Source organism: Sphingomonas sp. IC4-52 (assembly GCF_020707225.1).
In the GTDB taxonomy this organism is placed as follows: Bacteria; Pseudomonadota; Alphaproteobacteria; order Sphingomonadales; family Sphingomonadaceae; genus Sphingomonas.
The window spans coordinates 1-114,452 of sequence record NZ_JAJFEU010000003.1; the positions used below are offsets into that span (position 1 = coordinate 1).

Below are 114,452 nucleotides of genomic sequence, written 5' to 3' on the forward strand. Positions count from 1 at the left end.
ACATGTCCCTTCATCTTGACCAACAATGTCAAAGAGCGACAAAAACCGACGCCTCGGCTAACCCCTTTTTCTCGGGGCGACCATGGCGCCTTGTTTTCGCTAACCGCCTCAGCAACCGTGCCGGCCATCGCTGCGGTGACACCCATCTAGGCGGACCGCCCCCAACCGTCAAACACTTTTTGCAACTTTCTTACACCGCCCACAAAAAACCACGGATTCCCGCCACCCTTAACTCACCAGCAAGTCACACTCATGTAGCGAATCATCGCTCGGTCCGGTCGGTCGCCTATTCAAGCGCGGCCGAGGATCCGCAGGGAACGTTATGGTAGCCAGGTCGCGATTGGCGGACGCGCTCCCTGCGTTGCGCAGGGCGCTTTGCGTCACGACGAAAGCTGGCACGGGCCGCGGCCGCGGTATGTTGCGTAGGCTAACCCAGCCGTGTCCTCACGTTTTCGGTGTGCTGGTTCAGGGCGCCGCGATCGTGATCGAACACGATTCGTGCCGAAGGAGAACGTCGTACGTCTTCCTATTGTAATCGGTACCGATGGGTGGCTGAGAGATGCCCCCACGGTGGATCATCCTTTTCTCAGCATTTTTGGGAAAGATGACGCGATAGCAGGAGAAGCTCAGGCTGCTGTATTCCGCCTAGCGCGGCCGATCACGCCGATGTCCTCGACACCCATTGAACGATCGAGCGGAACGGTTCGAATTACGTCTGATACATCAACGAGTAGGCGCGCGCCGCGCGACGCGTTCCGATCGACGGGCAGCCCCGCGATGAAGCGCCGCCACTTGACCTCGAAGAACATACGCGGGCGTTCACCAGGCGGTGTAATCGCGTTAAACGGCGGCAGAAGTGGGTCGGGGTGGCCGGCCCCGGCCATTCGAAAGTACGCGCCACAAGAGCGGTCTTAGGATTGCCGATGAGCAGCGAGCGCACGACGTCCGAGCTACACCCTCGGCGCCCGCCCCTGCCCGGCGAATAAACGGCGACTAGCGTCAAAAGTAGGTCGGCAACAAAGTAGGTCGGCAACAGTGACAAACGCTTCACGCAGCGTCGCAGCCGCAGCGGCCGCCTTACCCTTCAAGATCCATCTCAGCTTCCGCCAGGTCAGCGAAGCAACATTGTCTACGTTGACCCTTATCCGGGTTAAGCGATGATACCCGTCTTTTAGCTCCTCTCCTAGCGCGACTGCTTGCCCAGGGATGTTGGCGGCGCTGCCAGTTGGATCATCGCGGTAGACATGTCGCCCGCGGCGCCCTGCACCAGCACGCTCTAGCCCGGCATCAGCCGCGCCTTGGTTAATAGCGAGCGGTAGGCGGTCAGCCACGCAGTACCGAGCAGCGAAGCGTGGAGCGTCGACAGGCCTTCCGGGATGGGCAGCGCGTTGCATTTCGGGACCGCGACATAGTCGGCCATCGTGGCCGGCACGAGTTCGCTGAAGATCTGCCAGTTGGGATCGATCGTCTCGTCTGCCTTCCAATCTTCCGACCCCAAGACCGCATAGATCACGACCGGCGTGCCATCGCCGAGCAGGCCGGCGCCGTCGTTGCCGAGGATCATGGGATAGGGCAGCGGCTTCTCGTCGACGAGTCCGCACGGGTGAAGACGTCGTGGCGATTGAGGCTGGCGTGCGTGATTTTCACGCGCAACCAGCCCTCGTCGATGACCGGCTCCGGCATGTCGCCCAACACGAGCGAGGCCGTCGGGTCAGTCGGATTGGGTTCCTTGACGTAGACGGCAAACATGGTTCTTCCTGTCCGAAGCTTGAGGGTTCGGGTTTGCGTGCGCGTCGCGCGCCCTTTCCTGCGGGAGTTTCAGGAAGCTGAGTGGCACCGAAAGCAGTCGAGCGAGTGATCGTTGACGATGCCGACGGCCTGCATCCATGCGTAGGTGATCGTCGGCCCGACGAAGTTGAAGCCGCGCCGCTTAAATTCCTTCGAGATAATCTCCGACAAGGCCGTGCTCGCGACCCAGCTCTTGCCGTCGCCGAGGATCGGCGCGCCATCGGTGAAGGACCAGCAGAAGGCCGCGAAGTCCTCGCCCCGTTGCTGCATGTCGCAGTAGATCTGCGCGCCCCTGATCGTGGCGTCGATCTTCGCCCGCGCACGCACGATGCCGGGGTCGGCCATAAGCCGGTCGATATCGCGCGCGCCAAACGCGGCGACCTTCACCGGATCGAAGTCCGCGAAGGCAGCGCGGAAGGCGGCGCGCTTGCGCAGGATGGTGACCCAGGAGAGCCCCGCCTGGAAGCCCTCCAGCATCAGCATCTCCCACAGCATCCTAGGGTCGCGCTGCGGCACGCCCCATTCGGCGTCGTGATACTCGCGCATCAACGGGTCGCCATCGGCCCAGGGGCAGCGCCGTGCGGACAAAGAGTTTGGCATCGTCATCTCTCGATCTCCCTTCCCGCGCTGTCCGGCGTTCGCCATACACCGGGTGAGCGGCCGCCCGGACCGACGGGTCAAACAGTGCGGACCGTTCCGCCGTCGATCACGAACTCGGCGCCGTGGATCGCCGTGGCGCGATCGGATGCGAGATAGGCGATGAGGTCCGCGACCTCCGCGGGCTCGGCTCCGCGACCGATCGGGATCCCGCCCAGCGCATCGAGCACCGATTGCCGCGCATTCTCGATCGTGCCGCCCTTGGTTTTCCGAAGAATCTCGAGAAAGTCGCTGGTGGCCTCCGTCATGATCCAGCCCGGCGACACGGAGTTTACCCGAACGCCCTTGGACCCGATCTCCTTCGAGATCGACTTGCTGTACGTTCTCAGCGCAGCCTTGGCGGCGGCATAGCCGGTGGTGGACTCGGGTAGCGGCAGGATCGACTGGATCGACGTGACGTGGACGACGACACCCGTGCCGCGCGCGATCATCTGCGGGATCAGCAGCCGATCCAGCCGGACGGTGGCCAGGAGATTGAGGTTGAGCTCAGCCAGCCAATGCTCGTCGGTCAGCGCGGCGAAGCCGCCCGCGGGTGAGGATGAACCGCCGACGACATGGGCGAGGATGTCGATGCCGCCCAGCCGCTCGATCGCCGCCTTGGCCAGCGCCTCGCCCCCCGCCGCGATCGTCAGGTCCGCTTCGACATAGTCGACGCCCTCGATCCTGTCCTTGATCGTGCGGGCGGCGGTAATGACGCGCGCGCCGCCGGCGAGGAAGCGTTCGACGGTGGCACGGCCGAGGCCCTTGGTGCCGCCGCTGACAAGCACGCGCTTGTCGGCGAACTCGTACGGATCTGCGGTCATGCCCATACGATCGTCTCCAGCGTCCTGATGGTGTTGCCGTTCATCGCGAAGCGATAAGTGAAGCGGAGCGGGCTGCCCGGAAAGTCGCCGTGCGCCGGCCCTTCGAGCACGTAGACGCCGTCCTCCTCGCGGAAGCTATCCGGCTCGAAGACTGCCCTCACCGCGATCGCCTCGTCCTTCAGCATCTTGGCAATCGCATCCTCGCCGACGAAGTCCTTGCCGTTGTCGATGAAGACCGCGTCCGGCGCGAAATGCTTCATCATCCCGTCCAGATCGAGGCGCCGGTTGGCCTCGATATAATCGGCAATTGGTTTGGGTAGATGCAGTGACATGATCGTCTCCTCGACTGTGACGAGGAAGATTTAGCGATTGCACCTCTGCCCGATAATCGAGACAAATCGCGCTGGAGTATTGCGGAGATCGGGACAATGACGCGCCATTCATTGGTCGAGTTGGAGGCCGTCTTGGCGATCGTCCGATGCGGCTCATTTCGCGCCGCGGCGCTAGACCTCGGCATGTCCACGACAGCGATCAGTAACGCGGTGCAGAAGCTGGAGCGAGAACTGGCGGTGCGGCTGTTCAATCGCACCACCCGCAGCGTCTCACTCACTTATGCCGGACGCATCTTCGTCGCGCAGGTAAAGCCGGCGTTCGAGGGCATCCAGAAGGCGATGGATACGGCGCGCTCCCAACAGGAGGCGCCATCGGGTACCCTGCGGATCAACGCCTTTGCGACAGCGGCGCGCGAGATCATGGCGCCGCTGGTCCTAACCTATCTCGAACGCTATCCGCAGGTGCACATCGACATCGTCACCGAAGGTCGGCTCGTCGATGTCGTCGCGGCAGGGTTTGATCTTGGCGTGCGCGCCATGGACCTGGTGCCGAGCGATGCGATCGCCATCCCGCTAGGTCGCGAGCGACGGATCGCGGTCGCCGCGTCGCCGGCATTTTTCGAGCGCAGGACAATTCCTCAGGTGCCGCAGGAGCTGCTTTCCTATCCCTGCATCCGCGGGCGGCTTCCCAATGGCGCCCCGCTCCGATGGCGCTTCGCCAAGGACGGCGAGGAGCTGCTGCTCGACGTCGACGGCCCGATCACGCTCGACGAGGCCTCGCTGACGCGGATTGCGGCCATGAATGGCGTCGGAATCGGCTATTTCATGGAAGCCGACGTGCGGGAGGATATCGCGGCGGGGCGACTCGTGCGGATTCTGGAGGATTGGACGCCACCGCTCTCGCCACTGTGCCTCTACTACTCCAACAGACGCAATTCGTCGGCCGCCTTCACAGCCTTCATTGCGCTTGCACGCGACTTCTCCGTCAGGCGCCTCTGACCCAGCTCCGGTCATGCAGCGGCCGTTTCTCACATCCTGAAAGCGGACGCTTGTTCATCTCCCTAGATGGCCTGCTTACCTAAGGATTAGTCACAAAAGACGGTAGGCAGCGATTGGTCGCTTCCAATCTGGCAGTTACTATACCGAGAGCGGGCGACAGGTCAGGCGTCGATGCTCACCGCATCCAGCCGGCGGTCCTTTGAAAGTGCGGCGAGCGCGGAACTCTGCTTGGATTTCTCGAACGCGGCCATTATCCGCTCGAAGCGCTCGCGCACGACATGCTCGTATTCGACATGGCTCAGGATGTACAGGTCGTTGTCCTTGATGCCCTCCACCACGCGCCGCGCCACGACCAGCGGGTCGATGCCTCCAGCCATCCACTCGCGCTGCCGGTCGAGATCAGCCTGGCCGTAGCCCTTGTCATTTTCGCCGTAGACCGCGTTCTGGCGATTGCGCCGTCCGGCGTAGATGTTGGTGCTCACCAGGCCGGGGCACAGCACGGAAACGCCAATATTCCTCGGCGCCAGTTGCTGGCGCCAACCCTCGCTCATCGCCACGACGGCAAATTTTGTAGCGCAGTACGGCTCCATTCCCGACGGACTGATGAGCCCGGCCATTGAGGCGGTGTTGACGACATGGCCGCCCTCTCCGTGGCTCTCGATCAAGGGAACGAAGACCTCGACGCCATAGACCACACCCTTGAGGTTGACATCGATCACCCAGTCCCAATCGCCCTCGGGCACGCTGCCCAGCGAACCGCCGGTACCGATGCCTGCGTTGTTGGCGACAAGATGCACCTTTCCGAACTTGGCGATGGTCTCGGCCGCGCCTTTGCGCACCGATTCGCGGCTGGTGACGTCAACCTGCACCCATTCGGCCGTGACATTGCGAGCGCGCAGCTCTTCCACCTTGGTGCGCGCGACCTCGGCCTCGATATCAGCGATCATGATATTCATGCCTTCGCTACCGAAGGCGTCAGCCATGGCGGCGCCCAGCCCGCTCGCGCCACCTGTTATGATAGCAGTCTTCCCGCGCAAGTCTTTCACGGCATCTCTCCCAACCGCCGATACTTACCGATCGGGGTATTCCGGCAGCATCGCCTCAACCGTGGAGGTCCGCAAGTCGGTGTCGATCGTCTCCCCGCTTTGTGGGAAGCGACAACCCTATTGTGATCATCCAGCGGGCCGGCTGAGCTTGCCAATAACAGCCGCTTGTTCATGTCGCAGTTGCCTCGACTGGGCCATCCGTAAGATGCTCAGAAAGATGGTGTCTAGGGCCGCTCACTTATCGCGATTGGATGCTTCGATCACCCTACGCAATTGGCCTTGCCAATCGATCATTGGCTTGGATCAGATCAGCAACTAAGTCGTTTCTCGCGCGCGCCTAACCATTCCGCAGAGCAGTTTCCGACGGCGCGCAGTGCCGAGACGCTGGTGTCGCTACATGGAACGACCATCACGCGCGATCGGTCTGATCGCACGTGACGGTCGCCGATCAAAAGCGCAGTCGCAGGCCGGTGCTGATCGTCTCCTGGTGGTCGTCGCGGCCGGTCTGGGCGGAGGCGGTGCTGAACAGGTCGAGCCCGCCGGTCATGCGATAGCTGATCCCGGCCGAGGCGGTGCCGACGAGCCGCGCACGGGCGGCGCCGATCGCGGTGAGCCCGAGCGGGCCGCCGGCGTAGCTCGCCAGTGCGTCGGTGCGGCGTCCCTCGATCTGGTAGCGCGCGCCGAGCGCGACGAACGGCCGCAGCGGCGCACTCGAAGCGTCGCTGCGCGCCAGCATCACGCCGCCGTCGACGAAGCCCGCGACGTGGCGGTCGCGCGCGACATTGAGCGCGAACGCCCCGCCGGTCTCGGTCACGCCATCGCGCGTGGTGCGCAGATAGGTGACCCCGGCGCGCGGCCGCAGCGACCATTCGGTGCCCATGTCGAGCGCGTAGCTGACCGAAAGGTCGGCGACCCAGCTGTGGAGATCGTAGCTGCCGATCGCGCGCGCGGTGCCCGGCAGCGCGCGCGTGGTGCGCGCCTCGCCGCCGTCGTACAGCACCGAGGCGGTGAGCCCGATGCCGTTCGCGGCGTAGCGCGCGTGCACGCCCGCGACGAAGCCGTCGCTCTTCGTCTCCGCCCCCAGCGCGCCGATCGTCTGGCGCGTGTCGAGATAGCCGGCGAACGCGCCGACCGCGAAGCTCGTGTCGCCATAGCCGATCCCGCCGAGGAAGCCGTAGCCGCGCGTGCGTGCCTTGGCCGTGCCCTCCGCCTGGTCGGCGCCGAGCGTGTGCCACTGGCCGACGCCCTGGCCGAAGGTGAACAGCCCCGGATCCTCGCGCAGCGTGGCGAAGGCGGGGCCGCGCGCCGCGCTGGCGAGCGTCAGCGCATTGTCGACCCCCGCCTGCGTCGCCGAGGCATAGGGCTCGGGCGTCAGCTGCGCGAAGGCGCGCGCGTTCGACGTGCCGTCGGTGTTGAGCAGCGCGGGCAGCGCGGCGAAAAGCGTGCTCGTCGCCGGCTGCGCCTGCAGCGTCGTGTTCGCATAAGCGATCGTGCGTGCGACCTGCGGGGTGAAGCCCGCGCCGCCGAGGAACTGGCCGAGCAGCTGGATGCGATCCGCGCGCTGGACGACGAAGCCGAACAGGCTGTCGGGCTTCACCACCGTCGTATAGCTGCCGGTGATCCCGCCGCTTGCCACCACCAGGTCGTACGACGTGCCGGGGCGGATCGTGCCGAGTGGGGCGAGCTGCAGCGTCGCGCCCGAGGCGATCGTCACCGCGCCCGTCACCTGCAGTCGGTCCGCGCCCGTGGAAGCGACCTCAAACAGCGACAGCGAGCCCGCGCCGAGCGCGACGTTGCCGGTGACGCTCATCGTACCGACGCCAGTCGCACCCGGACTTAGCGTGCCGGCGACCGCGAGATTGCCGGTGACAGTGCCTGCCGAGCCGAAGGTCGCACCTTGGGCGACGGTGATCTGGCTGGCGGTGAGCGTCGAGCCAGCGAGCCCGACGAGTCGACCACCCGACATGTCGACAATGCCGAGCGCCGCGGTGCCTGACAGCGTCGCGAACCCGCCGCTCTGCACGTAGCGTTCGACGTTGGCGATGCCGGTGAAGGCAACCGGCGCCGTGGCGCTGCCGCCCGATACCGCGATCGTGTCAGTCCCCGCGCCGCCGTCGACGCTGCCGGCGAAGCTGCCGGCGATCGTGAAGCGATCGTCGCGCGCGCCGAACTGGACCTGGCCGGCGGTGAGCGACGCGCCGGTATCGATCGCGAGATCGGTGCCCGCGGCGATGCGCTGATAGGCCTGCGTGCCGGCAAGCGTCAGCATGCCGCTGCCCTCGGTCGCGAGCAGTTCGAAGCCAGTGAGCGTGCCGCTCGCGAGCGTGCGGTTGCCGGCGAGTTCGAGCGTCGCGGCGTCGGTGCCTGCGCCGCCAGCGACGGTGCCGGCGAGCGTGCTGCCCGCCGCGAGCCGCAAGCTGTCGTCGCCCGCGCCGAGATCGACCGCGCCGGCGAGCGTGCCGCCATTGGCGATCGTCAGCGCCTGCGCGCCGTCGCCGAAGCCGAGCGCGGCGCCCGGCGTGCCGAGCGTGCCGGTGACCGTCAGCGCGCCGCCCGCGAGCGCCACCTGCTCGAACCCGGTGACGATGCCGCCGAGCGTGACGGGAGTGGTGCCGGTGAACGCCAGTGTGTCGCTGCCCGCGCCGCCATCGGCGTTGCCGACGAAGCGGCCCGCAACCGTGAAGCGATCGTCGCGCGCGCCGAACTGGACCTGACCCGCGGTGAGCGATGCGCCGGTATCGACCGCGAGATCGGTGCCCGCGACGACGCGCTGATAGGCCTGCGTACCCGTAAGCGTCAGCGTGCCGCTGCCCTCGGTCGTGAGTAGTTCGAAGCCGGCGAGTTGGTCGCCCGCGAGCGTGCGGTTGCCGGCGAGCGCGAGCGTCGCGCTGTCGGTGCCCGCACCGCCAAGCACGGTGCCGTTGAGGATGCTGCCCGCGGCGAGGCGCAGCGTGTCGTCCCCGCTGCCGAGATCGATCGTGCCAGCAAGCGTGCCGCCCGATGCGACCGTCAGCGCCTGCGCGCCGTCACTAAAGGCGAGCGTGGTGCCCGTCGTGCCCAGCGTGCCCGTGACCGTTAGCGCGTTACCGGCGAGCGCGATCCGCTCGAACCCGGTGATCGCGCCGCCGATCGTGACGCCGATTGTGAGGGGGGCGGTATCGGCGAAGGTGATCGTGTCGCTGCCCGCGCCGCCATCGGCATTGCCGGCGAAATTGCCTGCGATCGTGAAGCGATCGTCACGCGCACCGAACGCGACCTGGCCCGCAGTGAGCGACGCGCCGGTGCCGACGGTGAGATCGGTGCCCGCAACGATGCGCTGATAGCCTTGCGTCCCGGCGAGCGTCAGCGTGCCGCTGCCCTCGGTCGTGAGTAGCTCGAAGCCGGTCAGCGTGCCGCCGGCGAGCGTGCGATCGCCGGCGAGTTCGAGCGTCGCACTGTCGGTGCCCGCGCCGCCCGCGACGGTGCCGGCGAGGATGCCGCCCGCCGCAAGCCGCAGGCTGTCGTCGCCCGCACCGAGATCGATCGTCCCGGCAAGCGTGCCGCCCGGCGCGACCACGAGCGCCTGCGCGCCGTCACCAAAGGCAAGGCCCGCGCCATTGCTGCCCAGCGTGCCCGCGATCGTCAGCGCCCCGCCGGCGAGCGATACCTGCTCGAACCCGGTCGCGGTGCCGGCGAGCAGCACCGGGCCGCTCGCGGTAAAGGCCAGCGTGTCGCTGCCCGCGCCGCCGGTGTAGCTGCCGGCCGCACGCGTTGCGCCCAGCGCCAGCGTGTCGTCACCGCCACCGAGCGAAACCGCGGCGGGATCGCCGTCGACCGCCAGCGTCTCGCGCGCGTCGCTGCCGGTCACCTGGCCGACGGTGAACCCGCCGAGCGCGAGGGTGAGCCCGCTGCCGGCGAGCGCGATCTGCTCGAACGACTGGTCGAGCGCGAGCGACAGCATGCCGTTGCCCTCCACCGCCAGCTGTTCGAACCCGCTGCGCTGGCCGATCCCGCTGCGGTCGCCCGACAGCACGACGCGGTAGAGGTCGCTCCCCGTGCCGCCGTCGACGGCGCCTGCGCTGCTGCCGGCATAGTCGACGAACAGGTCGTTGCCGCTGCCCAGCAGCACCGCGCCGCCGATCGTCCCGCGATTGTCGACGCGGTCGTTGCCGCCGGCGAGATCGACCCCGCCGGTGATCGTGCCGCGATTGTCGAGCGTCTCGTCCGCGTCACTGCCGGTGACGGTGATCGCCCCCGCGCTGCTCAGCGTCTGCCCCGCGGCGACGGTGATCGTTCCGCCCATCACGCCGATCGTGTCGAAGCGGAAATTGCCCGAATAGGCGACGTTACCCTCGCCGATCTGCGCGAAGCGTTCGAAATTGACGAACTGGTCACCGTTGACCGCGCCGCCGCCGGTCGCGTCGACGACGAGGCTGTCGCTGCCGAGCCCGGCGTCGACCCTGCCCTCCAGACCTGCGCTGGCGCGCTGCACGAAGGTATCGTCGCCCAGCCCGAGGAACACGTCGCCCGCGATCCGGCCGCTGTTCTCGATCCGGTCGTCGCCCGCGCCGAGTGCGATCGAGCCGATGATCGTGCCGGTGTTGACGATGCGGTCGCTGCCCGTTCCGGTCGTCTGGACCGCACCGGCGAGATAGGGCGCGCCGGCGAGCGCGCCGAGCTGGTCGTCCGCCGCCAGGACGGTGCCCGCGCCGCCGCGGATCGTGCCCGTGTTGGTGAGGTCGAGCGCGGCGTCGAGCGCGATCAGCGCCACCGAGCGCGTGCCCGTCGCCTCGATCGTGCCGTCGTTGGCGACACTGGCGGTGACGCCCGCGGCGTTGCGCCCGCTCAGCCACAGCGCCGCGGCGGGATCGGTGAAGCTGATCGTCTCGCCGTCGGGGAAGGTGAAGCTGTCGACCGTGCCGCCGCTGTTGGCGCTGATCGTGCCCGTGTTGGCGACGTCTATCGTGCCGCTGCCGGCCGCGCCCGAATAGCCGTAGAGCTGGATATAGGCGCCGAGCGCCGCTTCGCCGGTCGCGGTGATCGTGCCGCTGTTGGCGAGCGTCGCCTTGCCCGTGCCGCCGTTCGACACGTCGACGGCGATCGCCACCGCGCTCTCGCCGTTGATGATCGTACCGCTGTTGGTGAGCGAGGCGGTGAGCGACGCCGGCGTCTCGGCCGGCGGGAAGCTCTGATATTGCTGGAGCCCGACCGAGACCCCGCCGTCGATCGTGCCTCTGTTGCCTGCGGTGATCGCGCTGGCGCCATAGCCCTGCAGGACGACGGCGGTCTGTTCGCGATCGTTGGCGATCGCGCCGCCATTGTCGAACGCGAGCGTATCGATCGTGTCGAGGTTCACCGCCTGCCCGGTGAGGCTCGCGCTGCCGATCGTGCCCGTATTGATAAGGCTCCGCACCCGGCCCTCGACGCCACCGTCGATCGTGCCCTGGTTCTCAAGCGCAATCGGCGTGGTGAGGCCGACAACCGTCGGGTCGCTGCCATAGGTAGGATAGGCGAGCACCGCGCCGGTGATCGCCGCGGTGTTGACGATCGTGCCGTCGCCCGACAGCGCGAGGTCGCGCGCGAACGGTGCCGGCGCGGCGATCGTCACCACCGTGTCGCTGCCGAGCGCGCGCACGCCCTCGACCTCGAAATTGGTGACGGCAAGCGCGCCGAGCGTGACGGTGCCGCTCGTCCGGCGCGCCTGGATCAGCGTGTCGATCCCCGCCCCGCCGTCGACCGTGCCGCTGACGCCGGTCGTCTCGCCGAACGCGACGACCGTGTCCCAGCCTTCACCGAACGTGAGATTCCCGGCGATCGTCCCGCCATCGGCGATGTACGTCGCCGAACCGTAGGAGAAGGCAAAAGCCGATACGTTACCTGCGATCGCGCCGCGGTTGATCAGCGCGCCGCCACCCAGCTGGACCGCGGTGACGCCGCGGATCGTCCCGCCCGCCTCGTTGACGATCGTGCCGGTATAGCCGCCGACGATCGCGGTGCCGCGCGTGCTCTCGATCGTGCCGCTGTTGGTGATCGTGCTGTTGCCGAACCCGCTCTGCACGGCGGTGCCGTCGCTGCGGATCGTGCCGGTGTTGGTCAGCGTGGTGACGTTGGCGACGCCCATGGCGGTCGACGCATTGGCACCCGATGTGGTGCCGAATGCCGTGATCGTGCCGCTGTTGGTCATCGCGCGCACGCTGTCTACCGCAGTGCCGCCGCCCGTCAGCGTGATCGTGCCGGCATTGGCCAAACTGTCGCCGGTGAACACCGCCCGGCCGGCATAATAGCTGCCCGGCGTGTTGATGACGCTGATCGTGCCGTTGTTCGTGAGATCGGCGGTGTCGCCGAGGATCGCGGCGAGGTTGTAGGCAAAGTTTTGCGATCCGACCGTCAGCGCAAGATTGCCGTTGTTGACGATCGCGAGGTCGCGCGCCGGCCCGGCGAGCCCCTCGGTCAGCTGCGCGACGGTGAGGATCGTCGCGTCGACGAGCGTGCGATCGGCGGTCGAGATCGCGCCGTTCAGCGTCACGCTGCCGTTGCCGGCGAGCCCGATCGAGGTCGCGATCGGCTGCGGCGCGGTCAGCGTCAGCGCGGCATCGTTCGACAGTTCGTAGGCGAGCGCCTCGAACCCGCCGGTGAGCGCGAGTGTCGCGCTGCCATCGGCGGTGACGCGCGTGCGCAGCGTGTCGTAGCCGTCACCGGCATCGACCCCGCCGGTCGCCCCGGCAAGCGGACGCGCGGGATCGCCGCCCAGCGTCACCACCAGTTCGTCGTTGCCGCCGCCCAGCCGGATCGCGCCGGCGACGCTGCCGCCGTCGTCGACGAACAGGTCGTTGCCGTAATCGTAGAAGAAGGGTGAGGTGAGATCGACGCTGCCGGTGATCGTGCCGGCGTTGACGATGCGGCCCGAACTGCCGCTGCTGGCGATTGCCAGCGTGCCGCCGCTGATCCGACCGCCCGCCGCGTTGTTGAGCGTCGTGCCGCTCAGCGTCACGCCCGTGGTGCCGCCGGTGATCGTCCCGCTGTTGGTCAGCCGCCCGCCGAGCAGCGCGACGCCGGTGGTCGCGCCCGCGATCGTGCCGCTGTTGGTCGAGGCCGTCGCGCCGCCGGCGTAGAGGCTGGCGCCGATCCCGCCGGTCGAGCGGATCGTGCCGCTGTTGACGAACGCGCCGAAGCTGTCGACCGACGCCGCGGTGCCGCTCGCGGTGATGCTGCCGCTGTTGGTCAGCTGCCGGAACGCACGCACGCCCGCGCCGCCGAGCGACGTGATCGTGCCGCTGTTCGTCACCGTATCGGGCGATCCGACCGCGAACTGGCCGGTCGTCGCGGGGCCGGCGTTGGCGAAGGTCGCGGTGATCGTGCCTCGATTGTCGAAGGTGAGCCCGAAGCCGCCAGAACCGAAGCTGGTCGTCACCGCCGGTCCGCCCGTCACCAGCGCGGTGTTGTTGACCACGGTACCGCTGCCCGACAGCGCGACGCCGTTGCCCGTGGTGAAGCCGGTGGCGAGCGTCGCGGTGGCGTTGTTCGACAGGTCGAGCCCGAGCAGCTCGAAATTGGTCGGCAGTACGGTGCGCGTGATCGTCGTGTCGGCATCGATCCCAATCGCCAGCGTGTCGGTGCCCGCGCCGCCGTCGATCGCGCCGGTGATCGAGGAGACACGCCCGCTCGCCGCGTCGAACCGCGCGCGCAGCGTGTCGTCGCCCGCGCCGAGCGTGAGGCTGCCGTTGATCGTGCCGCTGCGCGTGTCGATTGTGCTGCCTTGCCCCGATGGCGCGGTCGAGACGACCGAGCCGTTGATGGTGCCGGCGTTGGTGAGGTTGAGGGTGCCGGTGGTGCGGATCGCGGTCGCACTGCCGCCGATTGTCGCGCCCGCCGCGTTGCTGATCGTGACGAAGCCGCCGCCGCTGACCGTCGCGGGCGTGCCGCTCGACACGATCGAGCCGGTGTTGACGATGTTGAGCCCCGCCTGCGTCAAGGCGATCGCCGCTCGGCTCGTGCCGTCGATCGTCCCGGCATTGTCGACGTAGGAGACGGTACCCGCGATCCCGCCGGTGATACGCCCGCCTGCGCGATTGTACACCGACAGGCCGCCGAAGCCGGTCTGGTCGGCGAGGATTGCCTCGCCCGCAGTGCCCGCGATCGTCCCGGCGTTGGTGATCGTCGCGCTGACGAAGCCGACGGTGTTGGCGGGGCTGCGGCGCACGAGGATGCCCTGCGCGCCCGAGATCGTCCCGCCCGCCACGACGTCGATTGCCGCGCTCGACGAGGGATAGATCGTCTGCGTCGAGCCTGGGACGCAATAGATCGGCGAAGCGCCGGCATAGGGATCGCACGGCACGGTGCGCGGATCGCCCGTCGTCACGAACACGCCCGCCTTGGCGGCGCCGCCATCGACCAGCCCTGCAACGCGCAGCGTGTTGCCTTGGCCCAGCGTAGTGATCGCCGCCGCCGCCGCGCGCGGCTGCACGCTCGCCCCGCGCGCGACGATAACGGTGGTCTTGTCGGTCACGACGGTCAGCCCGTCGGCATCGCTGCCGGTGCAGTTGATAGTCCCGCCGGAGATGGTCGGATCGGGGGTGCATTGCGCGGTAGCGGGGCCGGCCAGAACGACTGCCAGCGTGATGGCGCTCGCGCTCAGGCCATAGCGGCCCATCCGGCGTCCACGCGGCGCAATAATCCCAGCCATGAAAATTCCCCCTAGATCAGCATCTTCTTGTGCGACGCTCCGCGATCTGTCGAGTGGGCAAAGCTGATTTTCGTTCGGGAGAACGTTGCTGCAACCCGAGAAACTGTCCCAACGGCGGGCGGATCGGCAAGCCTGTAGCTAATCCACTATCGGGTCCTCGTTCTGGCGGGCAATTCCCTTGAAGAGCCGGGCATTGGGCAGCCTAAACGAACTGCAACTCTCGTGACCCCCGAATTAGCCGTTTGAACGGCCTAGAAGGACGCGCGTGGCTTGCCTCGCTGAGCCTGAACGAAGGACCGCTCTAGCTGATGTGGCGCTTCAAAACGGCCGGTCTGCAATCCACCCTCAACTGGCGTTCGTGCCCGTCTGTGCCGCTTCCTGAATGAGCGGGAGCTTACCGCGGTCGACCGCCCGAAACCGGACTGGCCGCTCCCCCCCCCATTTCGGTCATCAACGAGCGCGATGAGGTTATCGGCTGTGGCCGGGCTGCTTAGATTAGCTACAGAGCCAGAAGCTCTTACAACCACTATTGCTTAGTTATACTAGTGCGCTTTTTGCGGCCAGGCCGTTTGGCCGTACAAAGCGCCAAGCGACATGACTTACGCTGCCCGGGCGATTGTGAGGGACAATGGATCTTAGCTATGGTGCTGCCGCCGACGCCGCTCGGTCTGAACTCCGAGCCTTTCTAAAGGCGGGATGGCAACCGGGCGCGCGCCGAGACGGTGAGTTGGAAGAATATGTGCGCGCCTTCCGGCAGTACGCGACCGACGCCGGCTACCTCTACCGCTCGGTCCCGCGGCGCTACGGCGGGTCGCAGCAGCCCGTGGACGTCATCCTCGCCCAGGTGATCCGCGAGGAATTCGCCCGCGCCCGCGCGCCGATGGAGGTAGGCGGCGTCGGCCCCACCATGCTGGTGCCGACGCTGCTCGAACGCGGCACCGACGAGCAGCGAGAGCGCTTCATCCGCCCCACGCTGCGCGGCGACTTCATCTGGGGCCAGGGCTATTCGGAGCCCGGCTCCGGCAGCGATCTGGCGTCGGTGCGCACCCGTGCCGAGCTTCATGGCGACCGGTGGGTCATCAACGGCCAGAAGATCTGGACCAGCCAGGGCGCCATCGCGACCCATATGTTCATGCTCGTGCGCACCGAGCCCGCGGCACCCAAGCACGAAGGCATCACATACGTGCTGGTCGATCTCGATCAGCCCGGCATCACACGCCGGCCGATCCGACAGATGACCGGCGAATCAGGCTTTTACGAGTTCTTCTTCGACGATGCCGAGACGCCATTGGCGTGGACGGTGGGGCCGCGCGGGCACGGCTGGCAGGTCAGCCGAACGACGCTGAAGCACGAACGGGCCTCGATCGGTTCTGCCGACGGGCTGGGGCGGCAGTTCGACAAGCTGGTCGCACTCGCGCGCGAGATGGGGCGGCTGGACGATCCGCTGGTGCGCGATCGGCTGGTGACGATCGAGGGCGCGGTCCTGTCGCACCGCTACACCAGCTACCGTCTGTTTTCCTGCGCGGCGGCGGGCGAGGATCCGGAGCCGGTTGCGCTGATGATGAAATTGTACCTGACGGAGATCGGGCACGACATGGCATTGCTCGCGCAGGAACTGCTTGGGACGGCTGCGCTGATCGAACCGCCACCCGCCGGATCGCGCGGCCGCGGCCCGCAGAAATGGCTCGACCAGATCATGGGCTCGCTCGGCAATTCGATCGCGGGCGGGGCAAGCAACATTCAGCGCAACATCATCGGCGAGCGCGGGCTCGGCCTGCCGCGCGACCTTGCCATGGAGATGGATAGATGAGGTTCCACCTCTCCGCGGAGCAGCACGCCATCCAGGATGCGGTACGCCGCACCCTTTCCGATTGCTGGGGGATCGATCGGCTGCACAGCTTAGCAGAGGGCGGCGGTGACTTCGATCGGCAAAGCTGGGACGCGCTCACCGCGCTCGGCATCGGCGGTCTTGCCCTGCCGGCAGCGGATGGCGGTGCGGGGCTCGGCCTGCTCGAGGCTGCGCTTGTCTCCGAAATCATCGGCGAAGCCGCCGCGCCGGGGCCGATCATGGCGCAGATGCTCGGCGCCATCGCCGTCGCCGCGAGCGACCACCCGGAGGCGTGCGCCCTGCTGCCGGCGATCGCCAGCGGCGAAAAGGTAGTGACGCTCGTCAGTGCCGACGGACTGGCGGCGGCCGCCACGAGCGCGGCGCTGTTCCTGCTGCTCGACGATCGGGGTGTCCGGCTGGTGGAGGCCGGCGACGGGATCAGCGCGCAGCCGGTCCGCTCCACCGATCGCAGCCGGCCGCTGTCCCGCGCGGACGTGGCGCAGCAGGGCCACCTCCTGTTCCCGCCCGGCGATCCGATGGCGGCGCGGCTGCACGACGCGGCGCTGATCCTGATCGCGGCGGACTCGCTCGGCGGGGCGTCACGGGTCACGACGATGAGCGTCGACTATGCCCGGCAGCGCGAACAGTTCGGCCAGCCGATCGGGCGCTTCCAGGGCCTCAAGCACCAACTGGCGCACATGGCACTTGAGGTGGAACCGGCGCGCGCGCTGGTCTGGTATGCCGCTTACGCCTGGGACGCGCAGCTGCCGGACGGATCACGTGCCGCGGCGATCGCCAAGGCGCATCTGTGCGATGTCTTCACGCGCAGCGCCCGTGCCGCCGTCGCCGCGCATGGCGGCATCGGCTACACATGGGATTATGGGCTTCATTACTGGCTGCGGCGGGCGATCGCCAATGCTGCGATGCTGGGGAGCCCGGCCGATCATCGCCGGCGCGCGGCAGACCTTGCGGATTGGTCCGCCGCCGGCATGGGCCAGGGCGCCGCTTGAGCCCGCGCGCGTCGCCCTCACCGGGCGGCGCCGGGCCTCACCGCACCATATAGCGTTTTGCCTTCTCCCCCATCACGGCGCCGCGGTCCACCTGCGGCACGCCCACGGGGTTCCCGATCTGGCAATATTTCAGCCCCTGCATCAGCGCCACCGAGCGCGGCAGGTCCAGGCTCTGCCAGATCGCCTTGAGCGAGCCGGCGGTGGCCGCTGGCGGCTTGGCGGCGATGATCGCGGCAAGCTTGGCGGCGCGCGGCCACAGTTCAGCCAGCGGCACGACCTCGCTGACGATCCCGATGCGCAGCGCGGTCTGCGCCGATACGCGCTCGTCATTGCCCAGCAGCACCATGCGCAGCACGTCCTGCAGCGGCATCTTGTACGTCATGCCGATCGGCTCGAGCGCGCTCGTCATGCCGTAGGTGACGTGCGGGTCGAAGAAGGTCGCATCCTCCGAACAGATGACGATGTCGCATTCGTTCAGCCAGTAGAAGGCGCCGCCCGCCGCCATGCCGTGGACCGCGCCGATCACCGGCTTCCACAGGTTCATCGATTTGGGGCCGAGATACTTTCCCGGATCCTCGCAATGCCAGATATTGACAAGGTCGACGATCGGCTTGCTGCCGTCCTGCGGCGGCTTCACGTCCGCCCCGGTGCAGAAGGCGCGCCCAGGCGCGGCGCGCAGGACGCAGCAATGAACGTCGTCGTCCTCGCCCAGCCGCTTCCACAGATGCTCGAACTCGTCGATCATGCGGCGGGTGAAGCTGTTCATCGCCTCCGGCCGGTTGATCGTGATCGTCGCGACGTGATCGGCGATGTCCAGCAGGATCGTCTCATATTCCACCGGCCCCTCCCAAGAATTACCTAGTTATATAGGTAGCTCCCTATCCGCCCCGGGCGGGCGCGGCAAGCCCGGCGGTGACGTGATCAGGCTGGGCGAACCTGCGGAATCCAGACGTCCGCGACCGGCAGGAACGTCACCGCCACCCGGTCCCCGATCTGCACCGCGTCGGGATCGTCGCACACCATCTCCGCGGTCAGCCGCACGCCCTCCTCACCGTCGAGGTCGACCAGCGCGAGGCCGAACGGCACCGCCATGCCCGGCGCCCAGGCCTGGTGGTTGATCGTGTAGCTGTGGATCGTCCCGGTCCCCGCGGCGGCACGCGGCGTCGTCTCGCGAGCGAGGCAGCGCGGGCAGATCGCCTGCGGCGGATGGATCGCGGCATCGCAGGCGTCGCAGTGAACGATCATCAGCTCGCCCCGTTCGCCCCCGGTCCAGAACGGCGTATTCTCGGGCGTCAGCAGCGGCAACGGTCGCATCGGTGATCCTTGCTTGAGAAAGTGCCGATCAGCTCAGCACGTCGATCGGCGCATCGTAGTTGTCGGGGCCCAGCCACGCCTTGTTCGCGTTGCGCAGGTGCAGTTCCCAGTGGCGCGCCGCCTTTTCACCATCGCCCTGCTCGATCAGGTCGACGAGCTTGTGGAACGACCGAACGCCGTGAAGCAGCGACGCGCGCTGTTCCTCGTCCGCACGCGGGCGGCGCTTCAGATGCTCGATCTGGTAGCGTGCGACCACGTCCTGCAGCACGTTGGTGATCAGCAGCAGGGTGCGGTTGCCGGCAAGCTCGACGATCAGATGGTGGAATTTGGCGATGCCGATCATGAAATCGGTGAAGCGCGTCTCGTCCACCATCTGCGTCAGCCGCGCGATCTCCTCGCGCAGCCGGGCGATCTTCTCCGGATCGGGCTTGGCGGCAAGCTGGCGGACGCTGAACGGTTCGATCGCGATCCGCGCCTGATAGATGTCGCTCATCATCGTGCCCTGCGATTGCAGGACGAAGCCGGCGTAGCGCGAGACGCTGTCCGCGCGCGGCGCATGGACGCGCGCACCGGTGCGCGATCCGCGCGCGACGGTGATCAGCATCTCCGCCTCCAGGATGCGGAACGCCTCCCGCAGCGTCGGGCGAGACACGCCGATCGTTTCGAGCAGCTGGCTCTCGGGCGGCAGGAAGCTGCCCTCCGGCAGCTCGCCACGCACGATCCGTCCGCGGATCTGGTCCGCTACCAGTTCGGCCGTCTTGGGCACCCGGAATGTCGCGGCGGTGCGGTCCTCGTTCGCGGGCGGTGGCACCGCGTCGAAGTCATAGGCTTGGCTCATCGGCGAAAGCTTAGGTCCGCCCCGATCACTGTGCAAGCGCGCGGCGCCATGCCCAGCCGATACATGGTTATCGAGGTGCGATTGGTCGCGCCGGGCGGCTGGCGGCGCCGTCACGCGAGGGAACGTGCCTGCTGGCGAAGCACCGCCTTCAGCACCTTTCCCGTCGCGTTGCGGGGCATCTCGGTCACCGTCACCAGCCGCTCCGGCGTCTTCTGCCGGGCGATGCCCGCGGCGGAGAAGTGTTCGCGCACGCTCTCCAGCGTCACCTCGCGTGCGACCTTGGCAATGACGAATGCGCAGACCACCTCCCCCATCCGCGCGTCCGGCGCAGCCACCACCGCCGCCTCGGCAATGTCCGGGTGCCCGAATAGCAGTTCCTCCACCTCGCGGCTGGAGATGTTCTCGCCGCCGCGGATGATCACGTCCTTCTTGCGGTCGGTGACCAGGAGATAGCCGTCGGCGTCGAGCCGCCCCACATCCCCGGTGCGGAACCAGCCGCCGGGCAGGAAGGCGGCATCGTCCAGCCGGCTGTCGTAATAACCGGTGAACTGCTCCGGTCCGCGCACGGCGATCTCGCCGTCCTCACCGTCCGGCACGTCGCGTCCGTCATCGTTGACGAAGCGCACCTCGATCCCACGCATCAGCCGGCCCTCGGTCGTCAGCCGCTTTTCCAGCGGATCATCCGGGTGGCCGATGCTGATCGTCGGATGCTCGCTGGAACCATAGCAGCGGAAGGTGCGCAGCCCATGCGCCGTGCAGCGGTCGATCAGCGAGGGCGGGACGGGCGCCGCCCCGACCAGGCAGCTCTTCAGGCTGGAGATGTCACGCCCGTCGCGCTCCACCGCGTCGATCAGCGCGGAGAGGTGGAACGGCGTGAAAGACGATGAGGTGACGCGGTACCGCTCGATCAGCCGCGCCGCTTCGGCCGCGTCCCATTGGTCCATCACCACCATCGGCGCGCCGACCACGGCGTAGCGAAGCATGGCAAGCGCGCCCGCGACATGGCCCGGGGGCCAGGGGTTGAGCGACAGCGCCTGCGCCATCTCCTCGCGCGCCGCGGCACCGGCATCCAGTTCCTCCAGTAGCGTGCGACTGCTGTGCTTCACCCCCTTGGGCTCCGCCACTGTGCCCGAGGTATAGACCAGCATCGCCAGGTCGTCCGGCGTGCGCCCGGCCCGCGGCATCGCCGGTCCTGGCGCGATCATTTCCTGCCACGGGAATGTCCTCCCATCGGGCGCGGTCCCGGCGGCGGGATCTCCCACCACCACGTGTATCAATGGGGCGCCCTCCACCGCGGCGGCGGCGACGACCGACGGGTAATCCACCCCGCGATGGTCGCGCGGCGTCACGATCAGCCGCACGCCCGCTTGCGCCAGGATGAAGCGCAATTCCTTGGCGCCATAGATGGAGACGACCGGCACCAGCACCGCGCCGGCATGGGCGATGCCGATCGCCGCGATCAGCCACTCGACGGAGGCAGGCAGTTGCACCCCCACCCGCTCCCCCGCTGCAATCCCCTGCCGCATCAGCCGCGATCCGAAGGCAAGGCCCGCGGCATGGACATCCGCCAGCCGGTGAGCGAGCGTCGCCCCGCCCGCGCTGACGATCAGGGCCGTGTCGGGATAGAGCGCTGCCGCCGCGGCCATCGCTTCGGCCAGCGATTGCGCCGCCACCACCGGCTGGTACGCCGCCTGCCGCGCCATTCCCTGTTCCATCCGCCCCTCCGTCCTCATGGCGTCCGAACCCACCGCCACAACGCTACCTATGTCATGCCCAAGCAGCAGAGCCGCCGCAATCCCCCTTGATCGTCATGTATAACTAGGTCACACAGGATGAAGAAAAAGGGGCGGAGACATTTGCATGCAGGTTCGTCGGATCACCGACGCGTTGCGTATCAGGGGCGTGCATCAGGCGACCGAGATCGCGCACGACGACACACGGCGCGCGATCACCTTTGCCGAGCTCGACCGGGAGGTGGACGAAGTCGCCGGCGGCCTCGCCGCGTCCGGCCTGCGCCCGGGTGAGCGGGTGTTCCTGCCGATCAGCAACCATCATGCGGTGGAGCATATGGTCGCGGTCTTCGCGGTGCTCCGCGCCGGCGGCATCGCCTGCCCGATCAACACGCGCTTCAACGCGCGCGAAGTGGCGGATTATGCAGCGCTGGTCGAACCGCGCTTCGCGATCACGGACACGCCCGATATCCTCAACAACCTGCCGCTCGACGGCCAGTGGACGGTCGATGCCATGCCGCGCGACGCTGCCGCGCTGCCCGATCAGGCCTCGCTCGATCCCGCTGCCGATGCCGAGATCCTCGCCACCTCGGGCACGACGGGCAAGATCAAGGGCGTGGTCGTCAGCCACGCCGATCTCGTCCGCGGCGTCACCGGCACGAACATGGATCGCTCGCGCTCCACGCTGCACGCGCTCCCGCTGACGGGGTCGGGCGGGAACCTCGGCATCGTCATGCTGCCGGTGCGCGGCGGCGCGACCGCCTATACGCAGCCGCGGTTCGACGCTGGCGAGTTCCTCGAGCTCACCCGCCGCCTCCGGCCGGATCTGGTCTATCTCGTCCCATCGATGCTTCGCCTGCTGCTCGATCATCCCGATGCCGCGAAGTACGACATGGCGGGCGTCAAATATCTGATGACCGGCACGGCGCCACTACCGCACGATTCCGTCATGCGTACGCTGCAGCTCTGGCCGCACCTGCGGATGCGCAACAGCTACGGCATGTCGGAGGGCGGCGTCGGCATCGGCACCAGCACGCGCGAACAGGTGCTGAAGCCCGGCTGCGTCGGGAAGCTCCCCGCGCACATGCAGCTGCGCGATGAGAATGGCGACGTCATCACCACGCCGCACGTGGTCGGCGAGATCTACGGCTACCAACCCAATCCCCGCCGCTACTGGCGCGACGAGGAGGCGACCGCCCAGGCCTTTGCCGGCGGCTGGACGCGCTCGGGCGATCTTGGCTACATCGACGATGACGGCGATCTGATCATGGCCGGCCGCTCCAAGGAGCTGATCATCCGCGGCGGCTACAACATCACGCCGCTCGAGATCGAGAACGTGCTCCACCAGCACCCCGCCGTGCAGAGCGCCGCGGTGCTCGGCGTGCCGCATGACGTGCTGGGCGAGGACATCGCCGCCGCCATCGCGCTTCGCCCGGGGGCGAGCGTCGGCGCGGAGGATCTGCAGCAATATGTCCGGGACAATCTCGCCGACAACAAGGTGCCCCGCACCATCCGGTTCTTCGATGAACTGCCGCTCAACCCGAACGGCAAGGTGCTGAAGCGCGAACTGCGCGCGCCCCTGGAAGAAGCCGCCCACGAACGCCGCCAGCGACGCGCGTAACGGCCGTACGGTCATTACCGACATAACGGCCACAGCACCGGAGCATGCTTGGGCGAGGCGGGTCGGATCGGTCTGGTTGCCAACTGTTCCGTGGTCGCGACACGGGGTCAGAAGCAGGCAGGTGGCACATCGCAGGCTGCCGGCCGCGAACGCTTTGATCAGCGTTACGCTTCGGAACGATGATCGAACCGAAGATGTGAAGCCCGGCATCGCGGCGGTTAGCAACCAATCAAACGACCAGGAGCCGCGCCGCTATCGCTGGTGTCGGCCCTGGCGCTGTTCCCAGGAGAGCGCCGACCCTCCCTGCCATCGATCGTTCCCGGAGCGGCCGTCGCCACTCCCCGGCTAAAGCTGGTCGAAGGGCACGTTCTTGTCGGCGCGGATCTCGCTCGGCATGCTCAGCACGCGCTCGGCGATCTGGTTGCGCAGCACCTCGTCCGCGCCGCCGGCGATGCGCATCACGGCGGACCAGATATAGTCATATTGCAGCGCCTTCACCGCCGCATCGCCATCATCGGCCGCGATCGCGCCATAGCCGCGCAGCTCCATTGCGAGGCCAAGCGCGCGCTGCTGTCGCCCGGCATAGGACAGCTTGATCATGCCGGCCATCGCGCCTGGATCCTCGTTGCGCGACATCATCGTGCGAAGCCGCGCGCCGAGATATTTGCCGCCGCGCTCCTCCGCTAAGGCGGTCGCCAGCGCCAACCGCGCGCCGCCATCATCCAGCGCATTGCCCAGCCCTGATGCCGAAGAACCGCTGCGCGTCTGCCGGGCGAGCGCGATCAGCTGTTCCAGCCCGTTGCGCGCTGCGCCGGTGCCCATCCGCTCGCCCATCAGCACCGTCATGCAGCAGGCCCAGCCCTCGCCCTCGGCGCCGATCCGGTCGCTGTCGGGGATCACCACGTCGGTCAGGAACGTCTCGTTGAAATCGCTTGCGCCCGAGATCTGCCGGATCGGCCGCACCTCGATGCCGGGGCTGCGCATGTCGACGACGAAGAAGGTCAGCCCCTTGTGCTTGGGCACGCTCGGGTCGGTACGGGTGACGAGGATGCCCCAGTCGGTCAGGTGAGCCCAGCTCGACCACACCTTCTGCCCGTTGACGACATAGCCGCCGCCCTGCCGCACCGCCTTGGTGCGCAGGTTCGCAAGGTCCGATCCGGCCGACGGCTCGGAAAACAGCTGGCACCAGGTGATCTCGCCCTTCAGCGTCGCCTCAAGGAAGCGGGCGCGCTGCTCGTCGTTGCCGTGCCGCCCGATCACGGGCAGCGCCATGCCAAGGCCGATGCCGATGTAAGGCCCCTTGGGCAGCGCATAGCGCGCCTCCTCCTCGGCGAAGATCACGGCCTGAAGCGCGGTGCCGCCCTGCCCGCCGAGCTTCTTGGGCAGCGTGATCCCCGCAAAGCCGCCATCGTACAGCGCGCGCTGCCACGCGCGGCCGCGGCGTACCTGTTCGGCATCGTCCAGCCCTTCGGCGCCATGCACCTCATGCGCGGGGGCATGATCGGCGAGCCAAGCGCGCGCACGGGCGCGATAGGCGGCTTCTTCGGGCGTATCGTTGAAATCCATGGCCTATGGCGTCCTTCCGGCGTCCGGCAATGAGGCAAGCAGGCGATCCGCCCAGAAGCTGCGCGGGCCGAGGGCGATCGCGAGCAAGCGTTCGCGACGGTAATAGAAGTGGCAGTTCGCCTCGAACGTGTAACCGATGCCACCGTGCAGCTGCAGGTTCTCGCGCGCACCCATTTCATAGGCGGTCGCTGCGGTCAGCCGCGCTCCCGCCGCCGCGCCGGCGAGCTCGCCAGGCGCGGCATCCACCGCCCAGGCTCCGTAATAGGCATTGGAACGTGCCAGTTCGATCGCGACCGCCAGGTCGGCCAGTCTGTGCTTCACCGCCTGGTAGCTGCCGAGGCTGCGGCCGAAGATCTGGCGATCCATCACATAATCGCGCGCCATGACGAGGCACGCCGCCGCGCCGCCGACCGCCTCGAACGCCGCCTGCACCGCGGCGCGATCGAACAGCGCCTCGATCAGCGCCGCGCTGGAGCCCTCCAGCCGCTCTGCCGCCGCGCCGTCGAAATGCAGCGCATGATGCGCGCGCAGCTGATCGAAACTGGCCAGCTTCTCGCGGCGAACCCCGGCGGCATCGAGCTCGACAACCGCCAAGGCCGGCCCGTCAATATCCTGCCCCAGCACCACCGCGAGGCTGGCGATCCCGGCATCTGCCACCGGCGTCTTTACGCCGTTGAGCACGCCATCCGCCAGCGTCACGCCGCCCGCGCCAAGCGGCCAGCCGCCGCCATCCTCGGCATAGGCAAAGGTCGCGATCCGTTCGCCGCTCGCCAGCCCCGGCAGCCACCGCTCCCGCTGCGCCTCGCTTCCCGCCAGCAGGATCGCATCGGCCGCCAGCACGCTGGAGGAGAAGAACGGCACCGCCGCACAGGCACCGCCCAGCGCCTCCGACACCACGCCAAGATCGAGCGCGGAGAGCCCGAGCCCGCCATATTGCTCCGGGATCGCCAGGCCGGGATAGCCAAGCTCCACCATGGCGCCCCACAGCGCCTCGTCCCATTCGGCGCCGCTCTCGATCAGGCCACGCAACCGGTCATGGGTCGATCGCTCCGCCAGCAGCCCGCGCGTCTGCTCGGCCAGCATCTTCTGTTCGTCGGACAGGTCGAAATTCATCGGCGGGCCTTCATCCTAGGTACGGGCACCTCACGCACCGGTCGCACCCGTCCCCGCCGGCACCGGCAGGGACAGGCGCGACGCTTATTTGCGGGACAATTCCCAATGGCGCGCCATCATCGCCGCGGCCTTTTCCGCCAGCTCACGCGGCACCTCGGGATAGACCGGCAACGCATGCGCGCGGCTCGGCACCGCGATCGTGGCGGTGGCGCGCACCGTCTCCTCGCCGCGCTGGTTGGTGAAGCGCACCGCCACATCGACCAGCGCCTCGCCGGCATCGCCGGTCCGCTTGCCCAGTACTTCGCCCGTGATCACCTGGGTATCGCCCATGTAATTGAATTTGCGGATCTCGTCATGGACATGGGTGATGATCGCATCGTCCCCGGCCCAGTCGGACAGATAGTGGAACAGATAGTTCTCGCGCATCACGCCGTAATCATAGGCCATCGGATTGCCGATCGCCTGCGCCCACAACGGGTCCCAGTGCAGCCGCTGTGCGACGTCGGGCACGCCATATTCGTTTTTCACGTAGAAGGCGGGAATGCGCTTGCGATTGCGATGCGCCAGCCGCCCGACCGACGGGGCGTAGGGCACGAAGCCATAGCCCGCCGAATGGAAGCAGATCACGTCGGTGACGGTCAGCGGACCCTTCGCCATGGTGCCCAGGCTGTCGCCCTTCTCGACATCCTCGAACCAGCGCTTCGCGCCGCCCTGCACCTGCTCGGCCTCGTAGATCGCGTCCAGCTTTGCGATGTCCTCATCCTCGTAACGCTGCGGCTCGATCCCGGCGTACTTGCCCTTCTTCGCCGCGGTCTTGCGCTCGGTCAGCACGCGCAGCACGCGATAGACGGCGACCACCTCGGCACGCTGGTTCACCTTCACCTGGCGGGATGTGAGGATCACGGATCGGCCGGCGAATTCGCTCTGCTTGACCTCGCACGTCTCTTCGCCGCCGAAGCTGTAGATCGTGTCGCCGGGGCGCACCGGGCGGTAGAAGTCCCAGCCCGATCCCGACACGAAGACATGGATGCCCTTGAACAGGCTCTTGCGCAGCGCCTTCACTTCGTCGGGCACCGGATCGCCCTTCATCGGCGAGTTGAGATGGCCAACCATCATGCCCGGCGCGATCACCCCGCCCCAACGGGTGCCGCGCGCATAATCGGGATTGCAGTAAAGCGGATTGTCGTCGCCGCAGGCGTGCGCCCAGTTGCGGATCGCGTCCTCGGTCGCGGTCTGGATCCATTCGCGCGCGGCGGACGGCTGCTCATAGCCGATCAGCTTGCGCGAACGCTCGATATCCTCGTCCTTGATCTCATAGGCGACGGCCTTCTGCCATTCGTCGCTCTCAAGAATGCTCGCCACCGGCCCTCTCCCCGCTTTGTCGCAGATATATAACTAGGTGTTCTATGTACTGCGTCAGCGCGTCGGTCAATGCGCTGCGACGGCGTTTTCGAACAAGGCGCGGACGCCCGCCGCGGCTGGCTTCAGCGATGGCGTCCGGGGAAAATCGTCGACGAAGCGGATGTGCGCGGGCACCTGATAAGCGATCAGCCGCTCGCGCAGCCATTGCCGCAATTCGTCCTCGGACGGCGCCGCCGCGCCCGCCTTCACGATCACCGCCGCCGCCGGCACCGCGCCAAGACGTGCGTCCTCGACGCCCACCACCGCCGCCTCGCGCACCGCCGGATGCTGGTGAAGCGCGGCGATCACGTCATCGGGATGCACCTTGAAGCCGCCGCGGATGATCGCATTGTCCGCTCGCCCGCGGATGAAGAGGAACCCGTCTACATCCAGCATGGCGCGATCGGTGGTGCGCAGCCACTCACCCTCGCCGCGCCGGTAGCGCGGCCCCAGCTGGTCGCCGCGCAGCTCGAGCAGCCCTTCCTTGCCCGCGGCCAGCGGGGCGCCCGTATCGGGATCGACGATCCGCGCGTCGACATTGCCGTGGATCCGCCCGACCGATCCGAACTTCTCGCGCCAACGCGCCCGGAAATCGGGAAGCGACCAGCCCGCGACGCCGCCGGCGAACTCCGTCGCGCCATAATTGCACAGGATCGGAATGCCGTACTTGTCGTGGAATGCGTCGATCAGCTCGGGCGCGATCGGCGCAGTGCCGCAGATCACCGCGCTGAGGCTCGACAGATCCGCTGGGTCGATTTCCGCTTCCAGCAACATGCGCACCGCAGCGGGCACCGCGCCCGCCACCTTGGGCCGATGGCGCCGGATCGTCTCCACCCAGCTGTCGACGGAAAACTTCTCCAGCAGCACCATCGCCCGGCCGGCCATCAACGCGCCGATCACGCCATACAGCCCGCCGATGTGCGTCAGCGGATTGCTGACGATCGCGATGCCCGATGCCGGTCGCCGCTTCGCGTTCTGGGCAGAAGCGCCGCGTCGCTCATAAGGCGCGATCCCGGCAAAGCTCGCCTCGAACGCGGCGCGTGTCAGCGGCACCCGCTTGGGCGTGCCCGTCGTGCCGCTGGTCAGCATTTCCACCGCCACGCCTGGCCGCACGTCATCCGCCTTGGCTTCACGCGGCGGGGCGATCAGCAGCCGCGCGCCCGCCAGGCCGGGCGCGAGCGCGATCACCGCCGTTCCCGCGCGCATCGCCGCCTCCATCACGCCCGGCCGCGCGATGTCCTCCTCCTCCGCGATCATCACCGGCAGCGCCGCGCGCGCGATTTCCGCCAGCAGTGTTTCGGCGGGCAGGATCGGGTTCACCGTCACCAGGCAGCGGTCGCTCCCCAGCACCGCGCCGATCGCGGCGACATGCGCCGGCCGGTTGCGCAGCAGCACGCCGACGCGTGCCTCGGCCGGCAGCGAAAGCTCTGCCAGCAGCCGCTCGATCCCTGCCGCCACTGCCGCCACCTGCCCGCGGCTATAACTCTTGCCCTCATGCTCGATCTGCACGTCGTCGGGCGCGATCCCCATCGTTGCGCGCAGCCGCTCGGTCATTGCCGACACGTCTCTCTCCTTGGTCAATCAGGCCGCGTCGGCGGCGGTCAGTGGCGAGAAGCGCGTGTCCGCGAACGATCCCATCGCGCCCGCCATCAGTGCGGTCTCCCGCGTCACCCGGGCATAGACCAGCGGGATCGCCTGTTCGGGCGCCATGCTGCCGTCCACCACGCGGCGGTGCACCTCGGCCCGCGCCGCCTCCACGTCATGATGCTGTTCGCCCAGCGCGTCGTTCAGCTCGCGCAGCTCCGCGGCGGCATAGGTCGCGCCATAGCGCGCGTGCGCCTGCCACCATTTCACCAGCCGGGCGAGGCCCTTCGCCTTCACCGCCGCCTGCTGATCGGTCAGCCGTGGCACGATCACATCGCGCAGATCGTCCAGTGCGATGGCGAACGAGCGGTCTAGCGCGCCCGGCGGCACCTCCGGCAGCGGCACCGGCGGCAATGGCACGCCGCCCGCCTCGGCCAGCGCCTCGGCCAGCACGCGGCGATGGACCATGCCGAACACCATGTTCATGCCCAGGTTCGGCGGCGGCGGTGCATTGGGATCAAGCGTGCGTGCGCCCGCGACGAAGCCGGTCTGGAACAACAGCCGCCAGAAACGCACGCGATCCACATCCACCGCAGCGCCGCCCGCCGCTTCATACGCGGCGAACAGCTGCGGCAGCGGCACCATCGGCATGAACAGGTCGCGCAGGCACAGCATCGCCAGATCCGCCATCGGATCGCCGACATGCACCAGCTCCCAGTCGAGCAGCGCCGTCACCTCGCCGCCATCGAACAGGAAATTGCCCGCGCCCACGTCGCCATGCACGATCACGCGCCGCTGCGGCTCCGGCGGCACATGCGTCTCCAGCCAGTCCAGCGCCAGGTGCACCAGCGGGTCGCCCCCGGCGCGCGCATCGCGTGCCCGCGCCGCGGCGATCCGCCCGCGGATCTGCTCCGTCACGCTGCCTGCGCCACCCAGCGCCGGCACCGAATCCGCATCGATCGCATGCAGCGCCGCCACCTGCGCCATCAGGTCACGCGACAGGTGCAGCCGTTCTGCGGGATCGCGCACCAGGTTGAAATTGGCCTCTCCCGCCACCTTGCCCATGATCAGCGCGCGCTGATCGGGCAGCGCGGCAATGAACCGCGCGGTACGCACGCCGCGCCCGGCGATCGGGCCGGACAGCGCCTCCAGGATCGCCGCCTCGCGCAGGAACGCCTGATCGTCCCCCGCCCCGGCGCGGTGAACGTCGTAATTCATATAGGCTTCGGTGCGGGTGCCATCCGGCCCCGCCAGCAGCAGCTCCGCGCCCTGCCGCGATGCGCCGCCCCCGCCGCGCGGCTTCACGCCGGCGATGGTGGCGCCCGTCGCCCGTTCCACTGCATCGCCGAGCCCCGCCGGCAGCAGATCCTTGCCGCCGCCGCTCATCGCGTCCGCCTCAGCGCATCCAGCATCCGGGGGAAATGGTCCCCTATCCAGACATCCTGATCCTCGCCCCAGCCGACGCGTCCGTCGAATTCCCAGCGCATCAGCTGGTTCAGGCCATAGCCATGCTCGCTCATCCGGCTGACCGACTGGCCCTCCGCCTGCAGCGTGCGGCCGTCCTCGTCGGCCAGGTCCACCAGCATGTGGCTGTTCCACCCGCCAACGGGATCGCGGAAGTTCAGCATCCGCGATCGCTCCTTGTCGATCTCCCCGAACTTGCCGTCCTTCAGCAGCCAGCCGGTGTTCATTGGCGCCCAGCCGTCGGCCGTCCCCTCCTGCATTCGCACGAAGCCGAGGAAGCCGGTCTGGAAGTCCAGGCTGTGGCCATAGATATATTCGATCCTCCCGCGGCCCCGCTCGCGCTCGATCTGCCGCCACAACGGCCCGCCCGGAAATTTCACTCGCTGGCTGTCGGCGGCGTGCTTCTTGCGGCTGGTCATGTACGGGCCGCCGCGCGGCCCCCAGGTCCGATCGCGCACGCCCACCCCGTCGATCGGGATCGTTTCCCCACGCAGCCGCATCGTGCCGACGACATGGCCCAGCTGGTCGAAATGCGGCGTCTGGATGAACGGCGGCTCGCCGGGCCGGAAACGGTGCGGCCGGTGGACGCCGGTGTGGATGAAATCCAGCGCGAAGTCGCGCGCCGGATCTTCATAGGACAGGTGATATTTCATCCCCGGCTCCAGCATCTTCAGGCTGTAGCCACCCTTGGGAAAGGTGATGTCGCGAAGGTCCGGCTCGGGCGGCATCGGCGCTTCCTCGACCTTGCGGTAATAGGCCAGCCGGCCCGGATCCATGCCGTCTGCGTCCCAAACGAAGATCCGCCACGTCACCGTGTTGCGGTTCGGGTGATAAGGCGTGTGGATCCAGCAGCCGATCTTGCGCTCCGGGATGTTGAACGACCACCAGTTGGTTTCCGTCTCGTACGGATCGTCGGACAGCTTGTGATACTGGTCGTCCTCCGGAAGGAACACCAGGTTCCGCGGCGCCTGTGTGTCGCTGGTCATCGTGCTGGATCCTCCCCAAATTCTTCATGTTGTCCGTGTGATCTGATGTGCCTGGGTCAGGCGAGGCGCGCCGTTCCGTCCGGGATCATCCCACCGATGATCGTCGCGGCGACGAGGCTCGCGTCGAGGACGCGCAGCGCTTCCTCCAGCGGCGTGTGGAGCAGGCACAGGTCGGCAGGCTCGCCCACCGCCACCCGGCGCGTCCGGCGCCCGGGATCGTCGGGATCGCCAAGATACAGCGACAGCGCGCGCGCCGCCGTCACGCGCTCGCCCTGCCCCAGCGGCGCGCCGCGTGCCGTGGTGCGATCGACCGCCGCGCGCATCCCGGCCCAGGGATCAAGCGTGGCATAAGGCGCGTCGGAACTCGCCGCGACGGGCACGCCCGCCTTGTCCAGGCTCGCAATCCGGTAAAGATCGTCGTGCTGGTCGGCGGGGATCGTCGCGCGATAGCGATCGCCGCGATCATGGACGAACGCCGGCTGCGTCACCACCGTCACGCCCAGCGCCGCCAGCATCGGGATCATCGCCGCGTCGATCATGCTGCCATGTTCGATCCGGTCGCCCGACCACGCGCCGATCTCGCCAAGCGCGGCGACCATCAGCGCCAGCTCGCCATCCGTCGCGCAATGCGCCGCTACCGCCCTGCCCTGCGCGCGCGCCGCCGCGATCCGCGCGACCAGATCGTCGAGCGGCGGCAGGTCGCGTTCGTCGAGCAGCAGCTTCACCGGCCCGACCCGCCAGCTGCCGTCCCTCGGCGCCTCCAATTCCCCGGCACTCATCAGCGTCAGATGCTGGGTCAGCGCGCCGCTTCTCCGCACCGCCGAAAATATCGCGCCGCTCGCCGCATCGTTGGTCGCGGTGGCGTCGGTCACATGCGTCACGCCCATCGCGTTCAACGCGATACCAATCGTGCTCAGATCGGGCACATCGCCGCCCAGCCGCTGCCGTAACCAACCATCGCCGCGCCAGAGTCGCCCGGTCAGTTGCCCTTTTTGTCCACGCTCCAGCGCGTCCGCCGGCTCACCGAGCGCCGCCAGCCCCGTCCGGTTGAACAGCCACAGCGCGCCCGTCCGGTCCTGCACCCGGAGCGGCCGGCCCGGGCACACCGCCTCCAGCACGTCCGCATCCGGCAGGCCGACGCGCGTCTCGTCCAGCTCCGTCGCGCGGATCCAGCCCGATACCCTCTGCGCCGCCGCCCTGATCCGCCGCTCCACTTCCGGCAGCGTCACCGCGCCCGCCAGCGATACCGACGATCGCCGCGCCGCTATTGCCATCACGTGGCAATGATGATCCGCAAGCCCCGGAATCAGCGCGCCGCCACGTGCCTCGATCACCGCGCCATCGCCGGCCAGATCCGTGCCGATCGCCTCGATCACGCCGTCGCGGATGCGCACATCCACCCGCTGCCCGCGCACCTCGGCATCGCGGATCGTCAGGCCGCGCATCGGGTCACCCGCTGCTGCTGGACCTGCGCGGCCACCCGGGCCAGCGCCGCGTCGATCAGCACGCCGCCGCCTTGCCGCACCGCCTCCAGCGCGGCCGCCGCGGCGGCGATGCCGGTCAGCGGATCGGCCAGCGCATCTCCGGCAAAGCGCGGCGCGCCCCCCACCCAGTCGACCAGTCCGCCGGCGGCGGCCGCATCGTCGCCAAAGCCGATCCGGTCGCTTCCCGCGCCGCTCCAGCCATAAGCCGTGACCGAAACCCAGATGCGCCCTGCTCGCGCCCTGAACCAGTGCGACAGATCGATCCCGAGCCCCGCCAACGCCCGCGGCCGAGCCGAGAAAACGACGATGTCCGCCTGCGCCACCAGCGCGTGCAGCCGCGCGCGGTCGGCGAAGTCGAACGCGATGCGTTGCTTCCTCCCGTTCAGTCGCCGATCATGCTCTGGCGTACTTCGGGCGATGGGATCCGGCCGGTTCACGCACGCCACCTTCGTCACCGCAAAGCCTGATTGGGCGAGCAGACCGGCGCACAACGGCCCGGCCCATAAGGCGGAAAGATCAATCACTTGCCGGCGACAGTTGCCGGTCGGTCCCATCCGCACCGATCGAACACCGGTCGGCGCGATGCTCCCGACCGTGCCGCCCGCCAGCCCCAACAGTTCCGCCCGCGCCTCGAGCTCACTGCACCCCAGGCGCCGCGCGGCTGCGACGATCGCCGGCCAGGGATCGCCGTCTCCAATGTCCTGCTCCAGCCATGCGGGCACCAGTTCGGCGTCACACGAACGCGGCAGGTTCACGGCTATCCAGCCGTCCGCGGTCCGCACCATCCGGCAGCTTCCGTTCGGCGACACAGCGCCGGGTATGCCGAGCGGCCGATCCCGCTGCAGCACATCGGCGGTCAGCGTGGCCACCACGCCAAGCGCGCGTCGTGCATCAGCGAGCCGTGCCGCCAGCGGCTCGATCACGCCACCAGCCCCGTGTCCAATCCGGTCACCAACCCCCAGTGCAGCGCGGTTGCGGCTGATAGACGCTTACCGGAGAGCACCATCCACGCGGTGCGATGCCGGCCGATTGCCTGCGCCACGGAGACGGTGCCGCCAGCACCAGGGATCAGCCCCATCGACAGCTCCGGCAGCTGGAACCACGCGCCCGGCGCCGCGATCCGCCGCGATGCCGCCGCCGCAATCTCCAGGCCGGAGCCGATGCACGCGCCGTGCACCCGTACCGTCGCGCGCGTACCGAGCCGGTGCATCAGTCGCGCGCAGCTTCGCTCGGTGCGGATGACATGGGCCGCAGCCACGTCCTGCGCGGCGCCAAGCTCGTCGCGGTCACCGCCGACCGAAAAGCACGGCCCCGCCCCTTCCAGCAGCAGGCTCGGCGCGCTCGGATCGTCGAGCACCGCTGCCAGCGCCTCGAACAACTGGTCGCGCATCGGCGCGGCAAGGGCATTGCGGCTGGCCGGGTGATCGAGCGTGATCGTCATCTGGTCCACATTGCGCGTCACACGCAGCCGCGGCTCATGGGGATCGTACGGGGCGCTCCCCCTTTTCCGGTCGGCGCGCCAGCGCCGGAATTCCGCGCCTGCCAGAAGCATCGAATAAGCGTGGCTCTCGGCCTCCAGCGCAAGGTCGAACGGCAGTGCCTCCGCGATGCGAAGCGTGCGCATCGCGGTCTGTGCGGCGACCGGGCAGCGTCGCACCACCGCCTCCAGCCGCGCCAGATGATCCGCCCAGTGCCGCGCCGGAACATGGACCCAGGGCGCTGGTGGATCGGGCGCGATGGTCAGCAGAACGTCGAACGCTGCAGGGTCGATCGCGGGCAGGAGGCCATCGGCATCGAGCGCAATCAGGATCGCGCGCGTGCCCCGCACCGCCTCCGCCAAGCCCCCGGCGCGCGCGTCGAGCATCAGCAGCGGCCGATCGCCCAGCGCCGAATATCCCTCGGCTTCAAGGGCGTCCGGCACGATCAAGCCGCGACGCCCATCCCGGCGAGCTCGGCCTGCAAGATGCGCCGCAAGAGCTTGCCGGTGTCGTTATACGGCAACTCCGCGCGAAACTCCCATGTCTCGGGCGTCTTGGTGGAGCGCAGCCGCGCGCGCACGAAGGCGGCCAGTTCCTCCGCCGCGGGCGCCGCGGCGCGCGGCACCACCACCGCCGCCACCCGCTCGCCCCAGCGATCGTCGGGCAACCCGAGCACCGCGACGTCCGCCACCCCCGGATGTTGGCGGAGCACGTCCTCCACCTCGCCGGGCGAGATATTCTCGCCGCCGCGGACGATCACGTCGTCCAGCCGCCCCTCGACGAACAGATAGCCTTCCTCGTCGAGGAACCCCGCATCGTTGGTCGCGAACCAGCCGTCGTCGGACAGCATCTTGCGGTGCAGATATTCGCCGGCGACCTGGTCGCCGCGCACATGCACCTCACCGCTCACCCCCGGCGGGCAGCAACTGCCATCGGGCGCGCGCACCTCGAGTTCCAGCGTGGGCAGCGGCCGGCCGACCGACCCCAGCCGGCGACGCACGGCGGGATCATCGGATGCGATCGCCACGCGATGTTCCTCCGGGCCGAGCACGGCGATCGTCGAGCTGGTTTCCGTCAGGCCATAGGCGTTGACGAAATCGACGTTCGGCAACAGCCGCATCGCCCGCTCGATCACCGCCGCGGGCATCCGGCCACCACCGTAGGACAGTGCGCGCAGCGCGGGCAGGCGCTCGCCCCGCGCTTCGAGTACGTCGAGGATACGGTCCAGCATGGTGGGCACGACCATCGCGTGGCTCACCCGTTCGGCGGCGGCCAGATCGACCCAGGCGTCCGGGCTGAACGCCTCTAGATACACCAGCCGCCGCCCGCCGTAGAGGCCGGTCAGGATCGCAGAAATACCGGCGATATGATAAGGCGGCACGCTGACCAGCGCAGCCTCATCTTCCTCGGCGCCGAGGAAGTCGACGGTTGAAATCACATAGGAACTGAGGTTCGCGTGCCGCAGCACCGCCGCCTTCGGCTCACCCGTCGTGCCGCTGGTGAACAGCAGGACGGCGATCTCCTGATCCTCGTCGGTTGTCACGTCGCCCGCCGGCCCGGCGCAGGCGGCGGCGAAATCCGCGCGCGCCACGATCTCCACCCCGTCGATGCCGGCGATGCGCGATGCCATGTCCGCATCGGCGACCACCAGCGACGGCGCGGTGCGCGCGACGATGCGGCGCAGATCCGCATCCGCCAGCCGATAGTTCACCGGCACGAAGGGCCGCCCGGCAAAAGCCGCCGCGAACAGCGCAATCGGCAGGTCCGGCCCGTTCAGCCCCAGGAACACCAGCTTGTCGCCCGCCTGGCCGCGCAGCCATGCCGCGCCGGCGCGCGCGCGGGCGAGCAGCGCGGGGCCGTCCAGCCCCTCGCCCCCGCCGGGGCACTCCACGCCGCCTTGCCCCAGCAGGCGGCGCCCCGCCGCGGCATCCCCGGCCATTTCCAGCAGCAGACCGATGTTCATTCCCGCCGCCTCAGTCCGAGGCCGGAAGCGGCTTGGCTTCCTTCAGCCGCAGCGCGCGGCCATCCACCGCAAGCGATCCCGCCCCCGCCTTGCTGCCCAGCAGTTCGATCCCGCTCTCGTCATCGACATAGCGCTTGCCCACCACGGTCCCCCCAGACCAGTCGACGGAAAGCGCGCCGCCGTCGGGCACGGCATCGCCCAGCGGCACCATCGGCGCACCGCCGCAAGCGATCGTCACCTCACCCTTCGGCGGGCGCACCACCACGACTTCGGACGTGCACACCACGCTCTTCCAGCGCGAACCCGGCTTTACCTGCACTTGCCTCTCCTTATGCGATCGCGCCGCTGGCTTTCAGCGCCTCGATCCGATCCCAATCGACGCCCATTTCCATGAGAACCAGCTCGGTATGTTCCGATGGCTCGGGCGCGCGGGTCGTTTCCACCTTGCCATGATCGAACTGCACCGGGTTGGCGACGAGCCGCAGCGGCTTGCCGCCATCTGCTGGCTCGACCTCGAAGATGAGGTCGTTCGCCAGCACCTGTTCGTCGCACGCCACGTCATAGACGGACTGGTAGGGCGACCATTGCCCCTTCATCGTCTTCAGCCGATCCAGCCAATAAGCGAACGGATGCTGCGCGAACGCCTTCACCACCAGATCGTAAGCGGCGGCGGCATTTTCCATGAGCGCGACATCGGTCGAAAAGCGCGGATCGTCGGCATATTCACCCAAGCCAAGATGCTCGAACGTATCGCGCAGATACGGGCCGGGCTTCAGCACCGTCAGGTTGATGAAGCCGTCGTCGGACGTTTTGAACAGGCCGATGAACGGATTGCTGCCGACGCTGCTGCTGCCCGGCATCACCGCCTGGAACGGGTTGCCGCCAAGCTCCATCGCCACGTCGATGCTGCAGGCGGTCGCCCACACGCCCGCCGCCAGCAGCGACACGTCGACTTCAGTCGCCTCGCCCGTCTTCTCGCGATGGTAAAGCGCCGCGCTGATCCCGCCGGCGATGAACATGCCGCCGATGGTGTCGCCATAAGCGGGCCCCGGCTGGAGCAGCGGCCCGCCGATCTCTTTGGGCGCGACCAATGTCGCCGACCCCCCGCGCGCCCAGAAAGCGGTGGAATCGAACCCGCCCTTGTCCCGCTCCGGGCCCTTGTCGCCAAAGGCGGAGCCGCGACAATAGATGATGTTGGGATTGGCGGCGCGGATATGCTCCACGTCGATCTTCAGCTTCTGCCGCTGCGACGGCAGGTAATTGGTCAGGAACACGTCGCACTGCTTGGCGAGTTCGTAGATCAGCGCCTGCCCTTCTTCGCTCGACACGTCGATACCGATCGATCGTTTGCCGCGATTGGGATGCTGCATCAGTGCCGAACGCTGGGGATTGACGGCGAGCCGCTGCAGCATCTGGATGCCGCGCTGGGCATCGCCGCGCACCGGGTGCTCCACCTTCAGCACGTCCGCCCCCCAGTCCGCCAGCACCGCGCCGGCGGCGGGAACAAAGGTGAATTGCGCCACTTCCAGGACGCGCACGCCCTCCATTACCCGGGTCATCGCGCGGTTCCTCTCCTCATCGGCGTCATGCCGTCTTCTCCATCAGGCCGATCCCTGCTCAGGCCCGGCGCACCATGCCGCCGTCGACACAAAGGGTCTGCCCGGTGATGAACGCCGCCGCATCTGACAGGAGGAACAGCACCGCCTCCGCCTGATCGTCAGTGGTGCCCAGCCGGCCCAGCGGCATGGTGGCGACGATGCCCTTGATGATCGTCTCGTCCACTTCGCGCATCGCGTCGGTCATCGTCGGCCCGGGCGCGACGCCGTTCACGCGGATGTTCTTGGGCCCAAGCTCGGCGGCGAGGTTCACCGTCAGCCCGTTCGTGCCCAGTTTCGAGATGCTGTAATGCGCCGCCATCCCGCCGGACGTGTAGGCCGCCGTCGAGGACTGGTTGACGATAGCCCCGCCGCCGCGCGCCTCCATCAGCGGCACGATCGCGCGCGTCATGTAGAAGGCGCCGTGCAGGTTCACCGCCATGAACCGCGCATAATAATCGAGATCCAGCGCCATCAGCGGCGAATAAGTCATGCCGGCAAAGATCGCGGCGTTGTTGACGAGATAGTCGACCCCGCCGAACGCGTCCTTCGCCGCCGCCGCCAGCGCCTCGCACGATGTGGGATCGGCAACGTCGACGCGCACGAACACTGCGTCCTCGCCGATCTCGCCAGCCACGCGGCGGCCCTGTTCCTCGTTCAGTTCGGCCACCACCACCTTCGCGCCTTCGGCCGCAAGCCGCTTGGCATAGGTTTCGCCGATCCCCTGACCAGCGCCGGTGACTACCGCCACCTTGTCCGTAAAGCGCATCCCGTCCCCCTGAATTACCATGTAAGCTTGAGATGGCTGACCGACATCAGGCTCGGGAACACCTCCCGCTTATCGTCGTCGGCCAGCCGGAACGGCGGCACGCGCGTCAGCCAGCGTTCCAGCGCGATCCCCATTTCCAGCCGCGCGAGGTGCGCGCCGAGGCACAGGTGCGCGCCGCTGGCGAGCGTGAAGTGGCGATTGGCCTTGCGCGCCGGATCGAACGATCGCGGGCACTGGAAGGCGGCCGGATCGAAATTGGCCACCGACGTCAGCGCGCTGCACCAGTCCCCCGCCTTCATCTCCACGCCATGCAGCGTCAGGTCCGTGCGAAGCTGGCGGAACGAGAAGACGAGCGGCTGGGTGCGCAGGAATTCCTCGATCGCGGAGGGGATGAGCGAGAGATCGTCGCGCATCCGCTGCTGAAGCGCCTCGTCCATGGCAAGGCGCCGGAACATCTGCCCCAGCGTCGAGGCCACCGTGTCCAGCCCGCCGAGCCACAGGAAGAAGATCGTGCCGATCTTCTCGTCGGCGGTGAGCGGGCGCCCGGCGACCTCGCCATTGACGATCTTCGAGGTCAGCCCGCCGTCGGGGTTCGCCTCCTTTTCGGCGATGAAGCCGCGCAGCCAGGCGAGCGTGTCGGTCAGCGCCGCCGCCATCCGCTGCGGATCGCGGGTGTGGAGAATCTCGTTCTCCCACACCAGGAACTGCTCCAGCACCTCGTGCGGAAAGCCCATGAGGTCGAAGAACACGCGTACCGGGAAGATGCGGGCGAAATCATGGGCGAAATCGCCGCCGCCCTGTTCCAGGAACTCGTCCACCATCCGGTCGCACAAGGCCCGGATGGCGGGCTCCATCGCGCCGACCGCCTTGGGCGTGAACCAAGGGTTGAGGAAGCGGCGATAGACGCGGTGCTGGTCGCCGTCGAACGACAGCGGGATGCACTTGAAGGTCTCGCCGATCAGCTGCTGGAAGTCTGCCTGGCCGTGCGAGCCGAAGGTCGCGCTGTCCTGATAGAGTTTGGCGCAATCCTGGTACCGGGTGAAGATCCACATGCCTGGCGCGAAAAACGCCGGAAACGGGGACCACATGACCGGCGGCACCTCGTCCGACAGGAGATATTCGGTATGCTCATAGGGCTCGGCGACCGTGGTCGGCGCCTGCCCCATGTACCGGCGCACGTCACGGATCAGCTCCCGCGGGACGTGCGGCGGTGCCGGCAGGTCGAGCACCGCGGGGCCTTCAGCCGGCGGGCTCATCATGATGGTCATCAGGTCGGTCATTGCGCCCCTCCCCAGGCCAAAGCGTCGACAGCCGGCATGATCAGCCGCCCTTGAAGCTGATCGTCTTGATGTAGGTGAACTCGTTCAGCCCCTCGACGCCGTACTCACGGCCGTAGCCGGAGCGCTTGATGCCGCCGAACGGCGCATGGCTGGACATCCGGCCCCCGCCCCCGTTGATCGAGACACCGCCGGTGCGAAGCTGAAGCGCCATGTCATAGGCGCGGCCGACGTCGGCAGAGAAGATGCCACCCGACAGGCCGAACTCGGTGTCGTTGGCGATCGCGATCGCCTCCTCGTCGCTGTCATATCCGATGACGACGCCGATCGGCCCGAACACTTCCTCCTGCGCGATGCGGTGATGGTTCTTGACGTCGGCGAACAAGGTCGGCGCGTAGAAGAAGCCGCGATCCAGCCCGTCGGGCCGCCGGCCGCCGGTGACCAACGTCGCCCCCTCGGCGAGCGCGACGTCGACATAATCCTGCGTCCGCTTGCGCGCGACCTCGCGGATCAGCGGCCCCATGGCGACGGTCGGATCGGCGGGATCGCCGACCTTCATTTGCTCGACCATCGCCTTCACCGTCGCGACATATTGGTCCTTCACCGAATTGTGGACGAGATGGCGCGTCAGCAGCGCGCAGCCCTGGCCGCAATGCACTGTGAACCCGCCGACGCCGCTCGCCGCCGCCTGGATCAGGTCGGCATCCGGCCGCACGATCAGCGCGGACTTGCCGCCAAGCTCCATCACGACGCGCTTCAACGTCGGCGCCGACTGCGCCTGGATCAGCGCGCCGACCTTGTCGGAACCGGTGAAGCTGACCAGATCGACTCGCTTGTCGGTGGTCAGCGCCTCGCCGACCCCGACGCCGCCCGTCACGATGTTGAGCACGCCCGCGGGGATTCCGGCTTCCTCCGCCATCTCGCCCAGGATCAGCGCCTCGAAGGGCGTGTAGGGCGATGGCTTCAGCACCACGGTGCAACCGGTCAGCATCGCGGGCACGATCTTCCCCAGGTTGAGGAAGAAGGGGAAGTTATAGGGGGTGATCGCCGCGACCACGCCAACCGGCTCGCGCGCCATCACGCCGGCGCCAAGCGTCAGCCCGCCTTGCGCATTGGGCGTCGTCTCCACCGGCAGCGGCGTGATCGCCGGGCGGCCGGATTGCTCCACGGCGGCGCGCGCATGCTGCATCGAGATGCCGTAATGAAGGAACTGCGCGAGCATCTGGGTCGAGCCCGCCTCCGCCACGATCAGCTGGACGATCTCGCCTGCCCGCCGCTCGACCGCGTCGAGGAAGGCACTGACGGTCGCTTGCCGCTCACGCTGCGCCAGCCGCGGCCACGGACCCTTGTGAAACGCATCATGCGCGGCGGCGATGGCGGCATCGACATGCGCGGCGCCGCCGACCGGCGCCTCGCCGATCACCTGCTCGGTCGCCGGATTGATGATCGCCTCGCGCTGGCCGGACGCCAGCCACTCGCCACCGATGTAAAGCTTGCCGGGATGAAGAAGGATCGTCACAGCAGCGGCCTGCACTTGTCGCCGCGCCCATTTCTGGCGTCTTGCATCCTTCTCTCCCTCCAGATCGCGACTGCCGCTTTGACCCCGCAGCGTGTTCCGCTTTGCTACTTATCTATATAAGTTGGCGAAGTCTACCGTCTCAGGCGTACTTTTCAAGGCACTTGCCTTGGTGCCCCGCCATCGGGACAAGGCCTTATGGTTCAAAACCCCGCTCCCGCCGGTCCCATTCCCAGCGCGCCAAGGAACCAAAGCGGCCAGACGATTGGGCCGAAGGGCCGGCGCACGCGGCAGCGCCTGATTGCGGAAACGATCGCGCAGCTCGAAACTCGGCGGCTGCGCGAACTACGCATAGCGGATATCGCTCGCGCCGCGGAAATCGCACCCGGCACCTTCTACCTCTATTTTGAGGATGTGGCCGACGTGGTGCTCGCCGCAATCGAGGAAGCGGCGCGCGATACGTCCGACATCGTCGCGCTCGCCTCCGGCGATTGGCAGGGTGACGCGGCACTGGAAACCGCGCAGCGGCTGGTCCGCGCCTATCTCTCTTACTGGGATCAGCATCATGCCCTCTTCCGGGTACGCAACCTTGCGGCCGAAGAGGGCGACCAGCGATTCGTCAACGCGCGCCTCAAGTCCATGCTCCCCCTGCTACAGGCGCTGGAGCGACAGGTTGACGCGGCGCAGCGTGCTGGAACCCTGCCCTCAAACCTCCTGCCTCTTGCAACCGCCGGCGCGTTGCTGGCGATGCTGGAGCGGCTCGCCAGCGTTCACCGGCTGAATCAGCGCAGCGGCGGATCAAGCCCCGGGCACGTCGCCGAAAGCGCCGCTTTCATCATTGCCCAAACGCTCAGACATTGAACTCGTATTAAACCCAGTTGACATAGGTATAGATGTGAGGAACCTAGCCGCATAATAATGCGGGGAGAGGATGATGACGCGCGCTTGGTTCACGAAGGCGTCGCTTGCTGCACTGGCGGCGGCGATCGCCCCGCCAACGCTGGCACAGGAGGTTCGCGGCCCGGAAAGCCCGAACATCACGGCAGAGCCGCGCCAGCCCGAGGCTGCGCTGGCGACTCAGACGGCCACGCCGACTCCGGCAGGGCTCAGCGACATTGTCGTGACGGCACGGCGCGTGGCCGAAAATCTTCAAAGCGTACCCGTCGCGGTGACGGTTCAGACGGCAGAAGCACTTCAGGCGCAGTCCGCGGTGCGCGTTCCGGACATTGCACGGCTGACCCCCGGGATTCTGATCGGATCGGCGACCTCGTCTGGCACCGCCATCACGATCAACATCCGCGGCCAGGTACAGACCGATATTCTGGCGACGCTCGACCCGTCCGTGGGCACCTATGTCGATGGGTTCTACTGGTCGCGCGCTTATGGTCTTAATGCTGACCTGCTCGACATCCAGAATGCGCAAGTGCTGCGCGGCCCGCAGGGTACGCTGTTCGGCCGCAACACGACTGGCGGCGCAATGCTGATCCAGACCAACGACCCGCATTATCGCGGCTTTTCGGGCCTCGTGTCCGGTACGTACGGGCGCTATAATGAAGTGATCGGCACGGCCGTCCTCAATCTGCCGTTGGTGGGCGACAAGATCGCCCTGCGCGCGGCGGTGAACTACACAACGCGCGACGGCTTCTTCCGCAACGAGGCGAGCGGCAAGAAATTGGGTGAACGCGACGGCGTCACGGCGCGCGGCAAGCTGCGCATCGATCCGGCCGATAATCTCACCTTGCTATTCTCGGCCGAGTATTTCCGCACCGAGTCACTTAGCCGTCCCTACGGCCTGCTCTATGTCGCTCCCACCTCGCCCGCCAATATCGAAGGCGCGCTTACCGCCAATCCCGCGAACGCGGCGTTGCTCGGCGCAGGCTTACCGGGCCAGATCCAGTTACTCGGCATCGGCGCGGGCTATCTCAACGATTACATTGGCCGCACGCGCGGCACGAACACGGTCTCGCTGAACGAAGATCCGGTAAGCTTCGCCGAGACGCAAACCTATACCGGCACCGCGACGCTCGAGACGTTCTTCGGGGCGGTGAAGTTCATCGGGGGCTATCGCAAGATCAAGGCGGATTCAAATGTCGATCTGGATGGCTCGCCGGCGCGGATCATCCGCACCTTCGGGCAGCAGGATCTGCAATCCTATTCGGGCGAGCTTCAGGCCACCGGCCAGATGTTCGACGACGTCGTCGATTTCGCCGCCGGCATCTTCGCCTTTCATGAGAATGGGCGCGACGAATCCACCTCCATTGCTCTCGCGAACCTCAGCCGCATTTCGGGCGGCGGCATATTGTCGCAGACATTTTATATCGGCGATGTCAGCAATCGCAGCATGGGCGCATATGCCCAAGGCACCTTCCATGTGAACGATCGCTTCTCGATCGTTGCCGGCGGCCGCTATTCGGTCGAAGACAAGAATCTGGTATCCTTCAACCAGACCCGCGATGCAGATACTGGCGCGCTGCTGTCCTGCCTGATCACGGGTGCGGAGCCGGGCACCTGTCGCGCCGAGCGCAAGGCCGGTTTCGACGGTATCTCCTACACCTTCGGCCTCAACTATCAGATTACGCCCGATATTCTCGCCTATGTGAAGACGAGCAAGGGCTTCCGTTCGGGTGGGCAGAACCTGCGCGCCAGCGGCGCAGCAAACGCGGTGTTCGTGCCGTTCGGCCCCGAAATCGCGCGCGAGCATGAGATCGGCTTCAAAAGCGAGCTGTTCGATCGCCGCGTCCGCTTCAATCTCGCGGCGTTCTACAATGAGGTTAGCGGCATTCAGCGCTCCACCCTTGTGTCCGCGCCGATCAACGGCATCCCTTCGCCGACGACCATCGTGGGCAACGCCGGCAAGGCGCGATTCTATGGTGGCGAAGCCGAGCTGACGGTGGCGCCGGTCACCGGCCTTACGCTTGCCGGCAACGCCTCACTTACCAGGCCGAAGTACCTCGATTATGCAGACCTCACCGGTGATCGGCGGAGCGAGAGCTTCCCCGGCATCCCCGAGTGGACGTTCAGTCTGGCCGCTGACTACGAAACCCAGATTGGGTCAGCCGGGGTAAGGGCACACCTCGATTATGCATGGGTGGACGACATTGCGCTTTACGCGTTGCGCACTGCGCCAACTGGCGACCCACTCGCCGACACTATCTCGCGTGACATCATGACCGCGCTCACGCGTCCTGCGGGCGGCGAGATGAACGCCCGTCTGGCGGTGACCTTCAACGACGAAGCGGTCGAGGTGGCGGTGTTCGGCCGCAACATCCTCAACCGGCGCGTTCTGGGCACCGGCCTCTTGTTTGACGCACCGCTCAATGTGGCCGTGGCGCAGCGCAACGATCCGGCAACTTACGGTCTATCTGCCACCGTCAAGTTCGGCGCCCGTTAAAAGGGGGCGGGCTCCGCGGCCGGGTGGGGGGGCGCGGAATACGCGCCTCTCCCCTGTCTGCCGCGGGACTATGGCAGGAACACTCACGACAAGGGCAAAGCGGATCTGATGAAGGCGACGATTACCGGCATCGGCATGTCGAAGGTGGCGCGAAGCCAGCATCGACCGGCAATTCACCTGCTCGCCGACGCTGCCCTCGAGGCGATGGCGGACGCCGGACTGACCCGCGCGGACATCGACGGCATCGCCACTTATCCCGGCAAGATGAGCGGCGGGTCGCCCGGCATGTCGCCGCTCGGCGTCGGCGATGTGCGCAACGGGCTCGGCCTCTCCACCCGCTGGCATTCCTCGACGCCGGAAGGGCCCGCGCAGGCCTCCGCGATCATGGTCGCCGCCATGGCTGTCGCCACCGGTCAGGCGCGCCACGTCCTGTGCTTTCGCGCACTCACCGAAAGCTCGTCACAGACCGCCGATCGCCGCGCCAGCGTGCCGACCGCCGGGGGTGCACGGATCGACGGCTGGCCAAGCTGGCTGCTGCCGATGCAGGCGATGTCGGCGGCCAACTGGACGGCGCTGGTCGCTGCCCGCTACTTTCACGAGTTCGGGCTGACGCGCGAGCATCTGGGCACCCTCGCGGTCAACCAGCGCGCCAATGCGCAGCTCAATCCGCGCGCGCTGATGCACGGCAAGCCGCTCAGCATGGAGGACTATCTCGCCGCGCGCATGATCTCCTCGCCGCTGTGCCTGTTCGATTGCGACGTGCCGGTCGACGGAGCGGCCTGCATCATCGTCTCGGCCCCCGATGCCGCGCGCGACACGCGCAAGACGCCGCTGCGCATCGAGGCCATGGGCGCCGCCATGGGTCCGGTCGAGACGTGGGACCAGCAGCCCGACGTCACACAGATGGCGGCGCATGACGCTGGACGCGATCTGTGGACGCGCACCGATTACAAGCCGGACGATGTCGACGTGCTCGCGCTGTACGACGGCTTCTCGATCCTCACCGCCATGTGGCTCGAGGCGCTGGGCTTCTGCGGCCATGGCGAGGTGCCCGGCTTCATCGCCGACGGGAATACCCGGCTGGACGGCAGGTTCCCGCTAAATACGGGCGGCGGCCAGTTGTCTGCCGGGCGGCTGCACGGCTTCGGCCATCTGCACGAAGCCTGCACCCAGCTTTGGGGTGAGGCCGGCGACCGGCAGGTGAAGGACGCGCGCCTTGCCACGGTGGCGATGGGCGGCGGCCCGCTCGCCGGCTGCCTGCTGGTGGCGCGCGACTGATGCTGCCGCGTTCCGCCTGGGGCCTCATCATCGCGCTCTGGGCGTCGGAGATCGTCGCCGCCTTCGAGACCGCGATGGTCTATGCCGCGCAGCGCGCGCTGACCGACGAGCTTGGCGATCCCGTGCGGGTCGGCTGGCTCATCACTTCCTATCTCCTGATCGGCGCCGGTTCCGCCGCGATCGCCGGGCGGCTGGGGGACCTGATGGGCCGCCGCCGGCTGCTCCTCATCATGCTGGTCGTCGCCGCGGTAGGCTCGCTGATGAGCGCCTTCGCGCCCGGCTACGGCATGCTGCTCGCGGGCCGCTGCGTCCAGGGGCTGACCGGTGCGATCCTGCCCCTGTGCCTTGGTATTGTGCGCGAGAATCTGCCGCCGCGACAGGTGCCGCCAGCGATCGGCCTGCTCGTCTCGGGCGCGGCGGCCGGCACCGCGGCGGGCCTCGTCATCGGCGGCGTGATCGTCGACCAATTCTCCTGGCACGGCGTGTTCATCGCCAGCGCCGTCAGCGCCGCGATCGCCTTTGTCGCTACCGTCGCGCTCGTTCCCCCGTCGAAACCCGCTGGCTCGGTGCGCAGCGTGGGATGGCTCGGCGGCCTCCTCTTCGTGCCCGCGCTGGTCGGCGTGCTGCTGGCGATCAGCAACGGGCCGCGCTGGGGCTGGTCCGATCCGCGCACCCCGATCTGTCTGCTGGGCGGGTTGCTGCTCGGCGCCTTGTGGGTCCGCAACAGCCTGCGCTCGCGCAACCCGCTGCTCGACGTGCGGCTCTTCGCGGACCGGCGCGTGCTCGTCGCGAACCTCATCGGCGTGATCCTCTCGCTCAGCGCGCTGCAGATCACCCTCGTCTTCTCGCTCCTGCTCCAGGCGCCGACCTGGACCGCGATCGGCCTCGGCGTCAGCGCGACGGTGGCAGGGCTGGTGAAGCTCCCCTCGAACCTCGGGGCGCTCTTCGCCGGGCCGTTCGCCGGCTGGGTGACGGCACGCCATGGCGCGCGCAATGCCATCCTGCTCGGCGGGCTCCTCACCGCCGGCGGCTGGGCCAGCGCGACCGTTCTGAACGGCGGCGTGGTGATGGTCGGCGGCGTGCTGATCCTGATCTCGTTCGGCACCGCGATGCTCGTCACCGTGCTGCCGACGATCCTCGCCAGCGTCGTCCCCCCCGATCGGACGAGCGAGGCGGCGGGCATGTCCTCGGTCGTGCGCGGCGCCGCGATGGGTGTCGGCGCACAGCTCGTTTCGCTCATCCTGGCGCTGGATACGGTGAGCCAGGGCGCCGGCGGCGCCAGCTACCCGACGCCGGCCGCCTTTCGCCTCGCGATCGGCTTCGTCGCACTGCTGACGCTATGCGCCACGCTGCTCGCCTTCGCGCTGCCCGCCCGCACCGCCGCCGCGGTGGACCTGGAGGATGAAGCGGCGGAGGCAGCGGAGGGATCCGCGCCCTTCCCGCTCACGGCCGGCGTCTAACCGGCGACAAGCGGCAGCGCGGCGCGCGCCTCGACCAGATCGAGGTTCACATCCCGGGGCAGCGCGAGCATCGCCACCAGCGTCCGCGCCATCGTCTCTGGCGCAACTGCGGCGCCCGCGAAGGCGGCATGGCCCGTCCGGGTGATCTTCTGGAAAAACGCGCCCGCGATGTCCGCGTCCCAGTCACGCCCGCCCGATCCGCCCGCGACGGAGCCGGAGCGCAGCACCGACACGCGGATCCCCTCGTCGCGCAGCTCGTCCCGCAGGCCCTGTGACAGCGTCTCCACCGCCGCCTTGGTCGCGGCATAGACCGTCAGGTAGGGGAAGGGCATCCGCACGGATTCGCTGGTGATGCTGACGATCTGGCCGCCCGTATCGCGAAGATGCGGAATAGCGGCGCGGATGCACCAGATCGGTCCCAGCAAGTTCGCCCGCACGTGCCGCTCCACTTCGGCGTCGCTCGCCTGCTCGATCAGGAAGGGCGCGAAGACGGCGGCATTGTTCACCAGCACGTCCAGCCGGCCGAACCGCGCCACCGTTTCCGCAACCGCCGCCGCCACCTGCGCCGGCGCACCGACGTCGCAAGCGATCGGCAGCACCGCATCCTGCCGGCCAGCGGCCACGGCCGCCAGCTCGTCCGACGCGCGCGCCAGCACCGCGACGCTTGCGCCCTCGCCCACCAGCGCATCGACGAAATGCCGCCCCATGCCGCGCGAGCCGCCAGTGACGATCGCCACCTTGCCGCGCAGCGTGCCCGTTCCCTCAGCCATGCGCAGCGCCGCCTTCGTCCCGATCGGCCGCGCGCGTCGCCTTGTAGATCGCGGCGGTGGCGGTGGTGGAGAGGTTCATGAACAGCGCTTCCTGGTCGAGCGCCGTTTCGAACTGCGCATCCTCGGCCATGTTCAGGTTCGCCTTCATGTAGCGAAAGCCCATGCGCGGGCCATTCGCCAGCCGCCGTGCCACCGCCAGCGTCTGCTCGCGCAGATCGGCGTCGGGGAACAACTTGGTATAGATGCCCTTGGCGTGCGCCGTCGCGGCATCCAGCTTCTCGCCCAGCAGCATCAGTTCGCGCGCCGCGCCTGATCCAAGGATCTTCGTCCAGAACCAGCTGGCACCGAAATCGCCGCTGCCGCCGATCCGATCGAATGCGGCAAGGAAGGTCGCCGCTTCGCCCGCGAACCGAAGGTCGCATGCCCCCGCAATGCCGATCCCGGCGCCGGCGACCGGGCCGTTGACCATTGCGATCGTCGGCTTGCCCATTTCGTGCAGCAGGCGGGACGTTTCCATATGCCCGCGCAGCCGCGCGAACCCCTGCTCCACCCGCGTCCCGCTCGCCGCGTCCACCGTCACCTGCGCACGGGCGCTGCCGCCCTTCAGATCCCCGCCCGAGCAGAAGCCGCGCCCTGCTCCCGTCACCACCACACAGCCAACCGCCGGGTCGCGTGCGGCAGCGGCGGTGGCGGCGGCCAGTTCATGCATGATGCCATCCGCAAGCGCGTTCAGCCGATCCGGGCGGTTCAGCGTGATGATGCGAACGCCGTCCACATCCTCGGTCAACACCTCAGCTTCCGACATCATCGATCCTCCCACAGCTTCATAGGTAACTATGTGAGATACGTCTTCCCGACAAGCGATGTTGGTCGTTGCCGCGCCGATCCACTTTCCGTATAACCGACGAGTCGTCAGTTTTAGGCGAATGGAGAGGCGGCCATGAATATCGAGGATCTCATCATCGCGAGCGTCGACGATCACATTGTCGAGCCACCCACCATGTTCGATCAGCACCTCAGCGTGCAGCACAAGGCGATCAAGCCGCGCGTGCTGAAGGACAAGAACGGCGCGGATTTCTGGCTGTTCGAGGGCCGTCGCGCCGGCAACATCGGGCTCAATGCCGTGGTCGGGCGGATGCGCGAGGAATATGGCTGCGAGCCGATTTCGTTCGAACAGATGCGCAAGGGTGCGTGGGACATTCACGCCCGCATCGAGGACATGAACGCCAACGGCATCCTGGCCTCGCTCAACTTCCCCAGCGTGGTGAAGTTCGACGGGGAACTGTTCCACCAGTTCCAGGACAAGCAGAACGCGCTGATCCTGCTGCGCGCCTATAACGATTGGCACATCGACGAATGGTGCGGCAGCTATCCCGGTCGCAACATCCCCAATGCGCTGGTGCCCTATTGGGACATCAACGAGACGGTGAAGGAAGTGAAGCGCGTCGTCGCCAAGGGCTGCCACGCCATTTCCTTCTCGGACAATCCCGCGCTGCGCGGTCAGCCGTCGATCCATGACGCACATTGGGAACCGCTGTGGAAGGTCTGCGCCGACAACAATGTCGTCATCAACATCCATATCGGTTCCGGCGCAGCCGCGCCGCATGCCTCCATGGCCTCGCCGATCGACGCGTGGATCACCACGATGCCGATCTCCATCGTCAACTCGGCCGCCGACTGGCTGTGGCTGGATGCGCTGCAGCGCTATCCGAACCTCAGGATCGCGCTGAGCGAGGGGGGCGTGGGCTGGATCCCCTATTTCCTCGAGCGCGCCGACTTCACCTACGAGCATCACCGCGCCTGGACGCATTCCAATTTCGGCGGGAAGAAGCCGAGCGAGGTGTTCCGCGAACATTTCCTCACCTGCTTCATCGACGATCGCTTCGGGCTGAAGAACCTCGACGAGATCGGCGAGGACAATATCGCCTATGAATGTGATTATCCGCATTCGGACAGCGTGTGGCCCGATTCCGCGGAACTGCTGCTGGCGCAGTTCGACGGGCTGACGCGCGCGCAGATCGACAAGGTGACTCACCAGAACGCGCTCCGCATCTACAATTTCGATGCGTTCGGCATGATGGGCGGGCGCGAGAAATGCACCGCAGCCGCGCTTCGCGCGCAGGCCGCGCATGTCTCCACCGCGCCGGTGTCCTACGGCGGCCCCGCCCCGCTGGCACCGGGCGAGGTCCAGCGTCCCGTCACCTCGGGCGACATCGCCAAGATGTTCGCGGCGGTCAGCCTCGCTGACGGCGAACTCGACGTCAGCGAGCTCGAACCCGCGGAATGATCGTAATCGGAGACTGGGCTGTACGCAGCCCGGTCGCTGACGGTCGTCAGAACAGCCTCCCCTTCGCCAGCTATGAGCTGCTGCCGGGTCCGCGGACACGAGGTTAAGCTACCTGCGCCTGCCTCTCGAAGTTTATGGGGCCGAGGAAGCCTAGGGTCGAGTGGCGACGCGTCGGATTGTAGAAGCGCTCGACGTAGTCGAACACATCTGCCTTCGCGTGATTGCGCGTGCGGTAGATTTTGCGCGTGCGGTAGATTTTACGTCCGATCCGCTCAGTCTTCAGCGAGGAGAAGAAGCTCTTCGTCGCCGCGCTGAACTCGCAGGCTGTCGAGGGCCGGTGGTTCCCGATGGACAGCACCGCTTGGTATATGTGGGACAACACCCGGCACGACGTGAAGGCGGCGGGCGGAGACATCGACGATGTGGGGCTACACACTCTGCAGCATACCTGCATCACTCGGCTCGCTTTGGGAGAGATGGAGCTTCAGCGCTTATCAATGTGGGCGGGTCATTCCGACGTGTCGATAACCGCCAAACGGTACTCGCACCTGTCTGCCCAAGCGCTCGCGGGAGGAGTCGAAATCCTCGGCACGGCTCCCACCTACGGGGACAATTCACAGGCAAATCCCGCAATGTCCGCTCAACGGAATGTCTCCGTTCACGGTGCCAAACGTGCCAACTCAGGCACGGTGCGATTCCAGTAAATGGCAGTTTTCTGGGGAGTTAGTGGCGGAGAGGGTGGGATTCGAACCCACGGTACCCGTAAAGGCACAACGGTTTTCGAGACCGTCCCAATCGACCACTCTGGCACCTCTCCGCAGAGGCTTCCGGCGCTTCAAGGGGCGGACCGGGCGATCGAAGGCGGCGCCTCTAACGCGGTTGTTCGGGATACGCAAGCGCCTGCTTGTGCAGCGCGCAACATCTACTAGATTGACGACATGTCAGCTGCCACCAGCCACACCTTGATCGACGGCGTCCTTGATGCGCCGGCCGTAGCACACGCGCGATTCTCTATTGGCGATGTGGTGCGGCATCGCATGCTCGATTTCCGCGGCGTCGTGTTCGATGTCGATCCTGTCTTCGCCAACACCGAGGAATGGTACCAGTCGATCCCGGAGAGCATTCGCCCGCGCAAGGACCAGCCGTTCTACCACTTGCTCGCGGAGAACGCCGAATCGACGTACGTCGCTTACGTCAGCCAGCAGAACCTCGTTCATGATGAAAGCGAGGAGCCGGTGGACCACCCGGCGATCGCCGGCTTGTTCAATGGCTTCAGCGACGGGCGTTACCTGCTGAAGCGCGAACATCGTCACTAGAGAAGCGCTCAAGCGCCACCCGCGCGTTGACAATGCGCAGCGATTCTACTAGCTGCGCCGTTCCTCCTGGCCCGGTTGTCCGGTCCGGGCACAAGCATTTGGATAGAGTCAGGCCATGTTCGCAGTCGTGCGCACGGGCGGCAAGCAGTATCGCGTTGCCGCCGGAGACAAGATCGTCGTCGAGAAGCTGGAGGGCGATGCCGGCGCCTCCGTTACGCTGAGCGACGTGCTGCTGGCCGGCGAAGGTTCGGAGCTGAAGCCGACCGACGGACTCACCGTCGCTGCCGAGATCATCGCGCAGGCGAAGGGTGAGAAGGTCATCGTCTTCAAGAAGCGTCGCCGTCACAATTATCGCCGCCGCAACGGCCACCGCCAGAACCACACGATCCTGAAGATCGTGTCGATCGGCGCGCAGGCATAACGCGAAGCGTAAGGAGCAAGCACAATGGCACATAAGAAAGCAGGCGGCTCGTCGCGTAACGGTCGTGATTCGGCCGGTCGTCGTCTTGGCGTGAAGAAGTTCGGCGGTCAGGAAGCGATCGCTGGCAACATTCTCGTGCGTCAGCGCGGGACCAAGTTCTACCCGGGCCGTAACGTCGGCATCGGCAAGGACCACACTCTTTTTGCGCTCGTCGACGGCCGCGTGGTGTTCCACGAGGGCAAGCTCGGCCGCAAATTCTGTTCGGTCGATATGATTGCCGAGGCGGCAGAATAACATCGGGCGACCATCCGGGTTGCCCACCAGGGCGATCCGGAGCCTCCGCTAAGGAGGCCAGCCACCAGACAAGGGAGCCGGGTCCGCCCAGGCTCCCTTTTTTATTGCTCCCTCAATTCACTGTGCTGTCGCCGGCTCGTCATCGGGCCCGGCTAGCGGCGCGTCAGGCGAGGAGGGCGCAGATGTTCGCGCGGACGAAGAGACTAACGTTGCGGCCGGGATGGCCGGAAGAGGCGGCGAGCCTCCTGGAGGCCATTGCCCATGAGGATGTGGCGATGAAGCTTGCCCGGCTGCCCTGGCCTTACACTCGGGGCGATGCCGAGGCGTTCCTGGCAATCCCGCGCAGCGCCACCGATGCGCGCTTCGTCGTCCTGACACACGAGGGCGACTATCCCCGGCTGGTCGGCGGCATCGGGCTGACCGATCAGGGCAGCGGCGTGGTGGAGCTTGGCTATTGGCTCACGCCCTCGGCGTGGGGACGCGGCTATGCCACTGAAGCAGCCCGCGCGGTGGTCGACATGGCCCGGCACGCGTTGCCGGTGCGCCGGATCGAGGCACGCCATCACCTCGACAATCTCCCCTCGCGCCGGGTTCTCGAGAAGCTCGGCTTTCGCGAGATACGTCGCGAGCCCAGCTATTCGCTGGCGCAAGGGCGTGACGTCGAAAGCGCAGTTCTCGCGCTTGATCTGGCCCAGGAGGATGAATCGCCGGTCCGAATGGCGATCGCCGCCTGAACGACTGCCCTCCCCTCCTCGCACGCACTGGCGACCCGTGCCGTTCCTCGGACAATGGAACGGCACGGCGCTCGCCCGTGCCAATGCGCCCCTTTCCCCTGCCCCGGCCAACAAACCAAAGCATTGCAAAACATTGCCGATGCGCCGACAGCCATCGTGATGTCCGTGTCCCCGCTTCGCCGTCGCATGAGCCCCGAGGAATCGCGCAGCGCCGCACTCTCCGCGGCGCGCGAACTCCTGGTGGAAGTCGGTCCGCAGGCGGTCACTCTCAAGGCAGTCGGCGCGCGGATCGGGCGGACGCATGCCAACCTCCTTCACCATTTCGGTTCGGCCGAGGGTCTTCAGAAGGCGTTGATCGAGGATCTCGCGGCGCGGATCGTCGGCACCATCAAGGCCGCGGTCCTTCGCTCGCGTGAAGCGGAGGATCCTGCCGAGGTGGTGGATCTGACCTTTGACGCTTTCGGGCGGAACGGTGCCGGCGCGCTTGCGAGCTGGATGATCCTGACCGGCAACGAAAACGCGCTCGATCCGATTCTCACCGCCATTCACGACCTGGTCGAAGATCTCGCGCAGGATCACCATAGCGGCGCTCCGATCCGGGAGGAAACGCTCCAGCTCGTCCTGATGGCCCTGGGGGATGCGCTGCTCGGCGCTCCAATGGCCAAGGCGCTCGGCCTCTCCCGCGACACCGCGCGCCAGCTTGCCCGCGGCATGTTGCTGGCCGATCGGCGCAAATAGTCGCTACAGGACGAGCAGGCCGATTCCGACACCAGCCTGCACTGCCACGATCAGCAGCAGCCGGGTGGAGAACGGCTCCTTGCGGGTCTTGTGCCGAAAGACCTGCCGGGCGACGAGCGCCCCCGGTGATCCGCCCAGCAGCGCCAGTTTCAGCAACGTGGCCTCGGAAATGCGCCGCTCGCCAGCGATGGCCCGCCGCTTGTCCGACCAGAAGGCGAACACGGCGGCGATGTTGATCAGCAGCACGGCAAGCAGGACGGCGTCGAACATGGCCCCGCATGACACGTTTTTCTTACCCGCTTCCACCAGGGCGCGCTCGCGATGCGCGGCGATGTCGCTTTACCGGCGCTAAAGCGCTAAGCGGCGGCCATGCACTTCCTTGATCAAGCAAAGATCTTCGTCCGCTCGGGCGCCGGTGGTCCCGGAGCGGTCAGCTTCCGGCGTGAAAAGTTCATCGAATATGGCGGTCCGGATGGCGGGAACGGCGGCAAGGGCGGCGACGTCATTTTTGAAGCGGTTGCCGGACTGAATACCCTGATCGATTTCCGCTACACCCAGCATTTCCGGGCCGAGCGCGGCCATGGCGGCTCTGGCTCGAATCGCACGGGAGCTGGCGGCGAGGATCTGGTCATCAAGGTGCCGGTCGGCACACAGGTGCTGGCCGACGACGAAGAGCGGACGGTTCTTCTGGATCTGACCCGCGTGGGACAGCGCGAGGTGTTTCTGCGCGGCGGCGATGGCGGCCGCGGCAATGCCAGCTACAAGACCTCCACCAATCGCGCGCCGCGCCAGCACGGCACCGGCTGGCCGAATGAGGAGGCCTGGGTCTGGTTGCGGCTGAAGCTGCTGGCCGATGCTGGGCTGGTTGGCTTGCCCAATGCGGGAAAATCGACCTTCATCAATGCGGTGACCAACGCGCAGGCGAAGGTCGGCGCTTATGCCTTCACCACCACCCGGCCGCAGTTGGGCGTGGTGCGTCATAAAAGCCAGGAATTCGTCATCGCCGATATTCCCGGCCTGATCGCCGGCGCGGCCGAGGGCGCGGGAATTGGCGATCGCTTCCTCGGCCATATCGAACGATGCCGGGTCCTGCTCCACCTCATCGACGCCAATGATACGGACGTGGGCGAGAGCTACCGCATCGTACGCGAAGAACTCGAGGCTTATGGCGCCGGGCTCGACGAGAAGCCGGTTGTCATCGCGCTGAACAAGATCGACACGCTCGACGACGAACTCATCGCGGCGCTTTCGGCGGAACTGGAGGAGGCGAGCGGCGCGGAGGTGATCCCGCTGTCGGGGGCCAGCGGAACTGGCGTCGATTGGGTGCTCGACAAGCTGCTGGAGGCGATCGGCCCGGATCACGCGACTGTCGGTGACGACGATGAAGGCGAGGAGCCGGTCGAATGGTCGCCCGTCTGAGCCACCCGCGCCTCCGCACCGGCGTCCTGGGTAGCGGCGGCGCTTGGCAACACGTGCCACTGCCCCTACCCGCCCGGTCATGACCGTCCGCGCGCTATTCCCCACCCATTTCTACGAAGGCGATCTCGGCGATGCCGCCTTGCTGGAGGAACTGGAGGATTCGGTTAGGTCGCTTGCGGCAGACGACACCGCCGGCCGCCGCTGGTCGAAGGAGCATGGCTATCGCGGCTATACCTCCTACGCCTCGCTCAACGACCTGCCGCAACGCGACCCGGCGTTCGCTGACCTGAAGCGCCATCTCGACCGGCACGTGACGCGCTTTGCCGAGGCAACCGGATTTCAACTCGGCGGTCGCAAGCTCAAGCTCGACAGCCTGTGGGTGAACCTCCTGAAACCCGGCGGCGCGCACAGCGGCCACATCCACCCACATAGCGTCGTGTCGGGCACTGCCTATGTCACTGTGCCGCCCGGGTCGGGAGCGCTCCGGCTCGAAGACCCGAGGCTCGGCCTGATGATGGCGGCCCCGCCACGTGACGACACCTTCGTCCATGCGGTGCCTGCGCCGGGGACAATTTTCCTTTGGGAAAGCTGGCTGCGGCACGAAGTCATGCCAAGCACGGCCAAGAGCGATCGGATAAGCGTCAGCTTCAACTATCGCTGGTAGCGGAGGAAGCAGCCCCTTTCCGCCGCCCCAGCACGCCCGCACAGCCGTTACAGGGCAACGGCACAGGGTGGCGCGGCAGCCCGTCGCGCGGTAGGGCGCAGCACATTATCTACCCCCAAAGCTTTACCAAGGATCGATCATGGGTTTCCGCTGCGGCATCGTGGGCCTGCCGAATGTGGGCAAGTCCACCCTCTTCAACGCGCTGACGGAGACGGCGGCGGCGCAGGCTGCCAATTACCCCTTCTGTACGATCGAACCGAACGTCGGCAATGTTGGCGTTCCCGATCCGCGGCTCCAGAAGCTCGCCGAGGTCGCCAAGTCTGCCAAGATCATCGAAACTCAGCTCGCCTTCGTGGACATTGCCGGCCTGGTGCGCGGCGCATCCAAGGGTGAGGGTCTGGGCAATCAGTTCCTCGGCAACATTCGGGAGGTGGATGCGATCGTCCACGTTCTGCGGTGCTTCGAGGATGGCGATGTCACCCACGTCGAGGGCAAGGTGGATCCGATCGCCGACGCGGAGACCGTCGAAACCGAGCTCATGCTTTCTGATCTGGAAAGCCTTGAGAAGCGCGTACCGAACCTGGTGAAAAAGGGTCAGCAGGGCGACAAGGAAGCGAAGATCGGCGCCAGCGTGCTCGGGCAAACGCTTGAGCTCCTGCGAGAAGGCAAGCCGGCGCGGCTTACCCAGCCCAAGGACGTGGAAGAAGCGCGTGTCTTCGCCCAGGCGCAGCTGATCACTGCCAAGCCGGTGCTTTACGTGTGCAACGTCGAAGAAGCGAATGCCGCCACTGGCAACGCCCACAGCGCCCGCGTCTTTGAAAAGGCCGCCGCCGAAGGGGCCGAAGCAGTGGTGGTGTCAGCCGCCATCGAAGCCGAGATCGCAACCATGCCGGCCGAGGACCGCGCCATGTTCCTGGGCGAACTGGGCCTTGAGGAAACCGGCCTCGCCCGGGTCATCCGCGCGGGCTACAAGCTGCTGAACCTGCTCACCTTCTTCACGGTGGGCCCGAAGGAAGCACGGGCGTGGACCGTACCTGCGGGATCAAAGGCACCTCAGGCGGCGGGTGAAATCCACACCGACTTTGAGCGCGGTTTCATCCGGGCCGAAACCATCGCCTATGACGATTACGTGGCTCTCGGCGGGGAAGCTGGTGCGCGCGAGGCGGGCAAGCTGCGGCAGGAAGGCAAGGAATATGTCGTCCACGACGGCGACGTGATGCTGTTCCGCTTCAACGTCTGATCGAACCCCAGAGGTCGGCGGCGGCAGCTGCCGACCAAGCTCACGCCGGGGTAGCGTCAGCCTTGCCGCTCCTTCGCCGCCTCCCGAGCGGCGACGGCGCGGATCACGCGTTCATCAGTGGGAAACCGGGTTGCCACCGCCTCGAGTGCAGCCGCCGCCCCGGCCCTGTCACCCTTGTTGCGCAGTCGCTGCCGATCCAGAAGGAGGCGAGTCGCCAACGCGTCCGCCTGAAGGCTCACCAGCCGGTCCGTCAGGGCATCAAGGAACTCAACCGACACTTCTTCCGTGTAGCGGCTCGGCGGGACGTCACTTGCGGGATAGGAATACCGGGTGATCCCGAACTCACGTGCGAGAAAGGCCACGTCTTGCCTGCTCTGCGCATGGGCCTTCAGACGTGTTGTTTGCGGCAGGTCGAATTTGTGACCGGGAAGTCCCGCGAACGCCCGTGATTCAGTTCCGCTGCGCGCCGGATTGCGCCGACCATCCTGAAGTTCGGGCACGCGCACATTGTAGCGCCCGAGCATCAGCGCGGCCTCCATTGAAAGCGACTCGTTCACCGTCGTTCCATCGCCTTGAACGATGGCGGCAATGTCGGCGCCCAGCCCGGCCGAGAGCGCAAATTGAGCGGCAAAGCGTTCGCGCACCGCGGCCAGCGCTTCATATTCCAGCACCGCCACGGCGCGCCGACCAAAGGCTGCACGATAGCGTTTGATGATGTTGGCCCAGTGTGCAGCTTCTGGCCTGTCGAACACGGCATCGATATCGCCGCGGGTTTTTAGATGCTGCTGCGCTGCACTGACCGCCCATTCGACGGGGTCGCGAACCACAAAGACGATCCGCACGTGCGCAACATGCCGATCCAGCCAATCCGAGAACGCCTCCAGCTCACGCCGGGAGAAGCCGGTCAGCACTTCGCCGGACAGCACCAACGTGTGCCATTCCGAGGCATGGAGTTCCCGGTCCAGCTCCGTGCGGGCACGCTCCGGATCCGAAGCATATCGATCGCGCGGTGTCGGGGCTTGTTCTGCATGATCCTGGCGGAAAATACCGGACAAGCCAAAGGAATGATTTGCCTCTTCGAAGGGGTAGAGCACCCCTGCATTCAACAACGCCGCGCGATTCGCGTGGAAGTGATTCTGGATGAACGTCGTCCCGGTCTTCCGGTGACCGATATGGACGATCGCTCGCCGTTCGGCTCTCATCACCGCGCCTCCAGCATGCGCCGCAAGCCATCTTCCAGCGTGACCTGCGGCTTCCACGAAAGCTCCGCCCGCGCCCGTTCGATGGCCAATGCACTGCGTGGTACGTCCACGGAGCGAGGAGGTTGATAGATGCGCCGAACTCGGCGGCCAGTCACCTGCTCAACCAGCGAACATATATGATTTAGCGAGACTTCGTTGCCGGATCCGATGTTCACCACCGGGCTGGCCGGGGGTGCGGCCGCAGCAGCGGCAATCGCGCGGCCGAGATCCTCGATAAACAAGAAGTCGCGCGTCGTTTCCCCGTCGCCCCAGATCACCACCTCTTCGTCTCGTAACGCGCGCTCGAACACGGTGCTGACAAAGCCGAACGCACGGTCCGTGCGCTGACCGGGACCGTAGGGATTGGCCACCCGCAGCGACAGCGTCGGCATGCCGGTGCATGCCGTGACAAAACGAAGCGCATGCTCGGTCTGAAGCTTCAGAAAGCCGTAGGCATTGTTCGGCTCGGTTGGGCTCTCCTCATGTGCCGGCACGGCGGCCTTGGGCCCGTAGACGGTTCCACCCGAGGAAATGAACAGCATCTTCCCGACGCCAACCTGATGCGCACGCTCCGCCAGCGTGATGATCGGCGCCACCTGCTCGACATAGGCGGCGGCGAAATCGTCCGGGACATAGGCGGGCAACATCTCGCCCGTCGCATGAACGACCACCTTGGCGCCCGCGAGATGGTTCAGCACCGCCCGCGAGCGATGATCGATCAGCACTCGGTCCACGTTCGGCAAGGCCGGTGCCGAACCCGCCCGGGTAATCTGCGTTACCGCCCAGCCGTCAACGCTAAGGGCCCGCGCGGCAGCACTACCGATAAAGCCGCCGCCGACAACAACCGCGCCGCGCCCGGCGACATTCATGGGCGCATCGCGATCGCTTGATCGTACAAGGCGCGATAAGCGGCAGCACAGGCTTCCATGCTGAAGCGGCCAGCCACCTCCGCCGTCAGCTCGCGGGCGGACGCGCGAAAATCAGGGTCTAGGAACTGCTCCATGGTTTCGGCGACAAGGTGAATAAAGCCAGCGGTGTCGCGCATGTTGTTCGTGACGGCACCCGCAACGCCCTTGTCGGACGTCAACATGCTGCGGATCTCACCCACGTCATTGCCCAGCACCGGGCAACCTTCCTGTAGCGCCTGGATGACGCACAACGGGAACGATTCTCCTTCGAACCGGGTGGGCACGAGCGCGCAATCGCTCATGCGGTAAATGCCGTTGATGCAGGATTGGTAACCGAGATAGTGGATAGCAGGATCGCCGGCGGCAATTTCCCGCGAGCGATCGGCAAACCGTCCTTCTCCGATCATCAGCAGGTGCATTTCGCGATCGGGATGGCGCGCCTTGAGCATCTGGAACGCCTCGACCGACGCGCGCCAGCCTTTCCGCTGAATCCCCCGGGCAACGAAGGTGAACACCGTCGCATCTTCGCCGATGCCCAGGCTCGCTCGCGTGAATGGCACCTCCCGCAGGTCGCGCGGCATGCCGTTCGCCATCTTGATGAAACGGGTTCGATCAAGCGGAATACCGGCGAAGACATCAAGGTTCTTCTCGGCGGTATATACCCAGTAATCGACGTTCCGCAGCGAACGGAACAACAGTCGGTCAAGCGCACCGCCGGGAAGGTTGTGCGATCCGTGCATGGAAACGACATAGGGGCTATTAAGCACCCCGCCCCGTTCGAAGAACAGGTTCTCGATCAGCACGCTGTGCGAATGGATAACATCAAAGCCGGCGCGGTCGAGCAGAGCCGCCGGCCCGGCCGGAAACATGTCGTCGCGTGAATAGACTGCCACCCTTGGATCGAGCCGCGCCACCATGTCGTCATTGCGATCGGTCAGGTTCGCCGCGATCAGCGATACCATCAAGCCCTGCCGTGCAAATTCATTGGCGAGAAGAAGCGGGAACAACTCCCCTCCTCCGGTCTCAAAGCCCAGGAAGCCGATCGCGATGTGCGGCGCCCGCTTGCCGGTCGGCATCAGCGAAGCGGTGCTATAGCGATCCTCGAAACGGCCATGCTCCCGGTCCACGGTGAAATGCTTGTACTGGTGCGCCAGATCTTCGACGAACCGGGCGCCGGCCGCTTCATCCACACGCCAGAAACGGCGGATCTCCTGCTGAACGGCCCAGCACTCTTCATAGTAATAAAGCTTGTCGAAGTTGCGCGCGGACGTGTTCGCCTCATGCTGGCGGAAGTAGCTGATGGCCTCGGGATGATAGGCGAGCTTCCCGCCACCGAGCAGGTGAATATAGAGAAACCAGTCCCCCGCGATCCGGAACTGCGCGGCTCGATCCCAGATCTCGTCATCGACCTGCTGGTTGCGAAAGACACAGCCACCCACATTCGTGACGATGTTGCGCTTGGCGAAGGTTGAGCGAAACCATTGGGCAGCCGGGCGGACCACTTCCTTGTCCCAGATGCCTGGCTCCGCACCATCGCGAAAGCCAGCCATTCCGGCCGTCGGCGTGCCATCCGCGCGGCAGAACTCAATACGACCAAGCGCGATCTTGACCGACAGATCAGCAAAGCCCGGCACCAGATGTTCAAGGAACCGACTGTCCGCGAAATCGTCACTTTCGCAGATCCAGATGAGCTCGCCCTGGGCCATCGCCAGACCGCGCTGCCATTGGCGAAATGGACTGCCGGTCCCACGGTCGTTGAACGCAGTTCGACACGGGAACGGGCACTGTTCCAGCAATCGGGCGATCACCTCCCGACTGTCGTCGGTCGAGGCATCGTCAAGCACGATCAGTTCGATATTGCGGTAAGTCTGGCCGAAGATCGATTGGAGCCGCTGCTCCAGGAAGCGGGCATGATTGTAATTCGGGACGATCACCGACACGAGCGGTGAGAAGTCGGGCTGACGGTGATACGGTACCGCCGGGCGCTTTTCGTACCGCCCATAATTTACCCAGTGAAGAAACGGATTGATTCCCGCCGCCGCGACTTCAGGGTTGGTTTCCAAATAATAGGACGTGCTGAAATCCGGTGACGGATCCAGCCGCTGGCGCCAGCCGCTGTCCATGAAGTGGCGGTACAGCGAGACGCCATCCGGCACCGATTCAAGCTGGGCAGCGTAATATGCCGGGTCGAACAGGGCTGCTGCGGGATCGCCCTCCGGCAACGATTGAGATATCGGCTCCTGCTGGCTGACGGCTGCGTCGCCAGGATCCTCCTTGTTGGCTTCCTCGCTGGGCGGGCAAGCCGTGCGCCTCCCCTCGGCGCGGCCATGCCGGACAAAGTGTAGCAGCGGGTTGATGCCGCTCTCTGCCACATCAGGATTGGCGCCGAGATAATATTCGGTTTCGAATGACGGCGACGGGTTAAGCCCCTGTCGCCAGCCGCTCTGCAGGTAATGTTCCAGCAAATCGCCGTCGAATGGCAGCGGCAGCTGTTCGCGGTAATATTCTTCGTCGAAGAGCTCGCGCAGCTGCGACATCATCGTCTCTACGGAGGCGATGCCAGCACCAACGCTTCGGTCCGACGGCGGGATCTCGGCACCGCGAAAGCGGCCTATCGAGGCGTGATACTCCAGCGGCGCGCATCCAGCCGCCCGAGCATCCTCGTGCAGCGCGAGATATAGTTCCGTTGAGAATCGCGGCGACGGATCAAAGCCCGCGATCCACCCTTCCTCCAGATAGTGGCGCAGGGCGCGCTGCGGCAGCGGATGAACCCCCGCTTCCCGCAATTGCTTGCGGTAGAACGCGGAATCAAACTGCTCGACGATCCACTGACGTGCGTCAGCCTTCACGATCTGGATAGGCGCATTTTCGTCCACGAATACGCATCTCCCCCGCCGGACGACCCCATAGCGCTCATCCCCGCGCACCCCGCAAAGGTCAACCCGACCTGTCCCGCTTATTGCTGTCCCGCAGCACTGATGTGCCGCGACCGTGGCTACGGATCGTGGATCTGCGGGCCCGCTTCGAACCGCGCATGACTGCGCCGGCGCGATCGTCTCCGCGCTTCTGGTCGGGCCGATGCGCGGCGCTTGGCGAACCGGGTTCAGTCGTTCGAAAAACTTGCGATTACATCGGTCATGCGGGCGCTAGATGACGCGGATCATCGGCTCCGGACGGCCGAATTCCCCGACGGATCAATCCCCAAGCTGTTCACGCCTCTGATGAGGCCGTTCCCTCCGACCTCGCCATCATAGCATACGCGACGGCGAACGCTCAGCGGCGCCGATCTTTGACGAGGGCGGCGACGATGGTCATGACCACGCGAAGCTTTTCGTCGAACAGCTGGTCGCCCGAAAGATATCGGTACTTTTCGTGGTCAACGTGAGGAAAAAGCCTGGAGCGTCCACGGAAGTATTTCCGGCAGACCGCCTCATTGACCGGGCGATAGAACTCGATGATCTTGTCGCGTTGCGCCTTGGTCAGCAATGACAGCTTCTTTTTCTCGACCAGCGCATCGCCAGTCAGGTCGTTAAGTCCGGCGTAGAATTTGTTGTCATGGACATCGGCAAAAATATTGCGATTGCCAGCGACCATCATCGTGACCGCATCACTGACCGATTTGTTGGAATCCGACTGCTGATAGTCGAAGGCATCGGTATGCTCGCCTAGCCCCATCGCATCGACAAAATCGCGCAGCAGATCACCTCCGACGAAGCTTTCGCGATCGAATACTCTGACCACCATCGCCGCGGGACCGGCTTGCGCCTCCCATTCCGCGAGCACCTTGTCCCAATGGCCGAACTGCTTGAGCGCCAGGATCAACCAGGCGTGAAAGTCGGTTTCCACCTTGGACGCCCACTGCTGCCAGGCGGAAGTCAGCAACTCATCCTGACGCCGCAAATAGATGACGATGCGCAGATCATAATGGGCGGCGAGCCCTTCGATGAGCGCGCTGTTTCCCAGATTCGAGAGGTTCTCCGCAGACAGTAGCACCGCCCGCGTATTCGGACGCGCCCCATCGAAGACCGCATCGATCCGATCGCGTAACCCGCTGGCGTCGCGATCCTTGGCAAGCGCCTCCAGGGCGAAAACATGATCGCCAGTGATGCGGTCTCCCGTCGCGAGCGACACGTCCGGGACGGCGTAACCAAGACGCGCAAGCACGAACCGGTTGCGGCGAATGAAGGCCTGGATGGACGATGATCCCGCCTTCGACGCGCCAATATGCAGGACAATTGTTTTACGCATCGGATGCGTCGCTGCTCCCCGGAGCCATTCCCTACCCACCCAGTGCGAGCAGACGAGCGGTGACTAGCGCCGATTCTCAGGACTTTGCAATTCGCGCTCCTGGGAACCGCTTGGAATCGGATCTTTCCTCGAAACTGCGCAGCTGCACCACGTCATGGACGTGCGGGCGCCAACACCTTAGCAGGCGGTGATGGGCGGCCCTTGCGGCAGGGATGGAGTTTGGGGCGGGATGGACGGGCCGATCATCGTTCCGCGCGATCATGACCGCGTTCTCGACCTCTCTCTTCCGCCGGCGTTCCAGGAACTCCTTCGAGGGACCGCCCGGCCCTGCACGCTGATCATTTCGTATGTGAGTGAGGACGGCACTCAGGTCCTCGTCGGCACACACGAATTTACCGCCGGGGAGGCGCGGGTGCCCCCTCCGATTGTCCGCAAGCGGCTTCCCGCACCTCCACCGGGCCTGCATGCCATTCGGTTGGTCCTAGACGGTGACGATTGTCAGGGCTTGGCCGACGTACCCGCACTGGCGGCCGATCTCGCCGCGTTTGCGGCCGGTTCTATCCTGTTCGGCGATATGCCGCACCCGTTTCGCGCCGGCCTCTCCGAAGTTTTGCCGATCACCGTTCGCAACGATTCCCCGTACGCATGGACGGGCGAAGTGACCTTGCGGATAGATCTGGGCGGCCACATCAAACGAGTTCCCCTGCCGGAAACCGTACCACCGGGCGCCGAGCGAACCTTCGACATTGAGATCGACGTCCCACAGACCCCCGGCGAACATTCCCTGCTCTGTTCGCTCATCCTGGCCCCCTCACTCCCATTCACGCGCGGGCGCACGTTCAAGCCGGCGCGAGGCAGCATCCGCATTGCCCCACACGAAGCGACGGATCCCGCCTCGTCCACGGCTCAGTGCCGCATCACGCTAGCGCCTCCACCGGGCGCCTATCTGCCTGGGTCGGCCATCACCCTGCTCGCCACGGTCGAGAACAAGGGAGCCACCCGAATCGAAGCCGCAGATCCCGGCGGCATTCGCCTGCGCGCGCGCTGGCGCCGGATCCCGCCCACGACCGTTCCGATCCGCGATGCCGTAACCGTTCTGCTGCCCTACCCGCTGGAGCCCGGCAACTCGTGCATGGTGGCGCTCGACGCGACGGCCCCGATCGAACCCGGCGACTATCGGGTCGATGTTACTGCCGAACTGATTGGCCTCGGCACACGACTGGGCCCTGATCACTGCCAGAGTCCGCCGATCCCCGTTTCCATTGCCGATGCCGAGCTGCTCGACAAAGCCGTCGAACGCCAGCTTCGTGACGAGGCCAATTGTGCCGACGAACTGGCGACGCGGACGGCCTATCGGGATTGGGCGTTGCATTGCGACACCTTTACCGACGCCGCTGATTGCGCTGCCGCCACTGGTCTTCACGACTGGCCACTCCACCCCAGCGTCGGCGTGCTGCTGCCGAACGATACGCCCACCGACGTCGCTGAGGACGCCTACAGCTGGCTGATGTCCCAGCCCTACCCGGCTTGGCACCTCTTCACGCCCGATGTTGATGCGTCGGCCCCGCCTACAGACCTCATCTTACACTGGGATCCCCGAACCGGGCGCCTCGCCGATCACGCGTTGATCTTCCTGGCTGGCGCTTTCGTGCGCAATCCAGCGCTCGCCTGCGTCTATGCGGATTTCGACCACATCGACGAAACCGGGCGTCACAGCCGCGTCTTCCTTCCGGGTCCCGATCCATTTTTCGCCCGGGCACAACCTGAGATGGCTACCCTTGTGGCGGCCCGGCCAAGCGCCTTTGCGACCGCCGGCACATCCCTGAAGGATCCGGATTGCGGCGTTCGCCTGCTGACCGATCTATCGGAAGCAGTGATCGCGCATGTTCCCGAAGTGCTGTTCCACCGGCGCGCGGTACCAGCGTTTTACGAGCAGCAGCAGGGATCCGTGCGCGGGCACTGGCGCCGCACGAAGATGCACGACACTCCGGGCTATGCCGTTCATGCCCGCGTTCCCGATCCAGCGCCCAGGGTCGCGCTGATCATCCCCACCCGTGACCGGCTTGATCTGATCGCTTCCTGTATCAGCTCGGTCCTTGATCGGACTGCCTATCCATCCTTCGAGCTGATCGTCGTCGACAATGGTTCGGAGGAGCAAGCGACGCTCGATTATCTGCGGTGGCTCCAGGCTGAGGGGTTGGCCCGCGTGTTGCGCGATGACGGCCCCTTCAACTGGTCTCGCCTGAACAATCGTGCGGCGGCGATGACGGACGCGGAAATCCTCTGCTTTCTCAACAACGATATTGAGGTCACGTCGGAACGCTGGTTGGCCGAACTGGTCGGACTCGCCAGCCAACCCGAAGTGGGGGTGGCCGGCCCTACCCTGTGGTTCCCCGACGGGACCATGCAACATGTGGGAGTCGTCTTCTCTTCCCGCGGCAGCCCGCTTCACCCGTTTCGCGCAGCGCCGCGGGGCACCGCGCCGTTCTACCTCCGGTCGCTTCGCACGCAGCCAGCCGTAACCGGCGCGTGCCTCGCCGTGCGTCGATCAGTGTTCGAGGCGATAGGCGGCTTCTCAGAATGCTTCCCGCTCGGCTTCAACGATGTGGATTTCTGCATGCGTGTGAAGGAGGAGCTCGGCCTTCGCTCGGTCTGCACGCCGACCGCCGAATTGCTTCACAAGGAAAGCGCTTCGCGAGGGCGCTTGCGCAGCGAGAGCGATCACGCGCGCTTTCTCCACGATCTCGCGCTCTTTGAAGGACGCCATCTGGAAACAGCGCTCGCGAACCGCTGGGCGGCGACCGTTGCGCACGAAGCTCGTCGCGGCGCGCCCCTCACCATGGTTGCACGTCGCGCCCCCGGTGCAAGATCCGCCGCACGGCGATACCGCCAGATGGCAGCGCCCAGGATCACCTTTATCCATATTCCCAAGACTGCGGGGACTGCTGTGCGCCGGGTGCTCGAGCGAGCACTTCCTGATCGCGCCGTCGTCAGCATCGGCGCGCGCGCCGTGGTGGAAGGTCAGGCTGGCGACCCTGCAACGGCGGCCCGCCTCGCCCCGCTGCTACGCGATGCAGAGATACTGATATCTCACGTCAGCCATGGATTTGGCGAGGCGATCGGCTGGCCTTGTCGTTATGCCACCATTCTGCGCGCACCGCGGGATCGGGTTCGCTCCCACCACCGCTTCTTGATCGCTCCGCCGAATGCGCCCTTGCGGGACACGCCATTCGCCAACTGGTCGACCGCGCAGTTGCTGCGCAAGGGGATCATTCCCGGCAATCTCATGCTGGCCAGAATCCTCGGCGCACCGCCAGAGCCGGTTCGCTGGCCAGCGATCGACGGCCGCTTTCCGCGCTACGCAGGGTTCGGCCTTCCCTCGGCCTTGTGGCGCCGCGGCTGCGATGAGCTCGCCGCCGCGCCGGACGTGATGCCGGACCATGATGAGTCAAAGGTCGCTGCTGCCCTCGCGATCATCAAACGCGACTTCGTGTTTGTCGGCATTCAGGAGCGGCTCGACGATCATCTGGCGCAATTCGGTCGGTTGATCGATCTACCGGATATTGGCGGCGTTCCGCAGATCAATGTCGCCCGGGGAGCCGACCCCATGTTTAGCGCTGAGGACGTTGAGGCGATCGATGCCTATAACGCCCTCGATCGCCTGCTTTACGACGCGATAGTGGCTCTTCCGGGCGGGCTATTTCTCGCGAGCTGACCCGCAATCCGGCAAGCTCCGCCTCGGCGGTTCGCCTGCCACTCCCCCGGAGAACGCGAAAGCCTCAGCCCTCGAGTTCGCGCATCAACGTGCGCACCGCGCCGTCGACTTCGCGGTCACTGTCCCGCAGCTCCTCGATCCGGCGCACGGCATGGATCACGGTGGAATGGTCGCGCCCGCCGAACTTCCGGCCAATCTCCGGAAGCGAGCGCGTGGTCAGCCGCTTGGAAAGGTACATGGCGATCTGCCGCGGCCGTGCCACCGCACGCGCCCGGCGTGCGGAGATCAGGTCCATCGGCTTCAGATCGAAATGGGTGGAGACCAGCTTCTGGATTTCGTCGATCGTTACCCGCCGTTGGCTACCGCGCAGCACGTCGCCGAGCGTCGTGAGTGCAAAGTCCAGGTCGATCGTCTCTCCGGTCAGCTGCGCATAAGCGACGACCCGGTTCAGCGCGCCTTCCAGCTCACGGATGTTGCCGGTGATTCGGGCCGCGAGCATGTCGAGGACATCGCACGGCACCGTCGTGTCGGTCAGGTCCGCCATCTTGCGATCCAGGATCGTGCGGCGCAGCTCGAGCGAGGGCGCCTTTATATCGGCGACCAGGCCGATCGCCATGCGCCCGATGATGCGCTGCTCGATACCATCCAGTGCCTGGGGGCAGCGATCAGCGGAGATCACCAGCCGCTTTCCTGCTGTCATGATTTCGTTGACGGTGTGGAAGAACTCTTCCTGGGTCGCGTCCTTGCCCGCGATGAACTGCAGATCGTCGATCAGCAGGAGATCCGCCGAGCGAAGCCGTGCCTTGAACGCAAAGGTATCGCGGGCGCGCAACGCGGCCACGAAGTCGAACATGAAGCGTTCGGCCGACATTGCGATCACACGGGCACCAGGCACCGCGGCCATGAAGGAATGGCCGATCGCATGCATGAGATGGGTCTTGCCCTGGCCTGTCCCCGAATGGAGGAACAGCGGGCTGAACCGCACCGGGCCGGGCTCCGCCAGCGCCTTGGCCGCATTGAACGCCACTCGGTTCGATGCATCCACGACGAAGCGCTCAAAGGTGTAGCGCGCCTCCAATGCCGGGCGCTCAACGTCCGAACCGCCGATATGAGCTCCTGCCGCTCCGCCGCCTGAAGCGGCAGGAGCCGCTACTACTGGCGCGGGAGCCGCAGCTGGCGTCATCGTGATCACGGCCGGGGCCTCACGGGCCGGGGCGGTCTCGATGGTTACGGCGCGAACGTGCGGCAGGACCGCGCGAAATTCATGGAAGAGACGGTCGGCGTAATGGCTGCGGACCCAGTTCGTCATGAATGCCGACGGCAGGGTCAGGCTGACGCGGTCATGATCACCGCTGTCGCCCAACTGCATCGGCTTCAGCCACTGATCGAACAGCCGCGCACCGGCGGACTCGCGCAGGTTGGTCCGCACCCGTGCCCATGCCCGTGCCAAATCGTCCCCATCATCTGGCACCACAAACTGTGACAACGGCACGCACACCTTTCCTAGGGCCACGACGCACGTCGCGACCACAGATCAACAATGCAAAACTGTCCCCCGATGTGGCCCCCGCCACGGTCGGCTACGACGATGGTTCGTTTGAGCGCCTCAGGCAGAACGTGCCGTGGCGACTGCCCGAGGTTTAGGAACAGGGCCGTGAGTCGATCAAGTCCGGCCCCTGCCACATTTCCGAAATATACCGCCTTGACTCGATCCCGGCCGCGCAAATCCGTCAAAAAAAGTGATAAGGTACTGAATGGGCTGGTTAAAACGCGACCCGACCTACGTTGCGGGCGGCGCGAATCGCGGATGATCCTAGGATTCTTGATCGGGCGCTACGCGGCGCTTCAGGCGACCCGCAAGGGCCCGCAGCGGCCCTATCGAGCTAAGCTATTGAAGCGCCGTGCACCGCCAGTTTTCAGGCCATGGTAACCAGCGCTTTAACGAATCCGCCGGGCTTGTCCCGGGTGGCGGTCAGAGCCTCCCCGAGTCGGTCGAGCGGGTATCTGCCGGTGTAGAGCGGCGTCGGATCAAGCCGCCCGCTGGCAACGAGATCGACCGCCTCGCGCAGGCCGCGCATCTGCACCGCCGGGTCGCGCTCATGAGCATTGACGACGTCGATCCCCTTCCAGTTCCAGTTCTGGACGTTCACCTGCCGCGGGCCGTCCTGATGATAGCCGGCGATCACGAGACGCCCGCCGAACCCGATCAGCTCACCCGCGAGGTCGAGCGGCCATTGCTTGCCGACTGCTTCGATCACCCGCGGGCAGAAGCTACCGCCGGTCAGTTGCCCGACCTCGCCGATGATCTTGTAATGATCGATCATCGGGATCGTCACCTCCGCGCCGAACTGACGGGCCAGCTCCAGCGATTCGTCGCGCCGGGAAATGGCGATGACCCGCGCGCCCGCCTCGCTCGCCAGACGCGTCAGGATTGCGCCAAGAAAGCCGATGCCGATGATCGCCACCCACTGCCCCGCCTCAACCTGGGCACGACGAAAAATGTTGACCGCACAGGCGATTGGCTCCCCCGGGAAGGGCTGGCCTTCCAACGCCGCCGGAAGCGGCACGACCTTCTCGACCGGCGCCACGTCGTAGCCAGCGAAGGCGCGTTCGGACAGCATCGCGACCCGCGTGCCGACCGCCAGATCGGCGTCCTGCCCGACCGCGTCCACAACCCCCCATGCTTCGTGCCCCAGCCCGCCCGGCGCGCCCGGCCAGCTTGACCACGGCTGTCCCTCCCACGGCTCGACATTGGACGCGCAGACGCCGCATCCTTCGATGCGGACCCGCACTTCTCCAGGGCCGGGTTGCGGCACGGGAACCTGGTCGACGCTGATGGCGCTCGGCCCCTGGAGTACTGCCGCCTGCATGAATTCGGTCACGTTTTTCCGCCTTTCGCACAATGATGAATGATCGATCTTGGCGCTCTGCGCGTTGCCGCGGGCATGTACGCCGGGATGATGCCACGATGACCGACGCTCAGATGACGCGCACGCTGCGCGACAACATCGAACGTTTGAGCGCGCGCGCCGAGCGTCAGGCGAAGCACGCGCCGGCCGGCGATCGGATCGCAGACGCGATCACGCGCTTTGCAGGCTCGATGCGCTTCGTGGTGCTGCACGCGCTGCTCTTCGGTGGCTGGATCGTCTGGAATTTGGGCTGGATCCCGGGGCTCAAGCCCTTTGATCCGACCTTTGTGGTGCTTGCGATGGAAGCCTCGGTGGAGGCCATTTTCCTCTCCACCTTTGTACTGATTTCTCAGAACCGGATGTCTGCGGCGGCGGACCGGCGGGGTGATCTCGATCTTCATATCTCGCTGCTGGCCGAACATGAACTGACCCGCCTGGCGGGCATGATCGAACGGATTGCCGACAAGATGGGCGTCGGCAGCGATCCGGAAATAGAGGAAATCAAGCGCGACGTTTCACCCGAACAAGTGCTCGACGTTCTTGAGGAAAAAGGCACCGGTTGACCTGCCATCACGCCGCTTGAACATTGAGCGACAACAGTCGTCCGCCCCACTCGCCGACAACCAGGCTGGTGATCGAGCCCGGATCGACATCGAAAAACAGCATCCGGTCCAGCGAGAGCCCGAGGTAATGCGCCACCACGCCGCGGATGATGTCGGCGTGTGACACGCAGACCACGCTCCCGGACCATGATTGCCGTCCCAGCGCGTTGAGGTGCGCGACCGCGCGGCTCACCGCGTCCGTCATCCGCTCGCCGCCGGGTGTCTGGGCCTGCGAACGGGCGCTGTTCCAACGAGTCCAGTCGGGATCTCCGTCCAGATCGGCGATCACCCGGCCGGTCCAGTCGCCAAAGTCGAGTTCATCGAGCGCCTCGACGATCTCAGGCTCTGTGCCGCACACTGCCGCAATTACCCCCGCCGTTTCGCGGGTGCGCCGCTGCGGGCTGCTCTCCACATGCACCACCTTCTGTGATCCGAGCCGCTCGGCTGCCCATGCTGCCTGGGCCCTGCCGATTGAGGCCAGTCCATCATCACCGCCACGCCCGGTAAGCACCCGTCCGGCATCAGCATGCGCGCCGTGCCGCACGAGATGGATAATCGTGGTCAACCAGCCCCCCACCGCATCTTTGTTGAAGATGCCGCCTGAACGGGCGGCGCGCTTCCTCGTTCCACCTAAGCCTGCACGCAGGCCGCCCGCAAATCGTATCGCTTCGGGAACAAAGGGTAGATGAAGATGTTCCTGCTTCCGTGGGGCCGCTCCTAAGCGGGCGGAAAACCAGAACAAACACGAAGCGGGGACTGATGAGCGAACATATTCTGATCACGGGCGGCGCCGGATTCATCGGCCGCTTTGTCACTGAAGAATTGCTTCGCCGCGGCCACCGCGTGCGTATCCTCGACAATCTCCTCCCGCAAGTCCACGGCGACAGTGGTGCCCGCCCGGGGAACCTTGCGCCAGAGGCGGAGCTGATCGTCGCCGACGTGCGCGATGGGGATGCCGTTGCCAAAGCGCTGAACGGGATCGACAGCGTCGTCCACCTCGCCGCTGAGGTCGGCGTCGGACAGTCGATGTACGAGGTTGAACGCTACACCTCCGTCAACGACGTCGGAACGGCCGTGCTGTTCGAGCGGCTGATCGACAAACCTGTCCGCCGGGTCGTCACTGCCTCCTCCATGAGCATCTATGGCGAAGGTCTGTACCGCGACGCCGACGGCAATCTGGTGGAGGATGCCGCGCGCGGGATGATCCGCGATGGCCAGCGGCAGTGGGATCCGACCGACGCGCAAGGTCGCCCGCTCGTCCCCGTCGCCACGCCGGAGACCAAGCGCCCGGCGCTCTCCTCGATCTATGCGCTCAACAAATATGTGCAGGAGCGCACAACGCACATCATGGGCGCGCCCTACGGTATCGAAAGCGTCTGCCTGCGGCTGTTCAACGTCTATGGCCCCGGCCAGGCGCTCTCCAATCCCTATACCGGCGTGCTTGCGATCTTTGCCTCGCGCCTCCTGAACAAACAGCGCCCGATGGTGTTCGAGGATGGCGAGCAGCGCCGCGATTTCGTCCATGTCGGTGACGTCGCTCGCGCCTTTGCCGAGGCGCTGTTCCTGCCCGAGGCAGTTGGCGGCACGTTCAACGTCGGCTCGGGCAAGGACCGCTCGGTCACCGAGGTGGCCGAGGCACTCGGCCGCGCTATGGGCCAGAATGATGCGACGCCCGAGATCGTCGGCAAGGCGCGCGTCGGCGACATCCGCCACTGCTTCTGCGATACTTCATTGGCGGAGCAGCAGCTGGGCTTCCGCGCCACCGCCGATTTCGAGACCGAGCTTGCCGTGCTGGCCGATTGGGTTGCGCAGCAGACCGCCGAGGATCGCGTTAGCCAGGCGCGGGCTGAACTCGAAAAGCGCGGTCTGGTCGCATGACCACCGACCCTCACGCCCGCGACGGTCGCCCGATCCTCGTCACTGGCGGGGCCGGCTTCATCGGCAGCAACATCGCGCATCGGCTGGCGCGCGAAGGGCACAATGTCATCGTCTATGACGCGCTCGTTCGCGAGGGCGTTAGGCGGAACCTCGAATGGTTGAAGTCGAGCCACGGCGACAAGATCGACGTGCGGATCGCCGACATTCGCAACGAGGCCGCGATGACCGATGCGGTCCAGGCGTCGCAGGCGGTGTTCCACATGGCGGCACAGGTCGCCGTAACGACCAGCCTCGTCGATCCGCGCGACGATTTCGCGATCAACATCGCCGGCACGCTCAACGTGCTGGAGGCCGCCCGCTTATCGCCGCAGCCGCCAGCGGTTATCTTCGCCTCCACCAACAAGGTGTACGGCGATCTCGCCGACCTCGCCTTTGACGAGACGGCAAACGGCTACCAACCGGTTGATCCGCTCGTGAAGGCGTATGGCATTGGCGAGGCCCGTCCGCTCGACTTCCACACGCCTTACGGCTGCTCCAAGGGGGCGGCAGATCAGTACGTACTCGACTATGCGCGCAGCTACGGCGTGCCCGGGGCGGTGCTGCGGATGAGCTGCATCTACGGTGAGCGCCAGATGGGTACCGAGGATCAGGGCTGGGTCGCCCACTTCCTCATCCGAGCGCTCGAAGGTCGTACGATCGACATCTACGGCGACGGTCATCAGGTTCGCGACATTCTCGAAGTGAGCGATGCCGTGGACACCTATCTTGCGCTGTGGCGGCAGATCGATCGCTACAGCGGGCACGTCTTCAATTTGGGCGGTGGACCGAACAATGCCGTCAGTCTGCGTACCGTGCTGGCGGAGATCGAGGCAATCGTTGGTCACCCGATCGATCTGCGGTTCGGTGATTGGCGCGCGGGCGACCAGCGCTATTTCGTCGCGGATCGGCGCTCGGCCGACGCGGCGCTTGGCCTTGCCAAGCCGGCCGATTGGCGAAGCGGCCTGCGTCGCCTTGCCACTTGGCTCTCGGCCGAGCGCAACCTGCCGCTCGGCGCGGCGCCGCAGCCCACCCTGAAGGTGGCGGTGTGACGCACCGCTTACGCCGAATTCTGATGACGGTTGATGCGGTGGGCGGCGTCTGGCGCTACGCCGTTGATCTGGCGGGGTCGTTGGCAGAGTCTGGCATTGAAACGGTGCTGGCGGTGCTTGGCCCCACCCCATCCGACGTTCAGCGCGCGGAAGTGGCGGCCTTGCGCCGGGTGACGCTGGTGGAAACAGGCGAACCGCTCGACTGGCTCACCGATGATGCCGTCGCCGTGCGGCATGCCGCCGCCACCGTCGCGGCCCTCGCCATCCGCCACCGCGCTGATCTGATCCACGTGAACCAGCCAGCGCTTGCCGCCGGGCTGACGGGCGATCTTCCCGTGGTGGTCGTAGCACATGGTTGTGTCTCCACCTGGTGGGAAGCCGCACGACCGCGAACACCGCTCGATCCGGGCTTTGTCTGGCATCGTGCGCTCGTCGCCGAAGGGCTTCGCCGCGCGACCTGCGTAGTGGCGCCCAGCGAAAGCTACGCGAGGACGGTCGCTCGTTATTATGGTCTGCCGGTGCAGCCGATCGTCGTGCACAACGGCCGGGCGCCAGCGCCGCTCACGGCGGCGCCCATGCGCCACATCGCCTTCACCGCCGGCCGTCTCTGGGACGAGGTAAAGCGCACGCCGCTCCTCGATGCCGCTGCCGGGCGCCTCGCCGCGCCGCTTTATGCTGCTGGCGCAACCCGTGCGCCACATGGCGCCTCGGTTCCGGTGGAACATCTCCACCTTCTGGGGGAGCTGACGCCGGACGGCATGGCCGCCATGCTGGCCGCACAGCCAGTCTTCGTCTCTGCCGCATCGTTCGAGCCGTTCGGCCTGGCGGTGCTGGAGGCAGCTCAGGCGGGCTGCCCCCTCATCCTGTCCGATATCGACACCTTCCGGGAGCTGTGGGACGGCGCCGCGCGCTTCGTCGCCGGCGATGATCCCGCCGCCTGGGCAGACGCCATCGCGCAGGTGATGAGTGACGATACCGAACGCGCCCGTCTCGCTGATGTCGCTATCGCACGCGGCTCGCATTTCACCGTCAGCGCCACGGCGAAAGCGATGCGCACGCTCTACGCCGAAGCGGCAGCCGCCGTCGGCAAGTCCCCGGCCAGCACCAAGGAGAGGGTCGCGGCATGAAGATCATCTATTTTACCCACAGCTTGGCCTCCTGCTGGAACCACGGCAATGCCCATTTCCTGCGCGGCGTACTCAGTGAACTGGTGGCGCGGGGACATGACATCGTCGCCTATGAGCCCGAAGGTGCATGGAGTCTTGCCAACCTTCTCGCCGACCATGGCGAGGCAGGGCTGGCGGCCTGGCGCAGCAGCTATCCGGAGCTGACCGCCTCCACCTACGATCCGGCGACGCCGGTCGACCAGCTGACCGATGGCGCCGATCTCGTCATCGTGCATGAGTGGAACGATCATGCGCTCGTCGCCGCGCTAGGGGAGCAGCGCAAGCGGGGCGCGCGCCACACGCTTCTGTTTCACGACACGCATCACCGCGCGGTGAGTGAGCCCGATGCGATGCGGGCTTATGACCTCACCGGCTATGATGGCGTGCTGGCGTTCGGCGAGACGCTGAGCGAAATCTACCGGGGCTGGGGCTGGGGCAAGCGCGTCTGGACGTGGCATGAGGCGGCCGATCTGCGCCGCTTCCATCCGCCCGAGATCGAGGGGGAGCGGAGCGGCCTCGTCTGGATTGGCAATTGGGGCGATGGCGAGCGGACCGAGGAACTGGAGCAATTCCTCTTCGCACCCGCGCAGCAGGCAAACCTACGGCTCGACATCTACGGCGTCCGCTATCCGGCCGAGGCCCTGGAGACGCTCGACCGCTATGGCGTTCGTTACCATGGCTGGGCGCCCAACGCCGCGGCGCCGAACATCTTCGCGCAACATCTGGCCACCGTGCACGTGCCGCGCCGCTATTATTCCACCATCCTACCCGGCATTCCGACCATCCGCGTGTTCGAGGCGCTGGCCTGCGGCATTCCCCTGGTATCGGCACCATGGGATGATGCGGAAGGCCTGTTCAGCCCCTGGCAGGATTATCTGGTCGCCCGCGACGGCGCGGAAATGACCCGCCATCTCACCGCCCTGCGTGACGATGCCGGCTTGCGCCGCTCGCTCGTCCAGCACGGCCTCGCCACTATCAAGGCGCGCCACAGCTGCGCGCATCGTGTGGATCAGCTGCTCGCTATCGTTGCCAGCCTGCGCACGCCCGAACAGACAAAGGATGCCGCATGAAGATCGCCTTCTACGGATCGAGCCTGCTGTCCTCCTATTGGAACGGTGCCGCCACCTATTACCGCGGCATCCTGAAGGCACTGGCGGCGCACGGTCATCAGATCACCTTCTACGAACCCGACGCATTCGACCGCCAGGCCAATCGCGACATCGAGCCGCCCGAATATGCGACGTCGATCGTCTATCCCGCGACTGAGGAAGGCCTTCGCTCGGTTCTCGCAGAGGCGCGCCATGCCGATGTGGTGGTGAAGGCGAGCGGCGTCGGCGTGTTCGATGCGGAGTTGATCGCCGGCATCGTCGAGCATGCGCGCCCCGATGCGCTCAAGATCTTCTGGGATGTCGACGCCGCCGCCACCCTGGACGAGATCCGCGCCGATCCCGAACATCCCGTCCGCGCCGCTCTGCCGCAGCTCGACATGGTGCTAACCTATGGTGGCGGCCCGCCCGTCGTCTCTGCCTATGAGGCGCTTGGCGCGGCACGTTGCATCCCGGTGTACAATGCGGTCGATCCCGACACGCACCACCCCGTTGCGCCCGACGATCGCTTCGCCTGCGACCTTGCCTTTCTCGGCAATCGCTTGCCCGACCGCGAGGCACGCGTAGAGCAATTCTTCCTCGCTGCCGCGGCGGCGCTGCCTGAGCAGAGCTTCCTAATTGGTGGCAGCGGCTGGCACGACAAGCATATGCCGTCCAACGTCCGCCATCTCGGGCATGTCGGCACAGCGGATCACAATGCCTTCAACTGCACGCCGCGGGCGGTGCTGAACATCGCTCGCGATTCGATGGCGGCGGTGGGCTATTCGCCCGCCACCCGCGTGTTCGAGGCTGCCGGTGCCGGTGCCTGCCTCATCACCGATTACTGGGAGGGCATCGAGCAGTTCCTGATCCCCGGGGAAGAAGTGCTTGTCGCGCACACTGGGCAGGATGTCGCCGATCTCCTCGCCGATCTCACCACCGAACGCGCCCGCGCCATCGGCGATGCGGCTCGCCGCCGCGTCCTGGCCGAGCACACCTATGCTCTGCGCGCGCGCCAAGTGGACGAACTCCTGCGCGCCCATGTCGAACAGGCGAAGGTGGCTGCATGAAGCTCGTCGTCCTTGGCCTCAGCCTAGGCTCCTCCTGGGGCAATGGCCATGCCACCACCTGGCGAGCGCTCCTGTCGGGCTTCGCCGCCTGCGGCCATGATATCCAGTTCCTCGAGCGAACCGTTCCCTGGTACGCCGGCGATCGCCGCGACCTGGTCGATCCCGATTTCTGCCGGCTCGATTACTATGCCGATCTCGCCGATCTCGAGAACTGGCGCGACACCATTGCCGAGGCGGATGCGGTCCTCGTCGGCTCTTACGTGCCAGACGGCGTAGCGGTCGCGAAGTTCGTGCAAGGCACCGCAACAGGTGTCACCGGTTTTTACGACATCGACACCCCGGTTACGCTCGCGAAGCTGGAACGCGGAGATTACGAGTATCTCTCGCCCGAGGTGATCCCCGACTTCGACCTGTATCTGTCCTTCACCGGCGGCCCGACGTTGGACCGGATCGAAAGGCAGTATGGCGCCAAGGCGGCTCGCGCACTCTACTGCACGGTGGATGCGCAGCGGTACCAGCCGCTCGACACCTCCAAGCGTTGGGCGCTGTCCTATCTCGGCACCTACAGCCCGGATCGCCAGCCGACACTGGAAAAGCTGCTGATCGAGCCGGCGCGCCGCCGCCCGGACCTGCAGTTCGCCGTCGCCGGGCCGCAATATCCCGACGACATCGACTGGCCGGCCAATGTCACCCGGATCGATCACCTGCCGCCGGCCGATCACCCGGCCTTTTACAGCGAATCGCGTTTGACGCTGAACGTGACCCGAGCCGACATGATTGCTGCCGGCTGGTCCCCCTCAGTGCGCCTGTTCGAGGCTGGCGCTTGCGGCACGCCGATCCTGTCCGATCGCTGGGACGGCATCGACGACCTGTTCAAGCCGGGCACCGAAATCATGCTGGCAGACACAACCGAACAGGCGCTCGCCGCGCTCGATCAGGATGCCGCCGCGCTCGGCGAGGCCGCCCGTGCCCGCGTGCTCGCCGCTCATACCGCGCAGCACCGCGCTGCCGAACTCGAAACCTATCTCACGGAGGCCGCGAGGCCCCGCCCCAACAGGAGCAAGCCCAGCATGGATCGTTCGGAGACCCGCGACACCACCGGTCCGATCACCCTTGTTGCCGGTGGCGCGGGCTTCATCGGATCGCATCTGTGTCAGGCGCTTCTTGACCGCGGCGAGAGGGTCCTTTGCCTCGACAACCTGCAGACATCGCGCCCGTCGAATCTGGATGATCTCATCGATCACCCACGCTTCAGCTTCATCAAGGCCGACGTGATCGACAAGCTGCCGGCGACGGTGACGGACCTGACGGACCGGATCACGCGCGTCTACAATCTGGCCTGCGCGGCCTCGCCGCCTCATTATCAGGCGGACCCGGAGCATACGATGCTGACGTGCGTCCTGGGCACCGATCACCTGCTGCGCTTGGCGGAACAGTCCGGCGCCCGCTTCCTCCTTACCTCCACCAGCGAGGTGTACGGCGATCCAGAAGTGCACCCGCAGCGCGAGGATTATCGCGGCGCCGTCAGCTGCACCGGCCCGCGAGCCTGTTACGACGAAGGGAAGCGCGCTGCCGAGGCGATGGCGCTCGATTTTGCGCGACTTAATCGTGCTGACGTCCGCATCGCGCGCATCTTCAACACCTACGGTCCGCGGATGCACCCGGATGACGGACGTGTGGTATCGAACTTCATCTGTCAGGCGCTCTCGGGCGACACGCTGACCGTTTATGGGGACGGCAGCCAGACGCGGAGCTTCTGCTACGTCAGCGATCTTGTGGACGGGCTGATCCGCCTGATGGACAGTGACACCGTCGGATCGGAACCGGTGAACCTGGGCAATCCCAACGAGTTGACGGTGGGCGATCTGGTCACGCGCATCGTCGCCATGACCGGCACGAAGGGGCGGATCGATTATCAGCCGCTTCCCGTGGACGACCCGCGCCGTCGCAAGCCCGATATTACCCGCGCAAAGCAATTGCTCGGCTGGGCTCCGCTCGTTCCACTTGAAGATGGCCTGTCTCGGACCTGCGCATGGTTTGCGGAGGAACTGCGTCAGACGGATCGAATGCCGCTGCTGTCGGTTGCCGCTGAATAAGGAGAGCGGCCATGGACAAGCACGGCACCACCGAAACGAAGCGCCCGAACCTGTCGACCGAGCACCAGAAGGATGGCGATGCGATGCGGCCGTCCGAAACGCTCGACAAAGGGCGGAAGAACGAACAGACCGTGGAGCGCAAAACGTCGCTGACGAAGAACGAATAGCGGTTTTGGGTTCGCAAATCCGGGATCTTGCAGCTGCGGCAGCTGCTTGGTCCGCGGTTGAACGGTTCCGCGGAAAAGCGCGGTTTATTAATCAGTAACCCGCCATTTTTATTGCGGAATTGTTGCCACACCCATAGGCCGGGTTCCAATGAGTGCGACCCGCAACCAGCACCTGCTCGCGATGGAAAACGAGCGTCGTTTTCAGCTCCTGCTGGATGCGGTGAAGGATTACGCAATCTACTTGCTAGACGCGGATGGTTTCGTCGTCAGCTGGAATGCGGGGGCGCAACGCTTCAAGGGCTATTCCGCCTCCGAGATCATTGGCGAGCATTTTTCCCGTTTCTACACGCCGGAGGACCGCGCGATCGGTCTTCCCCTCCGCGCGCTGCAAACTGCGGCTTTGGAGGGCAAGTTCGAAGCTGAGGGTTGGCGAGTTCGCAAGGACGGACAACGCTTCTGGGCCAATGTCGTCATTGATCCCGTCAAGGACGAAACCGGCGCTTTGATCGGCTACGCCAAAGTCACTCGTGACATCAGCCAAAAGAAGGAAGCGGAACGCGCACTGTTCCGCAGCGAGCAGCAGTTCCGCCTGCTCGTCCAAGGCGTGCGTGACTACGCCATCTACATGCTCGATCCCGATGGAAACGTGTCCAGCTGGAACGCAGGGGCGGAAGCAATCAAGGGATATCGCGCCGAGGAGATCGTCGGGCACCACTTCTCCCGCTTCTATACCGAGGGAGACAGGGAAACCGGCGAACCTGCCAAGGCGCTTCGCACCGCCCTTCTCCAGGGCACGTTCGAAAAGGAGGCACTGCGCGTTCGCAAGGACGGGACAACCTTCTGGGCGCACGTGGTGATTGATCCAATCCACGACGACGCGGGCGTGCTGACTGGCTTTACGAAGATCACCCGTGACGTCACCGAGCGGCGTCGTGCCCAGGAGGAGCTGGAAACCGCACGCGAGGCATTGGCGCACAGTCAGAAGATGGAAGCCATCGGCCGCCTGACGGGTGGCGTGGCCCATGATTTCAACAACCTCCTGACGGTTATTCGCTCATCGGCAGACCTTCTGCAGTTGCCGAACCAGACCGAAGAGAAGCGACAGCGATACATCTCGGCGATTGCTGAAACGGCCGATCGCGCGGCGCAGCTTACCGGCCAGTTGCTGGCCTTCGCGCGCCGTCAGCCACTGGAGCCGGAGACTTTCTGCGTCGGTGAGCGCGTTCGCGGTCTTGAACGGCTGATCATCACCACCGTTGGTTCGCCGGTCTCCGTGAAGATCGAGATCGAGGAGGCTGTAGGTTCCGTCACCGCCGATCCGAACCAGTTCGAATCCGCGATCCTCAACATGGCCATCAACGCAAGGGACGCCATGCCGCAAGGTGGGGAGTTGCGGATATCGGCACGCAACGTGCGCCATGTTCCGTCCGTTCGCCGGCACGCGGCGATCGAGGGCGAGTTCGTCGCGGTGGACATCACCGACAACGGCACCGGGATGGATGCTGAAACCCAGGGGCGCATCTTCGAACCCTTCTTCACCACAAAGGAAGTGGGCAAGGGCACCGGGCTTGGCCTTAGCCAGGCTTATGGCTTCGCCAAACAGTCAGGCGGTGAAATCAGCGTACAAAGCCGTTTTGGCGAGGGTAGCACGTTCACCATCTATCTCCCTCGTGCCACCGCGCGCGCTGCGCCTGATCGGGCCGGGTCAACGCCGGCGCAACTACGCGACGAGCTGCCAACGCAGCGGGTGTTGATGGTGGAGGACAATGAGGTGGTCGGCCGCTTCGCCCTCGCGCTGCTGGAGGAACTCGGCCAGTCGACGGTTTGGGCCACCAACGCCGAATCCGCGCTGAGGACGATGGAGTCGCAGAACGGCGCCTTCGACTTGGTGTTCACCGACGTGGTGATGCCCGGGATGAGCGGGGTCGAGCTCGCCAAGGAAGTGGAACGTCGCTGGCCGAATTGCCGCGTCGTGCTGACCAGTGGCTATAGCCATGTGCTGGCGGAGGAAGGAAACCATGGTTTCCCGCTGCTGCGAAAGCCGTATTCGCTGGAGCGGCTGATGGAGGTGCTCGGCGTCAGCGGAAAGGAAACTGCGCAGGCCTGAGGCCGTGCGGGACGCCATTCATCGCCGTTCGCACAGCGAGATAGCGGGCACCAAATGCTGCCCCGCCGCTATGACGGGGCAGCCACCCACTAGGCTCAGGCCGCGGCCTGCTCCTCGTAGGACGGATAGTCGATGTAGCCTTCCGGTCCCTTGGAATACCAGGTCTTGGGATTGTCCTGCGCCAGCGGGGCGCCGGCACGCAGGCGTTCGACCAGGTCCGGATTGCCGATGAACGGGCGACCGAAGGCGATGGCGTCGGCGAGCCCGGAGTCCAGATCGGCCTGGGCCTTCTCCAGCGTGTAATCCTGGTTCAGCACCAGCGGGCGCGTGAACACCTTGCGGATCTGCGGACTCAGCTTGGGCACCGTGGTCGCCCCGAACGTGCCGTCGGGCGCCTGCTCACGCAGCTCAAGGAAGGAAATGCCAAGCTCGTCCAGCACCTTGGCGGCCGGAATGAACACGGCTTCGGGATTGCTGTCGTCGGCGCCCTGGGTCTCGCCATTGGGCGACAGGCGGATGGAGGTACGCTCGGCGCCGGCTACCGCAATCACCGCTTCCACCGCTTCCTTCATGAAGCGGATGCGATTGTCCGGCGAGCCGCCGTAATCATCGTCGCGAAGGTTCGTGTTGTCGCGCAGGAACTGGTCGATCAGATACCCATTGGCGCCATGCAGTTGCACCCCATCGAAACCGGCGGCCAGTGCGTTGCGAGCAGCCTGGGCATATTGTTCGATAGCTTCCTTGATCTCATCCAACGTCGCGGCGCGCGCCTCACCATAGGGATTCTTGGCCGGGTTCGGATAGGGCGCGCGGGTGGCGGAAGCCGACAGCGGCTGCAGCTTGTTCACATCCGGCCGCGCCAGCCGGCCCTGGTGCCACAACTGCGCAATGATCTTGCCACCGGCTTGGTGTACCGCCTCGGTGACTGGCTTCCAGGCTTCCGTCTGCGCTTCGTTCCAGATGCCCGGCGCGTTGGGCCAGCCCAACCCCTGGCGGCTGATGCCGGTCGCCTCGGAGATGATCAGGCCGGCGCCGGCGCGCTGGCGGTAATATTCGACCATCATTTCGGTCGGCACGTGATTGTCGTCGGCCCGGGTACGGGTCAGCGGCGCCATCAGCACGCGGTTTGCGGCCCGAATGGCGCCCAGTTCGATGGGATCGAATAGGCTTGGCATTTCAAACTCCCCTTCCGTTTCACTTTGCTACGGGACTTGCCCGACTTAGGTGGTTACGGGGCAGCATGCACGAGGGACCCGCCCCAAGAAAAGCTACATCACGCCCAAGCGGCGGAGCGCTGGCCTTTGCCGCTTTGATCGGCGGCAACGTCGCGCTTGCCTTCGGGCCCTGGTTTGTCCGCCTGACGGATGTGGGCCCAGTAGCGGCGGGGTTCTGGCGGATCGGCCTTGCGACTCCACTCCTGCTGGGACTCGCCTCTCTTACCGGCGGTCGTCCGATCGCAAGCGCCCGCGGGCTTGGCTGGGTGCTTGCCGGCTCCGGGCTCCTGTTCGCTGGCGATCTCGCCAGCTGGCACGTCGGGATTCATCAGACGAAGCTCGCCAACGCCACTTTGTTTGGCAATGCTGCCACCTTCGTGTTTCCGCTCTACGGCTTTCTCGTGGCGCGCGCCTGGCCGACACGGATGCAGGGGCTGGCGCTTGGGCTGGCTGCGGTTGGTGCGGCATTGCTGATGGGGCGCTCCTATCAGCTTGATCCGCAGAACTTCGTCGGCGACCTGCTCTGCCTGGTCGCGGGGATCCTCTACGCTGGATATTTCATCCTGATGGCGCGGGCACGGGCCAGCATGGCGCCCCTGCCCGCCCTTGGCCTGTCGTCAGCGGCAACGGTCCTGCCACTCCTCTTCGCCGCGGTGCTGCTTGGAGAGCGCATCTGGCCGCAGCATTGGGGGCCGCTGATCGGCCTCGCCGTGTGCAGCCAGGTGATCGGCCAAGGCTTGATGATCTATGCCCTGGGCCGGTTCAGCCCTCTTGTGATCGGCCTCGCGCTGCTGACGCAGCCGGTGGTGGCGGCAACGGTTGGCTGGCTTGCTTATGGCGAAGCGCTCGGCACAGCCGATTTCGTCGGAGCCCTGCTCGTCGCCATCGCGCTGGTGCTGGTGCGCATCGCGCCCGAACGTCGCGCGGCTATCTCGGACTGAAGCGGCACTCGCGGCTCTCCGCCCGGGTTTCAGCAACAGGGAAGAAGGCACAAGGTGGCAATTGCGCCACCGACGCGCCTATATGCTGTTCATGACCGATACCGCAGACCTCACGCTCGACGAGATTCGCGTCCTCCTTGCGCCTTCCATCGCGGAAAATGCTGCGTTTGACGGCTGGGCATCGGCTGCGCGAGACATGGCGGCGGACATGAACGGCGTTGATCGTGATGTGGCAGCCCTCGCTTTTCAGGGTGGGCCGGTTGATATGATCGATGCCTGGTTCGCCAGCATCGATGCGGCCATGACGGAGTTGCTCCCGCCACAGCAACTCGCGACAATGAAGATCCGGCAGCGGATCACCGCACTTGTTGAGGCACGGCTGATGGCCACGGCCCCGCACCGTGAGGCACTCCGTCGGGCGCTCGCGATCCTTGCCATGCCTCAGAACGTCGGCACGGCCGCGCGGCTCGGCTGGCGCAGCGTCGATGCCATGTGGCGCGCCGCCGGGGACACGGCGACCGACTATAATCATTATACGAAACGGGCGATGCTGTTCGCCGTCTACGGTGCCACGGTCACCGTCTTCCTTGATGACGAGAGCGAGGGCCACGCCGATACCCGGGCCTTCCTGGCACGGCGCATCGACGGGATCATGCGGTTCGAAAAGGCAAAGGCGGGGATCACGCGGCGCGCCCAGCACCGGCCAAGCCTTACCCGCTTCGTGGGCCGCCTGCGCTATCCGGTGGTTTGATCGCGCTGCTCGCGCTCACGCATTTGAGCGCGTGTGAATTGATAACCATTCGCAATGCCGTTAAGGTGCTTGCGTGCTTGCTCCTGCTCCCCTCCCGCTCGAATCGCTCCCGCTGCGTCGCCGGGCGACGGTTTCCGCCATCGCGTGGGATCGGCTCGCCACGCCAGAGGCTCGCCGCCTGCGCGAGTTCGGCTTTGAGGAAGGGGTGTCGGTGGAGCTTCTGCACCGCGCCACTCTGTTCCGCGGGCCGGTCGCCTGCCGGATCGGGCGCATGACGGTGGCGCTGCGCCGCAATGTTGCGGCGGCGATCACGGTGACGACCGACTGACATGAGCATCCTCCCGCTGGTCGCGCTCGTCGGCAATCCGAATGCCGGCAAATCCGCTTTGTTCAACGCCTTGACCGGCGCCCGCCAGAAAGTGGGCAACTACCCCGGCGTCACGGTGGAACGCCATTCGGGCCGCTTGGCGCTAGACGATGGTCGCCCGGTTGAACTCGTCGACCTCCCCGGCACCTACAGCCTGGATCCCTCTTCTCCTGACGAGCAAGTCACGCGCGACGTTCTGTTCGGCCGTCAGGTGGGCGAGCGCCGGCCAGACGCGCTGGTGGTCGTCGTGGATGCCGCCAATCTCGATCTTCACCTTCGTTTCGCTCTCCAATTGATCGCGCTTGGCCTGCCGGTGGTGGTCGCGCTCAACATGGTCGACCTAGCCGAGCGGGACGGCCTAACCCTGTCTGCGGAGGCCCTTTCTCAAAAGCTCGGCGTGCCGGTGGTGCCAACCGTCGCGGTGCGCAAGCGCGGGCTCGACGTGCTGCGCGCTGCCCTTACCACCGCGGTTGAGGGAAGCGGGCAACAGGCGGAGATTCCTGCTGCGGGCGACGCGGAGCCGATGAGTCAGCTTCAGCGCCGGGCGCGGGAAATCGCCCGTGCAGCGATTGTTTCCGAAACGCCAACCCGGCGCTGGAACAACGCGCTCGACACGATCGCCTTGCACCCTGTGGTCGGGCCGATCGTGCTGGTGGCGCTTATGTTCGTCATGTTCCAGGCCGTGTTCAGCTGGTCCGAAGCGCCGATCGGCTGGATCGAGGGCGGCTTTGTGGCGCTGGACGAAGCCATCCGCGGCATCATGCCGGACGGCCTGCTGCGCTCCATGATAACGGACGGATTGATCGCCGGCGTTGGCGCCGTGCTGGTCTTCCTGCCTCAGATCCTCATCCTGTTCACCTTTATCCTGGTGCTCGAGGCATCGGGATATATGGTGCGCGCGGCCTTTCTGATGGATCGCATGATGGCGGGCGTGGGCCTGTCTGGCCGAGCCTTCATCCCGCTATTGTCCAGCTTTGCCTGCGCGGTCCCCGGGATCATGGCGACCCGCACGATCAGCGATGAAAAGGACCGGCTGACCACGATCCTGATCGCGCCACTGATGACATGCTCGGCGCGCCTGCCGGTATACACCATCATCATCGGCGCGTTCATCCCGGACCGCAACGTGCTTCCCGGCGTCGGCTTGCAGGGGCTGGTGCTGCTCGGCCTTTATCTGGCGGGGATCGCCGGCGCCTTCATCGCCGCGCTGGTGCTGCGTCGCACGGTCACGAAGGGCGATTCATCGGGCTTCATGATGGAAATGCCGCGCTACCAGATGCCGCGCCTCAGCGACATCGCGATCGGCCTGTGGAGCCGTGCCTGGCTGTTCGTGAAGCGGGCAGGCACCATTATCGCGCTCACCACCATCGTGCTTTGGGCGTTGCTCAGCTTCCCGCGCGCCCCGGAGGGACAAAGCCAGGTCGATCATTCCATCGCCGGTCGCATCGCCAGCGGGATCGAGGTTGTCGTTCGGCCGATCGGCTTCAACCACGACATCGCGCTTGCACTGCTCCCCGCGATGGCCGCGCGCGAAGTGGCGGTTTCGGCGATCGGTACGGTCTATGCGGTGGACGATGCGGAGGATGCCGCGGGCGAGCGGACGATTATCGAAAACCTGCAGCACCGCTGGTCACTGCCCACGGCGCTCGCCTTCCTGATGTGGTTCGTTTTCGCGCCGCAATGCATTTCCACGATCGCCGTCGCCAGACGCGAGACCAACGGGTGGAAGTGGCCGCTCTTCATGGTTGGCTATCTGTTCGGCGCCGCTTACATCATGGCCGGAATCACATACTGGCTCGCGGTTGCCGCGGGCCTCTGAGGGGCCCCAATGGCAGGCAGCGTTAACAAGGTTATTCTCGTCGGCAATCTCGGGCGCGATCCCGAATCGCGCTCGTTCCAGAACGGCGGCAAGGTCGTGAACCTGCGCATCGCGACCAGCGAAACGTGGAAGGATCGCAACTCCGGCGAGCGCAAGGAAAAGACCGAATGGCATTCGGTCGCCATCTTCAACGAAGGCCTGGCAAACGTCGCTGAGCGCTTCCTGCGCAAGGGCTCCAAGGTCTACATCGAAGGGCAGCTGCAGACCCGCAAATGGCAGGATCAGAACGGCCAGGACCGGTATTCGACCGAGGTCGTCCTGCAAGGCTTCAACAGCGTCCTGACCATGCTTGATGGGCCCGGCGGCGGTGCTGCTGGTGGTGGTGGCGGCGGTGGTCGCGACTTCGGTGGGCGCGACGATTTCGGCGGCGGTGATGATTTCGGTGGCGGCTTTGGCGGCGGTGGTGGCGGCAGCCGCGGCGGCGGCAACAAGGGCGGCGGCTTTGGCCAGTCGCGCGGTGGCTTCGCGGACGATCTTGACGACGACGTCCCGTTCTAGGATCGAAATCACCGGGTCGGCGGTTGATGCCGGGTTCCTCTTGGGGAACAATCGCGCCGCACGATAGGGCAAGGGCCGGACTGCTGGACGAGGACGCCGCACCTTCCTTGACGAAGGGGGCGCCCGTCCATCGCCCCGCGCCCCCGGACGCGACTCAATTTACCCTCACCGGTCGTCCGGCCGGTGATGGATCAACCCGACGGGAAACGTGACTCCTTCTTCCGCGCCCCTCTCCAACCACTCCCTCTTCAACGAGGGCGCTCGTGAACGAGTGATGGCGCTGTACGATCTCGCCGGCGCTAGAGACGAGGGGCTGCTCGACGATCTCGTCACATTCGCCGCGGAACTTTGCGCCACGCCAACGGCGGTGGTCAGCGTGGTGGAGACCGAGGCGCAGGTCTTCCTGTCGCGCACTGGCACCGATCTGGAAGGAACACCGCGTTCCCAGTCCTTCTGCGCGCATGCAATGCAGGGCGCGCGCACAATGGAGGTGCCGGACGCGACCCAAGACGCGCGCTTCGCGGATAACCCGCTTGTCACCGGCACGCCGCACATTCGCTTCTACGCCGGCGCGCCCCTCACCACGCGCGAGGGCATCCCGCTGGGGGCGATCTGCGTTCTGGATGCGGCGCCTCGCGACGGCCTGACGCCCTTTCAGACGCGTGGCCTCGAAATCCTCGCGACAACGGCAATGGCACGTCTTGAGACGCGCCGCGCTGCGCGTGAGCAGCGAGAGCAACGCAAGTCGGCGGCGCGGGCACGGGCGGCGCTGGCGGATAGCGAAATGCGCTTTCGCACCTTGGCAGACACCATGCCTCAGATGGTCTGGTCGACGCTGCCTGACGGTTTTCACGATTATTACAATGCACGCTGGTATGAGTTCACTGGCGTTCCCTCCGGCACCACCGACGGCGCTGGCTGGAACAACATGTTCCATCCGGAGGATCAGGAACGGGCCTGGCAGGTCTGGCGGCAGAGCCTGTCGACTGGCGAGCCATACCAGATCGAATATCGCCTTCGCCATTTCGACGGCACTTACCGCTGGGTGCTTGGCCGCGCCTTGCCGATCCGTGATGATGCGGGGCAGATCACGCGCTGGTTCGGCACCTGCACAGACATTCACGAGCAGAAGCTGGCGCTCGAAGAGCGCGAGATCATCAGCCAGGAACTGTCACACCGTATCAAGAACATCTTTGCAGTGATCGGGGGCTTGATCCAGGTCGCGGCGCGGGCGCACCCGTCGCTTGCGCCGCTCGCCTCCGATCTTCGGCAACGCATTGCCGCGCTTGGCAGGGCGCATGATTTCGTTCGCCCGCACAGCCCGAGATCCCGCCCCTCTGTGCATCAGGATAGCCTGCGTGGCCTGCTGGACGAGCTGCTGGCGCCCTACCAGTCACGGCCCGGGGAGCGGGTGACGATCACCGGCGCGGACGTGCACGTCGACGACCGAGCCGCCACTCCATTGGCGCTGTTGTTCCATGAGCTCGCCACCAACGCGAGCAAATATGGTGCACTGTCGACCCCCGAGGGCCAGGTCATCATCGATATCGATACGCGGGGCACACAATCGCATATTCGCTGGCAGGAGCGCGGCGGCCCGCGCGTTGATGCTGAAGCAAAACCGGAAGGGTTTGGTAGTCAGCTGATCGAGTTGAGCGCCGTTCGGCAGCTTGGCGGCACGATCAGCCGCAATTGGCCGGTCGAAGGGCTGGAATTGTTGCTGGAGGTTCCAACGGCTTCGTTCAGCCGTGCGCACCGATCCTGATGACATCTTCGTCCGGGGCCACATCCTGATCGCCACTGGCTAGCGCAGCCGCCGCCAGGATTGCCCGATCGCTGAACGGTTTGCGAACATACCCCAGCGCGTCGGACGGAATGCCGATCTGCGACGGATTGGCGGTGACAAAGACGACCTTCACGCCATAATCGCGCGCGATCCGCTCCGCGATCTTGGGCCCCGTCGCCCCATCACGAAGATTGATGTCCACGAAGGCGAATGAGCACCCTGGCGCCGCGGCGATGGCTTGGTCGCTGTCGGCGGCAATGCCCGCCACTTCATACCCGGCGTCAACAAGGATCCGTTCGAGATCCAGCGCAACGAAGATCTCGTCTTCAATGATCAGGGCTGTCTTGGTCATGATATGTTGCCGTGCAACACTGATTGCGGCCTATCGGTTCCACGAAGCAGAAAAATTGCATGTTCCGCGAGAAAATTGGCCGCGGCCGATCTGGTCTGCTTGTCGCCTGAAAGGAACCAGGCCCCCTCCACCGCAATGCCGCGCTCGCGCAGATGCGCGCGGAAATCGTCCACGGTCAGGTGGTGAATGTTGGGCGTGTCATACCAGCGTTCGGGCAACAGCCGGGTTACCGGCATCCGTCCACCCCACAACAGTGACAAACGCACGCGCCAGTGCGCGAAATTGGGAAAGCTGACGAAAGCGCGCTGCCCGATCCTCAGCAACTGGCCGAGCACCGCGTCGGGCGCGCGACAAGTCTGCAAGGTCTGGCTGAGGATCGCGTAATCGAAGCTGGCATCGGGATAGCCGGCGAGATCGGTGTCGGCATCGCCCTGGATCACGCTGAGCCCGCGGCCGACCGCCGCGGCAACGTTGCGGGGGTCCAGTTCCAGTCCACGCGCGTCAGCCTGCTTGGAATCGCGCAGGGCCGCCATCAGCGCGCCGTCGCCGCAGCCCACGTCAAGCACGCGGCTGCCCGCCGCGACATGATCGGCAATGATCGCGAGGTCCGCGCGCAGGGTCATGATGCGGTTCCCATGAAGCCGGCGACGACTCGGTTCATCTCCGGCGAATCGAGCAGGAAGGCGTCGTGGCCATAGGGGCTGGACAGCTCCACGAAGCTCACCGGGGCGCCCGCAGCATTGAGCGCCTGCACGATGCTGCGCGACTCGCGGGTGGGGTAAAGCCAATCAGTGTCGAAGCTGATCAGCGCGAAGCGGGCGCGAGTCTCGCGGAAGGCATTGGCGAGCAGGCCGCCATGCTCCTCTGCCAGATCGAAATAGTCCATCGCGCGGGTGATATAGAGATAGGAATTGGCGTCGAAGCGATCGACAAAGGCGATGCCTTGGTATCGCAGATAGCTTTCGACCTGGAAATCGGCGTCGAAGCCGAAGCTCTTGGCCTCACGCGCCTGCAGCCGGCGGCCGAACTTTTCGGTCAGGCCGGCTTCGGAAAGATAGGTGATGTGCGCCGCCATCCGCGCAACTGCCAGGCCCGCCGCTGGCACGTCATGCCCGTAATAATCCCCGCCGCGCCAGTTGGGGTCCGCCATGACGGCTTGCCGCCCCACCTCGTGGAAAGCGATGTTCTGGGCCGAATGGCGGGCGGCCGATGCGATGACGACGACCGCCTCCACCCGCTCCGGGAAGGTCGCGGGCCAGCTCAGCGCTTGCATCCCGCCCATCGATCCGCCGATCACCGCCTTCAGCCGTTCGATGCCGAGATAATCGAGTAACAGCGCCTGCGCGCGCACCATGTCGCGAATGGTGATCACGGGAAAGCCCATGCCAAAAGGCTTGCCGGTCACGGGGTTCACGGTCGCGGGGCCGGATGATCCCATGCAGCTGCCGATCACGTTGGCGCAGACCACGAAGAACCGATCGGTGTCCACAGGTCGCCCCGGTCCCACCATCTGCGTCCACCAACCCTGCTTTCCGGTTCTCGGGTTGGCGCCCGCGACATGCTGATCCATGGTCAGCGCGTGGCAGATCAGAACGGCATTGCTGCGATCGGGCGCAAGCGTACCATAGGTTTCATAGGCGATCTCGACCGGCGCAAGCCGCCCCCCGCCGTCTAGCGGCAGCGGGCCTGGCAGGATAACGTGGCGCTGGAGACCGAAACGCTGGTCGTCGGCGGACATGGGTGTGCGCTAGCATCGTGTTGCCGATGGGGGAAGCGGTGCATCTGCGCCGCGCTGCGCCTTCCCGCCCGCTCGCGGCGCCCAACTTGGCGCCGCTTTGACCCCGCGCGGCCAAATCCGCGCCGTTGCCAACCCTTGTCGCCCCCCGCTATGCGCCCGCTCCATGACTGGACCCGTTCCCAAACCATGGATCATGGACATCGCCCCTTATGTGCCTGGGCGGTCGACGACTGACGACGGGCGAAAGGTCGCCAAGCTTTCGTCTAACGAGAATCCGCTCGGCACCAGCCCCAAGGCGCGCGCGGCATTCGCCGCTGCCGCGAACAACCTCGAACGCTATCCGGACGCCAGCGCGAATGAGCTGCGCGACGCGCTTGCCGCCAAGCACGGGCTCGATCCCACCCGGATCATCTATGGCAATGGCTCGGACGAGGTGCTGCATCTCGCCGCCGGCGCCTTTGCCGGGCCGGGCGACGAAGCGATTTACGTGAAATATGGCTTCGCAGTGTATCCGATCGCCATTCGCCGTGTCGGTGCGACCCCGGTGATCGCGCCGGACGCGGACTATGCAACGGATGTCGACGCCATTCTTGCCGCCGTGACAGATCGCACGCGCGTCGTATTCGTCGCCAATCCAAACAACCCCACCGGCACCTATGCGCCCCGTGCTGAGATCGAGCGGCTGCACGCCGGGCTTCGCGACGACATCCTGCTGGTGCTCGATCACGCCTACGCCGAATATATCGACGGCGGCGACGACGATGGTGGAATGGCCTTGGCGGCTTCTGCTTCCAACGTGCTCGTCACCCGCACATTTTCCAAGATGTACGGCCTTGCGGCGGAGCGGATCGGCTGGGGCTATGGGGCGCCCGCGATCATCGAGGCGATGCACCGGATCCGCCTGCCCTTTTCGATCACCATTGCCGGCACCGCTGCCGCAGTGGCGGCGCTGGGCGATACCGATTTCGTCGCCAACACGGCCGCACACAATGCCAAGTGGCGGGCGTGGTTCTCGGATGAGATCGCCAAGCTGGGCAACGCTGGCCTGCGGGCCATTCCCAGCCAGGCCAATTTCGTCCTGGTCGTGTTCGAAGGCGATCTGACGGCAGAGGCAGCGTACAAGGGCCTGATGGATGCGGGCTATATCGTCCGGTGGCTGCCGGGCCAGGGTCTGCCGCACGGGCTGCGCATCACCATCGGCACCGAAGATGAAACCAAGGGCGTCATTGCCGCCCTTCGCCAGATGACGGGCGCGGCGTGATCGGCCGTCGCGCTTCCCGAAGCGCGACGGCACACAGGCACTAGGCACAAATCGACATGCTTCCTTTCGCCCGCGTCACCATCGTCGGCCTTGGCCTGATCGGCTCCTCCGTTGCGCGTGCGGTGCGGCAGCACATGCCGACCGTTCGCTTGACGGGCCATGATGCGGACGCCGACGTGCGCGCTCGTGCGGACGGCCTGGGGATCGTCGACGATGTGACCGACACGGTCGGCGCCGCCGTGACCGATGCGGAACTGGTGATCCTGTGCGTTCCGGTCGGCGCAATGGGGGCCGTCGCGATCGAGATGGCCGCTGACCTGCCCGCCGATGCGATCGTCAGCGATGTCGGCAGCTGCAAGGCCGAGGTCGTCAGGGCGCTGACGTCGGCTCTGCCGGGCAGGACCATCGTTCCGGCGCACCCCGTTGCAGGCACTGAGCAGAGCGGGCCGGAGGCCGGGTTCGCCAGCCTGTTCCATCGCCGCTGGTGCATCGTCACCCCCGTCGCGGACGGTGACCCCGTCGCAACGGAGCGGGTTGCCGAATTCTGGCGACGGCTGGGCAGCATGGTGGAAATCATGGCGCCCGATCATCACGATCGCGTGCTGGCCGTGACCAGCCACCTGCCGCACCTCATTGCCTATACCATCGTCGGCACGGCGAACGACCTCGCCGAGGTCACCCAGTCCGAAGTGATCAAGTTTTCCGCCGGCGGCTTTCGCGATTTCACGCGTATTGCGGCTTCAGATCCGACGATGTGGCGCGACGTGTTCCTCGCCAACAAGGAAGCCGTGCTGGAAATGCTTCAGCGCTTCAGCGAAGACCTTTCGCACCTTCAGCGGGCGATCCGCTGGGATGATGGCGACACGTTGTTTGATCTGTTTTCCCGTACCCGCACGATCCGTCGCTCGATCGTCGATCAGGGGCAGGACGATGCGGCGGCGGACTTCGGCCGCAAGCACGACTGATCGCCTTTCCGTCTGCGGCTCTCTCTACGACCGCATCGCCATACCGGACGATCAGCGCGCGCGTTCCAGCTCCAGCGCGTTGATCGCTTCCCAAACCCGCTGCTCGACTTCGCGACGCGGCAGCCCCGGCGGGATGGGTTCGCCGATCCGCATCGTGACCACGCCAGGCCGCTTCGCCCCCTTGCGGGGCAGGAAACGCCCGCTGTCCAGCGCGATTGGCACCACAGGCAGGTTCAGCGCCTTGTACAGCCCGGCAAAGCCTGATCGCAGTGGCGGCGTTTCCCCGGGCGCAACGCGAGTTCCCTCGGGATAAACGATCACCGAACGCCCCCTTGCACGTAGCGCGGCGCCTTCGGCCATCAACTGGCGCAAGGCCTTGGCAGACGCTTCGCGATCAACCGCCATGGATCCGTACTTGCGCGTCGCCCAGCCCCACACCGGGATCTGCGCCAGCTCACGCTTGAGCACCATTGCCGGCCCGCCCAGGATCAGCTGCAGCTCAGTGGTTTCGTACATCGCCTGGTGCTTGGCCACGAACAGGAACTGCCCCTCGGGCACCGTTCCTTCCACTCGGGTCGTGATGCCAAGGATGTGGCGCGCGGCCCAGCGCTGGAAACGCGCCCAGCGATGCGCGTGATGGATAACCGTCCGCTCACCGAAGAGCGCGGCCGGTGCAACGCCCAATACGATAGGCACCGATCCGGTGTAGAAGACGATCTGGTAGATGATCGATCTCAGCCAGTTCAACATCAGCCAATTCCCGCCCACAACGCGATCCGGCGGAGGATCAGCTTGTTATACTCGTTCACCAGCCGTCCTAGACGCTGCTCCGCTGGAACGCCGTCGCGATAAATGCGGACGTCGCTGTCCAGAGTCGCGCCCAGTTCCATGCGCGCGCGGGCCATGTGCCAGTCGGATGTCACCAGGCGCACGGATTTGTACCCATGCTCGCGCATCCAGCGCGCGGTCTCTTCGGCGTTGGAGCGGGTATCCACCGCCTCGCGCCCCAAATCGACGCAGCAAGCGATCGCCGCTTCATGGCCGTTTGCCGCTGCCAGATCCGCCTTGCGCAATCCGGTGGCGACGCCCGTAACCAGCATCCGCTTCGCTCGCTTGCCCTCGATCAGCGCCAGCCCGCGCGGGATCCGGCCGGGCCCGCCGGTGGGCACCACGATGGCGTCGGTGGTCAGCTGCGGATCAGCAGGCTGGGCCAGCGTCAGCATGAAAGCGGCAAAGCCCAGGCTCCAGGCAACGGCGACCAGTCCGATCAGCCGCGCGATCACAGCACGGATTCCAGCGCGCGGGTGATGGTGAAGCGTGCTGCCAGCGCCGCGAGCAGCACGAAAGCGATCGGCAGCATCCCCAACATCGCCCAGCCCGATGGTCCAAGGCTCGCCTGCCCCAGCAACTCCGATCCAAGCTCCGTCGCCTGCGCACTGACCAGCAACAGCATCGCGATAGCCGCAAGGCTGCCGATCGCGGCCCCGACGCCGGCGTCGCGGGCGATCCTCCGCTGGAACAGGCGCGCGACCTGCACATCGGTTGAACCAAGCATGTGCATCACTTCGATGGTGTGCCGATGGGCATCCAAGCCTGCTCGCGCCGCGAGCACGACAACCGCAGCCGTGGCGGTGGCCAGAAGGACCACCAGCACCAGCGCGATCAGCACCACTAGATCGAGGAAGTCGGCAACAGGGGCCATCCACGCTTCCTGTGCGTCAACGCGGGCTGCGGGTGCAACCCGGTTCAGCGCGGCGCGAACCCGCGACAATGCGGCCGGTCCCTCCGTCGCCAGCTCAAGATCGATCATGGCCGGCACGGGCAGGTCGGCATCGGCGCTGTCGTCGCCCAGCCATGGCCGCAGCAACGCTGCCAGCTCCTCGCGATCCACCGGCTCGGCGCTGCGAACCTCCGGGAGCCCGCGCATCGCTGCCAGCGCTCGCGCCGCCTCCGCTTCCTGGCGTTTGGGATCGCTCGCCACCACTTGCACCGTTGCGCGGCCAACCAGCTGGTTTTCCAGCGCATCGGCCGCATTGCGGGTCCCCAGCCCCAGCGCCGCGCCCAGCACGGTCAGGAACAGCATGATCGCGATGATCCACACCATCGCCCGCACTCCGCGCGCTTCGTCCAGCACGCGGCGCGTACGCTCTGCCCGGGTCATCACGACGCGGTTCATGCCGGCTCCCGAGCCGGCGGGTGCCGCAGGGTACCGGTCGGATCCTGCAGGCGTCCCTTCACCAGCCGCATCATCTGCGCACCGGACACGCGTTGCATCAAATGGATGTCGTGGGTCGCCACTACGACCGTTGTCCCAAGCCGGTTCAGCGAATCGAACAGCAGCAGCAGTCGCTCGGCCATTTCGGGATCGACGTTGCCGGTCGGCTCGTCCGCCACCAGCATCTCCGGGCGTGCAATCACCGCGCGGGCGATTGCCACGCGCTGCTGCTCACCACCCGACAGCGTCTCCGGCCGCGCATCGGCCTGGTCGGCAAGCCCAACCCATGCCAGCATTTCGCTCACCGGCTCCGCGATCTCCGCCTCCGGCATCCCGGCAATGCGCAGCGGCAGTGCGACATTGTCTGCCGCTGACAGGTGCGGGACCAGCCGGAAGTCCTGAAAGACCACGCCGATGCGCCGGCGAAATCCCGGCAGGCGGCCGCGCGGCATGGTGACGGCATCTTCGCCGAACAGCCGGATGATCCCGCGGCTAGGGCGCTGCGCGAGGTACAGCAGGCGCAGCAAAGACGTTTTCCCCGCCCCGCTCGCTCCCGTCAGGAAATAGAAGGATCCCGGCGCCAGCGCGAAGCTGATGTCGGACAGCGTTTCCGGCCCGTTGCCGTAGCGCAGCCCCACATTTTCGAACTGCACGATATTCGCCATTGCGGCGCCGTTCGTCCTTTACCCACTGATGCCCCGCACGCGCCATCGCACGATGCACCTGGATGCTTCAACCTTCCCTTGCATGCAGCGCAAGGGCCGTGTTTAGATTCGCGATGGCTTCAGCCCTTCCGTTCACCCGCCGGTAGCGCCCCGCGATGATCCTGCAATGTCCCGAATGCCGCACCCGATATCTGGTGCCCGATACCGCGATCAGCGCGGAAGGGCGGACGGTTCGTTGCGCCCAGTGCCGGCACAGCTGGCATCAGGAGCCCGACGCCCGAGCGGTGGAGGCGATCACCGCCGCCGCATCGGAGATGGCGCCGCCCGCCGCGCCCGCCGGGTACGCGTCTGACCAGCCTCCCCCGTCGGCGGCAGCCGATCACGCAGCCGCATCAGCGGCGGTGGAGCGCGCGGCGTCCGCTACTTCCGACGCGGCGCGCCCTGCCGAAGCGGGGACGCCCCCGGTTCCGTCGTTCGTCAACGCTGCGCCCCCCGGCACGGCAGGTACGAGCGCCAACCCATTTCCCTGGCCGACCACGCCCGCCGCAGCGATTCCCGCGGAGAGCGCCGCCCCCGCGCCTCGCAAGCGCGCCCGCGTCAATCCCGCGCGGCGCTGGACCATTGCGGCGGTCCTGGCGGCATTGCTGATGCTGGTCGCCGTCGGCGCGATCCTGTGGACCAGCGCTCCCGGCCTCGCGACGCAGCTCGGCCTGTCGTTCGGGCCGCAGGAATCACCGCTTCGCCTGATCGACAATCCGATCGAGCGGCGGGAGATCAGCAACGGCAGCGAATTGTTTGCGGTCAGCGGCAAGGTGCTGAACCCGTCGAACGAGCGCCAGCGGGTACCCGATATCCGCGCAGACCTGCGTGACGCGCAGAACCGGATCGTCTTCACCTGGACGATCATTCCGCAGCAGCGCACGCTGGCGCCCAAGAGCGCGATCGACTTCAATTCGGCCAAGCTGGATGTACCCGCCAGTTCCAAGAAGCTGGAATTGAGCTTCGTCGGGGAAGACGGCAATTAAGGGGCGCCCGGCCGAATGAGCGTCTGGCGGCCGGGGTGGACAAAAAGCGGGCGCCAACATGCGAAATCGCAATCTTTTCGCGCAGAACCACCAAAGCCCCATTGCCAGCCCCTGGAACCCTTGCTAGGGGCGCGCTCCTGCCAGCCGCCGGCCTAACCCGGCGGACATCACGTGCGGTCGTGGCGGAATTGGTAGACGCGCAACGTTGAGGTCGTTGTGTCCGAAAGGACGTGGAAGTTCGAGTCTTCTCGACCGCACCATTGATGAACGGCGGGGGCTACCAACGCTCTTCGGAGCGCCCCTCCCGTTCTCCTGCCGGCAACCTATGACCCAGCCTTTCCGCACCGCGGCCCTTTATCAGTTCACTCGCTTTGACGATCCGGTCGCCTTGCGCGCTCCGATCGAGGCAGTTTGCCGAGCCAATGGCATTGCCGGCACGCTGCTGCTGGCGAGCGAGGGGCTGAACGGCACGATCGCCGGCCCTGCCGACGGGCTGGAAGTGGTCATCGCCCACCTTCGCACATTGCCGGGCTGCGAGGGGCTCGTCGTCAAATATGCCTGGGCGCCGGAGATGCCTTTTCACCGGATGAAGGTCCGGCTGAAGAAGGAGATTGTCTCCATGGGCCAGCCCGGACTGGATCCGGCGCGCGACGCTGGCACCTATGTGGCTCCGGAGCACTGGAACGCGCTCATCGAGCGGCCCGACACGATCGTGATCGACACGCGCAACGATTATGAGGTTGCGATTGGCACCTTTCCCGGCGCCATCGACCCGCGCACCCGTACCTTCCGTGACTTTCCCGAATGGTTTCGCGCCAATCGCGAGCAGCTAATCGCTGACGGGACCAAGGTCGCGATGTTCTGCACCGGTGGGATTCGCTGCGAAAAGGCGACGGCCTTTCTGAAGGCGGAGGGCGTTGACGAGGTCTACCACCTCGAAGGCGGCATCCTGAACTATCTGGAGAAAGTACCCGCGGACGAGAGCCGCTGGGCCGGCGAATGCTTCGTGTTTGACGAACGCGTCGCGGTGACGCCTGATCTGGCGCCGGGCAGCCATGTTCTGTGCCGCGCCTGCCGTCGCCCGGTCGGCCCGCAGGACCGCCAATCCGGTCTCTATGTGGAGGGCGTCAGCTGCCCCGCCTGCCACGCCGAGCATGACGACGAGCAGCGCCGCCGCTTTGCCGAGCGCCACCGTCAGGAAACGCTCGCCCGCGCGCGCGGCGTCCGCCACATCGGCGCGCGCATGATCGACGAGCAGGACGACCCGGCGGCCGACTGATCCACGCGCTAGCCCGAGCCGCTGGCGCGGCGAAAGCAAGCGTTCTCAACGGGCTAAGACCGTGCCAGCCTGGATGCGTGTTGGGCAGCTTCGTGGACCGGCTACCAGCCGCACAGCATAAAAAGAAATCGCTCCCGATCAGGCGCGATCCCCATTCTGATACACAAGCCAGTCGCCGCTCACGCACCGAACACGGCGCTTGAGCGGCGGGTAGCGACCCCGCGCCTCAGGCGGCGCGGCGGCCGAACTCCTTGTTGATCGCCAGCGCCGCCAGCGTGCAGACCGCGCCGGACAAGAGGTACAGGCCGACCGACCACAGGCCGAAACGGCTGGCGAGGAACAGAGCGACCAACGGGGCGAAGCCGGCACCGATCACCCAGGCGGCATTGGCGACGATCGCTGCGCCGGTATAGCGGCTCTCCGGCGGGAAGTTGCTGTTCACCGCACCCGAGGACTGGCCGAACGCGAGGCCCAGCAGCGCAAAGCCCCCCAGCATGTAAATCGCTTCGCCGACCTCACCAGCGCCGAGCAGGCGAGGCGCAAAGCCGCTGTACACCGCGATCAGCGCTGCGGAGACACCCAGAACGGCGCGCCGGCCGACGCGGTCCGCGATCACGCCGGAGGCGAGGATCGCCAACAGGCCGATCACTGCGCCCAGCGCCTCGATGCCCAGGAACCGCACCGGCTCCTCCCCGGCGTACAGGATCACCCAGGACAGCGGGAACACCGTGACGAGATGGAACAACGCGAAGCTGGCAAGCGGAGCAAGCGCGCCCAGCACGATCGTACGCCGTTCGCGGAACATGGTGGCGAAAGCGGGCGACGGCTGAAGCTCCCGGCTTTCGAACAGGCGCTCGAACTCCGGGGTGGCAACGAGTCGCAGTCGCGCGAACAGGGCCACCACGTTGATCGCCAGCACCACGAAGAACGGATAGCGCCAACCCCAGCTCAGGAAGTCCGCCGGCGTCAGGATCGCCAGGAAATAGGCAAACAGGCACGATGCCACCAGCAAGCCCAACGGCGCGCCAAGCTGCGGGATCATCGCATACCAGCCGCGCTTTTCCTCTGGTGCGTTCAGCGACAAAAGCGACGGCAGCCCGTCCCATGCGCCACCCAGCGCCACGCCCTGGCCGATGCGAAACAGCGCCAGCAGCAGCGCCGAGAGCGTTCCCACCTGGGCGTAGCTGGGCAGCAGCGCCAGCGCCATGGTCGATCCGCCCAGCAGGAACAGCGCCATGGTCAGCTTGGTGCCACGCCCGTGAACGCGGTCGATCCACATGAACAGCAAGGTGCCGAACGGCCGGGCCAGGAAGGCGAGCGCGAAGATCGCGAACGAATACAGCGTCCCCGTCACGGCATCCACGTAAGGGAACACCAGCTTCGGAAACACGAGGACCGACGCGATCGCATAGACGAAGAAGTCGAAGAACTCGCTGGTGCGGCCGATGATCACGCCGATCGCGATCTCACCGGGGGCGATTTCCTTGTGGCGCGCATTCACCAGCCGTGCGTCACGCTCCAGGGGCGTCGAGTCCGCCGCAGTGGTTGATGCAGTCATTCGTCATGCTCCCGCGGCAATCCGCCGTGCAATAATGGTTGGCCCGCGTCGGGGTTCATCAATACACGCCTGTGCCGGAGGCACGCTAGTGACGGGATTGGACAAATTGTCCAATGTAGCGCCCCGCGGACTCGGCCTAGGAGCGCATCATATGCCCGACCATCCCGCCCCGCTGGCACGGCTTGCCCGTGCGGCTTTGATTCCGCTCCTGCTGCTCGTTGCCGGTTGCCAGGGCGCCGTGCTCGATCCGGCAGGCGATATCGCACTTCAGCAGCGCAACCTGATCTACGCGTCTGTGGCGCTGATGCTGCTCATCATCGTTCCGGTGATGATCCTGACGGTCGTGTTTGCCTGGCGGTATCGCGCGGGCAACAAGGATGCGACCTACGATCCGCACTTTGATCACTCGACATCGCTGGAACTCGTCATCTGGTCCGCGCCGCTGCTGATCATCATCGCGCTTGGCGCGCTGACCTGGTCGAGCACGCACCTGCTCGATCCGTTCCGCCCGCTGAATCGCATTTCCGCGACGAAGCCGGTCGATCCGAAGCAGAAGCCGCTGCTGGTCCAGGTGGTGTCGCTCGATTGGAAGTGGCTGTTCATCTATCCCGAACTCGGCATCGCGACGGTGAACGAGCTGGCGCTCCCGGTCGATCGGCAGGTCCGCTTCGACATGACGTCCAGCAACATGATGAACACCTTTTACGCGCCGACGCTGGCGGGCATGATCTACACCATGCCCGGGATGCGCAGCACGCTGCACGCCGTGCTCAACCGTCCTGGCGATTTCGAAGGCATGTCCGCCAATTACAGCGGCGCCGGCTTCTCCTACATGCGCTTCCGTCTGCGCGGGCTGGACGATGCCGGCTTCGCGCGCTGGGTGGGCGAGGTGAAGGGCCGCGGCGCGACTCTGGATACCGCCAGCTATCTGAAGCTGGAAAAGCCCAGCGAGAAGGTGCCGGTCATGCACTTCGCCAGTGTCGATCCGAGCCTCTTCCAGCGCGCGTATGAGCGCTGCGTCACCCCGGGCACGCCATGCATGAGCGAGATCATGGCCCGCGACCATGCGGCGGGTGGCGGCGGCAAGCCGCATCCGATGAAGGCCGGCGAAGGCATGCCGTCCGGCCGCCAGTCGCTGCCGCGCGAAAAGCCGGAGGGCGGGCTGATGAAGGACACGGACGAGATCACGCCCGTGCCGCACAACTCCAAGCCGCGCCAGCCCGGTACGCCAGGCACGACCGACCCTGACTCGCCGCGTAACCGCGACCTCACCTTCCTCTCCCTGCCATCCGCGACGGGTCATGCCCGCGCGGCGCGCGGCTGAGCCGCCGGAGCCCCTCGATGTTCAACGAATCCGTCCTGAAGACGATATTCGGTCGTCTCAGTCTAGAATCCTTCCCGATCCATGAGCCAATTCTGCTCGTGACCTTCGGTGTCGTCGTCCTGCTTGGCCTCGGCATCGTCGGTGCGGTGACCAAGTACAAGCTGTGGGGCTATCTGTGGACCGAGTGGTTCACCAGCGTGGACCACAAGAAGATCGGGATCATGTACATGATCCTGGGCATCATCATGCTGCTGCGCGGCTTTGCCGACGCCATCATGATGCGCCTGCAGCAAGCCATGTCGTTCGGCGCGAACGAAGGCTATCTGAACGCGCATCATTATGATCAGATCTTCACCGCCCACGGTACGATCATGATCTTTTTCGTCGCGATCCCGCTGGTGGTGGGCATCATCAACTATGTGATGCCGTTGCAGATCGGCGCCCGCGACGTCGCCTTTCCGTTCCTCAACAACTTCAGCTTCTGGCTGACGGCGGCGGGCGCAGCGCTCGTCATGGTGTCGCTGTTCGTCGGTGAGTTCAGCCGCGGCGGCTGGCTGAATTACGTGCCGGTCGCCAACCTCCAGAACAGCCCGGATACCGGGCCGGATTATTATCTCTGGGCGCTACAGATCGCCGGCATCGGTACCACCCTCTCGGGCATCAACATGGTGGTCACGATCATCAAGATGCGTGCCCCCGGCATGACGATGATGAAGCTTCCGGTGTTCTGCTGGACGGCGCTGTGCAGCAACGTGCTGGTTATCGCCATCTTCCCGGTCCTCACCGCCGCCTTCGCGATGCTGATGCTGGATCGCTACGTCGGCACCAACTTCTTCACCAATGATCTCGGCGGCAACCCGATGATGTATTGGAACTTGGTGTGGATCTGGGGCCACCCGGAGGTGTACGTCCTCATCCTGCCGATCTTCGGCATCTATTCGGAAGTCACCTCGACCTTCACGGGCAAGCGGCTCTTCGGCTATTCGTCGATGGTCTATGCCACGGTCGTCATCACGATCCTGAGCTACCTGGTGTGGTTGCACCACTTCTTCACCATGGGCTCGGGCGCCAGCGTCAACAGCTTCTTCGGCATCGCGACGATGGTCATCTCCATCCCGACGGGTGCGAAGATCTTCAACTGGCTGTTCACCATGTACCGTGGCCAGATCCGGTTCGAGCTGCCGATGCAGTGGGTCGTCGCGTTCATGCTCACCTTCGTGGTGGGCGGCATGACCGGCGTGATGCTCGCGATCCCGCCGGCCGACTTCGTGCTGCACAACTCGCTGTTCCTGGTCGCGCACTTCCATAACGTGATCATCGGCGGCGTCGTGTTCGGCCTGTTCGCCGGCATCGATTACTGGTGGCCCAAGGCCTTCGGGTTCAAGCTCGATCCGTTCTGGGGCAAGATCCACTTCTGGGGCTGGGTCATCGGCTATTGGGTCGCCTGGACGCCGATGTACGTCGCTGGCCTGATGGGCGTGACGCGGCGCCTGCGTCACCTCGACGACGCGACCTTGCAGCCGTTGTTCGTCATCGCCGCGATCGGCGTCGCGATCATCGCGATCGGTATTGCTGCCTTCGTCATCCAGATCGCGGTCAGCATCATCAACCGTGACAAGCTGCGCGTCGGTGACGATCCGTGGAACGGCCGTACCCTGGAATGGGCGACCAGCTCGCCCCCGCCGGCGTACAACTTCGCCTTCACGCCCGTCGTGCACGATCTCGATGCGTGGCACGACATGAAGGAGCGTGGCCACCAGCGCCCGAAGAGCGGCTTCATGCCGATCCACATGCCGCGCAACACCGGTGCAGGCGTGATCCTGTCCGCGCTCGCCACCGTGCTCGGCTTCGCCATGGTCTGGTACATGTGGTGGCTGGCGGCGGTGAGCTTTGTCGCCATGATCGGCTACGGCATCGCGCACACCTTCAACTACAACCGCGATTATCACATCCCGGCCGAGGAAGTGGCCGAGAACGAACGCAAGCACGCGCTGGCGGGAGCCTGACATGACGACCCATTCCCCCACCGTGGAGGAAGCGAACCGGACGGCCGGGGCGGATGCCGCCCCGCCCATCTTCTACCAGACGGAGGCTGATCATCACGATCACAGCTCCGGCGGTACGATGCTGGGCTTCTGGATCTACCTGATGAGCGACGCGCTCATCTTCGCCACGCTGTTCGCCACGTACGGCGTGCTCAGCACCAGCTATGCTGGCGGCCCTGCCCCGGCACAGATTTTCGATCTGTCGCTGGTCGCGCTGAACACGGCGATGCTGCTGATCTCCTCGATCACCTGCGGCATGGCGATGATCGCGATGGAGCAAGGCAACGTCCGTGGCACTCAGTTGTGGCTTGCCATCACCGGCCTGTTCGGCGCCGCGTTCATCGGCATCGAACTCTACGAGTTTGCCGAGCTGATCCACGAAGGCGCCACGCCCATGCGCAGCGCCTTCCTGTCCGGCTTCTTCACCTTGGTCGGCACGCACGGCCTCCACGTGTTCAGCGGCCTGATCTGGATCGTGGTGATGCTGTTCCAGCTGAGCCAGCGCGGTCTGATCATGGAAAACCGCCGCCGCCTGATGTGCCTCAGCATGTTCTGGCACTTGCTCGACGTCGTCTGGATCGGCGTCTTCACCTTCGTTTACCTGCTCGGAGTCCTGCGATGAGCGCCTCCCACCCCCGCGCCAATACGCACGATCACGGCCATCACGGTCACGACCACCACGGCCATGACGCGCCGCCGGCTGATGGCGGCCACGGCCACGGCTTGCGACGCGGCTATGTTATCGGCTTTCTGCTGTCGGCGGTGCTGACGGCAGTGCCGTTCTGGCTGGTGATGACGGGCGCGCTGGCCAGCGTGCAGGCGACCGCCATTATCGTCGTCGCCCTCGCCTTCGTGCAGATCATCGTCCACACCTTCTTCTTCCTGCATCTCAATCCGCGTGCGGAGGGCGGCTGGACGTTGCTCGCCTTCATCTTCACCGTGATCATCATCGCGATCGTGATTGCGGGTTCGCTGTGGATCATGTTCCACCTGAACAGCAACATGATGCCGATGGACGGCATGGGCATGTGATGCGGCGTTATGCGTTCGTCGGCGTCTGCCTGACGCTGGCGGCGCTGTTCACGGCACTTGGGTTCTGGCAGGTCGAGCGCCGTGCCTGGAAGCTCGATCTGATTGAAAAGGTGGAGACGCGGGTTCACGCCGCCCCGTCTCCCCTGCCCCCGCCGTCCCAATGGGGCGGTGATCTGGCGTACCGGCGGGTGCGTATCACCGGCCGCTTTCTTCACGATCGTGAGACGCTGGTTCAGGCTGTCACCGTGCACGGGGCGGGCTGGTGGGTGTTGACCCCCATGCGCCTGTCGGATCCGGAACCGGCCTTCCGGCGCGCGACAGGCCACCCGCTGATCCTGGTCAACCGGGGCTTCGTACCCAATGAGCGCCGCGATCCCGCCAGCCGAAGCGCTGCCCAACCCGCCAGGCGGGTCACCATCACCGGCCTGCTGCGCAAGTCGGAGCCGGGCGGCGCCTTTCTGCGCAGCAACGATCCGGCTGCGGATCGCTGGTTCTCCCGCGACGTTGCCGCCATCGCCCGGGCGCGCGACCTTGGCCCGATCGTGCCGTTCTTCATCGATGCCGACAGCACGGCTAACCCCGGTGGTTTCCCGATTGGGGGGCTGACCGTGATCGCGTTCCGCAACAATCACCTGTCCTACGCCATTACATGGTTCGCGCTGGCACTGCTCAGCGTTGGAGCCAGCGTGATGGTGATGCGCTCGGGCCGCAAAGGGCGATGATGGATTCGCCCCTTCTCGCGCTCACGCGTCGATCCGTGGCGCAGGCCGGTTCATCGCGCGATTCCACCGCCGCCGAAAACATGCGCCAGCTGCTTCAGCTGCGCTGGATGGCGGTCGCTGGCCAGTTGATCACGATCCTGGTGGTTCACTTTCTTCTCGGGGTGAAGCTGCCGCTGTTCCCCATGCTGGTGGTGATCGCGCTTCAGGTCTTCGCAAACGTCGTAAGCTTCGTGCTGCTCAGCCGGGATCGCGTCACCAACGTCGAATTAATGCTCGGCCTCCTGTTCGACGTCGGCTCCCTCACGGCGCAATTGTCGCTTAGCGGCGGTGCCACCAACCCGTTCGTGTCGCTGTACCTGATCCAGGTGGTGCTTGGCGCGATCCTGCTGGAAACCTGGTCGGTCTGGGTGCTCGTCGTCCTCACCACCGTTTGTTACGCCGGGCTCGCCGCCGACAGCCGTCCGCTGGATTTTCCCCCCAGTATCGAGCCGCTCATTGGCGATCTCAACGCGCTCGGCGCATGGCTCAGCTTCGTGCTCAGCGGCACGCTGCTGGCGATGTTCGTCACCCGGATCAGCCGCAACCTGCGCGCGCGCGACGCCTTTCTAGCCGATCTGCGGCAGCGCGCGGCGGAAGAGGATGGGATCGTGCGCATCGGCCTGTTTGCCAGTGGCGCGGCGCATGAACTCGGCACGCCGCTCGCCTCCTTGGCGGTGATCCTCAGCGATTGGCGGCGCTTGCCCAAAATCGCACAGGATCCCGAACTCGCCGGTGAGTTGGCGGAGATGCAGGCGGAGGTGGAGCGCTGCAAGGCGATCGTCACGGACATTCTCCATTCCGCCGGCGAGCCACGCGGCGAGGCGATGCAAAGCGTCGCTGCTCGCGCCTTTCTTCATGACATCGTGGAGGAGTGGCGCACTACGCTTGCCAGTGGCCCTCTCGACGTCGACCTGAACGGTTTGGGCGATGCGGCGGTTGTTGCCGGCCCCTCGCTGCGCCAGGCCGTGTGGAACCTCCTCGACAACGCCACCGAGGCGTCGCCCGGCAGCGCGGCATTGGTCGCCACCTGCGATGCCGACGAACTCACCATCTCGGTGATCGATCGGGGGCGCGGGTTCACCGAAAGCCAGCTCGCGTCGGTCGGCAAGCTCTATCATTCGGGCAAGGGCGCTGGCCACGGTGTCGGCCTGTTCCTTGCCAGCAACGTCGCCCGCCGCCTGGGCGGGCGGCTGGAGGCGATGAACCGTCCTGGCGGGGGTGCCGATGTGCGGCTGGTCCTCCCCCTGGCGAAATCAAGGCGCTAGGGTTCACCGCAACAGCCTGCCGGAGACAGCGATGAGCACCGAACGCCGGATCCTGATCGTCGAGGACGACGAAACGTTCGCGCGCACGCTTCAGCGGTCGTTTGAACGACGCGGCTATAGGGTCTGGCTGGCGCATGGTCCCGCTGAGATGGAGGCGGTGCTGGAAGAGGCCCGGCCGGGCTTCGCGGTCGTCGATCTGAAGCTCGGCAACGCGTCGGGCCTCGCTTGTGTCGAAAGGCTGCATGGCTTCGATCCCGCCATGCTGATCGTGGTGCTGACCGGCTTCGCCAGCATCGCCACGGCGGTGGAGGCGATCAAGCTTGGCGCCTGTCACTACCTGGCCAAGCCTTCCAATACCGATGACATCGAGGCCGCGTTCAGCAAGGCGGCGGAGGGGAATGCCGATGTGCCGATCGAAGGGCGCAGCACCTCCATCAAAACGCTGGAGTGGGAACGGATTAACGAAACGCTGGCCGAAACCGGATTCAACATCTCGGAAACTGCCCGCCGTCTCGGCATGCACCGCCGCACCCTTGCGCGGAAGCTGGAAAAAAAGCCGCTGCGTTGAGGCACGACGGACCGTGTTAACCTGGATCTAATGCATGGCCGGTTAAGTAGCGGCCATGTTCCCGGTTTACGAAGAGGAACGCCTCGCGGCGCTGCGTTCGCTGGAGGTGCTGGATACGCCGTCGGAGCCCGAGTTTGAGGCGATCGTCCAGGCGGCTCGTCACATCTTCGACTCCCGCATGGCCTTTGTGTCGCTGGTCGATGCGGACCGCCAGTGGTTCAAGGCACGCTGCGGCCTGGATGAACCTGAAACACCGCGCGAATTCTCGATCTGCCAATATGTCGTCGCGACCGACGACATGCTCGTCATTCCCGACATGCTCGCGGATCCGCGCTTCGTGTCGAGCGTGGTGGTCACCGGCCCCCCGCACATCCGCTCCTACGCCGGTGTCCCGCTGCGCCAGGGCACGTCGCCTGATGCGCGCAAGCTGCCCATCGGCACTCTGTGCGTCGCGGATGATCGCCTGCTGACGTTCACCCCCGAAAAGCTTGCGCTGCTGCAGGGTCTTGCCGGCGTCATCGAAAGCACTCTGGAAGCACGCCGTGAACGGATCGAGAGCCTGAAGCTCGCCCTGTCGCGGCAACAGGCGCTGATCGAGAGCGAACGTGCCCACCGCTTGCTGCAACAGGCGGAACGCATGGCGCGTGTCGGCTCCTGGCGTCTCGACCTCGCGAACAACGATACGCACTGGTCGGCCCAGACCTATGCGATCCATCAACTGCCGCCCGTCGGCAGGCCGGAGCTGGAGAAGGCACTGCTCCATTATCCGCCGGCCGACCGGGCGCGGGTGCAGGAGGCGCTGGCTGCCTGCGCCGTGAATGGTCAGCCCTGGGATCTGGAGGTCGACCTCATCAATGCCAAGGGCATGCTTCGTCGCATCCGGCTGATGGGCGAAGCCGAAGTTCGCGACCGTCGCGTAGTGGCGATCATCGGCGTGATGCAGGACATCACCGAACGCTACAAGGTGGAGCGAAGGCTGCGGGAATTCGCGCTCACTGACGAGTTGACCGGCCTCGCCAGCCGCCGCGCCTTCAACGGAACGCTGGACGAGGCACTCGTCACTACCCCTGCCTGTGGCTCCGCCCTTGCCGTCGCCATCATCGATCTCGACCGCTTCAAGGAAGTGAACGATCGTCTCGGCCATCCCACTGGCGACGAGGTGCTTCGCGCCATGGCCGCCAAGCTCAGCGCTGCCGATTATCTCGGTGACTATCTGGCCGCTCGCCTTGGCGGCGACGAATTCGTGGTGATGCTCCGCGGCAGCCACGCGGCCGAACGGCTGGCGGAGGGGATCGAGCAGTTGCTCACCGACCTTCGCCACACTGTCTATGGCGAAGGCGCCGATCCCCACGCCGGGATCACAGTGTCGGCAACAATCGGTGCCTGCGTCCGCGATGCGGCTCATGCTGACCGGCCCTCGCTGATGAAGGCCGCGGACGAAGCGCTTTACGTGGCAAAGCGGACACGGCGGGGCACCGGCGCGATTGCCGGATGTGACGGCATTCTCGTCGCCCATGGCGCTGCGCCGGTAGAAGGGGCGGCGTAACCGTCCGTTCGCTGCGGTTGACGGCCGCAGTCACCCCGGCTGTCGCGGCGTCCACTTCCCCTTGGTCCGGCTCGTCAGGTGAAACTGGCCGCAGCGATCGCAGCGATAGATGCGCAGCGTGATGGCCGCCTTCTGCGCGGCGGCAAGCGCGTTCGCTTCCTCGGCAAAGCGCAGCTTGCGGCGGCAGGAACTCAGTTTCGTCCGCAAAGCCCGCCCTTCCCTGACTTGGCGCTCACGACAGGAGTGCACGCCCGCCGTCCATGACCGAAGCGGGTCCATCTCGCCCCCCGGGCACGCCGTCGCACCGCAACAATCCGGTGTTGAGGCGTTACACCGCGGATGCCCTCATTCTCCACCCCCGATCCGTACATCCTGTGGCTTACCGGGGCGGGGGTGCTGATCGCTCTTGTCGCATGGTTGCCGATGGCGCTGCGCAAGCTGCCGCTGTCTTTGCCGATCATCTGCATCGGCATCGGTGCGGCGATATTCTCGCTCCCCGCCGTGCGATGGCAACCGATGCCGTTCGATTATCCGGACGTGACGGAGCGGCTGACCGAGTTCGTCGTGATCATCGCGCTGATGGGGGCGGGCCTGAAGCTGGACCGGATCTTCCGTTGGCGTCACTGGGGCGTGACATGGCGGCTGCTCGCGATCACCATGCCTTTGGGGATCGCCGCAATCACCCTGCTGGGTGCCTGGTGGCTTGGCCTTGGCTGGATCGCGGCACTGCTGCTGGGTGCCTGCCTGGCGCCGACCGATCCGGTGCTTGCCGCCGATGTCCAGGTCGGTCCGCCCAAATCGAATGACGAAGACGAGGTCCGTTTCGGCCTGACGTCAGAGGCCGGGCTTAACGACGGGTTCGCCTTTCCATTCGTGCACCTCGCCATCGTACTCGGCACCCTTGCCGCCACTGGCCAGCCCTGGGCGAAGACCTGGGTTCTGGAAAATGTGGTGTGGGAGGTCGCTGTGGGCGTGGGTGCCGGCTGGCTGATCGGCAAGGCCTTTGGCTGGCTCACCTTCCACGTCCCCGCCGAAACCAAGCTGGCGGCCACCGGCGATGGCCTGATCGCGGTGGCCGCCACCTTCGTATCCTATGGTTTGACAGAGGTGGTTCACGCCTACGGCTTCCTGTCGGTGTTCGTCACCGCGCTGGCGTTGCGCCGGTCGCATCGCGATCATGAATTCAACCATCAGATGCACGCCCTCACCGAACAGGTGGAGCGGATCGCCATGATGGTGCTGCTGATCCTGTTCGGCGGCGCACTCGTGGATGGCTTGCTGGCGGCGCTGCGCTGGACCGATATCGTGGCGGCGGCGTTGATGATCCTGATCGTTCGTCCGGTCACCGGGCTGATCGGCCTCGCTGGCTTCCGGGCGGATCGGTCGGAAAAGCTCACCATCGCCTTTTTCGGGATTCGCGGCGTCGGCTCCTTTTACTATCTCGCTTATGCCCTCAACCGGATGGAACTGGCCGAGGCGGATCGCTTATGGGCGATCGTCGGCATCACCGTGCTGTTCTCGATCCTGCTTCACGGGCTGACGGTCACCCCGGCCATGCGCCTGCTGGATCGCCAGCACGGACGCGATCCCGATCGAACGGCCGCGCCGCCCCCGGGGCTGCAAGGCCCAGCGGCGGAATCGTGAACAGTCAGGCCGCTACGCGGCTGGCGTAGCTCTTTTCTTCGATCAGATCGGATTCCAGCTTCAGGTTGATCTCGCGCTTGATCGCTGCCCGCTCATCATTGCGCTGATAGACGGCGCGGGCCAGCCGGATGAAATCAGCGCCGAACTCGCGCGCCGCCTCCTGCTCCCGAATGGCGTCCTCGATCTCCCACAGTGCTTCGTTCACCGCCTTCAGCGCGCGGACCAGCGGGGCGATGCCGCTCCGGTTCAGCACCTGCGCACCGATGGAGCGCAACAGGCGATATTCGCGCAGCACATTCTCCCGCGCTTCGGCGCGCGTGATCCGCTCGCGCTTGATCTCCAGGATGGTGATCTTGTCGAGCAATTCACCCCAGGACACGGGAACTGACGGTGCTGCGATACTCGCCATGGGCCGACCTTTCGTGGTTGGTGACAATGGTGTTCGGGTTGGTCAGGTCGCGAACGACGCGGGCGATCACGCCTGCCCAGTCGCCGGGCGTTTCCTGCACATAAAGGCGCATGTCCGGGTACCACGGCGTGTTCGTCGCCGCCGGGTTCCACCGCCAGTCCGGCTCCGCCTTCAGCAGCAGCCAGGTGGGGCGGCCGAGCGCGCCGGCCAGATGTGCGATCATCGTGTCCACCGTGATGACCAGATCGCAGGCGGCCACCAGCGCTGCCGTCGCATCCATGGCAAAGGGGCAGCCCGCCGGATTCAGTACCGGCAGTGTCGTTGGTTCGGCAACCAGCGTGATACAGCGCTTGGCCGCAGCAATTGGCGCGAACAGCACTGGATCGAAGGAGCGCGCCGGATCCCAGTCACCGCCCTGATGACACAGGCCGATCGTACCTGCGGGCAATGCGGCCGGGCTCGCGCGCAGATAGGGAAAGTCGCTCGCGTCTGGCTTTGCCCGCAGCGCAAAGGGCAGCTCTGTGATTTCGAGGTCGCAATCTGCGGGCGGAAGCGGATGGGCATGGTCGAACGGCGCAAGGGTCAACGGAGCGTCGAGGCTGGCGAGCAACGGGTGCAGCCGTTCGGGTGCCTCCACCGTTACTCGTGCGGCACGGGCGGCCAGCGCGGGCAGAAACCGCGCGAACTGGATCGTGTCACCCAGTCCGTGATAGCACCGCACCAGCACGTCCCGCCCGTCGAAGGGGCGACCATCCCATACCCAGCGCAAGTGATAGGGCAGCTTTGGATCGTCGCGCGTCGCGGGATCACGCGTCGCCAGATCGCGCGCAGAAAGTGCCCACGCGCGGGGGTAATCCTCCGCCCGCATCGCTGAAACCCAATTCAGTGCGCCCTCCTCCATCAACAAAGCTGAATGTCGCGAAGGCGTCGCAGGTTCCCTCCCCTGCCCCGCAGCCACGAGAAAGCCGCAGGTGAAACGGGTCAGGGAACAGCTTTGAAGTACGTTCGTTAGGCGTAACGAGGTTCCCCCTGCCATCGCGTGCCGGGGGCCATCATCTTGGGCGCCGCATGTCGCGGGCCGTCATCCAGGGGGCGCGATGCCGGTAGCCGCACGTTCGAATGACCAAACGCGGGATCGCGAGCTAAGTAGTAGCATCGCCGCGCTCGCTCCGTGGTTTCACAACATCGACCTGAACGGCGTGCAGACCGCGCCCGATCATTTCCTTGGCAATTATCCCGGCGACAAGTTCGCCCGCTTTGCGCCGATCTTTCCCGCGGACCTCACCGGCAAGAGCGTGCTCGACATCGGCTGCAACGCCGGCTTCTACTCGGTCGAGGCGCTGCGCCGCGGCGCCGAGCGGGTCGTGGGGATCGACAGCGACGATCGCTATCTCGCCCAGGCTCGGCTCGCCACGGACGCGCTCGGCTTCACCGGCGTCGAGTTCCGCAAGCTATCGGTCTACGACGTCGCCGCGCTTGGCGAGAGGTTCGACCTCGTGATCTTCATGGGTGTCCTCTATCACCTGCGCCACCCCTTGCTCGCGCTGGACCTGATCCGTGAGCATGTCGCGGGCGACGCCATGCTGTTTCAAACGCTTCAGCAGGGCTCGCAGGATGTAGCCGACGCGCCCGAGGATCATCCGTTCTTCGAACCCGGCACCTATCGGCAGCCGGCCTATTTCGATGCGCCCGGCTATCCCAAGATGCATTTCATTGAACGCAAGTTCGCCGGCGACTGGACGAACTGGTGGGCGCCCAACGCTGCCGCCAGCCAGGCGATGCTTCGCGCCGCCGGCTTCACCGTCGAGGCGCAGGCCGACGGCGACGTCTATTTCTGCCGGGTCGCACCGGTTCCGTTCGGCCAATATGGTCCAACGGCAGTCTATCCAGCCAAGGGGGGAACAAGTTCGTGATCGAAGCGGCGATGATCTGGAACGAGCCGAACAACAAATCGCATTGGGATCCTGAGATCGACCCGGATTGGTCCTCCTATGCCGATCACGTCATTCGCGCGGGGAATTCGATCGCGGCGATCAATCCGTCGGTCACACGCGTGCTGGGCGGCATGTCCCCGATCGACCCGCAATGGGTGAACCGGATGCGGGCGCATGGCGCACTCGACGCGGTGGACGTGGTCGCCGTGCATGGCTTCCCGCTCGACTGGAATTTGTGGTCGATCCACGACTGGCCCAAGAAGATCGCGGAGATCGAGGCGGTGGTCCCCGACAAGCCGGTCTGGGTGACGGAAGTGGGCGTCGGCTCGTTCGGCGCGGAGGAAGTGCAAGTATTCGGCGTCGAGAAGACGGCTGAGCTGCTCGTCGGCCGCGTGCCGAACATCTATTGGTATTCGCTGTTCGATCTGCCGCAGTCCTGGGGCGCCACCACCCGCCACCGCGAGGCGGAGGGATCCAGCTATTACCGTCATTTCTACATGGGCCTGATCCGCGAAGACGGAACGGCGAAGCCGGCGCTTGATGTTTATGCGCGCCACGCCGCCGACATGGGGCTGATGCAATGGTTCCATTTCGAGGATCCGCGGCTTGACGAGGCAGTCGGCTGGCTGAAGCGGCTCGGCACGCGCAAGCTGCGCACCGGCCTCAGCTGGGCCGATCGGTTCCGCCCGGGCGCGCTCGACTGGTTCGATCGCCAGATGGAGGCGCTGGCCGATTTCGAGGTCACCGTCACCTTCTGCTTCACGCCCGAGCATCTCGGCGTACAGCCGCATCACACCAGCCCGGCGCGCGATCCGCAGATGTTTGCCGATTTCTGCGCCGAGATGATCGATCGCTATGCGCCCGCGCAGGCCGCACCGCTCAAGCTCGTCGCCTCGGCCTGAAAGACACACGCATGAAGCCCCGTCTCGGGTTCCTGGGGACTGGCTGGATCGGCCGGCATCGCATGGCTGCCATGGTCGCAACGGGGGCGGTAGAAGCCGTCGCCGTCTGCGATCCCTCGCCGGAATGTATCGCGGAGGCGGCTAATGTCGCCCCGACGATCCGCATCGTCGACTCGCTCGACGCAATGCTCGCGCTCGACATCGATGGCGTGGTGATCGCGACGCCCAGTGCGCTACACGCCGATCAGTCGATCCAGGCGCTTCAGGCGGGCAAGGCGGTCTTCTGCCAAAAGCCGCTCGGCCGCACCGCGGCAGAGGTGGATGCGGTGATCGCTGCCGCGCGAGAGGCGGATCGGCTGCTCGGCGTCGATCTGTCCTATCGCCACACTGCCGGTATGGAAGCGATCGCCAGCCTGATCGGCGAAGGCGCGCTGGGTGACATCTTTGCGATCGATCTCACCTTTCACAACGCCTACGGCCCGGACAAGCCGTGGTTCTACGATCCGGTACAGTCGGGCGGCGGCTGCGTGGTCGACCTCGGCGTCCACCTTGTCGACCTCGCGCTTTGGGCGCTCGGCTTTCCCAAGGCGACCGACGCGCACGCCGCGCTCTTTGCGGGCGGTCAGCCACTCCACCCCGGCTCTGTCGAGGATTATGCCAGCGCCAGCTTCACCGCCGGCGGCACCAACGTCCGGCTCACTTGCTCCTGGCGCCTTCACGCCGGGCAGGATGCGGTGATCGCGGCTGATTTCTACGGCACCAACGGCGGCGCCGCCTTCCGCAACGTCGGCGGCAGCTTCTACGATTTCACTGCCGACCACTTCACCGGCACCTCGGCCCACCGCTTGACGGACGGTGCCGACGATTGGGGTGGCCGCGCCGCCGCCGCCTGGGCGACGCAGCTTGCGCAAAGCCCGCGCTTCGATCCCGCCGCCGATCATTTCGCCCGCTCGGCAGAGGTGCTTGACCTCATCTACGGTCGCTGATCGGCATGGCAGCACGAAAGATTGGCGTCCTCACCTTCCATCGTTCAATCAACTACGGCTCTTATTGGCAGGCGCGCTGCCTGGTGGAGGGGCTCCGCGCCCGGGGTTTGGATGCCGAGTTGCTCGATCACCGCTCGCGCCGCGTGGAATGGCGCGAAGCGCGCAATGCGTTCCAGCCCACGCTTCCCGTCCGCACCGATCCGCGCCACTTCGCCGCGCTCGGCCGCAAGACCCGCGCGCTGATCGCCGCCGTCGACGCGCTCCCGCTGTCCCCGCCCTTCCCGCTCGAGGATCCGACGCGCGCGCCGCGATACGACACGGTTGTGGTCGGCAGCGACGAGGTGTGGAACTTCCGCCATCCATGGTATTCCGGCGCATCGATCTTCTTCGGCGAAGGGCTGAACACCGATCGCCTCGTCTCCTACG

Annotated in this window: 99 protein-coding genes, 2 tRNA genes and 1 pseudogene (1 of these 102 running past the window's edge); 52 read left to right on the plus strand and 50 right to left on the minus strand. The window is 66.0% G+C overall.

Features of this window, described 5'->3' with window-relative positions:
• Nucleotides 1-1,276: 1,276 nt before the first annotated feature.
• The 5 genes from LK535_RS09025 to LK535_RS09045 all read right to left on the minus strand — a co-directional run bounded on the left by LK535_RS09025 (nucleotide 1,277) and on the right by LK535_RS09045 (nucleotide 3,580).
• The gene (locus LK535_RS09025; protein WP_227771587.1) at nucleotides 1,277-1,564 is read right to left on the minus strand and encodes a hypothetical protein; all 288 of its coding nucleotides are present in this window, start codon (nucleotides 1,562-1,564) and stop codon (nucleotides 1,277-1,279) included.
• Nucleotides 1,561-1,749, minus strand: coding sequence for a hypothetical protein (locus LK535_RS09030; RefSeq protein ID WP_227771588.1), 189 nt, complete (start codon nucleotides 1,747-1,749; stop codon nucleotides 1,561-1,563). The genes LK535_RS09025 and LK535_RS09030 overlap by 4 nt, the downstream gene beginning before the upstream one ends.
• A gap of 69 nt (nucleotides 1,750-1,818) precedes the next feature.
• Entirely contained in the window at nucleotides 1,819-2,394 is a 576-nt protein-coding gene (locus LK535_RS09035) for a DNA-3-methyladenine glycosylase I (RefSeq protein ID WP_227771589.1), read from the minus strand.
• Between the two features lie 71 nt (nucleotides 2,395-2,465).
• A complete protein-coding gene (locus LK535_RS09040) occupies nucleotides 2,466-3,248 on the minus strand; it encodes an SDR family oxidoreductase (RefSeq protein ID WP_227771590.1) in 783 nt (260 codons plus the stop codon).
• Entirely contained in the window at nucleotides 3,245-3,580 is a 336-nt protein-coding gene (locus tag LK535_RS09045; protein ID WP_227771591.1) for a nuclear transport factor 2 family protein, read from the minus strand. The genes LK535_RS09040 and LK535_RS09045 overlap by 4 nt, the downstream gene beginning before the upstream one ends.
• A 96-nt stretch (nucleotides 3,581-3,676) precedes the next feature.
• Here LK535_RS09045 and LK535_RS09050 point away from each other — a divergent pair, with 96 nt between their 5' ends.
• On the plus strand, nucleotides 3,677-4,579 hold the full coding sequence (locus LK535_RS09050) for a LysR family transcriptional regulator (protein ID WP_227771592.1): 903 nt from the start codon (nucleotides 3,677-3,679) through the stop codon (nucleotides 4,577-4,579).
• A gap of 161 nt (nucleotides 4,580-4,740) precedes the next feature.
• Here the strand turns inward: LK535_RS09050 and LK535_RS09055 are convergent, their stop codons facing one another.
• Together LK535_RS09055 and LK535_RS09060 are read right to left on the minus strand one after the other, a co-directional pair.
• A complete protein-coding gene (locus tag LK535_RS09055; RefSeq protein ID WP_227771593.1) occupies nucleotides 4,741-5,625 on the minus strand; it encodes an SDR family NAD(P)-dependent oxidoreductase in 885 nt (294 codons plus the stop codon).
• Nucleotides 5,626-6,073: 448 nt separating this feature from the next.
• Nucleotides 6,074-14,287 (minus strand): beta strand repeat-containing protein, encoded by an 8,214-nt coding sequence (locus LK535_RS09060; protein ID WP_227771594.1) that lies wholly within the window; start codon nucleotides 14,285-14,287, stop codon nucleotides 6,074-6,076.
• A gap of 628 nt (nucleotides 14,288-14,915) precedes the next feature.
• Here LK535_RS09060 and LK535_RS09065 point away from each other — a divergent pair.
• Nucleotides 14,916-16,097 carry an acyl-CoA dehydrogenase family protein gene (locus tag LK535_RS09065; protein ID WP_227771595.1) on the plus strand — a complete coding sequence of 394 codons (1,182 nt, stop codon included), beginning with the start codon at nucleotides 14,916-14,918 and terminating at the stop codon, nucleotides 16,095-16,097.
• On the plus strand, nucleotides 16,094-17,125 hold the full coding sequence (locus tag LK535_RS09070; protein WP_227771596.1) for an acyl-CoA dehydrogenase family protein: 1,032 nt from the start codon (nucleotides 16,094-16,096) through the stop codon (nucleotides 17,123-17,125). Before LK535_RS09065 ends, LK535_RS09070 begins: the two co-directional genes overlap by 4 nt.
• A 37-nt stretch (nucleotides 17,126-17,162) precedes the next feature.
• Here the strand turns inward: LK535_RS09070 and LK535_RS09075 are convergent, their stop codons facing one another.
• The 4 genes from LK535_RS09075 to LK535_RS09090 form a co-directional block, all read right to left on the minus strand.
• The gene (locus tag LK535_RS09075) at nucleotides 17,163-17,963 is read right to left on the minus strand and encodes an enoyl-CoA hydratase/isomerase family protein (protein WP_227771597.1); all 801 of its coding nucleotides are present in this window, start codon (nucleotides 17,961-17,963) and stop codon (nucleotides 17,163-17,165) included.
• A gap of 83 nt (nucleotides 17,964-18,046) precedes the next feature.
• On the minus strand, nucleotides 18,047-18,439 hold the full coding sequence (locus LK535_RS09080) for a Zn-ribbon domain-containing OB-fold protein (RefSeq protein ID WP_227771598.1): 393 nt from the start codon (nucleotides 18,437-18,439) through the stop codon (nucleotides 18,047-18,049).
• 28 nt (nucleotides 18,440-18,467) lie between these two features.
• On the minus strand, nucleotides 18,468-19,277 hold the full coding sequence (locus LK535_RS09085) for a FadR/GntR family transcriptional regulator (protein WP_227771599.1): 810 nt from the start codon (nucleotides 19,275-19,277) through the stop codon (nucleotides 18,468-18,470).
• Between the two features lie 110 nt (nucleotides 19,278-19,387).
• On the minus strand, nucleotides 19,388-20,992 hold the full coding sequence (locus tag LK535_RS09090) for an AMP-binding protein (protein ID WP_227771600.1): 1,605 nt from the start codon (nucleotides 20,990-20,992) through the stop codon (nucleotides 19,388-19,390).
• A gap of 145 nt (nucleotides 20,993-21,137) precedes the next feature.
• Between LK535_RS09090 and LK535_RS09095 the strand changes: the two genes are divergently transcribed.
• A complete protein-coding gene (locus tag LK535_RS09095; protein ID WP_227771601.1) occupies nucleotides 21,138-22,628 on the plus strand; it encodes a class I adenylate-forming enzyme family protein in 1,491 nt (496 codons plus the stop codon).
• A gap of 345 nt (nucleotides 22,629-22,973) precedes the next feature.
• Here LK535_RS09095 and LK535_RS09100 read toward each other — a convergent pair whose 3' ends face one another.
• The 15 genes from LK535_RS09100 to LK535_RS09170 all read right to left on the minus strand — a co-directional run bounded on the left by LK535_RS09100 (nucleotide 22,974) and on the right by LK535_RS09170 (nucleotide 40,827).
• The gene (locus LK535_RS09100; protein WP_227771602.1) at nucleotides 22,974-24,194 is read right to left on the minus strand and encodes an acyl-CoA dehydrogenase family protein; all 1,221 of its coding nucleotides are present in this window, start codon (nucleotides 24,192-24,194) and stop codon (nucleotides 22,974-22,976) included.
• A 3-nt stretch (nucleotides 24,195-24,197) separates the two neighbouring features.
• A complete protein-coding gene (locus LK535_RS09105) occupies nucleotides 24,198-25,307 on the minus strand; it encodes an acyl-CoA dehydrogenase family protein (protein WP_227771603.1) in 1,110 nt (369 codons plus the stop codon).
• Nucleotides 25,308-25,391: 84 nt separating this feature from the next.
• Complete coding sequence (locus LK535_RS09110) at nucleotides 25,392-26,669, minus strand: FAS1-like dehydratase domain-containing protein (protein ID WP_227771604.1); 1,278 nt, start codon at nucleotides 26,667-26,669, stop codon at nucleotides 25,392-25,394.
• A gap of 66 nt (nucleotides 26,670-26,735) precedes the next feature.
• The gene (locus LK535_RS09115) at nucleotides 26,736-28,262 is read right to left on the minus strand and encodes a class I adenylate-forming enzyme family protein (RefSeq protein WP_227771910.1); all 1,527 of its coding nucleotides are present in this window, start codon (nucleotides 28,260-28,262) and stop codon (nucleotides 26,736-26,738) included.
• A 27-nt stretch (nucleotides 28,263-28,289) separates the two neighbouring features.
• A complete protein-coding gene (locus tag LK535_RS09120) occupies nucleotides 28,290-29,678 on the minus strand; it encodes a phosphotransferase family protein (protein ID WP_227771605.1) in 1,389 nt (462 codons plus the stop codon).
• Nucleotides 29,675-30,742, minus strand: a complete 1,068-nt coding sequence (locus LK535_RS09125; RefSeq protein WP_227771606.1) for a hypothetical protein — start codon at nucleotides 30,740-30,742, stop codon at nucleotides 29,675-29,677. The genes LK535_RS09120 and LK535_RS09125 overlap by 4 nt, the downstream gene beginning before the upstream one ends.
• Before the next feature lie 56 nt (nucleotides 30,743-30,798).
• Nucleotides 30,799-32,187, minus strand: a complete 1,389-nt coding sequence (locus tag LK535_RS09130) for an amidohydrolase family protein (protein ID WP_227771607.1) — start codon at nucleotides 32,185-32,187, stop codon at nucleotides 30,799-30,801.
• Nucleotides 32,175-33,149, minus strand: coding sequence for a CoA transferase (locus LK535_RS16915; RefSeq protein ID WP_227771608.1), 975 nt, complete (start codon nucleotides 33,147-33,149; stop codon nucleotides 32,175-32,177). The genes LK535_RS09130 and LK535_RS16915 overlap by 13 nt, the downstream gene beginning before the upstream one ends.
• Complete coding sequence (locus tag LK535_RS16920) at nucleotides 33,146-34,147, minus strand: enoyl-CoA hydratase/isomerase family protein (protein WP_227771609.1); 1,002 nt, start codon at nucleotides 34,145-34,147, stop codon at nucleotides 33,146-33,148. The genes LK535_RS16915 and LK535_RS16920 overlap by 4 nt, the downstream gene beginning before the upstream one ends.
• A 2-nt stretch (nucleotides 34,148-34,149) precedes the next feature.
• A complete protein-coding gene (locus LK535_RS09145; protein ID WP_227771610.1) occupies nucleotides 34,150-35,667 on the minus strand; it encodes a class I adenylate-forming enzyme family protein in 1,518 nt (505 codons plus the stop codon).
• 10 nt (nucleotides 35,668-35,677) lie between these two features.
• Entirely contained in the window at nucleotides 35,678-35,986 is a 309-nt protein-coding gene (locus tag LK535_RS09150; protein ID WP_227771611.1) for a hypothetical protein, read from the minus strand.
• Between the two features lie 10 nt (nucleotides 35,987-35,996).
• Complete coding sequence (locus tag LK535_RS09155; RefSeq protein WP_227771612.1) at nucleotides 35,997-37,226, minus strand: CaiB/BaiF CoA transferase family protein; 1,230 nt, start codon at nucleotides 37,224-37,226, stop codon at nucleotides 35,997-35,999.
• Nucleotides 37,227-37,284: 58 nt separating this feature from the next.
• The gene (locus LK535_RS09160; RefSeq protein ID WP_227771613.1) at nucleotides 37,285-38,031 is read right to left on the minus strand and encodes an SDR family oxidoreductase; all 747 of its coding nucleotides are present in this window, start codon (nucleotides 38,029-38,031) and stop codon (nucleotides 37,285-37,287) included.
• A 14-nt stretch (nucleotides 38,032-38,045) separates the two neighbouring features.
• A complete protein-coding gene (locus LK535_RS09165) occupies nucleotides 38,046-39,311 on the minus strand; it encodes a cytochrome P450 (protein WP_227771614.1) in 1,266 nt (421 codons plus the stop codon).
• 40 nt (nucleotides 39,312-39,351) lie between these two features.
• On the minus strand, nucleotides 39,352-40,827 hold the full coding sequence (locus LK535_RS09170) for an aldehyde dehydrogenase family protein (protein ID WP_227771615.1): 1,476 nt from the start codon (nucleotides 40,825-40,827) through the stop codon (nucleotides 39,352-39,354).
• A gap of 195 nt (nucleotides 40,828-41,022) precedes the next feature.
• Between LK535_RS09170 and LK535_RS09175 the strand changes: the two genes are divergently transcribed.
• The 4 genes from LK535_RS09175 to LK535_RS09190 all read left to right on the plus strand — a co-directional run bounded on the left by LK535_RS09175 (nucleotide 41,023) and on the right by LK535_RS09190 (nucleotide 46,953).
• A complete protein-coding gene (locus LK535_RS09175) occupies nucleotides 41,023-41,685 on the plus strand; it encodes a TetR family transcriptional regulator (protein ID WP_227771616.1) in 663 nt (220 codons plus the stop codon).
• A gap of 73 nt (nucleotides 41,686-41,758) precedes the next feature.
• Entirely contained in the window at nucleotides 41,759-44,215 is a 2,457-nt protein-coding gene (locus tag LK535_RS09180) for a TonB-dependent receptor (RefSeq protein ID WP_227771617.1), read from the plus strand.
• Between the two features lie 108 nt (nucleotides 44,216-44,323).
• Nucleotides 44,324-45,493 (plus strand): thiolase family protein, encoded by a 1,170-nt coding sequence (locus LK535_RS09185; protein WP_227771618.1) that lies wholly within the window; start codon nucleotides 44,324-44,326, stop codon nucleotides 45,491-45,493.
• On the plus strand, nucleotides 45,493-46,953 hold the full coding sequence (locus LK535_RS09190; RefSeq protein WP_227771619.1) for an MFS transporter: 1,461 nt from the start codon (nucleotides 45,493-45,495) through the stop codon (nucleotides 46,951-46,953). The genes LK535_RS09185 and LK535_RS09190 overlap by 1 nt, the downstream gene beginning before the upstream one ends.
• Here LK535_RS09190 and LK535_RS09195 read toward each other — a convergent pair.
• On the minus strand, nucleotides 46,950-47,723 hold the full coding sequence (locus LK535_RS09195) for an SDR family oxidoreductase (protein ID WP_227771620.1): 774 nt from the start codon (nucleotides 47,721-47,723) through the stop codon (nucleotides 46,950-46,952). The two genes, LK535_RS09190 and LK535_RS09195, sit on opposite strands and share 4 nt — an antisense overlap.
• A complete protein-coding gene (locus LK535_RS09200) occupies nucleotides 47,716-48,531 on the minus strand; it encodes an enoyl-CoA hydratase-related protein (RefSeq protein WP_227771621.1) in 816 nt (271 codons plus the stop codon). The genes LK535_RS09195 and LK535_RS09200 overlap by 8 nt, the downstream gene beginning before the upstream one ends.
• Before the next feature lie 132 nt (nucleotides 48,532-48,663).
• Between LK535_RS09200 and LK535_RS09205 the strand changes: the two genes are divergently transcribed.
• Nucleotides 48,664-50,010: an amidohydrolase family protein gene (locus LK535_RS09205; RefSeq protein ID WP_227771622.1), complete on the plus strand. Its 1,347-nt coding sequence runs from the start codon at nucleotides 48,664-48,666 to the stop codon at nucleotides 50,008-50,010.
• A 103-nt stretch (nucleotides 50,011-50,113) separates the two neighbouring features.
• Here LK535_RS09205 and LK535_RS09210 read toward each other — a convergent pair.
• Nucleotides 50,114-50,323, minus strand: a pseudogene (locus LK535_RS09210) (IS3 family transposase); the annotation flags it as partial.
• Between the two features lie 55 nt (nucleotides 50,324-50,378).
• On the opposite strand from LK535_RS09210, the gene LK535_RS16995 reads away from it, so the two are divergent.
• Entirely contained in the window at nucleotides 50,379-50,714 is a 336-nt protein-coding gene (locus tag LK535_RS16995; RefSeq protein WP_227771911.1) for a tyrosine-type recombinase/integrase, read from the plus strand.
• Nucleotides 50,715-50,737: 23 nt separating this feature from the next.
• Here the strand turns inward: LK535_RS16995 and LK535_RS09220 are convergent.
• Nucleotides 50,738-50,827, minus strand: a tRNA-Ser gene (locus LK535_RS09220).
• Between the two features lie 121 nt (nucleotides 50,828-50,948).
• Between LK535_RS09220 and hspQ the strand changes: the two genes are divergently transcribed.
• From hspQ to LK535_RS09245, 5 genes are all read left to right on the plus strand, one after another.
• The gene (gene hspQ, locus LK535_RS09225; RefSeq protein WP_227771623.1) at nucleotides 50,949-51,326 is read left to right on the plus strand and encodes a heat shock protein HspQ; all 378 of its coding nucleotides are present in this window, start codon (nucleotides 50,949-50,951) and stop codon (nucleotides 51,324-51,326) included.
• 115 nt (nucleotides 51,327-51,441) lie between these two features.
• Entirely contained in the window at nucleotides 51,442-51,747 is a 306-nt protein-coding gene (gene rplU, locus LK535_RS09230) for a 50S ribosomal protein L21 (protein ID WP_066780773.1), read from the plus strand.
• Between the two features lie 24 nt (nucleotides 51,748-51,771).
• Entirely contained in the window at nucleotides 51,772-52,041 is a 270-nt protein-coding gene (gene rpmA / locus LK535_RS09235; RefSeq protein WP_066780771.1) for a 50S ribosomal protein L27, read from the plus strand.
• Between the two features lie 182 nt (nucleotides 52,042-52,223).
• Complete coding sequence (locus LK535_RS09240) at nucleotides 52,224-52,775, plus strand: GNAT family N-acetyltransferase (RefSeq protein WP_227771624.1); 552 nt, start codon at nucleotides 52,224-52,226, stop codon at nucleotides 52,773-52,775.
• Nucleotides 52,776-52,934: 159 nt separating this feature from the next.
• Nucleotides 52,935-53,513: a TetR/AcrR family transcriptional regulator gene (locus tag LK535_RS09245; RefSeq protein ID WP_227771625.1), complete on the plus strand. Its 579-nt coding sequence runs from the start codon at nucleotides 52,935-52,937 to the stop codon at nucleotides 53,511-53,513.
• A gap of 3 nt (nucleotides 53,514-53,516) precedes the next feature.
• On the opposite strand, the gene LK535_RS09250 is transcribed toward LK535_RS09245, so the two are convergent.
• On the minus strand, nucleotides 53,517-53,783 hold the full coding sequence (locus LK535_RS09250; protein WP_227771626.1) for a DUF1294 domain-containing protein: 267 nt from the start codon (nucleotides 53,781-53,783) through the stop codon (nucleotides 53,517-53,519).
• Between the two features lie 99 nt (nucleotides 53,784-53,882).
• Here LK535_RS09250 and obgE point away from each other — a divergent pair, with 99 nt between their 5' ends.
• From obgE to ychF, 3 genes are all read left to right on the plus strand, one after another.
• Entirely contained in the window at nucleotides 53,883-54,932 is a 1,050-nt protein-coding gene (gene obgE, locus LK535_RS09255) for a GTPase ObgE (protein WP_227771627.1), read from the plus strand.
• A 79-nt stretch (nucleotides 54,933-55,011) separates the two neighbouring features.
• Entirely contained in the window at nucleotides 55,012-55,596 is a 585-nt protein-coding gene (locus LK535_RS09260; RefSeq protein ID WP_227771912.1) for a TIGR02466 family protein, read from the plus strand.
• 139 nt (nucleotides 55,597-55,735) lie between these two features.
• Nucleotides 55,736-56,836, plus strand: coding sequence for a redox-regulated ATPase YchF (gene ychF / locus LK535_RS09265; protein WP_227771628.1), 1,101 nt, complete (start codon nucleotides 55,736-55,738; stop codon nucleotides 56,834-56,836).
• Between the two features lie 56 nt (nucleotides 56,837-56,892).
• On the opposite strand, the gene LK535_RS09270 is transcribed toward ychF, so the two are convergent.
• The 4 genes from LK535_RS09270 to LK535_RS09285 form a co-directional block, all read right to left on the minus strand.
• On the minus strand, nucleotides 56,893-58,038 hold the full coding sequence (locus tag LK535_RS09270) for a hypothetical protein (protein WP_227771629.1): 1,146 nt from the start codon (nucleotides 58,036-58,038) through the stop codon (nucleotides 56,893-56,895).
• Entirely contained in the window at nucleotides 58,038-58,946 is a 909-nt protein-coding gene (locus LK535_RS09275; protein ID WP_227771630.1) for an NAD-dependent epimerase/dehydratase family protein, read from the minus strand. The genes LK535_RS09270 and LK535_RS09275 overlap by 1 nt, the downstream gene beginning before the upstream one ends.
• Nucleotides 58,943-61,861 (minus strand): glycosyltransferase, encoded by a 2,919-nt coding sequence (locus tag LK535_RS09280; RefSeq protein WP_227771631.1) that lies wholly within the window; start codon nucleotides 61,859-61,861, stop codon nucleotides 58,943-58,945. The genes LK535_RS09275 and LK535_RS09280 overlap by 4 nt, the downstream gene beginning before the upstream one ends.
• A gap of 397 nt (nucleotides 61,862-62,258) precedes the next feature.
• On the minus strand, nucleotides 62,259-63,272 hold the full coding sequence (locus LK535_RS09285; RefSeq protein ID WP_227771632.1) for a hypothetical protein: 1,014 nt from the start codon (nucleotides 63,270-63,272) through the stop codon (nucleotides 62,259-62,261).
• Between the two features lie 190 nt (nucleotides 63,273-63,462).
• Here LK535_RS09285 and LK535_RS09290 point away from each other — a divergent pair, with 190 nt between their 5' ends.
• Nucleotides 63,463-66,948 (plus strand): glycosyltransferase, encoded by a 3,486-nt coding sequence (locus tag LK535_RS09290; protein ID WP_227771633.1) that lies wholly within the window; start codon nucleotides 63,463-63,465, stop codon nucleotides 66,946-66,948.
• A 64-nt stretch (nucleotides 66,949-67,012) separates the two neighbouring features.
• Here LK535_RS09290 and dnaA read toward each other — a convergent pair whose 3' ends face one another.
• Nucleotides 67,013-68,440 (minus strand): chromosomal replication initiator protein DnaA, encoded by a 1,428-nt coding sequence (dnaA, locus tag LK535_RS09295; RefSeq protein ID WP_227771634.1) that lies wholly within the window; start codon nucleotides 68,438-68,440, stop codon nucleotides 67,013-67,015.
• A gap of 424 nt (nucleotides 68,441-68,864) precedes the next feature.
• Entirely contained in the window at nucleotides 68,865-69,830 is a 966-nt protein-coding gene (locus tag LK535_RS09300) for an MDR/zinc-dependent alcohol dehydrogenase-like family protein (protein ID WP_321576551.1), read from the minus strand.
• 101 nt (nucleotides 69,831-69,931) lie between these two features.
• Here LK535_RS09300 and LK535_RS09305 point away from each other — a divergent pair, with 101 nt between their 5' ends.
• A complete protein-coding gene (locus tag LK535_RS09305; protein WP_227771635.1) occupies nucleotides 69,932-70,420 on the plus strand; it encodes a DUF1003 domain-containing protein in 489 nt (162 codons plus the stop codon).
• Nucleotides 70,421-70,427: 7 nt separating this feature from the next.
• On the opposite strand, the gene LK535_RS09310 is transcribed toward LK535_RS09305, so the two are convergent.
• The gene (locus tag LK535_RS09310; RefSeq protein ID WP_227771636.1) at nucleotides 70,428-71,024 is read right to left on the minus strand and encodes a histidine phosphatase family protein; all 597 of its coding nucleotides are present in this window, start codon (nucleotides 71,022-71,024) and stop codon (nucleotides 70,428-70,430) included.
• Nucleotides 71,025-71,218: 194 nt separating this feature from the next.
• On the opposite strand from LK535_RS09310, the gene LK535_RS09315 reads away from it, so the two are divergent.
• From LK535_RS09315 to LK535_RS09355, 8 genes are all read left to right on the plus strand, one after another.
• Nucleotides 71,219-72,337: an NAD-dependent epimerase/dehydratase family protein gene (locus LK535_RS09315; RefSeq protein ID WP_227771637.1), complete on the plus strand. Its 1,119-nt coding sequence runs from the start codon at nucleotides 71,219-71,221 to the stop codon at nucleotides 72,335-72,337.
• A complete protein-coding gene (locus LK535_RS09320; protein ID WP_227771638.1) occupies nucleotides 72,334-73,425 on the plus strand; it encodes an SDR family NAD(P)-dependent oxidoreductase in 1,092 nt (363 codons plus the stop codon). The genes LK535_RS09315 and LK535_RS09320 overlap by 4 nt, the downstream gene beginning before the upstream one ends.
• Nucleotides 73,426-73,448: 23 nt before the next feature.
• Nucleotides 73,449-74,552 carry a glycosyltransferase family 4 protein gene (locus tag LK535_RS09325; RefSeq protein ID WP_227771639.1) on the plus strand — a complete coding sequence of 368 codons (1,104 nt, stop codon included), beginning with the start codon at nucleotides 73,449-73,451 and terminating at the stop codon, nucleotides 74,550-74,552.
• Entirely contained in the window at nucleotides 74,549-75,661 is a 1,113-nt protein-coding gene (locus LK535_RS09330) for a glycosyltransferase family protein (RefSeq protein ID WP_227771640.1), read from the plus strand. The genes LK535_RS09325 and LK535_RS09330 overlap by 4 nt, the downstream gene beginning before the upstream one ends.
• Nucleotides 75,658-76,746 carry a glycosyltransferase family protein gene (locus tag LK535_RS09335; protein WP_227771641.1) on the plus strand — a complete coding sequence of 363 codons (1,089 nt, stop codon included), beginning with the start codon at nucleotides 75,658-75,660 and terminating at the stop codon, nucleotides 76,744-76,746. The genes LK535_RS09330 and LK535_RS09335 overlap by 4 nt, the downstream gene beginning before the upstream one ends.
• Nucleotides 76,743-78,842: a bifunctional glycosyltransferase/UDP-glucuronate decarboxylase gene (locus LK535_RS16925; protein WP_321576552.1), complete on the plus strand. Its 2,100-nt coding sequence runs from the start codon at nucleotides 76,743-76,745 to the stop codon at nucleotides 78,840-78,842. Before LK535_RS09335 ends, LK535_RS16925 begins: the two co-directional genes overlap by 4 nt.
• An 11-nt stretch (nucleotides 78,843-78,853) precedes the next feature.
• Nucleotides 78,854-79,009 carry a hypothetical protein gene (locus LK535_RS09350; RefSeq protein WP_227771642.1) on the plus strand — a complete coding sequence of 52 codons (156 nt, stop codon included), beginning with the start codon at nucleotides 78,854-78,856 and terminating at the stop codon, nucleotides 79,007-79,009.
• A gap of 148 nt (nucleotides 79,010-79,157) precedes the next feature.
• On the plus strand, nucleotides 79,158-81,116 hold the full coding sequence (locus LK535_RS09355) for a PAS domain-containing sensor histidine kinase (protein WP_227771643.1): 1,959 nt from the start codon (nucleotides 79,158-79,160) through the stop codon (nucleotides 81,114-81,116).
• 95 nt (nucleotides 81,117-81,211) lie between these two features.
• On the opposite strand, the gene LK535_RS09360 is transcribed toward LK535_RS09355, so the two are convergent.
• Nucleotides 81,212-82,291: an alkene reductase gene (locus LK535_RS09360; protein WP_227771644.1), complete on the minus strand. Its 1,080-nt coding sequence runs from the start codon at nucleotides 82,289-82,291 to the stop codon at nucleotides 81,212-81,214.
• 65 nt (nucleotides 82,292-82,356) lie between these two features.
• On the opposite strand from LK535_RS09360, the gene LK535_RS09365 reads away from it, so the two are divergent.
• From LK535_RS09365 to LK535_RS09390, 6 genes are all read left to right on the plus strand, one after another.
• Nucleotides 82,357-83,271, plus strand: coding sequence for a DMT family transporter (locus LK535_RS09365; protein ID WP_227771645.1), 915 nt, complete (start codon nucleotides 82,357-82,359; stop codon nucleotides 83,269-83,271).
• A gap of 91 nt (nucleotides 83,272-83,362) precedes the next feature.
• Entirely contained in the window at nucleotides 83,363-84,022 is a 660-nt protein-coding gene (locus LK535_RS09370; RefSeq protein ID WP_227771646.1) for a COQ9 family protein, read from the plus strand.
• A 73-nt stretch (nucleotides 84,023-84,095) separates the two neighbouring features.
• Nucleotides 84,096-84,350: a FeoA family protein gene (locus tag LK535_RS09375; protein ID WP_227771647.1), complete on the plus strand. Its 255-nt coding sequence runs from the start codon at nucleotides 84,096-84,098 to the stop codon at nucleotides 84,348-84,350.
• Between the two features lies 1 nt (nucleotide 84,351).
• Nucleotides 84,352-86,208, plus strand: coding sequence for a ferrous iron transporter B (gene feoB / locus LK535_RS09380; RefSeq protein WP_227771648.1), 1,857 nt, complete (start codon nucleotides 84,352-84,354; stop codon nucleotides 86,206-86,208).
• A 9-nt stretch (nucleotides 86,209-86,217) separates the two neighbouring features.
• A complete protein-coding gene (gene ssb / locus LK535_RS09385) occupies nucleotides 86,218-86,766 on the plus strand; it encodes a single-stranded DNA-binding protein (protein ID WP_227771649.1) in 549 nt (182 codons plus the stop codon).
• Between the two features lie 274 nt (nucleotides 86,767-87,040).
• A complete protein-coding gene (locus tag LK535_RS09390) occupies nucleotides 87,041-88,531 on the plus strand; it encodes a sensor histidine kinase (protein ID WP_227771915.1) in 1,491 nt (496 codons plus the stop codon).
• Here LK535_RS09390 and LK535_RS09395 read toward each other — a convergent pair.
• The 3 genes from LK535_RS09395 to metX are packed head-to-tail and all read right to left on the minus strand — an operon-like array spanning nucleotide 88,509 to nucleotide 90,642.
• The gene (locus tag LK535_RS09395) at nucleotides 88,509-88,904 is read right to left on the minus strand and encodes a response regulator (RefSeq protein ID WP_227771650.1); all 396 of its coding nucleotides are present in this window, start codon (nucleotides 88,902-88,904) and stop codon (nucleotides 88,509-88,511) included. The genes LK535_RS09390 and LK535_RS09395 overlap by 23 nt on opposite strands.
• Complete coding sequence (gene metW, locus LK535_RS09400; RefSeq protein WP_227771651.1) at nucleotides 88,901-89,527, minus strand: methionine biosynthesis protein MetW; 627 nt, start codon at nucleotides 89,525-89,527, stop codon at nucleotides 88,901-88,903. The genes LK535_RS09395 and metW overlap by 4 nt, the downstream gene beginning before the upstream one ends.
• Nucleotides 89,524-90,642, minus strand: coding sequence for a homoserine O-acetyltransferase MetX (metX, locus tag LK535_RS09405; protein WP_227771652.1), 1,119 nt, complete (start codon nucleotides 90,640-90,642; stop codon nucleotides 89,524-89,526). Before metX ends, metW begins: the two co-directional genes overlap by 4 nt.
• A 163-nt stretch (nucleotides 90,643-90,805) precedes the next feature.
• Here metX and hisC point away from each other — a divergent pair, with 163 nt between their 5' ends.
• On the plus strand, nucleotides 90,806-91,903 hold the full coding sequence (gene hisC / locus LK535_RS09410) for a histidinol-phosphate transaminase (protein WP_227771653.1): 1,098 nt from the start codon (nucleotides 90,806-90,808) through the stop codon (nucleotides 91,901-91,903).
• Nucleotides 91,904-91,959: 56 nt separating this feature from the next.
• Nucleotides 91,960-92,868 (plus strand): prephenate/arogenate dehydrogenase family protein, encoded by a 909-nt coding sequence (locus LK535_RS09415; RefSeq protein ID WP_227771654.1) that lies wholly within the window; start codon nucleotides 91,960-91,962, stop codon nucleotides 92,866-92,868.
• A gap of 51 nt (nucleotides 92,869-92,919) precedes the next feature.
• Here the strand turns inward: LK535_RS09415 and LK535_RS09420 are convergent, their stop codons facing one another.
• From LK535_RS09420 to ftsE, 4 genes are read right to left on the minus strand one after another with little or no spacing between them, the layout of a single operon-like run.
• Nucleotides 92,920-93,618 carry a lysophospholipid acyltransferase family protein gene (locus LK535_RS09420; RefSeq protein WP_321576553.1) on the minus strand — a complete coding sequence of 233 codons (699 nt, stop codon included), beginning with the start codon at nucleotides 93,616-93,618 and terminating at the stop codon, nucleotides 92,920-92,922.
• Nucleotides 93,618-94,151, minus strand: a complete 534-nt coding sequence (locus LK535_RS09425) for a YdcF family protein (protein WP_227771655.1) — start codon at nucleotides 94,149-94,151, stop codon at nucleotides 93,618-93,620. Before LK535_RS09425 ends, LK535_RS09420 begins: the two co-directional genes overlap by 1 nt.
• A complete protein-coding gene (locus LK535_RS09430; RefSeq protein ID WP_227771656.1) occupies nucleotides 94,148-95,044 on the minus strand; it encodes a cell division protein FtsX in 897 nt (298 codons plus the stop codon). Before LK535_RS09430 ends, LK535_RS09425 begins: the two co-directional genes overlap by 4 nt.
• Nucleotides 95,041-95,748, minus strand: coding sequence for a cell division ATP-binding protein FtsE (ftsE, locus tag LK535_RS09435; RefSeq protein WP_227771657.1), 708 nt, complete (start codon nucleotides 95,746-95,748; stop codon nucleotides 95,041-95,043). The genes LK535_RS09430 and ftsE overlap by 4 nt, the downstream gene beginning before the upstream one ends.
• Before the next feature lie 155 nt (nucleotides 95,749-95,903).
• On the opposite strand from ftsE, the gene LK535_RS09440 reads away from it, so the two are divergent.
• The 3 genes from LK535_RS09440 (at nucleotide 95,904) to LK535_RS09450 (ending at nucleotide 98,052) form a co-directional block, all read left to right on the plus strand.
• Nucleotides 95,904-96,773 (plus strand): zinc-ribbon domain-containing protein, encoded by an 870-nt coding sequence (locus LK535_RS09440; RefSeq protein ID WP_227771658.1) that lies wholly within the window; start codon nucleotides 95,904-95,906, stop codon nucleotides 96,771-96,773.
• A gap of 173 nt (nucleotides 96,774-96,946) precedes the next feature.
• Nucleotides 96,947-97,033 (plus strand) — tRNA-Leu (locus LK535_RS09445).
• Between the two features lie 65 nt (nucleotides 97,034-97,098).
• A complete protein-coding gene (locus tag LK535_RS09450; protein ID WP_227771659.1) occupies nucleotides 97,099-98,052 on the plus strand; it encodes a rhodanese-related sulfurtransferase in 954 nt (317 codons plus the stop codon).
• Between the two features lie 226 nt (nucleotides 98,053-98,278).
• Here LK535_RS09450 and LK535_RS09455 read toward each other — a convergent pair whose 3' ends face one another.
• A complete protein-coding gene (locus tag LK535_RS09455; protein WP_227771660.1) occupies nucleotides 98,279-99,610 on the minus strand; it encodes an MFS transporter in 1,332 nt (443 codons plus the stop codon).
• 151 nt (nucleotides 99,611-99,761) lie between these two features.
• Here LK535_RS09455 and cyoA point away from each other — a divergent pair, with 151 nt between their 5' ends.
• From cyoA to LK535_RS09495, 8 genes are read left to right on the plus strand one after another with little or no spacing between them, the layout of a single operon-like run.
• The gene (gene cyoA / locus LK535_RS09460; protein WP_227771661.1) at nucleotides 99,762-100,934 is read left to right on the plus strand and encodes a ubiquinol oxidase subunit II; all 1,173 of its coding nucleotides are present in this window, start codon (nucleotides 99,762-99,764) and stop codon (nucleotides 100,932-100,934) included.
• 17 nt (nucleotides 100,935-100,951) lie between these two features.
• Nucleotides 100,952-102,940, plus strand: coding sequence for a cytochrome o ubiquinol oxidase subunit I (cyoB, locus tag LK535_RS09465; protein ID WP_227771662.1), 1,989 nt, complete (start codon nucleotides 100,952-100,954; stop codon nucleotides 102,938-102,940).
• A gap of 1 nt (nucleotide 102,941) precedes the next feature.
• Nucleotides 102,942-103,601, plus strand: a complete 660-nt coding sequence (gene cyoC / locus LK535_RS09470) for a cytochrome o ubiquinol oxidase subunit III (protein WP_227771663.1) — start codon at nucleotides 102,942-102,944, stop codon at nucleotides 103,599-103,601.
• Nucleotides 103,598-104,011, plus strand: coding sequence for a cytochrome o ubiquinol oxidase subunit IV (cyoD, locus tag LK535_RS09475; protein WP_227771664.1), 414 nt, complete (start codon nucleotides 103,598-103,600; stop codon nucleotides 104,009-104,011). Before cyoC ends, cyoD begins: the two co-directional genes overlap by 4 nt.
• The gene (locus tag LK535_RS09480) at nucleotides 104,011-104,733 is read left to right on the plus strand and encodes an SURF1 family protein (RefSeq protein WP_227771665.1); all 723 of its coding nucleotides are present in this window, start codon (nucleotides 104,011-104,013) and stop codon (nucleotides 104,731-104,733) included. Before cyoD ends, LK535_RS09480 begins: the two co-directional genes overlap by 1 nt.
• Nucleotides 104,733-106,037 (plus strand): ATP-binding protein, encoded by a 1,305-nt coding sequence (locus LK535_RS09485; protein ID WP_227771666.1) that lies wholly within the window; start codon nucleotides 104,733-104,735, stop codon nucleotides 106,035-106,037. The genes LK535_RS09480 and LK535_RS09485 overlap by 1 nt, the downstream gene beginning before the upstream one ends.
• Before the next feature lie 31 nt (nucleotides 106,038-106,068).
• Entirely contained in the window at nucleotides 106,069-106,605 is a 537-nt protein-coding gene (locus LK535_RS09490; RefSeq protein WP_227771667.1) for a response regulator transcription factor, read from the plus strand.
• Nucleotides 106,606-106,660: 55 nt separating this feature from the next.
• Entirely contained in the window at nucleotides 106,661-108,151 is a 1,491-nt protein-coding gene (locus LK535_RS09495; RefSeq protein ID WP_227771668.1) for a diguanylate cyclase domain-containing protein, read from the plus strand.
• Between the two features lie 30 nt (nucleotides 108,152-108,181).
• Here the strand turns inward: LK535_RS09495 and LK535_RS09500 are convergent, their stop codons facing one another.
• Nucleotides 108,182-108,358, minus strand: coding sequence for a hypothetical protein (locus LK535_RS09500; RefSeq protein WP_227771669.1), 177 nt, complete (start codon nucleotides 108,356-108,358; stop codon nucleotides 108,182-108,184).
• A gap of 132 nt (nucleotides 108,359-108,490) precedes the next feature.
• Here LK535_RS09500 and LK535_RS09505 point away from each other — a divergent pair, with 132 nt between their 5' ends.
• Nucleotides 108,491-109,795 (plus strand): cation:proton antiporter, encoded by a 1,305-nt coding sequence (locus LK535_RS09505; protein WP_227771670.1) that lies wholly within the window; start codon nucleotides 108,491-108,493, stop codon nucleotides 109,793-109,795.
• A 4-nt stretch (nucleotides 109,796-109,799) separates the two neighbouring features.
• On the opposite strand, the gene LK535_RS09510 is transcribed toward LK535_RS09505, so the two are convergent.
• On the minus strand, nucleotides 109,800-110,204 hold the full coding sequence (locus LK535_RS09510) for a DUF6165 family protein (RefSeq protein WP_227771671.1): 405 nt from the start codon (nucleotides 110,202-110,204) through the stop codon (nucleotides 109,800-109,802).
• Complete coding sequence (locus LK535_RS09515; RefSeq protein WP_227771672.1) at nucleotides 110,161-111,105, minus strand: glycosyltransferase family 9 protein; 945 nt, start codon at nucleotides 111,103-111,105, stop codon at nucleotides 110,161-110,163. The genes LK535_RS09510 and LK535_RS09515 overlap by 44 nt, the downstream gene beginning before the upstream one ends.
• Nucleotides 111,106-111,301: 196 nt before the next feature.
• On the opposite strand from LK535_RS09515, the gene LK535_RS09520 reads away from it, so the two are divergent.
• The 4 genes in view from LK535_RS09520 to LK535_RS09535 are tightly spaced (at most 11 nt apart) and all read left to right on the plus strand, a layout consistent with a single transcriptional unit that may run on beyond the window.
• Complete coding sequence (locus LK535_RS09520; RefSeq protein ID WP_227771673.1) at nucleotides 111,302-112,117, plus strand: TIGR04290 family methyltransferase; 816 nt, start codon at nucleotides 111,302-111,304, stop codon at nucleotides 112,115-112,117.
• Nucleotides 112,114-113,040: a glycosyl hydrolase gene (locus LK535_RS09525; RefSeq protein WP_227771674.1), complete on the plus strand. Its 927-nt coding sequence runs from the start codon at nucleotides 112,114-112,116 to the stop codon at nucleotides 113,038-113,040. The genes LK535_RS09520 and LK535_RS09525 overlap by 4 nt, the downstream gene beginning before the upstream one ends.
• A gap of 11 nt (nucleotides 113,041-113,051) precedes the next feature.
• Entirely contained in the window at nucleotides 113,052-114,026 is a 975-nt protein-coding gene (locus LK535_RS09530) for a Gfo/Idh/MocA family protein (RefSeq protein WP_227771675.1), read from the plus strand.
• 5 nt (nucleotides 114,027-114,031) lie between these two features.
• A protein-coding gene (locus LK535_RS09535; RefSeq protein WP_227771676.1) for a polysaccharide pyruvyl transferase family protein crosses the window boundary here: on the plus strand, nucleotides 114,032-114,452 show its 5' end (the start). Its footprint extends 641 nt past the window's final position; 421 of the gene's 1,062 nt are visible here — the first part of the coding sequence; it begins with the start codon at nucleotides 114,032-114,034; the stop codon falls past the right edge of the window.

Bases quoted from the DNA above. Each gene is read 5' to 3' on its own strand.
- LK535_RS09245 (WP_227771625.1), top strand. From the start codon at position 52,935: ATGTCCGTGTCCCCGCTTCGCCGTCGCATGAGCCCCGAGGAATCGCGC.
- LK535_RS09330 (WP_227771640.1), top strand. From the start codon at position 74,549: ATGAAGATCATCTATTTTACCCACAGCTTGGCCTCCTGCTGGAACCAC.
- LK535_RS09455 (WP_227771660.1), bottom strand. From the start codon at position 99,610: ATGACTGCATCAACCACTGCGGCGGACTCGACGCCCCTGGAGCGTGAC.
- hspQ (WP_227771623.1), top strand. From the start codon at position 50,949: ATGTCAGCTGCCACCAGCCACACCTTGATCGACGGCGTCCTTGATGCG.
- feoB (WP_227771648.1), top strand. From the start codon at position 84,352: ATGAGCATCCTCCCGCTGGTCGCGCTCGTCGGCAATCCGAATGCCGGC.
- LK535_RS09430 (WP_227771656.1), bottom strand. From the start codon at position 95,044: ATGAACCGCGTCGTGATGACCCGGGCAGAGCGTACGCGCCGCGTGCTG.
- LK535_RS09415 (WP_227771654.1), top strand. From the start codon at position 91,960: ATGCTTCCTTTCGCCCGCGTCACCATCGTCGGCCTTGGCCTGATCGGC.
- LK535_RS09045 (WP_227771591.1), bottom strand. From the start codon at position 3,580: ATGTCACTGCATCTACCCAAACCAATTGCCGATTATATCGAGGCCAAC.
- LK535_RS09120 (WP_227771605.1), bottom strand. From the start codon at position 29,678: ATGAGCGGCGGCGGCAAGGATCTGCTGCCGGCGGGGCTCGGCGATGCA.
- hisC (WP_227771653.1), top strand. From the start codon at position 90,806: ATGACTGGACCCGTTCCCAAACCATGGATCATGGACATCGCCCCTTAT.
- LK535_RS09350 (WP_227771642.1), top strand. From the start codon at position 78,854: ATGGACAAGCACGGCACCACCGAAACGAAGCGCCCGAACCTGTCGACC.
- LK535_RS09390 (WP_227771915.1), top strand. From the start codon at position 87,041: ATGGCGCTGTACGATCTCGCCGGCGCTAGAGACGAGGGGCTGCTCGAC.
- LK535_RS09085 (WP_227771599.1), bottom strand. From the start codon at position 19,277: ATGAGCCAAGCCTATGACTTCGACGCGGTGCCACCGCCCGCGAACGAG.
- cyoA (WP_227771661.1), top strand. From the start codon at position 99,762: ATGCCCGACCATCCCGCCCCGCTGGCACGGCTTGCCCGTGCGGCTTTG.
- LK535_RS09095 (WP_227771601.1), top strand. From the start codon at position 21,138: ATGCAGGTTCGTCGGATCACCGACGCGTTGCGTATCAGGGGCGTGCAT.
- LK535_RS09305 (WP_227771635.1), top strand. From the start codon at position 69,932: ATGACGCGCACGCTGCGCGACAACATCGAACGTTTGAGCGCGCGCGCC.
- LK535_RS09260 (WP_227771912.1), top strand. From the start codon at position 55,012: ATGACCGTCCGCGCGCTATTCCCCACCCATTTCTACGAAGGCGATCTC.
- LK535_RS09180 (WP_227771617.1), top strand. From the start codon at position 41,759: ATGACGCGCGCTTGGTTCACGAAGGCGTCGCTTGCTGCACTGGCGGCG.
- LK535_RS09450 (WP_227771659.1), top strand. From the start codon at position 97,099: ATGACCCAGCCTTTCCGCACCGCGGCCCTTTATCAGTTCACTCGCTTT.
- LK535_RS09040 (WP_227771590.1), bottom strand. From the start codon at position 3,248: ATGACCGCAGATCCGTACGAGTTCGCCGACAAGCGCGTGCTTGTCAGC.
- LK535_RS09160 (WP_227771613.1), bottom strand. From the start codon at position 38,031: ATGCGCTTTACGGACAAGGTGGCGGTAGTCACCGGCGCTGGTCAGGGG.
- LK535_RS09365 (WP_227771645.1), top strand. From the start codon at position 82,357: ATGCACGAGGGACCCGCCCCAAGAAAAGCTACATCACGCCCAAGCGGC.
- LK535_RS09355 (WP_227771643.1), top strand. From the start codon at position 79,158: ATGAGTGCGACCCGCAACCAGCACCTGCTCGCGATGGAAAACGAGCGT.
- LK535_RS09070 (WP_227771596.1), top strand. From the start codon at position 16,094: ATGAGGTTCCACCTCTCCGCGGAGCAGCACGCCATCCAGGATGCGGTA.
- LK535_RS09320 (WP_227771638.1), top strand. From the start codon at position 72,334: ATGACCACCGACCCTCACGCCCGCGACGGTCGCCCGATCCTCGTCACT.
- LK535_RS09440 (WP_227771658.1), top strand. From the start codon at position 95,904: ATGATCCTGCAATGTCCCGAATGCCGCACCCGATATCTGGTGCCCGAT.
- LK535_RS09165 (WP_227771614.1), bottom strand. From the start codon at position 39,311: ATGACCGACCTGATGACCATCATGATGAGCCCGCCGGCTGAAGGCCCC.
- LK535_RS09360 (WP_227771644.1), bottom strand. From the start codon at position 82,291: ATGCCAAGCCTATTCGATCCCATCGAACTGGGCGCCATTCGGGCCGCA.
- LK535_RS09035 (WP_227771589.1), bottom strand. From the start codon at position 2,394: ATGACGATGCCAAACTCTTTGTCCGCACGGCGCTGCCCCTGGGCCGAT.
- LK535_RS09200 (WP_227771621.1), bottom strand. From the start codon at position 48,531: ATGATGTCGGAAGCTGAGGTGTTGACCGAGGATGTGGACGGCGTTCGC.
- cyoB (WP_227771662.1), top strand. From the start codon at position 100,952: ATGTTCAACGAATCCGTCCTGAAGACGATATTCGGTCGTCTCAGTCTA.
- LK535_RS09130 (WP_227771607.1), bottom strand. From the start codon at position 32,187: ATGCGCGGCCTGACGATCCGCGATGCCGAGGTGCGCGGGCAGCGGGTG.
- LK535_RS09485 (WP_227771666.1), top strand. From the start codon at position 104,733: ATGGATTCGCCCCTTCTCGCGCTCACGCGTCGATCCGTGGCGCAGGCC.
- LK535_RS09155 (WP_227771612.1), bottom strand. From the start codon at position 37,226: ATGACCCGGGTAATGGAGGGCGTGCGCGTCCTGGAAGTGGCGCAATTC.
- LK535_RS09250 (WP_227771626.1), bottom strand. From the start codon at position 53,783: ATGTTCGACGCCGTCCTGCTTGCCGTGCTGCTGATCAACATCGCCGCC.
- LK535_RS09510 (WP_227771671.1), bottom strand. From the start codon at position 110,204: ATGGCGAGTATCGCAGCACCGTCAGTTCCCGTGTCCTGGGGTGAATTG.
- metW (WP_227771651.1), bottom strand. From the start codon at position 89,527: ATGACCCTGCGCGCGGACCTCGCGATCATTGCCGATCATGTCGCGGCG.
- metX (WP_227771652.1), bottom strand. From the start codon at position 90,642: ATGTCCGCCGACGACCAGCGTTTCGGTCTCCAGCGCCACGTTATCCTG.
- LK535_RS09185 (WP_227771618.1), top strand. From the start codon at position 44,324: ATGAAGGCGACGATTACCGGCATCGGCATGTCGAAGGTGGCGCGAAGC.
- ssb (WP_227771649.1), top strand. From the start codon at position 86,218: ATGGCAGGCAGCGTTAACAAGGTTATTCTCGTCGGCAATCTCGGGCGC.
- LK535_RS09050 (WP_227771592.1), top strand. From the start codon at position 3,677: ATGACGCGCCATTCATTGGTCGAGTTGGAGGCCGTCTTGGCGATCGTC.
- rplU (WP_066780773.1), top strand. From the start codon at position 51,442: ATGTTCGCAGTCGTGCGCACGGGCGGCAAGCAGTATCGCGTTGCCGCC.
- LK535_RS09270 (WP_227771629.1), bottom strand. From the start codon at position 58,038: ATGAGAGCCGAACGGCGAGCGATCGTCCATATCGGTCACCGGAAGACC.
- LK535_RS09105 (WP_227771603.1), bottom strand. From the start codon at position 25,307: ATGAATTTCGACCTGTCCGACGAACAGAAGATGCTGGCCGAGCAGACG.
- LK535_RS09515 (WP_227771672.1), bottom strand. From the start codon at position 111,105: ATGGAGGAGGGCGCACTGAATTGGGTTTCAGCGATGCGGGCGGAGGAT.
- LK535_RS09530 (WP_227771675.1), top strand. From the start codon at position 113,052: ATGAAGCCCCGTCTCGGGTTCCTGGGGACTGGCTGGATCGGCCGGCAT.
- rpmA (WP_066780771.1), top strand. From the start codon at position 51,772: ATGGCACATAAGAAAGCAGGCGGCTCGTCGCGTAACGGTCGTGATTCG.
- cyoC (WP_227771663.1), top strand. From the start codon at position 102,942: ATGACGACCCATTCCCCCACCGTGGAGGAAGCGAACCGGACGGCCGGG.
- LK535_RS09080 (WP_227771598.1), bottom strand. From the start codon at position 18,439: ATGCGACCGTTGCCGCTGCTGACGCCCGAGAATACGCCGTTCTGGACC.
- LK535_RS09025 (WP_227771587.1), bottom strand. From the start codon at position 1,564: ATGATCCTCGGCAACGACGGCGCCGGCCTGCTCGGCGATGGCACGCCG.
- LK535_RS09315 (WP_227771637.1), top strand. From the start codon at position 71,219: ATGAGCGAACATATTCTGATCACGGGCGGCGCCGGATTCATCGGCCGC.
- LK535_RS09145 (WP_227771610.1), bottom strand. From the start codon at position 35,667: ATGAACATCGGTCTGCTGCTGGAAATGGCCGGGGATGCCGCGGCGGGG.
- LK535_RS09065 (WP_227771595.1), top strand. From the start codon at position 14,916: ATGGATCTTAGCTATGGTGCTGCCGCCGACGCCGCTCGGTCTGAACTC.
- LK535_RS09490 (WP_227771667.1), top strand. From the start codon at position 106,069: ATGAGCACCGAACGCCGGATCCTGATCGTCGAGGACGACGAAACGTTC.
- ychF (WP_227771628.1), top strand. From the start codon at position 55,736: ATGGGTTTCCGCTGCGGCATCGTGGGCCTGCCGAATGTGGGCAAGTCC.
- LK535_RS09195 (WP_227771620.1), bottom strand. From the start codon at position 47,723: ATGGCTGAGGGAACGGGCACGCTGCGCGGCAAGGTGGCGATCGTCACT.
- LK535_RS09335 (WP_227771641.1), top strand. From the start codon at position 75,658: ATGAAGATCGCCTTCTACGGATCGAGCCTGCTGTCCTCCTATTGGAAC.
- LK535_RS09420 (WP_321576553.1), bottom strand. From the start codon at position 93,618: ATGTTGAACTGGCTGAGATCGATCATCTACCAGATCGTCTTCTACACC.
- LK535_RS09325 (WP_227771639.1), top strand. From the start codon at position 73,449: ATGACGGTTGATGCGGTGGGCGGCGTCTGGCGCTACGCCGTTGATCTG.
- LK535_RS16995 (WP_227771911.1), top strand. From the start codon at position 50,379: ATGTGGGACAACACCCGGCACGACGTGAAGGCGGCGGGCGGAGACATC.
- LK535_RS09175 (WP_227771616.1), top strand. From the start codon at position 41,023: ATGGTTCAAAACCCCGCTCCCGCCGGTCCCATTCCCAGCGCGCCAAGG.
- LK535_RS09370 (WP_227771646.1), top strand. From the start codon at position 83,363: ATGACCGATACCGCAGACCTCACGCTCGACGAGATTCGCGTCCTCCTT.
- LK535_RS09205 (WP_227771622.1), top strand. From the start codon at position 48,664: ATGAATATCGAGGATCTCATCATCGCGAGCGTCGACGATCACATTGTC.
- LK535_RS09030 (WP_227771588.1), bottom strand. From the start codon at position 1,749: ATGTTTGCCGTCTACGTCAAGGAACCCAATCCGACTGACCCGACGGCC.
- LK535_RS09290 (WP_227771633.1), top strand. From the start codon at position 63,463: ATGGACGGGCCGATCATCGTTCCGCGCGATCATGACCGCGTTCTCGAC.
- LK535_RS09125 (WP_227771606.1), bottom strand. From the start codon at position 30,742: ATGACCAGCGACACACAGGCGCCGCGGAACCTGGTGTTCCTTCCGGAG.
- LK535_RS09520 (WP_227771673.1), top strand. From the start codon at position 111,302: ATGCCGGTAGCCGCACGTTCGAATGACCAAACGCGGGATCGCGAGCTA.
- obgE (WP_227771627.1), top strand. From the start codon at position 53,883: ATGCACTTCCTTGATCAAGCAAAGATCTTCGTCCGCTCGGGCGCCGGT.
- LK535_RS09275 (WP_227771630.1), bottom strand. From the start codon at position 58,946: ATGAATGTCGCCGGGCGCGGCGCGGTTGTTGTCGGCGGCGGCTTTATC.
- LK535_RS09480 (WP_227771665.1), top strand. From the start codon at position 104,011: ATGCGGCGTTATGCGTTCGTCGGCGTCTGCCTGACGCTGGCGGCGCTG.
- LK535_RS09060 (WP_227771594.1), bottom strand. From the start codon at position 14,287: ATGGCTGGGATTATTGCGCCGCGTGGACGCCGGATGGGCCGCTATGGC.
- LK535_RS09495 (WP_227771668.1), top strand. From the start codon at position 106,661: ATGTTCCCGGTTTACGAAGAGGAACGCCTCGCGGCGCTGCGTTCGCTG.
- LK535_RS09395 (WP_227771650.1), bottom strand. From the start codon at position 88,904: ATGACCAAGACAGCCCTGATCATTGAAGACGAGATCTTCGTTGCGCTG.
- LK535_RS09100 (WP_227771602.1), bottom strand. From the start codon at position 24,194: ATGGATTTCAACGATACGCCCGAAGAAGCCGCCTATCGCGCCCGTGCG.
- LK535_RS09505 (WP_227771670.1), top strand. From the start codon at position 108,491: ATGCCCTCATTCTCCACCCCCGATCCGTACATCCTGTGGCTTACCGGG.
- LK535_RS09240 (WP_227771624.1), top strand. From the start codon at position 52,224: ATGTTCGCGCGGACGAAGAGACTAACGTTGCGGCCGGGATGGCCGGAA.
- LK535_RS09190 (WP_227771619.1), top strand. From the start codon at position 45,493: ATGCTGCCGCGTTCCGCCTGGGGCCTCATCATCGCGCTCTGGGCGTCG.
- ftsE (WP_227771657.1), bottom strand. From the start codon at position 95,748: ATGGCGAATATCGTGCAGTTCGAAAATGTGGGGCTGCGCTACGGCAAC.
- cyoD (WP_227771664.1), top strand. From the start codon at position 103,598: ATGAGCGCCTCCCACCCCCGCGCCAATACGCACGATCACGGCCATCAC.
- LK535_RS16925 (WP_321576552.1), top strand. From the start codon at position 76,743: ATGAAGCTCGTCGTCCTTGGCCTCAGCCTAGGCTCCTCCTGGGGCAAT.
- LK535_RS09090 (WP_227771600.1), bottom strand. From the start codon at position 20,992: ATGGAACAGGGAATGGCGCGGCAGGCGGCGTACCAGCCGGTGGTGGCG.
- LK535_RS09115 (WP_227771910.1), bottom strand. From the start codon at position 28,262: ATGACCGAGCGGCTGCGCGCAACGATGGGGATCGCGCCCGACGACGTG.